Origin of the sequence: Pseudomonas sp. SDI (assembly GCF_003105155.1) — a bacterium.
GTDB lineage: Bacteria > Pseudomonadota > Gammaproteobacteria > Pseudomonadales > Pseudomonadaceae > Aquipseudomonas.
Window position 1 is genome coordinate 1 of sequence record NZ_QETK01000022.1, and the last position, 101,755, is coordinate 101,755.

Below are 101,755 nucleotides of genomic sequence, written 5' to 3' on the forward strand. Positions count from 1 at the left end.
CACCTGTGGGAGCGGGCTCGGCCCGCGATGCTTTTTTCAGGACCTGGCCAGTCGCTCGATCTGCACCGCCAGGTCTTTCTCGGCAATGCACACTTCCACCAGCACCGGCTTGTGCTGCTCAGCAAGCATTGCCGGCAGCAGGTTCTGCAACTGCCCCACGGTTTCCACCCGGTAGCCGACGGCACCGAAACCTTCGGCCAATGCCCGGTAATCCAGGGTCGGCAAGGTGTCGAAGGCGGCGAACTGGCCGTCCGGTTCGAAGGCCTTGAGATCGACGAACGCCTGTTCGATGGCATACACCTTGTTGCTCATCACGAACACCACGGCATTGACCCGGTTGCGCACCAGCGCCGCCAGCGACTGGCAGGCCATCATGAAGCCGCCATCGCCGGCCACCACGATCGGCCGGCGCCCGCTGCCCAGGGCAACGCCCAGTGCACAGCCAGTTTCATGCCCCAGCGAGCCCCAGATTGCGTCGGAGACAAAGCTGTCGCGCGGCATGTCGACCAGGTTGCTGGCCACGTACAGCGACGAACTCTCGCCGAGGATCAACGTGCTGGTCTCCCAAAGCCGTTGTTCTTTCGCCACCTCCACCAGGGTGTCGAAGAACAGCGCATAGCTCAGCGGCAGGTCCGGACGCACCGCGCCGAGCAACTTCGCCGGCGGCAACTGGGCGAAACCGCCGAGCGGGAAGCGTGGGTCCTGCTCCAGGGCCCGGGTCAGGCCATGCACGTAGTCGGTCAGGCGCAGGTTGGGGTAGTACTCGGCGCCGGTGCGGGCCAGGTCGCTGTTGACCTGGATGATCTGCTCGAAGCGGGTCTCCAGCAGGTCCAAGTAGTCGTCGGTGAAAATCACCCCGATGGCCAGGATACAGTCGGCCTCATTGACCCGCGCCGAGGTTTCCAGCAGTGATGCCGGCCCGGCGAAGGTGCCGATGAACTGCGGGTGGCGCTCGTCGAGCACGGTCTTGGCGTCCAGCGTGGTGCTGAACGACAGGCCGCAATCGTTCACCAGCTTGAGCACGTCGTCCTGCAGGCCGTAACGGCTGATTTCCACCCCCAGCAACAGCAGCGGCTTCTTCGCCGCGGCCAGACGCTCCAGGCTCTGCGCCACCGCCGCCTTCAACGCCAGTGGCGCCGAAGGTCGCGGCGCCGCGCACAGTTCACCTTGCGGACGCGAGCAAGCGGCCCCCCAGATGTCCTTGAAGGCCTCCAGGTATACCGGCTGGCGGTGGGTCAGCGCTTCGATCAGCGCGCTGTCGATCTGCCATGGCGCCTGATGTGCGTCGGCGATGATCTCGCAGGCCACGGTGACCTGTTCGAGCACATTGCGGTCGGCTTCGAAGTTGCCGGTGGAGTGGTGGAACAGCACGTTCTGCGAGCGCGCCTTGCGTCGGCTGTCGGTCGACGGGCTGGCGGAAATCACCACCAGCGGGTTGCGCTCGACATAGGCGCCGGCAATCGCGTTCACCGCACTGAAGGTGCCGACGCCATATTGCAGCGACACCGCGCCAAATCCGGCGTAACGCGCATAGCCGTCGGCGGCATAGGCCGCGCCCATCTCGTAGACGTCGCCGACCGCGTCGATGCCGTCGAAGGCGTCCAGGGCTTCCATGAACCCGGAGACATAATCCCCGGGCACCTGGAACACCTTGTGCACGCCCAGTTGCACCAGTCGAGTCAGCAGGTAGTCGGCGACGCTGAAGGTCGCTGCGTCGCTCATGCTTCGTCCTCCGCCTCGGCCGGGCCCGGCACGGGCAACAGTTGGTACTGCTGCGGCAGCCACTCGGGGCGGTCCAGCTTGAAGAACTCCTGCAGGGTCGACTCGGCCACGGTCAGCGCGCCTTCAACCCAGCCCTGGCCATAGGAATAGGCTTCGCCGACGATGTACACGGCCTGATCGGCCACCGGGTGGCGCATGCGCTGGATGATCAGGTCGAGACGGTAGTTGGCTTTCCATTCGTGCCAGCCGCCGCCATACGGGTCGGCATCCCAGGCGTGATAGACCGCCGAGTAGGGGGCCGGCAGCTCGACCTGGTCGTGCACCTGGGTCACCTGGCGCTGGGCGATGGCGACCATTTCCTCGCTGACCTGGAACTGCGACGGCGGAACGATTTCGCTGGCGCTCACGCGGCCGGCGAGGCTGGCCGGCTGATAGCCCTGGAACGGCTTGCCGTCTTCCAGACCCTTCCAGAACGGCACGGTGCCGATGTCGTTGTAGGAGGCCATCAGCAGCGAGTTGCGGGTTGGTGCGCCGCCATCCTGTTCGCCTTCGGTGCCCATATAGTAGACCTGGCGTACCGGCAGGTCGGTGACCGAGCGTCCGGCCACCAGCCCGAGCGCGCGCCACCAGGGCTGCTCGTAGGCCAGGAACAGCTTGAACGCCGACTGCATCAGCACCGAGCCGAGGTTGGCTTTGAGCCATTTGTCGTCGAACAGCGGCGACTCGATCAGCTCCAGCGAGCGGCGCGGCATGGCCAGGATCACCTGGCGGGCCTGGACCACGCTGTGGCTGCCGTCAACATCGCGGGTAGTGCCATCAACCGTGCGGGTTTGCTGGAAGTGCAGGCAGTACGGATATTCCTGGTCGTTGCTGTATTCCAGGGCGACCAGCCGCTGGTTCATCTGCACACGCTGTTCGGCGCGCAGGATCCCGGGCAGTTGCTGGAAGGTTTCCGCGAGGGCCAGCGGCAGGCGCTGGAAACCGTCCTTCAGGGTGCGGAATTCGGTGTCATCGCTGTATTCGGTGGCGGGCAGTTGGGTCACGGCGCTGGCGTTGGCAACGTTGGCCTCGTAACCGCCGGCGTCCTTCATGAACTGGTAGCCCTCGTTGCTGAGCACCCGGTAGAGCAGGTCCCAGAAACCGTAGCGCCAGATTTCCTTGCCGAACACCTTGACCTGCATCTGCTCGGCCAGGCTCAGGTCGCCGAAGCCTGGGTAGATCAGGTTCATCACCTTGACCTGCAGGTCTTCCGGGTTATAGCCGCGTTCGGACCAGGCGAGGTTGTAGGGGATCTTGTCCGGCGCCTCGACGAAGTCGCGGAAGCGGAAGCGTTCGCCACGCAGGTAGAACAGGTTGTCCTTGGCCCCGATCGGGTCGCCTTTGGGCAGTTCATTGCCCATCGGGAAGTCCTTGCTCGGCAGGTCCAGGTGCTGGATCAGCTTGTCGACCAGCACATGGCCGCTGGTGTCCTTATCGGCGCTGGGCATGTAGCGCATGCCGCCGACTTCGGCGACCACGTGCTCAAGGCCAGGCAGCCTGATGCTGAACAAGCGGCCGCCGATACGGTCGCCGTATTCGAACAGGGCAATGCGTTGGCTGTTGCCCAGCGCCTGTTGCAGGCGCCAGGCGCTGTAGGTTCCCGAAGCGCCGCCGCCGACGACGGCGACGTCCAGTTGTAGTGCTTGGCTCATGGTGAAATCCCTTTGCGGGGTTGTGGTTAAGGTCCGTGGCCGTCGCAGTATTGTTCAGGTTTTTCGGAATGTCACTTTGCCATTAATTTTTTGTCGGTCTTTTGCTGGCGATCGGTCTTACAGCTTTTGAAATACTTTCTCACTGTCGGAAAAACCAGCTGAACTTGTAGCATCACCGTCCCGAAATAATCCCAAGGTAAGCATGACTTCGTTCTCGGAGCCCCCCAGTACCTGGCCAACCTGGCCTTCCCCGCGTCCTGGCGACGTTCTTCACCTGAGTGCCCACCCATGGAATGGCTAGCCGATCCCACGGCCTGGCTGGGCCTCGCCACGCTGATTGTCCTGGAACTGGTTCTGGGCATCGACAACCTCGTCTTTATCGCCATCCTGGCCGACAAGCTGCCGCCGCATCAGCGCGACCGTGCGCGGGTGATCGGCCTGTCGCTGGCGCTGGTCATGCGCCTGGGCCTGCTCGCCAGCATTTCCTGGATGGTCACGCTCACCGCGCCACTGATCGACGTGTTCGGCAAGAGCTTCTCCGGGCGTGACCTGATCATGCTGTTCGGTGGTGTGTTTCTGCTGTTCAAGGCCACCATGGAGCTGCACGAACGCCTCGAAGGGCATGTTACCCAGGCCAGCGGCACGCTCCGCCATGCCGCCTTCTGGCCCATCGTGGCGCAGATCGTGGTGCTCGACGCAGTGTTCTCGCTCGACGCGGTGATTACCGCCGTGGGCATGGTCGAGGAGCTGTCGATCATGATGATCGCGGTGATCTTCTCGATCGGCATCATGATCGTCGCCAGCAAACCGCTGACCCGCTTCGTCAACGCCCACCCGACGGTGATCATGCTGTGCCTGGGCTTCCTGATGATGATCGGCTTCAGCCTCACCGCCGAAGGCCTGGGCTTCCACATTCCGAAAGGCTACCTGTACGCCGCCATCGGCTTCTCGATTCTGATCGAGCTGTTCAATCAGTTGGCCCGGGCCCGGCGCAAGCGCAGCCTGCAACAGCACCGACCATTGCGTGAACGCACTGCCCACGCCGTTCTGCGCTTGCTGGGCGGGCGGCGGATGGAAGCCGATGAAGTGGGCGAGGAAATCGCCGACCTGATCGGCGACGGCGACGAGCAGGTGCTCTTCGACCGCCGCGAGCGGGTGATGATCAGTGGCGTGCTGAACCTCGCCGAACGGCCGATCCGAACGGTGATGACGGTGCGTGCCAAGGTCGACGCCATCGACCTGGGGCAATCGCCGCAAGCGATCCGTACCGCGCTGATACATTCCTCCTACTCGCGCCTGCCGCTGATTCGCGACGGCCGCATCGAGGAGCCGCTGGGCTACGTGCACAAGAAGGAAATGCTCAAGGACTTACTGGCCGGCCACGAACCGGACCTCGAAGGGCTGGTCCGGGCACCGTTGAACCTGCTGGAAAGCTTCAGCATCCTCAACGCGCTGGAGCAGATGCGCAGTGAGTCGACGCACATCGCCTTCGTGGTCAACGAGTTCGGTGACTTCACCGGCGTGCTGACCATGACCGACATCCTTGAGTCGATTGCCGGTCAGTTGCCGGATGCCAGCGAAGTCACTGGCCCGGACGTCGTCGTCGAGGCCGGCAGCTACCTGGTCAGCGGTGCGCTGAACCTGCGTCAGCTACAGGCGCAGATCGGCTTCGCCGCACGGCCCACCGAGGATTATCAGACCCTCGCCGGGCTGGTGATGAGCCTGCTTGACCGGCTGCCGATGGTCGGCGATGAGCTGACCTGGGACAACTGGACCATGACCGTGGTCGCGGTGGAGGAGCGCCGGGTCCGCCAGGTGCGCCTTACACAGCGCGTCGACGCTGCCGTAGCAGGTGCTTGAAGCCCTCCAGCACCAGCACCAGCACCGCCAACCAGATCGGCACGTAGGTCAGCCACTGGTCGGCGGCGATGCTCTCGCCCAGGGCCAGGGCGACGAACACCAGCAGCACCGGCTCGACATAGCTGAGCAGGCCGAACAGGCTGAACGCCAGCAGCCGGCTGGCCATCACGTAGCTGATCAGCGCCAGGGCGCTGATCACCCCTAGCAATGGGATCAGCAGGTAGAGCTGCGGGTGGGCGAGCAGGTCGGCACTGCTCAGCGAGCCCTTGATCACGAAATACAGGGCCGCCGGCAGCATCAGCGTCATGTCGGCCCACAGCCCGCCCAGGTGGTCGGTGCCCAGTTTACGGCGCAACACGAAGTACACCGGGTAGCCGCTGGCGACCAGCAGGGTTTCCCAGGCGAAGCTGCCATGCTGGATCAACTCGTGGGCCACCCCGACCGCCGCACACAGCACGGCGACTTTCTGTAGCCGCGACAGCCGTTCGCCGTACACCAGGCGCCCGGTCAGCACCATGCTCAACGGCAGCAGGAAATACCCCAGCGACACCTCCAGGCTGCGCCCGTGCAGGGGTGCCCAGAGAAATAGCCAGAGTTGCACCGCCATCAACGACGAGGTCCCGAGCAGGCCCAGCAGCAGTGCTGGCGAGCGGCGGATGCGCGCCAGCAAACCGGTCACCAGTGGCCAGTCGCGGGTAATCAGCATGAACAGGGTGACGCAGGGCAGGGTCAGTAGCATGCGCCAGCCGAACACCTCCTCGCCGTCGAGCGGGGTGAGCAGGGATGTGTAGTAATACATCACGGCGAACAAGCAGGACGCCATGACGGATGCAACGATACCTCTGGACAAGGGGGCCTCGGAAACAGGGAAGGGAGAGCGGGGTGACTGACAATGATCTCAGGGCCATGGGCGGCGCGGCAACCGCCCGTTTGCCTCAGGGGGAGGTAGCCGACAGGAAGTCGCTGATCGGCATGGGCCGGGCGAACAGGTAGCCCTGCTGGAAGTTCACTTGGCGCGCCGCCAGGTAGTCGCGTTGCTCGACGGTTTCCACGCCCTCGGCAACGATGCCCAGGCCGAGCTTGCCGGACAGCGTGATGATGCTGTCGAGGATATGCAGCGACAGGGCATCGACGCCGATCATGGCGACGAAGCTCTGGTCGATTTTCAGGTAGTCGACCTTGAACTGGCGCAGGTAGCTCAGGCTTGACTGGCCGGTGCCAAAGTCGTCGATGGCGATCATCACGCCTAACTGGTGAAGCTTGTCGAACAGCAGGTCGGTGGCCTGGCTGGCTTCGATCAGTTTGCGCTCGGTCAGCTCCAGGGTGAGGATCACCCGGCCTGGCGGGAACTGCGCGAGGAAGGTCCGGCAGTCGTCGTACAGTTGCGGGTCCTGGCAGTGATCGGCGGTGATGTTGACGCCGATATGGAAGCCGTCGACGAAACGCTCGGCGTGTGGTGCCAGGTCGGCGGCCACGCGCTGCATCAGGCGCCGGGTCATCGCTACGATCTGCCCGCTGTGCTCGGCATAGGGGATGAACAGGTCGGGGCGGACCATGCCTTCACGCGGGTGCTGCCAGCGCATCAGCACTTCGGCGCCGGCCCAGCGAAAATCGCCGTCGCGCACCACCGGCTGGTAATAGGGAATGAACTCGTCGGCCTCGATGGCCCGTTGCAGTTCGGCCCGCGAGGAGCTGGCGCGGCGCAGTTGCCAGCGGCAGGCCGTGCCGGCAATCACGCCGATGAACACCAGTAGGCCGAGCATGGCCGGGTATTCGCTCTGCATCAGGTGCCAGGCAGAGCCCGCGGCGAACCCGCTGTTGATCGAGTAGGGATAGTTGGTCGATGACAACTGCATCGAGGCCTCGGCGAAGGCCGGCAGGGCATCGTTGTGCACCTGGCCGTCTTCGCCCATCCAGCGCGGGCCGACTTGCAGCACCAGCCGGGTGTTCGAGCCGATCAGGCGCAGGGCGGTGACCAGGTGGTCGCCGTCGGCCGTGGTGAGCGCGCCGTGTTTACCATTCCTTTCCAGGTACACCAGCAGGGCATGCCCTGGGGTGACCGAGTTACCGTCCATCAGGCGCAGGGTGCCGTCGACGTACTCGTCGGTTTTCACCGGCTCACTGTAGGGGCCGAACAGTGAGCTGCAATACAGGTTGTCGTTGCTGAACAGATTGGTCGAACGCACGAACGAGGTCCGCGTGACCACTTCGCGCAGCGGCAGTTGGGCGTTGTCGCAGGGCTCGCCGGCCAGTGGCAGCAGGCTGTGGGCAGCGCCGGCCAGGTTGCTGACGATCCAGTCGATATGCTCGACCGCCTGCGCTGCTGTGCTCTGCGCGCGGGCCGCCAGTTCGCGATGGGCCTGCCAGTTGAGAATCAGCAGACCGAGCAGCATCGGCAGTATGCCCACCAACCAGGGCAGCAGGGCACGGAGGGTCCAGCGACCGGGACGTTTAACCGAGAGGGGCATCAGGCACAACCTGTAAGGACAGAAAAGAGAGCATAGCCGTTCATCGGCCGGCGCACAGCTACTGGGCATCGTGCTGTGCAACTGGCCGCAGCGGCTACGACCAAAGGCGTGCAGTTAAATGCGGACAAATGATTTTACGCACTGTAGAATCATTTTACGCATACAATAATAAGGTTCTCCGCCACTGGAGAATCAGCCCGCGGAGACTGGGTCCCATATGAAGTGTCATGGGTTCAAACTGATTTATGGTGACTACCTCGCACGCAGTGTGAGGGGCATCTCTTGCGCGCCACCACGTTCGCTCGACATCGACCGCTACTAACACACCGTTATTACCCGTTTAGATGATGAGGACACGAACATGGCAGATCTCTTCGACAACCCGATGGGCCTGATGGGCTTTGAATTCATCGAGCTGGCCGCGCCAACCCCAGGCACCCTGGAGCCGATCTTCCAGATCATGGGCTTCACCAAGGTGGCTACCCACCGCTCCAAGGACGTACACCTGTACCGTCAGGGCGGCATCAACCTGATCCTCAATAACGAGCCGAAAAGCGTCGCTTCGTACTTTGCTGCCGAGCATGGTCCGTCGGTGTGCGGCATGGCCTTCCGTGTGCGTAATGCCCATGAAGCCTATGCCCGTGCCCTGGAACTGGGCGCGCAGCCGGTAGAAATCGAAACCGGCCCGATGGAACTGCGCCTGCCGGCGATCAAGGGTATCGGCGGCGCGCCGCTGTACCTGATTGACCGTTTCGAGGAAGGCAGCTCGATCTACGACATCGACTTCAACTGGATCGAAGGCGTCGATCGCAACCCGGTCGGTGCTGGCCTGAAGATCATCGACCACCTGACCCACAACGTTTATCGCGGGCGCATGGCCTACTGGGCGGGCTTCTACGAGAAGCTGTTCAACTTCCGCGAGATCCGCTACTTCGACATCAAGGGCGAGTACACCGGCCTGACCTCCAAGGCCATGACCGCGCCGGACGGCATGATCCGTATCCCGTTGAACGAGGAATCGTCCAAAGGTGCCGGTCAGATCGAAGAGTTCCTGATGCAGTTCAACGGCGAGGGCATCCAGCACGTGGCGTTCCTCACCGACGACCTGGTGAAGACCTGGGACGCGCTGAAGAAGATGGGCATGCGTTTCATGACCGCGCCGCCGGCAACCTATTACGAGATGCTCGAAGGGCGTCTGCCGGATCACGGCGAGCCGGTGGGCGAGTTGCAGGCCCGCGGCATCCTGCTGGACGGCTCGTCGCAGCCGGACGACAAGCGTCTGCTGCTGCAGATCTTCTCGGAAACCCTGATGGGCCCGGTGTTCTTCGAGTTCATCCAGCGCAAGGGGGACGACGGGTTTGGTGAAGGTAACTTCAAGGCCCTGTTCGAGTCGATCGAGCGCGATCAGGTACGCCGTGGGGTATTGGCTACCGAGTAAACCCGGTAGTTGAGTAGAAAAGCCGCCGGGGAAGCCTGGCGGTTTTTTACTTTGAGGCCTCATCACGGGACGAGTCGGGTCGCCGCATCGTCGCTCCCACACGTACTGCATGCACAGGTCTCTTGTGCGGGCTTGTCCCACGAGCGGGCGCGCAGCGGCCGTAATCTGTATCATCCGCCCATGACCCAACGCACTCCCCTCGCGCTCTACCAGCAGGCCATTGCCCAGAACGGTTTCTTCGCTGATCCTGCGCAGTTGCACGCGGCCACTGCCCTGCAAGCCTGTTTCGACACCCTGCACCACGGCGTCTACCTCTGGGGCCCGGTCGGGCGGGGCAAAACCTGGCTCATGGACCTGTTTCACCAATGCTTGCAAGTGCCCGCCAGACGGCAGCACTTCCACCATTTCATGCGCTGGGTGCACCAGCGGCTGTTCCAGCTCAACGGCACCGCCGAACCCCTGCAAGCCCTGGCGCAAGCGCTAGCCGCGGAAATCCGCGTGCTGTGCTTCGACGAACTGTTCGTCAACGATATCGGCGACGCGATCATTCTCGGCGGGCTGTTCCAGGCGCTGTTCGATCATGGTGTGATCATCGTCGCCACCTCCAACCAGCCACCGGCGCAGCTCTACGCCGACGGCTTCAACCGCGAACGTTTCCTGCCGGCGATCAGCGCCATCGAGCAGCATATGGCCGTGGTCGCCGTCGACGGCGAGCAGGACCACCGCCTGCACCCTGGTGCCGAGCAGCAACGCTACTGGCTGCGCCAGGACGACGGCCCAAGCGCGCTGCTCGGGGTGTTCTGCGCGTTGAGCGGCACCCAGCCCAGCACCGACCAGACGCTGACCGTCGGCTACCGGCAGATCGCCGTGGTACGCCGCAGCGACCAGGTGCTCTGGTGCCGCTATCACGACCTGTGCGAACAACCGCTGGCGGCCATGGACTTCATGGCCCTGTGCGACCAGTTCCAGGCCATCCTGGTCAGCGACGTACCGGCCCTCGGCGCCCAGCAGCGCCCGGCGAAGATCGCCCGTGGCACCGAAGACGGCGCCGCTCGCGTCGCAGCCGGCGACCGTGAACTGCCGCAGTTGTCGATCCACGATGACAGCGTGCGACGCTTCATCGCCCTGATCGACGAATGCTATGACCGGCGTATCGCCCTGTATCTGGAAGCCGAAGTGGCGCTGGATGCGCTCTACACTCAAGGGTATCTGGCATTCCCGTTCCGACGGACCCTGAGCCGCCTGCGGGAGATGCAACTGCAACGCTTCTGCTGAGGATCACCCTCATGGCCGAGCCACTTTCGCATTACCTGCTGACCATGGCCTACCAGAACGGCTGGGCCAACCACCGCCTGTACAAGGCTTGCCTGCAACTGAGCCAGGACGAGTTCGTGGCGCCGCGTTGCAGCTTTTTCCCGTCGATCAAGGCCACCCTCAACCATATCCTCACGGTTGACTGGTTTTACCTGCATGCGCTGGAGTGCGAACAGCGCGGCGAGTCGCCCGACCCGGATGCCGAGCGCTTCTTCGAGCCCGCCGAGCCCTTCGCCAGTTGCGCCGAGCTGCGCGACGAACAGGCCCAGGCCGATCATCGGCTGATTGCCTATTGCCGCCAGTTGCATGACGACCAGTTGCAGCGCTATGTGAGCATCGTCCGCCCTGACTGGTTGCAGCGCGAGCAGCGCCTGCGGCTGCTCTCGCACCTGTTCGAGCACCAGATCCATCATCGTGGCCAGGTGCACGCCATGCTCAGCGACACGGCCGTACGCCCGCCGCAGCTCGACGAATTCTTCTGTGAAGAGGAGGCACACCTGCGCGCGCAGGACTTTGCCGAGCTGGGCTGGAGCGAGGGGCTGATTTGGGGCCGTTAGTGTAGCGTTTCACAAGTACCACTGAAAATTCGAGCTAGGCTAGCGTTCATCGATCTCGCTGGCCAGTCGTGACGTCTGGTTTTTGGAGATGCCGGTCATGCCCATGGTTTTCAGCAGTTCGTCTACGGAGCATGTCGAAACGCCTGCGCGGCGCTTCAGTTGGTGCGAGTGCTCATTTGACTACCGTTTCCTGGCCACGCAGGACCGAGTCGCCCTGCCACTGGCGACGCTGGTCGATGGGCAGCGGGGTACTGACCAACTGTTTGTCAAGTTGACCACTCTGGGCGAAGAAGTCCACCGGATTGTGGAACAGCACTTGTTCTACTTGAGTTTCGCTGAAGCCAGCGGCGAGCATCGCCTGCCCGGTCTTGGGCACCTTGAGTGGATCGCTGATACCCCAGTCGGCGGCGCTATTGACCACCATCTTTTCGGTGCCGTACTCCTGCAACAAGGCCACCATGCGCTGCTCGGACATTCGGGTATTGGGGTAGATGGAGTGCCCGCGCCAGCAGTCGCTGTCTAGCACCAGTTGCAGGTTTAGCTCGTTAAGGTGATCGATGATCACCAGATGTTCGGCGATTCCCACCTCGCGGATCACCGCCAGGGTACGCTTGGTGCCGCCGATCTTGTCCCTGTGAGGGGTGTGCACCAATACCGGCAGGTTGAATTGCTTGGCCAGTTCGAGCTGGGCCGCGAGAAAGCGATCCTCTTCCGGAGTGATGTCTTTGTAGCCGATCGCGCCGACGGCCACTACGCCGTCCTTGACCAAATAGCGCGGCAGCGCCTCCAGCACCTCGTTGGCTACCGACAGGTCGTTGGCCTCCGTGGGATTCAGACCGATGGTGCAGAAATGGTGGATGCCGAACACGCTGGCACGCGAGCGTTCCCAGCCCAGCAGTGTGTCGAAGTAATCAATGAAGCTGCCGACGCTACTATATGCCTGGCCTTGCCGGGCGGCCGGCTCGATGACCCCGGTGATACCAGCAGCAGCCATGTTCTGGTAGTCGTCAGTGGTGCGGCTGATCATATGAATATGCGGGTCGAAATACTTGAGCATGGTGAGTCGTTTCCTTGACGTGGGGTGGAGGAAAATCGACTTCCTTGTCGACCCAGATGGACTGGGCGTGTGCTGAAAGCAATCAGCGCCACGGGAAAATACTTTAATGCGTGGGTTGGAATGTCAATGACTGAAAATGTTTCGCGATATTTCGCTTTGTTGGCTCAGGTGCCAGCGTGACAGCACATCCTGAGCGGGTACCCACGCGTTGGGCAATGTCGTTGCCTGACTCGCCGGCCGTGTAGGCATGCCCCCTGAGCGTCTTGCTCAAATTTTCAGTGGTACTCGTGAAACACCACCCTAGCGCCTAGCGGTGAATCCAGCCCAGAGTGAGCAAGGCCAGCACCAGGTAGCGCCCGCCCTTGGCCACGCTGACCAGTGCCAGAAAGCGCCAGAACGGCTCGCGCATGACCCCGGCAATCAGCGTCAGCGGGTCGCCGATCACCGGCATCCAGCTCAGCAGCAGCGACCAGTGGCCGTACCGTCGATAGCGTTGCTGGGCCTTTTCCAACTGCGCCGGCTTGACCGGAAACCAGTGCTTGTCGCGCAGCCGGTCGATGCCACGGCCCAGCAGCCAGTTGACGATCGAGCCCAGCACATTGCCCAGGGTCGCCACCAGCAACAGGTCGAGCACCGCCTCGGGATTGCCCAGCAGCAGCCCGACCAGCACGGCTTCGGACTGCAACGGCAGCAGGGTGGCGGCACCGAAGGCGGCGAGGAACAGGCCCCAGTAGCTAAGCATCGATCAGTATTCGGCAACCACTTCGTCGGTGCCGGCGGCGGTCAGGCCGATGACCTGGTAGGCGTCCTTGTGATCGCCCATTTCCATGCCCGGCGAGCCCATCGGCATGCCCGGCACGGCCAGCCCGCGCAGGTCCGGACGCTTGGCCAGCAGCTGAATCTGTTCGGCCGGCACATGGCCTTCGACGAACTTGCCGTCGATCACCCCGGTGTGGCACGAGGCCAGGCGCGGGGCCACGCCCAGGCGCTGCTTGACCGCGCTCATGTTCGGTTCGACGTGATCGTTGACAGTGAAACCGTTGTCGCGCAGGTGGCTGATCCATTCCTTGCAGCAACCGCAGTTGGGGTCACGGTATACGTCGATGGTTTGCGCGGCCTGGGCCAGGCCGCTCAGGGCCAGCAGGCCGAGGGCAGCAAGCTTGTATTTGAGCATGATGTGTCTCCGGGGCTAGAAGCGCAGGCGGATGCCGGCAACCACACGGGTCTGGCCGGTATCGTCGTCGGCGTCGCGGGCCAGCTCGGCGGTGCGGCCGTGCAGGCGGTTGAATGAGACCCCCAGGTAGGGGGCGAAACCACGGCTGATCTCGTAGCGCAGGCGCAGGCCTAACTCGCTGTCGGCAAGGCCGGCGCCTTGCTCGCGCTGCGGCTCGGTACGGCCGTAGACATTGCTTTCCAGTGTCGGCTCAAGGATCCAGCGATTGCTCAGCAGGATAGCGTAACTGGCCTCCAGGCGCAGCGCGGTTTGTTGTCGCTCGCCGGCATAGGCCGTGGCTTCCAGCTCCAGGCCGTAGAGTGGTGTGCCCTGGATGCCAACGGCGGCCCAGGCCTGGCCGCTGGCCGGTTTGAAGTCCTGGCGCAGGCCACCGACCAGTTCCCACCAGGGGCTGATCGCGTGGCCCCACAGCGCTTGCAGTTCGGCTTTGTGCGTGCGGCCCTGTTCGCGCTCGCCTTCACTGCGCAGCCACAGGCGGTCGATGTCGCCACCGATCCAGGCGTTGGCGTTCCAGTTCAGCGCGCTGCTGCTGTCGAACTGCTGCACTTCCAGCTGTTCGACGATCACCGCCCAGTTCACTTGGCGATCATGCACTTGATGCCCGTTCAGGGCGCGCGCCTCGGCGGCGCGGGCCTCTTCGCTGCCGAGCAGGGCGAGCAGGGCCAGGCTGCCGAGTAACGGCCGGTTGAGTCGTTCAGTCATCGACGCGCACCTCGCGGAACATGCCGGTCTCCATGTGATAGAGCAGATGGCAGTGGTAGGCCCAGCGGCCCAGGGCATCGGCGCTGACCCGGTAGCTGCGGCGGCTGCCGGGCGGCATGTCGATGGTGTGCTTGCGCACCTGGAAGCGCCCCTGGTCGTCTTCCAGGTCGCTCCACAGGCCATGTAGGTGAATCGGGTGGGCCATCATCGTGTCGTTGACCAGGGTGATGCGCAGGCGCTCGCCGTATTTCAGCCGCAGTGGCTCGGCGTCGGCGAACTTGATGCCGTTGAACGACCAGGCAAAGCGTTCCATGTGCCCGGTCAGGTGCAGTTCGATCTCGCGCCCTGGTGCGCGGCCGTCGGGGTCGGCGAAGGTGCTTTTCAGGTCGGCATAGGTCAGCACCCGACGGCCATTATTGCGCAGGCCCAGCCCGGGGTCGGCAAGGTTGGCGCGTGGCATCATGGTTTGCATGTCGACCAGCGGGTTGCCGATTTCCGAAGACGGGTGTGGCTGCATGCGCATGCCCGGCATGCCGGGCATGTTGCTGTGGTCCATGCCGGCCATCTGGCTATGATCCATGCCGGCCCCATGGTCCATGCCCATGTCGCTCATCTGCAGCACCGGGCGTGGATCAGGTTCGGGCACCGGTGCACTGAGCCCGACGGCCCGCGCCAGGGTGCCGCGGGCGAAGCCGCTGCGGTCCATGCTCTGGGCAAACAGGGTGTAGGCGGGCAGGTCGCCGACCTTGACCAGCACGTCATAGGTTTCCGCCACCGCCAGGCGCAGTTCGTCGACTACCACCGGCAAGACCGGCTGGCCGTCGGCGGCGATCACCACCAGTTTCAGGCCAGGGATGCGGAAATCGAAATAGCTCATCGCCGAGCCGTTGATCAGACGCAGGCGCAAGGTTTCGCCGGGCTCGAACAGGCAAGTGAAGTTGGCGTCGGGCGGCTGGCCGTTGAGCAGGTAGGTGTAGGTGGCGGCGCTGATGTCGGCGAGGTCGGTGGGGCTCATGCGCATCTGCGCCCATTCCTTACGGTTGCCGAGCGCGGCCGACCAACCGTCGCGGGCGACGTCGTCGATGAAGTCGCCGACGGTACGTTTGTGGTAGTTGAAAGCGTCGGACTGTTTCTTCAGCGTGGCCAGCAGTGCGGCCGGCTGCTCGTCGCTCCAGTCGCTGAACAGCAGCACCTGGTCGCGCTGGTAGCGATAGGGCTCGGGCTGTTTCGGTGCGATGACGATGGCACCGTAGACCCCGGCCTGTTCCTGCAGGCCGGAATGGCTGTGATACCAGTAGGTGCCGGATTGCTGCAGGGTGAACTGGTAGAGGTAGTCGCCGCCGGGCTCGATGCCGGCGAAGCTCAGGCCGGGGACGCCGTCCATGCTGCTGGGCAGGAGGATGCCGTGCCAGTGCAGCGAGGTGGCCTCATGCAGCCGGTTGCGCACGCGCAGGGTGACGGTGTCACCTTCGCGCCAGCGCAGGGTGGGGCCGGGCAGGCTGTTGTTGATGGTCAGCGCCGTGCGTGGGCGGCCGGTGAGATTGACCGCCGTCTGGCCGATGAACAGCTCGAAGTGCTGGCCGCTGAGGCTGTTGCCGGCGGCCCAGGCCGCAGGCCGCCACAGGCCCAGGCCGGCCAACGCGGTGCCGGCGGCCAGGCCTTTGACGAAGGTGCGGCGGGTGGGGTGGTGGGGCATGCGCAGTGCCTGTTGGGTCTGGGAGATGGACAGACGGTAACCACGGTGGGCTGTCGGGAAGCTGAGGGGCGGATTACAGCTTTGTCAGCTGGGCGGCTGGCAGGGCCTGGGCTAACCTGTGGGCGCTGGCAAGGCCGGCGCCCACAGGTTAGCCTTGGCACCGTCAGCCAGTGGGGGCAAGGAGTATCCATGGATAACGTGATCATCATTAGCGGTGCCAGCCGCGGTATCGGCGCCGCTACCGCGCTGTTGGCCGCGCAGGCCGGCTACCGCATCTGCATCAACTACCACGCCGACGACGAGGCCGCCCAGCGCGTGCTGGCCCAGGTCCGTGAACGGGGCGCCGAGGCCATCACCGTGCGCGCCGACGTGAGCGTCGAAGACGAAGTCATCCAGTTGTTCCACCGTGTCGACCAGGAGCTGGGCCGGGTCACCGCGTTGGTGAACAATGCCGGCACCATCGGCCAGAAGAGCCGGGTGGAAGACATGTCTGAATTCCGCCTGCTCAAATTGATGAAGACCAACGTGGTCGGGCCGATTCTCTGCGCCAAGCACGCACTGCAACGCATGTCGACCCGGCATGGCGGCGCCGGTGGCAGCATCGTCAATGTATCGTCGGTGGCGGCGCGGTTGGGCGCGCCGAACGAATATGTGGATTACGCCGCATCGAAGGGCGCGCTGGACACCTTCACCCTCGGCCTGGCCAGGGAAGTGGCGGCCGAGGGGGTGCGGGTCAATGCGGTGCGGCCGGGGTACATCTTCACCGATTTCCATGCCCTGAGCGGCGACCCGGAGCGGGTCAGCAAGCTTGCGCCGAGCATCCCCATGGGGCGCGGCGGGCAGGCCCATGAGGTGGCCGAGGCGATCATGTGGTTGCTGTCGGACAAGGCGTCGTATTCGACGGGGAGTTTCATCGATTTGGGCGGCGGACGCTAACAGCATCGCGGCACGAGCCCGCGCCCACAAGGCCTATGCAATCCCCTGTGGGCGCGGCGATGCGCGCCCCGACTCGTCCCGCGATGCGGCCCTTAGAACGAGCGCACAATCCGCCCCAGCGTCTCCATCGCTTTCTCCGACTGCTCGGTCCACGGGCTGCCGTAATTGAGCCGGATGCAATTCCTGAAGCGCTGGGTCGGCGAGAAGATCGGCCCCGGCGCAATGCTGATGCCCTGGGCCAGGGCCATCTGGAACAGCTTCAGCGAGTCCATCTGCTCCGGCAACTCCAGCCAGAGGAAGTAGCCCCCCGATGGATGACTGACCCGCGTCTGCGGCGGGAAATGCCGGGCAATCGCTGCCAGCATCGCGCTCTGCTGCTCCTCCAGCGCATAGCGCAAGCGCCGCAAGTGGCGGTCGTAGCCACCATGCTGCAGGTAGTCGGCAATCGCCGCCTGCGCCGGCATCGACGCGCACAGCGAGGTCATCAGTTTCAACCGCTCGATCTTCTGTGCATAGCGTCCGGCGGCCACCCAGCCGATCCGGTAACCCGGTGCCAGGCTCTTGGAGAACGAGCCGCAATGCATCACCAGGCCCTCGGTATCGAAGGCCTTGGCCGGCTTGGGCGCCTGCTGCGCGTAATACAGCTCGGCGTAGACATCGTCCTCGATCAGCGGCACCTGATGTTGGCGCAGCAGCTCGACCAGGTTCTTTTTCTTTTCCTCCGGCATGCTGGCGCCCACCGGGTTCTGGAAATTGGTCATGCACCACACGGCCTTGACTGGGTGCTTCTCCAGGGTCTGTGCCAGCACCCCCAGGTCGATGCCTTCACGCGGGTGTACCGGGATCTCCACCGCCTTGAGCTTGAGCCGCTCAAGAATCTGCAGGCAGGCATAGAAGGCCGGCGCTTCGATTGCCACCAGGTCACCCGGCTCGGTCACCGCTTGCAGACACAGGTTCAGCGCCTCTAGCGCACCGTTGGTGATCAGCAGTTCCTCCATCGGCAACATCAGCCCGCCGACCATGTAGCGCAGGGCAATCTGCCGGCGCAGCTGCGGGTTGCCCGGCGACAGGTCGGTGACCACCATGCGCGGGTCCATCTCGCGGCTGGCACTGGCCAGCGAGCGGGCCAGACGCGGCAGCGGAAACAGGTTGGGGCTGGGGAAAGCCGAGCCGAAGGCCACGGTTTGCGGGTCCTTGATCGAGTCGAGAATCGAGAACACCAGTTCGCTGACATCGACTTCCGTCGACTCGCTGGCCTGCTCGATGATCTGCGGCTCGCTGAACTGGCGCGGCGCGTGGGTGTTGACGAAGTAGCCCGAACGCGGACGCGCGCGGATCAACCCGCGACGCTCCAGTAGGTAGTAGGCCTGGAACACCGTGGACGGGCTGACCCCGTGGGTCTGGCTCGCGTAGCGCACCGACGGTACCCGCTGGCCGGGGCCGAGCACCCCGGAGCGGATCAGTTCGGCAATGTCGTCGGCAAATTTCTCGTAGCGTTTCATCATGGCTCTGGGACGGTCTGCGTGCGGCGGAGTTTAGAGGATCAGCGGTTCAATGGCGCGACAAACCTGCTGCGGGCGATGGTGCGTACCCCAGGCTCGTCGGTATCGACCAGCTCGAAGCTCAGGTCCTGCGAGCTGCTGTGCGGGCGGTCGGCAAGCATGGCCACCGACACCGGCAACTCGCTCATCTCCCCGGCAGCCAGGCTGAAGTCGGTCTTGCCGTGCAGCTCGAAGCCGTTGGCATCGACCAGGCCGAGTGTGTAGTGCTGGCGCTGCTGGGTCTTGTTGATGACCTTGAGGGTGTAGATGTTCTCGATCTGCCCCTGAGCGTTCTCGCGGAACAGGCCCCGGTCCTTGATCACGTCCATCGACACCATCGGCCGTTGCTGCAGGGCGATCACCAGGGCGCCGATCATCACCACCAGGACGGTGACGTAACCGAGCAGTCGCGGCCGCATCCAGTGGGTGGTGCCGCCTTGCAGGGTGTGTTCGGACTTGTAGCCGATCAGCCCGCTGGCGTAGCCCATCTTGTCCATGATCGAATCGCAGGCGTCGATGCACGCGGCGCAGCCGATGCACTCCATCTGCAGGCCGTCGCGAATGTCGATGCCGGTCGGGCAGACCTGCACGCACATGTGGCAGTCGATGCAATCGCCCAGGCCGCTGGCTTTCGGGTCGGCGCCTTTCTTGCGTGGTCCGCGCGATTCGCCGCGGCGTGGGTCGTAGGCGACGGTGAGGGTGTCCTTGTCGAACATCACGCTCTGGAACCGGGCGTACGGGCACATGTGCATGCACACTGCTTCGCGCAGCCAGCCGGCGTTGATGTAGGTAGCGCCAGTGAAGAACAGAATCCAGAACAGGCTGACCCCACCCAGTTGCAGGGTGAACAGTTCCTGCGCCAGTGGCCGGATCGGGGTGAAGTAGCCGACGAAGGTCAGCCCGGTCAGCACGCTGATACCCAACCACAGGGTGTGTTTGGCCGAACGGCGGGCCAGTTTGTTCAGGTTCCACGGCGCGGCGTCGAGCTTGATCCGCTGGTTGCGGTCACCCTCGGTGACCTTTTCGCACCACATGAAGATCCAGGTCCAGGAGCTTTGCGGGCAGGTATAGCCGCACCAGATACGTCCGGCGAACACGGTGATCGCGAACAGGCCGAAAGCGCAGATGATCAGTAGCGCCGACAGCAGGATGAAGTCCTGCGGCCAGTAGGTGGCGCCGAAGATGTGGAACTTGCTGTCGGCCAGGTCCCAGAGCACGGCCTGGCGGCCGCCCCAGTTCAACCAGACAGTGCCGAAGAACAGGAGAAAAAGAAAACCTGCGCCGGCCAGGCGCAGGTTGCGGAACACGCCGGTGAAACTGCGGGTGTGGATCTGTCTGTCGCTGCTGGCGGCCTTCTTCTTGGCGGGGGAAGGCTCGGCAATTTCAACGATCTGGACGGGGATACGTTCGCTCATGGTTCGTCGCTCATCAGGCCTCGATCAGGCCCGAGCACTATGGCGGCGCATCTGTATGCATAACAGGCTCAGATATTTCTATAAAAACCGTATCAGATTTTCCGGGAAATGCCTGGGGGCCTTAGATTATCGAGCCTGGCTCGCTTGCCTTCAGGTGCCTGCGACCATCCACCGCACCGGCCACAGTGAGGGCATCGGCTTCTGCCTCGGTGATGGGGAGGCGCTGCCCGTCGAGTTCGGCGATGGACATGCGCAAGGCTTCGTCGGTGACCACGCGCAGGTTCTTCGCATCGCCCGCGATGCGCAGTCGTCTTGGATCAGCGTGCATTCGCGGAGACGCTTGAAGGCGATAGCGAGGTGGAGCAGGGTGGGGCGCACAAGCGCGAGGGAAATACGCAGGACAGGAAGCACTGAGGGGAGCCTAAGCTCCCCTCGAAGTGATGTTGCGTGCTCTTTTTATTATTGGAGGGCGGCAAATTGTTGTTTTTGTCAGCCGTGCCTCTGTGTCGCGGGCGATCCCCATCCGGGATCAAGAGCAAACGTATTTTTTTGAGCGCTGATCGACTTCCATCATTACTGATCCAACCGTGACGGGCGCTACCTGAAGGTAGTTTTATTGTTCTCTGTCCGGTCGCGTGGGGCACGCCCCACCGAAAAGCCATCCTCTCCAAAAAAATCTGTTAGCTTCGCCTCTGCCGTGTTGTTCTTGTTATGTCAGAGCCGTTACGTCTTATTTTTATTGGGTGTGCCGCATTTTTTATTGTTGTTGTACCAAAGATATAGCAGACGCCGTGCCAACTTTTTAAAACTCAATAAAATCAATGGTTTGGCGGGAATCGAGAAATTGTCTTACAAGAAAATTCGCTGATTTGTTTCCGTGTTACCCGCAAATTTCCTGAAAACTGTGGGGGCGGTAACACTCGTTTACAGCTTGAACGGTTACCGCCGCCCTTTCACTGGGCGTTGCGTGCCTGGGCTACCCGCGAGCCGCTGGTGCGGCCAAGCACGGCGCTGATCCGCTGGCCGGCGGCAATCAGCTGCTCCAGGTCGATGCCGGTGTCGATGCCCAGCCCTTGCAGCATGTACAGCACATCTTCACTGGCGACGTTACCGCTGGCGCCCTTGGCATACGGGCAGCCGCCCAGGCCGGCCACCGAGCTGTCGAACACGCTGATCCCTTCGAGCAGGCTGGCATACACGTTGGCCAGGGCCTGGCCGTAGGTGTCGTGGAAATGCCCGGCCAGGTGCGCCCGTGGTACCTGCGCGGCCACCACCTCGAACAGCCGGCGGGTGGCACCGGGGGTACCGGTGCCAATGGTGTCGCCCAATGAGACTTCGTAGCAGCCCATGTCGTACAGCTCGCGGGCAACCGGCGCAACCTGTTCGGCGCTGACGGCACCTTCGTACGGGCAGCCGAGCACGCATGAGACGTAACCGCGCACGCGTACGCCATGACGACGGGCGGCCTCCATGATCGGCACGAACCGTTGCAGGCTGTCGCTGATCGAGCAATTGATGTTGCGTTGGGAGAACGCTTCGGAGGCGGCGGCGAATACCGCGACTTCCTTCACTCCGGCGGCCAAGGCGTCTTCGAAGCCGCGCAGGTTGGGGGCGAGGGCGGCATAGGTGATGCCGGGCTGCTGGCGGATGTTGGCGAACACGTCGGCCGAGCCGGCCATCTGCGGCACCCACTTGGGCGAGACGAAGCTGCCGACTTCTATATAGGACAGACCGGCGGCGCTGAGGTCGTCGACCAGGCGTACCTTGTCGGCAACGCTGATCGGTTGGGCTTCGTTCTGCAGGCCGTCGCGGGGGCCGACTTCGACCAGGCGAACGTGAGTGGGCAATGACATGGCTGGATTCCTGTGGCGGCTCAGTTGTTCTGATTGTTCTGATTGTTCAGCGTGGTCAGGGCCTGGAGGCAGCGCTCTTCGGCGGTGTCCAGTTCCAGTTTCATCTGTTCGATGTCGAGCAACTGCTGTTCCAGCTGGGCGCGGCGCTCGGCGATCTTGGCGAGCATGCTGGTGAGCTGTTTGTTGTTACCGCTGGTAGGGTCGTAGAGCTCGATCAGCTCGCGGCATTCGGCCAGGGAGAAGCCGATGCGTTTGCCACGCAGGATGAGCTTCAGGCTGACCTTGTCGCGGGCCGAATAGATGCGTTCAAGGCCACGGCGCTCGGGAGCCAGCAGGCCCTGTTCCTCATAGAAACGGATAGCGCGGGTGGTGATGTCCAGCTCGCGGGACAGGTCGGAGATGCTGTAGGTCTGGCTGCTCATTGCGCGAGGCTCGGGATTGACGGTGAGGGTAACGTAATGGCAGGTTGACGTTTACGTCAAGCGGTTGCTTGGGAACTCACCCAAGCGCCTCACGCTGGTCCTGCGCCACCACCGCCTGGCTCAACTCGATCATCTGCTCACGCATCCAGCGGTTCGCCGGATCCTGATCGGTACTCTCATGCCAGTACAGATGCGTCTCCAGCGCCGGCACCTCCACCGGCAAACTCACATAGTTAAGCTGATGCCGCCGGGCAAACCGCTCCGGCACCGTCATCACCATGTCGGTTTGCTGCAGCACCTGCGAGGCCATCAGATAATGTTGCGAGCGCAGGGCAATCTTGCGCTGCACGCCCATCTTGCCCAACGCCAGGTCCACATAGCCCAGGCCATTGCGGCGGCTGGAAATATGGATATGGGTCATCCCCAGGTAATCATCCAGGCTGATCCGCGCCTTGGCCATCGGGTGCCCCTGACGCAGTGCACACACGTACTGATCCTGCATCAGCTTCACGTGCCGCACCTGCGGGTCGGTATTCAGTGGTGCATCCACGGCAAAGTCCAGCCGCCCGGCCGCCAGCTCCTTGGTGGTTTCGCGCCGTTTGCAGAGGAAGCTCTCGATCACCACCGCCGGCGCCAGGCGCCGTAAACGCTGGAACAGCGGCGGCAGAATCACCGCTTCGGTCAGGTCGGTCATGCTGATACGAAAGGTCTTGTTGGCCTGCAACGGATTGAAAATCCGGCTTTCCTGCACCGACACCCGCAGCAACGACAGCGCATTGCGCACCGGGCCGATGATGTTCTGTGCCATGGGCGTGGGCACCATGCCCTGCGCAGTGCGCACGAACAGCGGATCGTTGAAGGTCTCGCGCAAGCGTGCCAGGGCATTGGACACCGCCGGCTGGGTAATCCCGACAATCTGTCCGGCACGGGTCAGGTTGGCTTCGGTGTAGATGGCATCGAAGACGATGAACAGATTCAGGTCGACCTTGCTCAGGTTCATGGGCGCCGCTCTTGTTGGTGTTATTCGCCGATCATATATCGGTTATGAATGTTAATACACGCCGAGAATAGGTTAGGTGGATTTTGCCCGGTGATCTAGCATCAGTTTCAGATCCCTTTCCCGTAGAAGGTACTGCCCATGGATTTTGCCTATTCACCCAAGGTCCAGGCGTTGCGCGAACGTGTTACCGCGTTCATGGACGCCTATGTCTATCCCGCCGAAGCGGTGTTCGATCGCCAGGTCGCCGAAGGCGATCGCTGGCAGCCGACCGCCATCATGGAAGAGCTGAAAAACCAGGCCAAGGCCGAAGGGCTGTGGAACCTGTTCCTCCCCGAATCCGAACTCGGCGCCGGGCTGACCAACCTGGAATATGCGCCACTGGCAGAAATCATGGGCCGCTCGCTGCTCGGCCCGGAGCCGTTCAACTGCTCCGCACCGGACACCGGTAATATGGAAGTGCTGGTGCGCTACGGCAGCGAAGCCCAGAAACGCCAATGGCTCGAACCGCTGCTGCGTGGCGAGATTCGCTCGGCCTTCGCCATGACCGAGCCGGACGTCGCCTCGTCCGACGCCACCAACATGGCCGCACGGGCAATGCGCGACGGCGACGAGTGGGTGATCAACGGCCGTAAATGGTGGACCTCCGGGGCCTGCGACCCGCGCTGCAAGGTGATGATCTTCATGGGCCTGAGCAACCCCGACGGCCCGCGTCACCAGCAGCACTCGATGATCCTCGTACCCACCGACGCCCCTGGCGTGAAGATCGTCCGGCCGCTGCCGGTGTTCGGCTACGACGACGCCCCGCACGGGCATGCCGAAGTGCTCTTCGAAAACGTCCGCGTGCCGTACGAGAACGTGCTGCTCGGCGAAGGCCGCGGCTTCGAGATTGCCCAGGGGCGCCTGGGCCCTGGGCGGATTCACCACTGCATGCGCTCGATCGGCATGGCCGAACGGGCCCTGGAACTGATGTGCAAACGCTCGGTAGAGCGCACTGCGTTCGGCAAGCCGCTGGCACGCCTGGGCGGCAATATCGACAAGATCGCCGACTCGCGGATGGAAATCGACATGGCTCGCCTGCTGACCCTGAAAGCCGCGTACATGATGGACACCGTTGGCAACAAGGTGGCGCGCAGCGAGATCGCGCAGATCAAGGTGGTGGCGCCTAACGTTGCGCTGCGGGTGATCGACCGGGCCATCCAGATTCACGGCGGCGCCGGCGTGTCGGGCGATTTCCCGTTGGCTTATATGTACGCCATGCAGCGTACGTTGCGTCTGGCCGACGGCCCGGACGAAGTGCACCGGGCCGCCATCGGCAAGTACGAAGTCGGCAAGTACGTGCCCAAGGAGCTGCTGCGCAGCAGCCATTGACTCAGGCGGCTACAGGGCCCGCTTCGGCGGGCCTTTTTCTGCCTCGGTTTGGTCGCCGGCAGGTGCGCTGGGGCGGTCGCGGGTCTTGAGCAGCGACAGCAGCACACCGCCGGCCAGCAGGCCGAAGGTTACGCTCAGCGACAGCAGTGGCGGGATCTTGCCGATGATGCCGTGCAGGAAAATCTTGCCGCCAATGAAGATCAGCACAAGCGCCAGTGCGTACTTGAGGTAGACGAAACGGTGCATCAGCGCCGCCAGGGCGAAGTACAGCGCACGCAGGCCGAGAATCGCGAAGATGTTCGAGGTGTAGACGATGAACGGGTCCTGGGTGATGGCGAAGATTGCCGGTACGCTGTCGACGGCAAATACCAGGTCGGCCAGCTCGATCAGCACCAGCGCCAGGAACAGCGGTGTGGCGTAGCGGATCGCCTTGTTCTGCCCTGGCGGGGTGAGGTGGACGAAGAACCGCGCGCCGTGCAGTTCGTTGGTGACGCGCAGGTGCCGGCGGACAAATTTCAGTACCGGGTTCTGTGCCAGGTCCGGGTGCGCCTCCTGGCGGCTGAAGAGCATCTTGATCCCGGTGAACAGCAGGAACGCGCCGAACACGTAGAGCATCCACGCGAACTCATGCACCAACGCGCTGCCCACGCCGATCATGATCGCCCGCAGCAGCACCACCCCGAGGATGCCCCAGAACAGCACCCGGTGCTGGTAGCGGCGGGGGATGGCGAAGAAACCGAAAATCATCGCCATGACGAACACGTTGTCCATCGACAGCGACTGCTCCACTAGCAGGCCGGTGTAGAACTCCAGTGCACTCTGCGCGCCGAGTTCGTACCAGACCCAGCCGCCGAACATCAGCCCGACGCTGAAATAGCCCGCGTACAGCAGCAGGCTTTCGCGCATTTCGATTTCGCGATGCTCGCGGTGCAGCACACCGAGGTCGAAGACCAGCAGGGCGATGACGATGGTGATGAAAACCAGCCAGAGCCAGGAGGGGGTGCCGAGGAAGTCGTTGCTGAAAAATACCGATAGAGCTGCCATGAGCCCCTCCTTCGTTGTCGTAGTTGTTTGCACAACTGTGACTCCGACATGGCGGCTTGGCAGCCGTCAGAGGGGCCCGGCGTCACGTTCTAAAGGCTAGCGCGGAACCGGTCAGGCAGCCCTGGCATGCTGTTACAAACTTTTGCAAAGGCTTGATCAGTAGACCCAGACTTCCACCCGGCGGTTGCGGATGCGGCCCTGTTCGTCGTTGTTGGCGGCCACCGGCAGTTGCTCGCCGAGGCCGATCACTTCGCGCAGGGCGACGCCATTTTTCGCCAGCTCGCGGCGTACCGCCATGGCACGCAGGCGTGACAGCAGGTCGGCGCGTTCGGCGTCGTCCTTGGCGTCGCCAAAGCCCACCAGCACTACCTTGCGCTGCAGCTTGTCGTGCTGGCGCAGGTACTCGACCACCCGCTGCACATCGCGCAGGGCCTTGTTGTCGAGGCTGGCGTTGCCGGCCTGGAAACGGAAGTTCACCGACAGCCGTTGCGCCGCTGCAGCCAGCCGGCGGTATCGCGCTGGCTGGTGTTCCTGCGCCGGCACGCTGAGCGGGGTCACCTGCTGGCCGATGAAGCCGCTGCGGGCGACGATAGCCTGGCCTTTGGCTTGCTGGGTGAACTCGAGCAGGGCGCGGGCCAGCGGGTTGTGCTGGCCGGCGGGTAGATAGAAGTACAGGCGGCGGGCCAGCGGGTAGTCCTCGCTGGCGATCAGCCCTGGGGTTGGCAGCATGGCCTGCGAGTGACCGTCGGCGATGGCCAGCACTTTGCTCGCGTGGCTGGTGGCCAGGCTGCTGAAACCGATGGCCTGGCGGTCGCGGCTGACGGCGTCGGCCAGGGCATCGGCCGCTTCGAAGCGCTGGGCGGTGCCGGCCAGTTGCTGCCGATGCGGGTCGAGCACCAGCGTCTTGAAGGTTTCGAAAGTGCCGGAGCGGTCATCGCGGGCGTACAGGTGAATCGGGCCGCTGCCGACGCCGAGCTCGTCCCAGTTGCGGATTTCGCCGGCGAAAATCTGTGCCAGTTGGACGGTGTCCAGTTGTGGCAGTGGGTTGTCGGGATGGACGATCACCGCCACGCCATCGAGGGCGATGACGTGTTCGGCGTCGGCCCGGGTCAGGTCGCCGAAGGCGCGCAGGGCCTGGGCTTCGCTGTCCTTGATCGGGCGCGAGGCGGCGGCCATTTCCGCCTCGCCGCTTTTCAGGGCGCTGAAACCGGTGCTGGTGCCATGGGCGGCGATGGCCACGCGGCTGTAATGGCCCTGGGCATCGCGCCCCTGAACCAGCACTTCGTTGGCAATGGCGGTCGGCAGGGTTTCGATGGCCTGCAGGCCCTGGCTGGCGAACAGGCCTTCGACCAGTGCCGGGGCCAGCGCCGCGCCGATGGTGTTGGAGCCTTGCAGGCGCAGGGCCAGGTCGTCGGCGTCGACGGGTAGGGCGAACAGGGCAAGGAGCAGGGCGGTGACGGGGCGCAACATGCCGGTGGGCACTCGTTGGGTAGAGATCGTGCCCGGAGATTAAGTCGGTTTGGTGACGGGGTTATGACAAAGGACTTGTGGCGACCCGACTCGTCCCGCGATGGGGCTGCAAAGCAGCCCCAAGTGGCCTTAGCTCAGTTCCAGCCAGATCGGCGCGTGATCCGACGGCTTTTCCATCCCGCGCAGCTCATAGTCGACCCCGGCGGCCTTGACCCGCGGCAACAGCGCATGCGAGGTCAGGATCAGGTCGATCCGCAGCCCGCGCTTGGGCTGGTCCTCGAAGCCACGGCTGCGGTAGTCGAACCAGCTGAACTGATCGACCACTTCCGGGTGCAGGTAACGGAAACTGTCGGTCAGGCCCCAGTTCTTCAGGCGGGCCATCCACTCGCGCTCTTCGGGCAGGAAGCTGCACTTGCCGGTTTTCAGCCAGCGCTTGGCGTTGTCCGGGCCAATGCCGATGTCGCAATCCTCCGGGGAAATGTTCACGTCGCCCATCACCACCAGCGGCTGGTCGTTCTTGAACTCGCTTTCCAGCAGCGTTTGCAGGTCTTCGTAGAAGCGCTGCTTGGCCGGGAACTTGGTCGGGTGATCGCGGCTTTCACCCTGTGGGAAGTAGCCGTTCATGATGGTGATCGGCGTACCGTTTTCATCGGCAAAGGTGCCCCAGATGAAGCGCCGCTGGGCGTCTTCCTCGTCGCTGCTGAAGCCCTTGACCAGGCTCAGCGGCGGCTGACGCGACAGCAGTGCGACACCGTAGTGGCCCTTCTGCCCGTGGTAATGCACGTGGTAACCCAGGGCTTGCACCTCAGCCAGCGGGAACTGCTCGTCGGACACCTTGGTTTCCTGCAGGCCGATCACATCTGGCTGGTGTTTTTCGATCAACGCCGCCAGTTGATGAGGCCGGGCGCGCAGGCCGTTGATGTTGAACGAGACGATCTTCATGGAAGCGCTATCCTGGTAAAACCCAGGATGCTAGCCGACATCGCCAGCGCAGGCCAGCATGGCGACCGGGCAGATCGACTGCTAACGTGCTCTACGAGGTGAACGTTGCCGTCGCGCGCACCTCAAAGGCAATGACTGCCCTTCAGGAGAACCGCGACCATGCCCGAATCGCCTGTTGCCCCGGCCGAAGTCCGGCTGCTCGACAGCGGCTATAGCCGCGAAGCTCGCTCCTTGCTGTACCACGCCTACCGCCACGAACCGACGTTTGGCTACCTGTTCGAGGCCGAACGCGCCGGTTACGAGCAGCGGGTGCGTGCCATGGTGCGCGAGTGGGTGCACCAGCATTTCTATCAGCAACTGCCGGCGCTCGGCCTGCTGGTCGACGACCGCCTGATCGGCATCGCCCTGATCGCGCCACCGCTGCGCCGGCTGGGCGTTAGCGAAAGCTGGGCCTGGCGCATGCGCATGCTGTTGAGCACCGGTTTGCGCTGCACCCGGCGTTACCTCGACTACCAGGCGGCGCTGATGGCCTGCCTGCCGGGCGAGCAGGTGCATGTGCTGTCGTTGCTCGGCATTCACCCGCAGTTTCAGGGGCAGCACTATGGCGAGCAGTTGCTCGAAGCACTGCATGACTGGTGCGCCGACGACCCGAATTCGGAAGGCGTGGTGCTCGATACCGGTAACGACCATTACCTGGCGTTCTACTCGCGCCAGGGCTACCGCGAGATTGGCGAGATCGCGGTCGGGCCGATTCGCGAGCGCGTGTTTTTCCACCCCAACCCGCAGCGCTTGCACCAGGTGCAGGCCTGAATGCGCGACCGCCAGCGGCGCGCCAGGCTCCAAGCGGCCGCCAAGCTCTGGTAGCATTCGCGCCTATGACGTATTCAGGACGATTCACCTGCGGTTTGATTGTGCTAGTGGCCAGTTGCGCAGTACACGCGCAAAGCGAGCTGGTGGTACGGGTCAAACCCGCCAACAACGCACTCAAGGCCAACATCGAAGGCTACATCGGGAGCCTCGGCAACCGCGACGAAGAGGCGCTGTTGCGCTTCAGTCGCAGCGCCGAGGAGCAGGCCCGCAAAGCCGCCCAGGCCTTGGGCTACTACCAGGCACAGATCGACAGCGAAGTACTGCCACCGGCCAAGGCCGAGCAGGGCCCACGCCTGCGCCTGCTGGTTGACCCCGGCGAGCCGGTGCACCTGCGCGATGTAACCGTGCGTATCGAAGGCCCGGCCAGCGAGCTCAAGCCGTTCCGCATTCCCGACAGCGCCGCCCTGCGCAGCGGTGCGGTGCTCAACCATGGCAGCTACGAGGATGCCAAGCGGCTGATCCAGAACCAGGCCTCGCGCTACGGCTTTTTCAACGGTCGCTTCCTGCGCCAGCGCCTGGCGGTCGACCCGGCGGCCGGGGTGGCCGATATCGAGCTGGTCTATGACAGCGGCCCACGCTTCTACCTGGGCAAGGTGAGTTTCGACGGCGATACGCCGTTCGATGAAAGCCTGCTGCAGCGCATGGTGCCGTTCAAGGAAGGCAGCCCCTACGACTCCGAACTGATCGCCGAACTGAACAATGCGCTGCAATCAAGCGGCTACTTCGACGGCGTGCGGGTCGACGCCGCACCCACCGCGGCGGTGGCGCAGAAGATTCCCGTCGCGGTTCAACTGAAAACCCGCAAGCCGCGGACCATGGGCCTGGGGATCGGCTTTTCGACCGACGTCGGCCCGCGCGGCAAGGCCAACTGGACCCGCCACTGGGTCAACCCCGAAGGCCACAGCTACGGTATCGAGACCGAGCTGTCGGTGCCACGGCAGAACGTCGGCCTGTGGTATGACGTGCCACTGGATCCGCCACTCACCGACAAACTGCGTTTTGCCGGCGGCTACCAGAACGAGGAAATTTCCGGCACCGACACCGTGAGTAAACTGCTCACCCTCGGCCCGGAATGGCACAGCAAGTTGCCCAGCGGCTGGCAGCGGGTGATCTCGCTGAAATGGCAGCACGAGGAATACAAGCTGGGCGACGACTCCGGCCTGAGTACCTTGCTGATGCCCGGTATCAGCTATTCCTACCTGCGCAGCGACAACCGCATCGATCCACACAATGGCTATCGCCTGCAATTCGACGCTCAGGTGGCCAAGGAAGGGTTGCTCTCGGACACCAACCTGCTACATGGCAACGTGCTGCTCAAGGGCCTGACCACCCTTGGCCAGAACCATCGGTTCCTCGGCCGCGTGCAGTTCGGTGGCAGTGCCACCAACGGCTACACATCGGTGCCGCCGTCGCTGCGCTTCTTCGCCGGTGGCGACCAGAGCGTGCGCGGTTACGACTATCAGAGCCTGTCGCCGAAAAACAGCGACGGCGACCGCATCGGCGGCCGCTACCTGGTGGCCGGCAGCGCCGAGTACCAGTATTCGATTGCCGAAAAATGGCGCCTGGCGACCTTCGTCGACCAGGGCAATGCGTTCAATACCTTCGAGTTGCCCAGCCTGAAAACCGGTGTCGGTGTGGGGGTGCGCTGGGTATCGCCGGTGGGCCCGATCCGACTCGACCTGGCCAAGGCGCTGGACGATGACGGCGGTATTCGTTTGCACTTCTCCATGGGGCCAGAGCTGTGAGTCGCGTGTTCAAAAGGATTGGTCTCGGCCTGCTGGCGTTTGTGCTGTTACTGGTCGCAGGCCTGGCCCTGCTGCTCGGCAGCGAAGCCGGCAGCCGCTGGGCGCTCGGCCAGGTGCCGGGCTTGCAGTTGGACAACTTTCAGGGTCGCCTCGCGGGGCAGTGGCAGGCCGAGCGGCTGCTCTGGGAGCAGGGCGGCGACCGGGTCGAAGTACTCAGCCCGGTGTTCGCCTGGTCGCCGGCGTGCCTGCTGCGCATGACCTTGTGCATCGACCGGCTCAAGGCCGCCGACATCAACCTGAACTTCCCCCCCGGCGAGCCGGAGGCCGACAGCGGGCCGCTGACACTGCCGGAGCTGAAACTGCCGCTGGCCATCGAACTGGGTGACGTGCAGATCGGGGCGTTGACGCTCGATGGCAGCGAACAGCTGAGCCGCCTGACCCTGGCCGCACACTGGACAGTCGCCGGTCTGCAGATCGACCGCCTCGACCTGCAGCGTGACGACCTCAGCCTGACCCTGCAGGGCCTGTTGCAGCCCGTCGGCGATTGGCCGTTGCAGGCCAACGGTCAACTCAAGCTGCCGGCGGTGGACGGCCAGGACTGGCAACTGGCGTTGGACGTGAGCGGCGCGTTGCAGCAGTCGCTGATACTCAAGGCCGACAGCCGCGGCTACCTGAACGGGCAGCTCAGCGGCACCCTGCAGGCCTTGGCCGAACACCTGCCGGCCCAGCTGAAAATCACCGCCGACGGTTTCAAACCGGTCGCCAGCCTGCCGGACACCCTACAGCTCAACCAACTGACCCTGACCGCCATCGGCGACCTCAAGGGCGGTTATCGCCTGCTCGGTGCGGCCAGCCTGCCGGCGGAGCAAGGCCCGATCGGCCTGACCCTGAATGGTCGGGTCGACGCCAAGGGCGCCGAGCTGGCGGCGCTGGACCTGAGTGCGGGCGCCGAGCAACGCTTGAAGCTGAGCGCCAAGGCCGACTGGCAGACAGGCCTCAGTGCCGACGCGAACATCGACTGGCTGGACTTCCCCTGGCAGCGCCTCTACCCGCTGGAACAGGCGCCACAAGTGAGCCTGCGGCGCTTCATCGCCCAGGTGAAGTACCGCGACGGCAACTATGAAGGCGATTTCAACGGCGACCTCGACGGCCCGGCAGGTGCGTTCAAGCTCGGCAGCCCATTCCAGGGCGACCTCGGTCAGGTCAGCTTGCCGCAGTTGGTGCTGGACGCCGGGCAAGGCAAGGCGGCTGGCAGCGTGGCAGTGAAGTTTGCCGACGGCCTGGCCTGGGATGCCGCACTGGAGCTGTCGGCGCTGAACCCGGCGTACTGGCTCGCCGAGCTGCCCGGCACCCTCGCCGGCCCGCTACGCAGCAAAGGCGAGCTGAAAAACGAACAACTGCGCCTGGACGCCGACCTCGACCTCAAAGGGCGCCTGCGCGGTCAGCCGGCGCTGTTGCAGGTCAAGGCTCAGGGGGCAGGGGAGCACTGGACCCTCGGCACCTTGCAGGTACGTCTGGGCGACAACCAGATCGGCGGCAGCGGCAGCCTGCAACAGCGGCTGGCCGGGCAGATCGACCTCAATCTGCCGCGTCTCGGCCAGCTCTGGCCGCAATTGCAGGGGCAGGTCAAAGGTCGCCTGGAGGTCGCCGGCACGCTCAAGGCGCCGCAAGGCAACCTGAACCTGCAAGGGCAGAACCTGGCCCAGGCCGACAATCGCCTGCAACGGCTGAACCTGGATGCCAAGCTCGACAGCGCCCAACGCGCGCTGATCAGCGTGCAGGCGGGCAGCATTCGTCTCGGTGAAAGCACTCTTGGCACGCTCGATGTCAAAGGCCAGGGCGACATCCGCAAGCAACAGCTGGAATTGGCCCTGGCCGGGCCGCAGCTCAAGCTTGACCTGGGTCTCGACGGTCAGCTCGACAAGGGCAACTGGCGCGGTCGCCTGGCCTCCGGCGAGATTCAGGCCGGCGGCCAGGACTGGCGCCTGCAGGCGCCCGCCAAGCTGCAACGCCTGGCCAGCGGGCAGATCGACTTCGGCGCGCATTGCTGGCGCTCTGGCCAGGCCAGCCTGTGCGGTGAAGACCAGCGCCTGGCGCCGGAACCACGCCTGCGCTACCACCTCAAGCAGTTCCCGCTGCAGAGCTTGGCGCAATGGTTGCCGAAAGACTTCGCCTGGCAGGGCTTGCTCAATGCCGACATCAACCTCGACCTGCCGGCCAGCGGGCCGAAAGGCAGCGTTGCGGTGGATGCCAGCGGCGGCACCCTGCGCGTACGCGACAAGGGCCAGTGGCTGGACTTCCCTTACCAGGCCCTGCGCCTGGACAGCACTCTCGGTCCGCGCCGCGTCGATACCCGCCTGGAGTTTCGTGGTGGCAAGCTCGGCGAGCTGTTGCTTTCGAGCCGTATCGACCCACTGGCGAAGAACAAGCCGCTCACTGGCGATTTCAACCTCAACGGCCTCGACCTGAGCGTGGCCCGGCCGTTCGCCCCGATGGTCGAGCGGCTGGCCGGTCAACTGAATGGCAGCGGGCGGATTTCCGGTACGCTGCTGGCACCACAGGTGAATGGCAACCTGCTGCTTGCGCATGGCGAAGTGGCAGGTTCGGAGCTGCCGGTCAACCTCAAGGACCTGACCGTGCGCGCGCAAATTGCCGGCGAACAGCTGCAGCTCGACGGCGACTGGAACAGCGGCGAGGCCGGCACCGGCAAACTCGCCGGGCAGATCGGCTGGGGCCCGGCGCTGGCGGTGGACCTGCACCTGCAAGGCCAGCAGTTGCCGATCCATGTCGAACCGTACGCCGACCTGGAAATGGCCCCAGACCTGAAGATCAGCCTGCAAGGCGAACGCCTGGCGGTGACCGGCAAGGTGCTGGTGCCCAAGGGCAAGATCACTGTGCGCGAACTGCCGCCGTCGACCGTGAAGGTGTCCGACGACACGGTGATCGTTGGTCATCAGACCGAAGCGGGCAAGGCGCCGATGGCGGTAGCCATGGACATTGACGTCGAAGTCGGGCAGGACAAGCTGGCCTTCCGTGGCTTCGGCCTCACCGCCAACCTGCTCGGCCACGTGCACATTGGCGATAACCTCGATACCCGTGGTGAGCTGAGCCTGTCCGACGGTCGCTACCGCGCCTATGGCCAGCGCCTGACCATCCGCCGGGCGCGCCTGTTGTTCGCCGGGCCGATCGACCAGCCATACCTGGACATCGAAGCGATCCGCAAGACCGACGACGTGATTGCCGGGATCCGCCTGAGCGGCAGCGCCGAGCAGCCGACCACCCAGGTCTTCTCGGAACCGGCCATGAGCCAGGAGCAGGCGCTGTCCTACCTGGTTCTGGGGCGGCCGCTGGGAACGACCGGCGAAGACAACAACATGCTCGCCGAAGCCGCCCTCGGCCTGGGCCTGATGGGCACTGCCGGCGTCACCGGCAGCCTTGCTTCGAGCCTGGGCATCGAAGACTTCCAGCTCGATACCCAGGGCAGCGGCAACACCACCAGCGTGGTTGCCAGCGGCAACCTCACCGAACGGCTGAGCCTGCGTTACGGGGTTGGCGTGTTCGAACCGGCGAGCACCATTGCGCTGCGCTACATGCTCAGCAAAAAACTCTATGTGGAGGCGGCCAGTGGTATCGCCAGCTCGCTGGACCTGTTCTACAAACGGGACTTCTGAAGCCTGATCACGCGGTCAGTCCCGGCGCACGGTGGCCGCGTCGATGAACTCGTTGCTCGACGCTGATGGCGGCGTCGGCGCAGCTGTCGGCCGGACCTCGGGAAGGCGGTACGGGCTCATCAGGTTGGTGTATTCCTCAATCAGCCGGTTCATCGCTTCGGGTGGTTCGCAGGCCTGGAATTGCAGGCGGATCTGCACTTCGTCGGGGTCGCGCTGCTCGCCCTGGCGACGGTTGGCGCCGACCTTGACGAAGAAGCGCTCGTGACGCAGCTCGTCGCTGGCCAGGGCCTGGCGGAATGCGGCCTGTTCGGTGCCCTGGATTTTTACCGAGAGGTCCACCTGCATGCGCTCCAGGGCCAGGCCGCGGGGGGCGACCAAGGCAATCAGCGGGACCTTCATCGAGTGTCGTTCGTCCATCGCCACTTCAACCATTTTTGCCTTCATCGGCGCGCCGAGGTCGTGGTTGTCGCAGTCGAAAAACTGGTCGAACAGTTTGATGTACTGTTGTGCGATCAGGCTGGTGGTGGCCGCCGCCGCTTCCTGCAAGCCGCGGGTGATGTCGCACAGGTCGCTGGAAGTGATCGGCTCTTTGCTCGGGGGAAGCGGGTCCACTACGGGGCACTCCTGAGGGGTGGGGTGAACATGACCCTGTCCGGGTGGGCAGGGCCATCGCTGACGTCAGCGCGGCATGCCTCAGACCTCGGGTTGTAGTTCGGCGTCCGGCATCGGTAGCGTATTGTCGGTAGGCAGGCCTTCGAGGTTCTGCGCTTGGGCATCAACCATGACCACCGGTTTGGTGGCGGCCTCGGTGAGGAAGTCGATCACCCGCATCAACGCTTCCGGTGGGTCCTGGCGGCGCACTTTGGTATTGAAGGCATAGCGCGCGCGGGTGTCGGTCTTGCGGGTTTGTGCCGATTTACTGGCGACCTGGCCACGTACTTCGACCTTGAACGGCCCCCAACCCAGCGTGGCACCGAATTCCGTCGACTTCTCGCTGGAGCTGCTGCTTTCGGCCTGTTGACTGACGGTCAGTTCAAACTCGATGTTGCCTTCTTCGATGGCAATGTTCGGGTGGGTGATTGCCGCCAGCAGCGGTATCTGCATCTTTTTCGAGACGGTGCCCTTGTATACGCCCTGTTCGTCGGTAAGGGTCTCGTCATAGTCGAACTGAATGGCGACGGCCTTGCCGTTCTGGATGCACACCCCCATGAGGAAGTCGGCGTAGGATTTGCTGGCGCTGACCTGGGCCTGGATCATGGCCTGCAACGGCCCGGAGATCATGCGGTCCAGTGGCAGGGCGTTCATCACCGAGCCGATCAGCTCCTTGTCTATTTCTGACATATGCGGGTTCCTTCTCTAGGTAGATTGCGCTTCATGCGCAGATGGCAGACGGGGCCCGGCCGGGCCCCGTGGAGCAGGTTCAGCGCGTCAGCGCTTCCTGGCGGCGGATGTTGCCGATCTGGCGCAGGCTCAGGCCGTATTTGTCGGCGAGCACGCTGCGTGACTGACCGTTGGAGCTTTCCTGCTGGATCTGCTGGTTACGCAACTGGCGGGTAAAGTGGTCGGACTTGGGGATTTCCAGGGCCATGCCGGCGTAGCGCTTGATCAGGGCATCCAGGGCTTGGGGCGGGAGGATCTCGGCAAGGCTGGTACGCTCGCGGTGTTTCGGAATGTACTTGGGGCGGCCGCCGTAGATGCTGGTGAGGCGATAGGCGTGTTCCAGGCCGATACAGTCGATGAGCATTTGCAGCGACTGGGGGAGTTGCTCGATGTCGATTCGGTTCAGGTCGCAGAGTTCCATGATGACGTCCTTGTAACAAGTAAGAGCAAAGAGGATCACTGGTTCGAGCCGTGCGCGGCGCAGGCATTGCTGCCAGACGATGGGTCGAAACCGTCGCCCGACGGCCTGACCGGTGCGTGGCCTGACATCGATTCTCGGCGACCGGCCGGCATGATTTCTAGGGTGCAAGCGGGTCTGAGTCAGTAGTCATTGCACTCAGTTTCGGTAGGATTCTGTGAGGCAGCATGTACGGCCTTTCCCTGCTGAGTAGGTCAACCCCTTGTGCGGCGTGATGGCTTGCCCGGCGAACCTGTCATGGGTAGGCAAACCTGCGTGTCAGCAGGGCTGCGCCCGCAGCAGGCTGACCTGACGCAGGTGCGGGCGGGTATCGATCGGGAGCGGCGTCGGTACGGTTCGCCAGTCGACCCACAGGCACAGGGCGCTGAGGCGGGTCTGGCCGTGCAGGCCGATCTCGGTTGGGTGGAAGTCGCGGCGATAGCGCGCCAGGCTCACGCCTTCGGCGCTAACCTGTTGGGCGCTGGCGAGGGTGGCTTTGGCCAGGGCCGGCAGTTGTGCCTGGGCGAGGGTAAAGTGCAGTTCGCTGCGCGGGTCGAGATAGCCGGCGGCGCGGCTGCGTTGCCAGAGCTGTTGCCACTGGCTGCTGCCGGCCGTTTGCGCCAGGGTCTGGCCGAGGCTGTGCAGGGTCTCTGGGGGGAGTTGCGCGGTGCTCAAGGCGTGGCTGTCTAGGCTGATCAGCAGCACCAGGCAGCCCGGAAGGGCATGTTTCATGGGGCATCTCGCAGTTGGCTGGGCAACGGCCCGGGGCCTCATGGTTGCAAGGGCCACAGACGGAAAAAACCGGGAAAACATCCTCCCGCAGCCTGTATCATGGCCGCCGGCCGATCGGTGGCCGTTCAATTGTCAATGCCGCAAGGATTTTTCCATGACTCAAGGCCAACGCCTGAAATACTCGATCCTGATTTCCCTGGTCGTACTGGGGGCCATGCTGGGCCTGTCGTACCTGCAGAAGCAGGGCATCATCAGCGAGCAGGTGTTTCAGTACGTCGCCATCGGGATTGCCGTGGTGGTGGTGATCGTCAACGGGATCATGCGCCGCAAGGTCAAGTTCTAAGCAGTAGGCGCTGCGGCCGGCCAGCGCCGGCCGCAGGTTCAGCGGGCGCTGCCGTCGAGCACGGCCCGGGCCTCGGGGTTGAGGCTGTAGCATTTGTCGCTGCCCAGGCTGATTACGCCTTCGGCACACAGGCGCTTGAGCACCTCGCGCACACTGAGGAACGACAGCGGAATATCCAGCTGTTCGAGCTGGCTGTGGACCCCGCGCACGCCGATGCTGCGACCATGCCGGTCGGCCATGTGCAGCGCATCGATGACTTTGAGACGAATCAGGCTGGTGCGCAGACCGAACGCCTTGAGTAGCTCGCGGATGTGTTCGTTACCGGCGCGTTCCTCGCTGTCCGGTACCTCGGCCTGACCCTGCAACGGGGCGTTGGCCTTGCGTCTGAAGCGTGCCGGGGTAACCGGCTGTTGCTGGTTGTACATGCGAAAACTCCCTTTTCAGAGCCTGTCCAATTTGCGATTGCCGCTCACACCTAATAAGACGTATGAGCAGGGCAAATCTGCAGCCTCTGAAGAAAAATATTGCCCCTCTCTTTCTCAAGACGAACAACTCGGGCAAATCACGTAAATTTTCCACCTGAAATTCGTTTCACTCAGACTGAATTCCCATCCTGACCCTGCCGGAGTCCGTGTGATCACCCACCGCCCGCTTTCCACCCTGTGTCTGGTCGCCGCCCTGGTCGGCCTCAGCCTTTCTGCCCAGGCCCGCGTGGGGCCCGGGGAGGTCAGCGCCGAGATCCGTCGCAGCAGCTTCGGCGTGCCGCATATCCTGGCCAAGGACGAACGTGGCCTGGGCTACGGCATCGGCTATGCCTATGCGCAGGACAACCTGTGCCTGCTCGGCAACGAAGTGCTGACGGTGAGCGGCGAGCGTTCGCGGTTCTTCGGCCCGCTGGGGAAAACCCTGGAGCAACGCGAAAACCTCACCAGCGATCTGTTTTTCAACTGGCTGAATACGCCGACCGCGGTGTTCGGTTTCTGGCAGGCGCAGCCGCAGCCGATTCGCTCGCTGCTCGAAGGTTATGCCCTGGGCTACAACCGGGCGCTGCTCGAGCGCCGTGCGCAGGGCTTGCCCGCCGGGTGCCTGCAAGGCGAATGGCTACGGCCGATCACGGCGCTTGATCTGGTCAAATTGACCCGCCGGCTGCTGGTGGAGGGCGGGATCGGGCAATTTGCCGAGGCGTTGGTCGCGGCCGCGCCACCCAAGGCCTCGGCGGCGCTGGAGCGCAGTGACTTCGCCGGGGCTCAGGCGCGCCGCGAGCGATTCGCCCTCGAACGCGGCAGCAATGCCGTGGCAATTGGTCACGAGCGTTCGTTCAACGGCCGCGGCATGCTCCTGGCCAACCCGCATTTCCCGTGGGCCGGCGGTATGCGCTTCTACCAGATGCAACTGAGCGTGCCGGGCAAGCTCGATGTGATGGGCGCGGCGCTGCCAGGCTTGCCGTTGATCAATATCGGCTTCAACCGGCACTTGGCCTGGACGCACACGGTGGACACCTCCAAGCACTTCACGGTGTTCCGTTTGCAGCTCGACCCCAAGGACCCGACCCATTATCTGCTCGATGGCAAGTCGTTGCCGTTGCGCCGGCAGACACTGACGGTCACGGTCAAAGGTGACGACGGCCAGTTGCGCCCGGTGAGCCGCGATGTGTTCAGCTCCGGTTTCGGCCCGGTGGTGGTCTGGCCAGGCATGCTCGACTGGACCCCGCAGGTCGCCTTCAGCCTACGCGATGCCAACCTGGAGAACACCCGGGTGCTGCAGCAGTGGTACCGCATGAATCAGGCCGACAGCCTCAAAGCGTTGCAGCAGTCGGTGCAGGACCTGCAGGGCATCCCGTGGGTCAATACGCTGGCGGTGGATGCCAAGGGCAATACGCTGTACCTGAACCAGTCGGTGGTGCCTTACGTCGATCAGGCCTTGCTTGCACAGTGCAGTGATCCCGCGGCGGGGCAGGAGCTGATCGTGCTCGATGGTTCGCGCAGCGCCTGCAATTGGAAGGTCGATCCGCGCGCGGCGCAGCCGGGGATCTTCCCGGCGCAGCTGCAACCGTCACTGGCGCGTACCGACTTTATCCAGCACGCCAACGATTCGGCCTGGCTGGTCAACCCGGCGCAGCCGTTGCGCGGCTTTTCGCCGCTGATCAGCCGCGACGGCCAGCCGCTGGGGCCACGTAGCCGGTTTGCCCTGGAACGTCTGGCGCAGTTGCAGAACGCCGGCAAGATTACCCCGGCCGATCTGCAGAACATGGTGATGGACGACCAGGTGTACCTGGCCGAGCTGCTGCTGCCGGACCTGCTGCACTGGTGTGACAGCGTGGCCGGGGATGCCCGGCTGGCAGCGCTGTGTGTCAGTCTCAAGGCCTGGGATGGCAAGACGAATCTGCAGAGCGGCATCGGCCTGGTGCATTTCCAGAACATTGTCCAGGGGTTGAACAAGCACGGCGGCTTCTGGCGGCTGGCGTTCGATCCGGCCGACCCGCAGCATACCCCGCGCGGGCTGGCAGTCGAGCGCGCCGAGGTGGCCGCGCACCTGCATGAGGCGGCGCTGGCGTCGCTCAAGCAGGTGCAGGCAGCCGGGCTGAACGCGCACAGCCGCTGGGGGCAGATCCAGCAGGCTGTGGATGGCACGCCGATTCATGGCGGGCCGGCCAACCTGGGGGTGTACAACGCGATCCAGAGTATCGAGGTGGCGCCTGGCAAACGTGTGGTGGTGAGCGGTACCAGCTATCTGCAGGTAGTCACGTTCGACGACCAGGGGCCACAGGCCCTGGGGCTGCTGGCGTTCTCGCAATCGAGCGAGAAGGGCGCAGTGCATGCCAGCGACCAGACCCGGGCATTTTCGGCCAAGCAGTGGCAGCGGATTCCGTTTACCGAAGCGCAGATCAAGGCGGATCCGCAGTATCGGTCGCTGCTGATTCGTGAGGCGGAGCCGGTGGTGGTTGAGGGCAAGCCTTGAGCTGATGACCCTATCGCGGCACGAGTCGGATCGCCGCACCGCCGCCCACAGTGGTCCGGTGTATGCCGTTCCGTGTGGGAGTGGGCTAGTGCGATGCGGCCGGCAAGAGCCGCTACGGGTTCAGGTCTCGCAACAACAAGCCAAAGCTCAGCTCTACCTGCTCCGGAATCGGCAGATACACGGTGTGCCCATCCCCCGGTGCCACTTCGATCGGGTTGCCCTGGCGATCGCGCAACTGGTTCAGGTCGAAGTGGTAGTTGCCGCGTGGCGTCATCAATTCCAGGTGATCGCCCAGCGCAAAGCGATTCTTCACCTGCACTTCGGCCAGCCCGCCAACCCGCTCCCCGGTCAGCTCGCCAACGAACTGCTGACGATCGGACACCGAGTTGCCGCGTTGGTAGTTCTGGTACTCGTCGTGCACATGCCGACGCAAAAAGCCTTCGGTATAACCCCGCTGCGCCAGTGACTCCAGGTTGAGCATCAGCGACCGGTCGAACTCGCGCCCTTCGACCGCGTCATCGATTGCCTGACGATACGCCTGGGTGGTGCGCGCGCAGTAGAAGTGCGATTTGGTCCGCCCCTCGATCTTCAGCGAATGCACACCCATCCGTGTCAGCCGCTCGACATGCTGCACCGCGCGCAGGTCCTTGGCGTTCATGATGTAGGTGCCATGCTCGTCTTCGAACGCCGGCATGTCCTCGCCCGGCCGATTGCTTTCCTGCAACACGAACACCTGCTCGGTCGGTGCGCCGATGCCCAGGGTCGGGTCGACCTGGCGGACGATATCGCCGGTTTCGTTCTCGGTGGCCGGGGTGGCGCTGTATTTCCAGCGGCAGGCGTTGGTGCAACTGCCCTGATTGGCGTCGCGCCGGTTCAGGTAGCCGGACAACAGGCAGCGCCCGGAATAGGCCATGCACAGCGCACCATGGACAAACACTTCGAGCTCCATTGCCGGGACCTGCTGGCGAATCTCCTCGATCTCCTCCAACGACAGCTCGCGTGACAGGATCACCCGTGTCAGGCCCATCTGCTGCCAGAACCGCACACTGGCCCAGTTGACCGTGTTGGCCTGTACCGAGAGGTGAATCGGCATCTGCGGGAAGTGCTCACGAACCAGCATGATCAATCCAGGATCGGACATGATCAGCGCATCTGGCGCCATCTCGATCACGGGTGCGAGGTCTTTGAGGAAGGTCTTCAGCTTGGCGTTGTGTGGGGCAATGTTCACCACCACGTAGAAGCGCTTGCCCTGAGCCTGCGCCTCGCGGATGCCGAGGGCCAGGTTGGCGTGGTCGAATTCGTTGTTGCGCACCCGCAGGCTATAGCGCGGCTGGCCGGCGTAAACCGCATCGGCGCCGTAGGCGAAGGCGTAGCGCATGTTCTTCAGGGTGCCGGCAGGGGCCAGCAATTCGGGTCGGGCGAGAAGGGTCATGATCGGGCTGCGGCAAAAGGCGAGGATGCTAGCGCCAGTGCCGAAGGCTTTTATTGATCTACGGCAAGGGCACTTTCCGTTGTGCGCCGCGCACTAACGTTCAGAGCGCAAAAGAGCGGACATGAACGAAACAGTTTTGCAGCACAAGGCCCTGCTGGTGTTACTGGCCCTGGTCAGCATTGCCTTCATCTGGATTCTGCTGCCGTACTACGGTGCGGTGTTCTGGGCGGTGCTGATGGGTTTTCTGTCGCTACTGCCGGCAGTGGGGGCGGGGATCGTTTGGGGGCCGGTGGAGGCGTATTTCCTGCTCAACGGGATGATCTGGCAAGGGGTGGTGCTGACGGCCTTCGGCGTACTGGTGATCGGCATGGTCGACAACGTGTTGCGGCCGATCCTGGTCGGCAAGGACACGCGCATGCCCGATTACCTGATCCTCATCTCGACCCTCGGCGGCCTGGCTGTGTTTGGCCTCAACGGCTTTGTGATCGGGCCGTTGATTGCCGCCTTGTTCATGTCCAGCTGGAGCATCTTCGTTGCCACCAAGCCGCAGGTGCAGTTGCCGTGATGGCTACTTCCAGCGGTAGGCAACGCCGACATAGGCGCCAAAGCCTTCGCCCGGCGTCGAGCGGGCAGTATCCACGCCCTTGTCGTTATAGCCCGGGGTGACCGTGGCCGCGTAGCGCTCGTTGGTCAGGTTGCGCAGGTCGAGCCAGGTTTGCCAGTCGTCTTTGGGCGAGGTGTAGCCGACGCTCGCGCCGAGCAGCGCATAGGGATCGGTTGGGTAGGAATTGGCGTAGTCGACCTGCACCTTGGAGGCCATCTGCGTGTTCAGCCCGGCATAGAAACCGCTCGGGTGATCGAAGCGCAACTCGGCCTGGTAGTAGTGCATCGGGATGCCGGGCAAGCGGTTGTCGCCGAACTGCGGGTCATCGCGGTAGTGGAAGTCGCTGAAGGTGTAGGCCTGGCGCAGCGATAGCCGGCCGACCCCGGCGCGCTGCCAGAGCGGGCTGTCGAGGGCGGCTTCGATGCCCTGGTGGACGGTGGGGCTGGCGTTCGCTTCGCCGACGATCGAGGCGGTCGTCAGGCTCGCTGCCTGGGTTTCCACGGTCAGCAATTCATGACGCACGGCCGAGTAGTACCAGGCCAGGTCCCAGTGGCCCCAGGCAGCATCACCACGGGCGCCGAGCTCCAGGGTGGTGGCGGTCTGGTTCTGCAGCTCGATGGGCTGAATCTGCCGCCCGCCGATGGCTGGCGAACTCCAGATCAACGCCCACGGGTGCGGCGGTTCGACCGAGCGGCTGAGGTTGCCATACACCTGCAACTGCGGGCTGATGTCGTAGCGCAGGCCCAAGCGTGGCGCGTAGTCCCAGTCGTGCTGGCTGACCTTGCCGCCATCGAGCGGGTAGCTCACGGCACTTTCGCGGCGGGTGTAGATCATCGCCAGCCCGCTGCTCAGCCACAGGTTTGGGATCAGTTCCAGTTCGTTGCCGATGTGCAGCACGCTGTCGGAGCCCTGGTAGCTGAAGTCGCGGGTGCGGGTGCCGACCGGGGCGCTGGTGGTGTTTTGCACCCGGACGAATTCCGAAGCGCCAGCGTTGGGCAGGTGCTTGGTCGAGCGCCAGCCGACAGTGGTCTTGCTCTCGTGGCCGAACAGGGTATCGCGGCGGACGTAGTTCAGGCTGCCGCTGACATCGCTGTAGGCAACTTTCAGCCGGTTCGGGCCCTCGCGCAGGTCCATCGGGTAGTCGTGATAGACCAGCCCGGCCTCCAGGCGTGAGTCGTCGTCGAGGTAGAAGGTGGTCTTGTTACCCAGCCAGGTGCTGCCCGGCTGCGGGCGACTGGCGTCGCGGGCCAGATAAACCGGGTTGGCGGCGCGCGGGTCGTGCTTGATCTGCGCCTGGGTCAGGCGCCCGGCCAGGTCGTTTTCGGTTTCCCGGTAACGCAGGTAGAAGCGGGTCTCCAGGTTCGGGTTGAAGCGGTAGCCGACGTTGGCCGCGATGCCCTTGGCGCTGCCGCTGCTGTGTTGCTGGTAGCCGTCGTATTCGGCGTCGGTGAGGGCCACGTAGTAGTCGAGGTCGCCGAGCACTTGCCCGGAACTGACATGTCGTTTCATGTACCCACGGCTGCCGGCCTCAAGGCGCAGCTCCAGCGGCGCAGCGTCATAGCCGGTGTGACTCACGTAGTTGATCGCGCCGCCCAGGGCGAGGGCGCCCTGGGCGAAGCCGTTGGCGCCGCGTAGCACTTCGGCGCGGCTCAGCCACAGCGGTTCGAACAGTTCGTAGGGCGTGCCGCCGGGACCGCTCAGCGGCAGCCCGTCGAACAGGGTGTAAACCCCGGAGCCATGGCTGCCGGGCGCACGGTTGATGCCCGAGCCACGAATCGACAGCTTGATGCCGTCGTTGCCCGCCGACTGCGCAAACACGCCCGGTTGGTAAGCCAGCACGTCCTGGTTGCTGGCGACGCGACCCTGGCCAACCCGCTGCATGTCGATCAGGTTGGTGCCGCCGTGCACCTGCTGCAGGCGTTCGCGCGCTTCGTTCAGTTCTGCGCTTTGTTGCTGAGCATCGATCAGTACCTGGCCGAGTTCCAGCGGTGCAGCGGCCTGCGCCGAGGCGCTGGCGATAAACAGGCCGAGCAGGCCAAGAGAGGAAGGGCAGGGCAAAGAGGGGCGCATCGTACAACTCCAACGGCTGCGACTGGCGAAGATGACAGCTCAGACGCACGAAACGGCTGCCGAAGCACGCCAGTTGACGCCGATGCAGCGCAAAACATCGGCGGTCAAACCTGTAGCCCGATTCTGTAGTTGCGCCAGGTACAACTGACGTCGCTGGTCGGCTACCGGGGGCAATTCGTATCGTTTGCGCATTCCACTTCGAGTGACAGCGCTATGAACGATGCTCAAACCAAACCCCAGCCCTTGACCCGAAACCGCCCCAGCGTCGTCGATGGGCAGGGCCAGCCGGTTCGTCTTACACCACGCGAACAGGAGGTCCTGTACTACTGCGCGCACGCCAAGACCTCATGGGAGATCGGCCGAATCCTCGGCTGCGAGGCGTCAACCGTTAACTATCACGTCGGCAACATCCTGCGAAAGTTTTCGGTGTGCACGCGGGTTGCGGCGGTCATCAAAGCCTTGCGCTATGGCCTGCTGACCATTCAGTAAGGACACAACGTGGCATCAACCGAGAAGGAAGCACCTATGCAAAGCCCCCCGTGCAGGCGCTGGCTGGCCAGCCACGACCCGTTCTGGCCCCGCATCGACCTGACTACCCTGCGCCATGCCCTGGACCTGTGTCCAAGCGTCAGTGATGTCCGACTTGAGCTGGCGACCCGCGTGGCCGTGGACCACGTTGCGCAAGACCTCGCGCATTGGCGCAAGGTGCTGCGTGAACAAGGTTATCGCTACCTGGAAGACCTGCCAGTCGCCACCGACAAGCAGCCGGGGCTGGCCTGCACCTATCTGCGTGCGGTTCAGGTGCAGACGCGTCAGTTGCTGCAGCGCGGGTTTGATTCGGCGGCGGAGGTGAGCCATGAGTGAGCCAACCAGTGCAGCGGCCTCCAGCGTGCTTGTTGGGCTCAGCCTGGCCTCGGTGCTGCCTCAGGTCAACGGCGAGGCTGTGTTCGGTGCGTTGCTCGGCGCCTGGCTGGTGGCGGCCACCCGGCGCCGGCTGAAAACCTGGCAACGCCTGGGCTCGCTGTTGCTCTCGGCGGGCGTCGGCTACCTGTTTTCACCACAAGTGATGGCACTGGCGCCGTTCTTCGACCCTGGGGTCGCCGCCTTCGTCGCCGCAGTGCTGGTGATTCCGATCAGCATCAAGGTGATGCTCTGGGTCGGTAAGGCGCAACTGCAGGACATCCTCCAACGCATACGCGGCGGAGGTGCCTGACTCAGCGGTTGCGCTGTAGGTGTTGGTTCATGTCTTCGACCTGCTGTTCCAGTGCGCGCAGGCGCTGCTTGTCTTGCACGGCCAGGGCAATGGCGTGGCGATCCGCCGGATCGAGCTGACGTAGTTGCGCCAGCAGCTGCGCTTCCCACTCGCCGGCGTCGGCGCTGGGGGGCGACTGGCGCAGTGGCTGGCCTTCACCGAGCAGCAGCCAGTCGAGCGACAGGCCATGCTTGGCTGCCAGGTCTACGCAAATCGAGTAAGGGACGCTGTCGCGCATCTTCCAGCTACTGAGGGTTTGCGGGCTGACACCAAGCGCATTGGAGAGTGCGGAGTCGGTGCTGGAGGCAGTTACTTGCTTCATCCGTATAAGCACGCCGGCAAGGCCATTTACACTCATTTTGAGTATCCCTGTGGGAACTGTGTGACGCGTCTTGTAAAAATATACTCAAATTGAGTAAATAAGCTCTGTAACATTGAATGCTACCCGGAAGGAAAAAGTCCCGATGATGAGAAATTCTAAACGAAAAAGGAAACAATCCTTCGGCTGTTCTGCCAAAAGCTTACAGCGGATTACCGAATCAACAACTTGTTCTGCCGGCATCGCTGTGTTGGGCGGGCGGTGTGGGGGACGGGCGTGAGTACTTACAAACTGGTTTGCCCGCATTGCAAAAGCCGTATGCGTATTCGCACCAGCGAAGGCCGCCACATCTTCCTGCGCGTAGCCTACCTGCAATGCACCACTGAAGCCTGCGGTTGGGCGGTGCGCGCCGAATTCGAGATGACCCATGAGCTGTCGCCAAGCGGGATGCCCGACCCGCATGTGTTTTTGCCGCGCGCCAACAACGATCTGCGCCGGGCGGCGCTGAAGCCCGAGGCGGGTAAGAAGTCCCCAGCGCTTGAGGGCGGGGTACTGCAGGCGACGTGAGGCCAGCTTTTTCGGGCCCCAAAAAAAACACCCCGCCGAAGCGGGGTGTCTGGTTTTACGCCGGCGATCAACCGATCAGTCGCACGCCTGCATGCTGCACCAGGTCGAGCAGCGGCTGCGGGTAGACACCCAGCACGAAGGCCAGGATAGCGATGGCCAGCAGCATGACGCCGCCGGTGCGCTGTTCCCAGTTCAGCGGGGCATCGTGACGACGCAGGTTCGGCTCGATCAGGAACAGGGTGACCATCACGCGCAGGTAGTAGAAGACGCCGATGGCGCTACCCAGTACCAGGGCACCGACCAGCCACCACAGCTGCGACTCGACGCCGGTGGCGATGATGTAGAACTTGCCGATGAAACCGGCGGTGAGCGGAATACCGGCCAGCGACAGCATCATCACGGTCAGTACCGCTGTCAGGTATGGACGGCGCCAGAACAGGCCACGGTATTCGTACAGGGCGTCAGCGTCGCGGCCGTTGTACGGCGACGACATCAGGGTGATCACGCCGAAGGCGCCGAGGCTGGTGATCACGTAGGTGACCAGGTACACGCCGATGGCTTCGACGGCCAGCCCCTTGCTCGCCACCAGGGCGATCAGCAGGTAGCCGAAGTGGGCGATCGAAGAGTAACCGAGCAGACGCTTGAGGTTGCTCTGGGTCAGCGCCAGCAGGTTACCGACCAGGATCGAGGCAACCGCGATGATCGACAACACGGTGGTCAGCACGCCACTGCTGGCAGCAGGGGAGAGCATGAACAGGCGTACCACCACGGCGAACACTGCCACCTTGCTGGCGGTGGCCAGGAAGGCGGCGACTGGCGCCGGAGCACCTTCGTAGACGTCCGGGGTCCACAGGTGGAACGGCACCAGCGACAGTTTGAACGCCAACCCGACCAGCATCATGCCCAGGCCCAGCTGGGCAATCAGGCTTGGCAGGCTGGTGGCGGCCAGGGCCTTGCCGATACCGTCGAAGCTCAGGCTGCCGGCGTCGGCATACAGCAGCGCCATACCGAACAGCAGGAACGCCGAACCGGCAGCCGAGAGCACCATGTACTTGATGCCGGCTTCCAGCGAACGCTTGTTGAAGAAGGCATAGGCCACCAGGCCGTACACCGGCACCGAGAGCAGCTCCAGGCCGATGAACAGGCCCGCCAGGTGTTGCGCGCAGACCAGCACCAGACCACCGAGGGCGGCCATCAGGATCAGCAGGTAAAGCTCCTCGCGGTTACCCGGGTAGCCTTTGCCGCCGTCGCCCAGGTAGGCGTGGGCGAGGGTCACGCAGGCCAGGGTGGCAACCAGGATCAGCGCCATGTACAGGCAGGCGAAGTTGTCGACCATGAGCAGTGGGGTGACCGCCAATGGGGCCACCTTGAGGGTCGGGATGATCGACAGCAGGGCCAGGTTCAGGCCCACGGTCGATAGCAGGAAGGTTTGCGAATGATTGCGGCGCCAGGCGATTGCCAGCATCACCACGACAATGGTGAGGCTGGTAATCAGCAGCGGCGCAAGCGCGATAAAGTGTTGAATCGTCAGGTCCATAGCGCTCTTACCGGGCCGAAGCGAGTTGAGTGAAGGCGGAGCCGAGCCACTGCTGCACACCGCTCATGGTGGCAGCGGAAGTGTCGAGGAACGGCTGCGGGTAGACGCCCAGCAGGATCAGCAGGCCAGCCAGGCCCAGTACCATGATCATTTCGCGGGTATCCATGCCAGCCAGGACTTCGTCCGACTTCGCCGGGCCGAAGTAGGCACGGTGAATCATGATCAGCGAGTACACCGAACCGAACACCAGGCCGCTGGTGGCGATCACGGTGACCCATGGCGAGCTGACGAAGCTGCCGATCAGGATCAGGAACTCGCCGACAAAGTTGCCGGTGCCTGGCAAGCCGAGCGATGCGGCCGCGAAGAACAGGCTGATGGCTGGCAGGTAAGCGATGCGGTGCCACAGGCCACCCATCTGACGCATGTCACGGGTGTGCAGGCGCTCGTACAGCTGGCCGCTGAGGATAAACAGTGCGGCTGCCGACAGACCGTGCGCCAGCATCTGGATCACCGCGCCTTGCAGGGCCTGCTGGCTGCCGGAATAGATACCGATCAGCACGAAGCCCATGTGCGACACGCTGGAGAAGGCGATCAGGCGCTTGATGTCGGTCTGGGCGAATGCCAGGAACGCACCGTAGAAGATCCCGATCAGACCCAGGGTCATGGCGATCGGCGCAAACTCGGCCGAGGCGTTCGGGAACAGCGGCAGGGCGAAACGCAGCAGGCCGTAGGCAGCGGTTTTCAGCAGGATACCGGCGAGGTCGACGGAACCGGCGGTCGGTGCCTGGGCATGCGCGTCCGGCAGCCAGGAGTGGAACGGTACGACCGGCAGCTTGACCGCGAAGGCGATGAAGAAACCGAGCATCAGCAGGTATTCGGTACCGGACGGCAGGTCAGCCTTGAGCAACTGGGTGTAATCGAAGGTGATTACCCCGGTGTTGTTGTAGTTGACCAGCACCAGACCAAGGATCGCCACCAGCATGATCAGGCCGCTGGCCTGGGTGAAGATGAAGAACTTGGTGGCGGCGTAGATCCGGGTCTTCTTGCCGTCGGAGGAGCTGTGACCCCAGAGCGCGATGAGGAAATACATCGGCACCAGCATCATTTCCCAGAAGAAGAAGAACAGGAACAGGTCCAGGGCCAGGAACACACCGACCACGCCGCCCAGGATCCACATCAGGTTGAGGTGGAAGAAGCCGACGTGACGCTGGATCTCTTTCCAGGAGCACAGTACCGAGAGCACACCGAGCAGGCCGGTGAGCAGGATCATCAGCAGCGACAGGCCGTCGAGGGCCAGGTGCAGGCTGATGCCGAAGCGCTCGATCCACAGCACCTTGAATTCCATCGCCCACTCAGGCGCGGCACCCGGTGCAGGGGCTAGGGTGTAGTCGCCGTTGGCCCACAGCCAGAGGCCGATACCAAGCAGCAGGGACATGGTCAGCAGCGCAATCCAGCGTGGCAGGGTGGCGCCGAAGCGCTCACCCAGCCAGCACAGCAGGCCGCCGATGAAGGGGATCAGGATCAGCCAAGGCAAAATCATGACGGGCTCAATTCCTTTCGCAAAGTCGCAAGGTTCATATCAGACCGCAGCCATCAGGACGGCACCGAGCACAAGCACGGCACCAACGGCGATCGAGGCGGTGTACCAGCGCAGCTGACCGGTTTCGGTTTTGCTCATGGCGGCATGACCGCCCTTCGCCATACGCGGAATCAGGCCAATGCTGCGGTCAACCGGATCCTTGCGCAGGATGTGGCTGATCAGCAGGTAAGGTTTGACGAACAGCTTGTCGTAGATCCAGTCGAAGCCCCAGGCGGCGAACCACCAGGCCGACAGGACGCGGCCGATGCCGCTGTTGGCGATGGCTGTGACCAGGCGACGTTTGCCCAGGAACAGTACCGCAGCCAGCAGGATACCGGCGATGGCGATGGCGCCCGAGGCGATTTCCAGGCTGTGCTTGGCTTCGCCGCCGGCATGCCCGACGCTCTGTGGCAGAACACCGGCCAGTGGCGGGTGGATCAGTGCGCCGATAAAGGTCGACAGCACGATCAGCACGCCCAGTGGCAGCCAGTGGGAAATCCCGTGGCCCGCATGGGCTTCGGTCTTGGCTTCGCCGTGGAAGGCGATGAAGATCAGGCGGAAGGTGTACAGCGAGGTCATGAACGCACCGACCAGGCCGGCGTACAGCAGACCGTTGTTGCCGCTGGCGAACGCTTCCCAGAGGATCTCGTCCTTGGAGTAGAAACCGGCGGTCAGCAGCGGCAGGGCTGCCAGGGCGGCACCACCGACGATGAAGCTGGCATAGGCCAGCGGCAGTTTCTTCCACAGGCCGCCCATCTTGAAGATGTTCTGCTCGTGGTGGCAGGCAACGATCACCGCACCGGAGGCAAGGAACAGCAAGGCCTTGAAGAAGGCGTGGGTCATCAGGTGGAAGATCGCGCCTTCCCAGGCGCCGACGCCCAGGGCGAGGAACATGTAGCCGATCTGGCTCATGGTCGAGTAGGCGAGGATCCGCTTGATGTCGGTTTGCACCAGCGCGGCGAAGCCGGCCAGCACCAGGGTGACACCGCCGACCACGCCGACCAGGTGCAGCACGTCGGGAGCCAGGGCGAACAGACCGTGGGTACGGGCAATCAGGTAGACACCGGCGGTCACCATGGTCGCGGCGTGGATCAGTGCCGAAACCGGAGTCGGGCCGGCCATTGCGTCGGCCAGCCAGGTCTGCAGCGGCAACTGCGCCGATTTACCGACCGCGCCACCCAGCAGCATCAGGGTTGCCAGGACCATCCAGGTGTCGCCCGCCTGGAACTTCTGTGGTGCCAGGACCAGCAGTTCCTGAACGTTCAGGGTGCCCAGTTGCTGGAACAGGATGAACAGGCCGATGGCCATGAACACGTCGCCGATACGGGTGACGATGAAGGCTTTGAGTGCAGCGTTACCGTTGTTGCGGTTGCTGTAGTAGAAACCGATCAACAGGTACGAGCACAGGCCCACGCCTTCCCAACCGAAGTAGATGAACAGCAGGTTGTCGCCCAGGATCAGGAACAGCATGCTGGCAATGAACAGGTTGGTGTAGGCGAAGAACCGCGAGTAACCGGCTTCACCGCGCATGTACCAGGACGCGAACAGGTGGATCAGGAAGCCGACGCCGACGACCACGCCGAGCATGGTCACCGACAGGCCATCCAGGTACAGGGTGAAGTTCGGCGCGAAGCCATCCACCGACATCCACTGCCAGAGCAGTTGGCTGTACGCGCCGCCTTCTGGCGGAGCGACGTTGAACTGCCAGATCACGTAGGTGGTAACGATGGCCGAGAGGCCGATCGAACCCACGCCGATCAGCGCGGAGAGGTTCTCCGAGAACCGTCCACGGGAGAACGACAGCAGCAGGAAGCCGATCAGGGGGAATACGAAAGTCAGAAAGAGAAGGTTCATCCGCGCATCTCACTGGCTGCATCGATGTCGAGGGTGTGGAAGCGGCGGTACAGCTGCAGCAGGATCGCCAGGCCGATACTGGCTTCGGCGGCTGCCAGGCTGATGACCAGGATGAACATGATCTGCCCATCCGGTTGCGCCCAGCGGGCGCCCGCGACGATGAACGCCAGAGCCGCGGCGTTCATCATGATTTCCAGACTCATCAACACGAAAAGAATGTTGCGACGCACCATCAGGCCGACCAGGCCGAGGCAGAACAGAATGCCGGCGACAGCCAGGCCATGTTCCAGAGGAATAGCAGGCATGTGATTACTCCTTCGCCTCGTTGCGGCCGATGTGGAAGGCGGTTACCGCGGCGGCGAGCAGCAGCATCGAAGCCAGCTCCACCACCAGCAGGTAAGGGCCGTACAGGCTGATACCGACAGCCTTGGCGTCGACCGTGGTGTGGCCGATGCCGGCGCCGCTTGGTTCAGCGAAGAGCACGTAGAGCAGCTCGAGCAGCAGCAGGGCGGCGAGAACCACCGGGCCGAGCCAGATGCCCGGCTTGAGCCAGCCGCGCTCCTGGGCGACCGAAGCCGGGCCCAGGTTGAGCATCATCACCACGAAGACGAACAGCACCATGATGGCGCCAGCGTAGGCGATCACTTCGAGTGCGCCGGCAAACGGTGCACCGAGGGCGAAGAAGGTCATCGCCACCGAGATCAGCGAAATGATCAGGTAGAGCAGGGCGTGCACGGGGTTGGTGTTGGTGATCACCCGAAGGGTGGACACCACAGCGACACCGGATGCGAAATAGAAAGCGAATTCCATCTTTCTTCCTTAAGGGAGCAAGCTCTTCACGTTGATCGGCTCGGCTTCGTTCTGCGCGGCGCCTTTCGGCTTGCCGGCAACCGCCATACCTGCAACACGGTAGAAGTTGTAATCAGGGTTCTTGCCGGGGCCGGAGATCAGCAGATCTTCTTTCTCGTACACCAGGTCCTGACGTTTGAACTCGGCCATTTCGAAATCCGGGGTGAGCTGGATCGCGGTGGTCGGGCAGGCTTCCTCGCAGAGGCCGCAGAAAATGCAGCGCGAGAAGTTGATGCGGAAGAACTCGGGGTACCAGCGGCCGTCTTCGGTCTCGGCCTTCTGCAGCGAGATGCAACCGACCGGGCAGGCCACGGCACACAGGTTGCAGGCTACGCAGCGCTCTTCGCCATCCGGGTCGCGGGTCAGCACGATGCGGCCGCGGTAGCGTGGCGGCAGGTACACCGGCTCTTCCGGGTACTGCAGGGTGTCACGTTTACGGAAACCGTGAGAGAACACCATTGCCAGGCTGCGCAGCTGAGTGCCGGTGCCTTTAACGATGTCGCCAATATATTTGAACATGGGTCAAATCCTCACTGGGCCGCAACAGCTGGCGTGTTCAACAACACGATCGCAGCGGTCACCAGCAAATTGATCAGGGTCAGCGGCAGGCAGAATTTCCAGCTGAAGTCCATCACCTGGTCATAACGCGGGCGCGGGATCGAGGCGCGCAGCAGGATGAACAGCATGATGAAGAACGCGGTCTTCAGGGCGAACCAGAGGAACGACAGTTGCGGCAGGATGCCGAACGGGCCGTGCCAGCCACCGAAGAACAGGGTTACCAGCAGCGCCGAGATCAGGATGATGCCGATGTACTCACCAACGAAGAACATGCCCCATTTCATACCGGCATATTCAATGTGGTAACCGTCGGCCAGTTCCTGTTCTGCTTCCGGCTGGTCGAAGGGGTGACGGTGAGTCACGGCCACGCCAGCGATGAAGAAGGTGCAGAAGCCGAAGAACTGCGGAATGATGAACCACAGGTTCTGGGCCTGGTATTCAACGATGTCGCGCATGTTGAACGAACCCACCTGAGCCACCACGCCCATCAGTGCCAAGCCCATGAACACTTCGTACGACACGGTTTGTGCCGATGCCCGCAGGCTGCCGAGCAGGGCGTACTTGTTGTTCGACGACCAGCCGGCGAAGAGCACGGCGTAGACCGACAGACCGGCCATGGCGAAGAAGAACAGCAGGCCGATGTTCAGGTCGGCGACGCCCCAGGTCGGGGTGATCGGGATGATCGAGAAGGCGATCAGCAAGGCGCTCATCGCCACTACCGGCGCCAGGGTGAAGATCACCTTGTCGACGAAGGGTGGGTTCCAGTCTTCCTTGAAGAACATCTTCAGCATGTCGGCAGCAATCTGGAACATGCCGAACGGACCGACGCGGTTCGGACCGTAGCGGTCCTGCCACCAGCCCAGCAGGCGCCGCTCGACGAAGCTGAGCAGCGCGCCGCAGACCACCACCGCGAGCAGCACGACGATGGCCTTGACGACAGTGATGATCACATCGATCACTTCAGGGGTGAACCAGGTCATTGTGCTGCCTCCTGCAGGCCTTCGACGGATGCACCGAAGATGGCAGGCGGAATGCCAGCCAGGCCTTTGGGCAGGGCAACCAGGCCGGCGCCCAGTTCTTCATTGATGCGCAGCGGCAGACGCAGGGTCTGGCCAGCGACGGTCAGGCTCAGCAGCGCGCCGTCGTTGACGCCCAGGCGGTCCGCTTCGGACTTGGCCAGGCCAACGTAGGCCTGGGGGATGCGCTCTTGTACCGGTGCGGCGCGCGAGGAGTTCTCTTCGCTGCCGAACAGGTGGTAGAACGGCACGGCCTGCCAGGTGCCACGGGCCGGGGCGAAGGCGCCCGGAATGCTGGCGAACCAGTTCAGCTTGTCGCCTTGCGATTCGATCAGGCGGGTGCCCGGATCGCCTGCACGCAGGTGACCACCGACCTCGTCCTGGAACTTGTTCCACGCCTGTGGCGAGTTCCAGCCCGGAGACCAGGCGAACGGCACTTGCTGACGCGGTTCGGCCGAACCCGAGTAGCCTTCCATGGAGAAGGCAAACGCGGTGTCCTTGTCCTGCGGGGTACGTGGCTCGTGCACGCTGATGTTGGCGCGCATGGCGGTCCGACCCGAGTAACGCAGCGGCTCACGGGCGAGCTTCATGCCCTTGATGCGGAAGGCGGCGGACGGTGCGGCGTTGACGATACCGGCCAGTTGCGGCGCGGCACTGGCGCAAGCGCTGGTGACGTGGTCGAGCTGGGTCCAGTCGACCGGCTTGTTCAGCAGGGTGGCACGCAGGGCGTGCATCCAGCGCCAGCCCTCGTGAATCAGAATCGAGGCATCCAGGTAGGTGGGGTCGAACACCTGGAAGAAGCGTTGGGCACGGCCTTCCTGGCTGACCAGGGTGCCGTCGCCTTCGGCGAACGAGGCAGCCGGCAGTACCAAGTGGGCACGCTCGGTGGTTGCGGTCTTCTGGTGGTCGGCAACGATCACCACCTTGGCGGCAGCCAGGGCCGCGTCGACCTTGGCGGCAGCAACGCGGCTGTACAGGTCGTTTTCCAGCACGACGATGGCGTCGGCCTTGCCGGCGATCACGGCGTCCAGGGCAGCATCGATGGACTCGCCACCGAGCATGGCCAGGCCGAGGCTGTTGGCTTCCGGCACGACCAGGCTCAACGAGCCGTTTTTCTCACGCAACTTCAGTGCCTTGGCGATGTTCGCCGCGGCCTCGATGAGGGCGTTGGAACCCAGCGAAGTACCGGCTACCACCAGTGGGCGGTTGGCTGCTACCAGGGCATCGGCGATGCGCTTGGCCAGTGCCAGGGCGTCGGCGTCGAGGCCTTCGACCGCCGGGGCGCTCGGGTCGATGGCGTGGGCGACGGCGAAACCGATACGCGCCAAGTCATCCGGGGCAGCGTGCACGCATTCTTCGGCCACGTCGTCGAGCTTGGTCTCGGCCAGGCTGGCGATGAACAGCGGGTACATGGCGTGTTGGCCGATGTTCTTCACCGCAGCGTCCAGCCACGGCTGTACACGCATGGCGTCGGCCATGGCTTCGGCCTTGCCCTTGACCGACTGGCGCAGGGCCAGGGCAATACGCGCAGCGGTCTGGGTCAGGTCTTCGCCGAGGACGAAGACTGCATCGTGGTCTTCCATCTCGCGCAGGGTCGGGACCGGCAGCGGGCTGTCGTTGAGCACCTGCAGGGCCAGGCGTACGCGGCTCAGCTCGCCGGCTTCCATGCCCGAGTAGAAGTACTCGGCACCGACCAGCTCGCGCAGGCCGTAGTTGCTTTCCAGGCTGGCACGTGGCGAGCCGATGCCGACGATGGTGCGGCCGCGGAGCATGTCGGCGGCTTTATCCAGCGCGGCGTCGAGGCCGAGCTTCTGGCCGTCGGCGAGCAGTGGCTGGCGTGGGCGGTCGGTACGGTTGACGTAGCCATAGCCGAAACGGCCACGGTCGCAGAGGAAGTACTGGTTGACCGAACCGTTGAAGCGGTTCTCGATCCGACGCAGTTCGCCGTAACGCTCACCCGGGCTGATGTTGCAACCGCTGGAGCAGCCATGGCAGATGCTCGGGGCGAACTGCATGTCCCATTTACGGTTGTAGCGCTCGGAGTGGGTCTTGTCGGTAAACACACCGGTCGGGCAGACCTCGGTGAGGTTGCCGGAGAACTCGCTCTCCAGGGCGCCGTCTTCGACACGGCCGAAGTAGACGTTGTCGTGTGCGCCGAACACGCCCAGGTCAGTACCGCCGGCGTAGTCCTTGTAGTAACGCACGCAGCGGTAGCAGGCGATGCAGCGGTTCATCTCATGAGCGATGAACGGGCCGAGTTCCTGGTTCTGGTGGGTACGCTTGGTGAAACGGTAGCGGCGCTCGTTGTGGCCGGTCATTACCGTCATGTCTTGCAGGTGGCAGTGACCGCCTTCCTCGCACACCGGGCAGTCGTGCGGGTGGTTGGTCATCAGCCATTCGACGACGCTGGCACGGAATACCTTGGCTTCTTCGTCTTCGATGGAGATCCAGCTACCGTCGGTGGCCGGGGTCATGCAGGACATGACGATACGACCACGGGTGTCGTTCTCGTCGTTGTACTGCTTGACCGCGCACTGGCGGCAGGCGCCAACGCTACCGAGCGCCGGGTGCCAGCAGAAATAGGGGATGTCGAGGCCGAGCGACAGACAGGCCTGTAACAGGTTGTCTGCGCCGTTGACTTCGAGCTCTTTGCCGTCTACGTGGATAGTGGCCATGGTTCAAAGTTCTTCGTTGGCCCGCGTGTGCGGGCGTGGCTAATGGAAAACTGTGTGCCTGCAGCCCGCTACAGGTATCCCCGGGCGAGCTGAGCAAGCAGCGGGTGGCACGGACCACCCGCGTTTTATTCGTTATGCGCCGACTACAATCGGCTTGGCCAGGTCCGGGCGCAGGGCTGCAGGAGCAGAAGCAGCGATGCCGGCCTCGAATTCCGGGCGGAAGTACTTGATCGCGCTACCCAGCGGCTCGACGGCACCCGGGGCGTGCGCACAGAAGGTCTTGCCTGGGCCAAGGAAGCCGACCAGACCCAGCAGGGTCTCGATGTCACCCTGCTGGCCCTGGCCTTTTTCGAGGGCGCGCAGGAGCTTGACGCTCCATGGCAGGCCGTCGCGGCACGGGGTGCAGAAGCCACAGGATTCACGGGCGAAGAACTCTTCCATGTTGCGCAGCAGCGAGACCATGTTGACGCTGTCGTCGACCGCCATGGCCAGGCCGGTACCCATCCGGGTGCCTACCTTGGCGATGCCGCCGGCATACATTTGCGCGTCGAGGTGCTCGGGCAGCAGGAAACCGGTACCAGCACCACCCGGCTGCCAGCACTTGAGCTTGAAACCATCGCGCATGCCGCCGGCGTAGTCTTCGAACAGCTCGCGGGCCTGGACGCCGAACGGCAGTTCCCACAGGCCAGGGTTCTTCACCTTGCCGGAGAAGCCCATCAGCTTGGTGCCGTGGTCTTCGCTGCCTTCGCGGGCCAGCGATTTGTACCAGTCGATGCCGTTGCCGACGATGGCCGGCACGTTGCACAGGGTTTCGACGTTGTTCACGCAGGTCGGTTTGCCCCACACGCCAACGGCTGCCGGGAACGGCGGCTTGGAGCGCGGGTTGGCCCGGCGCCCTTCGAGGGAGTTGATCAGGGCGGTTTCTTCACCGCAGATGTAGCGACCGGCGCCGGTGTGGACGAACAGCTCGAAGTCGAAGCCGCTGCCGAGGATGTTCTTGCCCAGCAGGCCGGCGGCCTTGGCTTCTTCGACCGCACGGTTGAGGTTGCGGGCAGCGGTGGTGTACTCGCCACGCAGGAAGATGTAGCCGCGGTAGGCTTTCAGCGCGCGGGCGCTGATCAGCATGCCTTCGATCAGCAGATGGGGCTGTTGCTCCATCAGCATGCGGTCTTTCCAGGTGTTGGGCTCCATTTCATCCGCGTTGCACAGCAGGTAGCGGATGTTCATGGATTCGTCTTTGGGCATCAGGCCCCATTTGACGCCGGTCGGGAAGCCCGCACCGCCACGGCCCTTGAGGCCGGAATCTTTCACGGTCTGGACGATGTCGTCCTGGGACATTTGTGCCAGGGCCTTGCGGGCGGCAGCGTAGCCGTCCTTGGCCTGGTACTCGTCGAGCCATACCGGTTCGCCGTCGTCACGCAGACGCCAGGTCAGCGGGTGCGTCTCGGCGCTGCGGGCAATGCGGTTGGCCGGGCCGAAGGAAGTGATGGTCATACGTAACCCTCCAGCAGTTTGGTCACGCCAGCAGGCTGGACGTCGCCAAAGGTGTCGTCGTCGATCATCAGGGCCGGGGCCTTGTCGCAGTTACCCAGGCAGCACACTGGCAGCAGGGTGAAGCGGCCATCGGCGGTGGTCTGGCCGAGGCCGATGCCCAGCTCGCTCTGGATCTGGCTGACCACCGACTCGTGGCCGCCGATGTAGCAGACCATGCTGTCGCAGACGCGGATGATGTGCCGGCCAACCGGCTGGCGGAAGATCTGACTATAGAAGGTGGCCACGCCTTCGACGTCGCTGGCGGGAATGCCGAGCAGTTCGCCGATGGCATAGATGGCGCCATCCGGCACCCAGCCGCGGGCCTTCTGAACGATCTTCAGGGCCTCGATGGACGCCGCACGCGGGTCCTCGTAGTGGTGCATCTCGTGCTCGATGGCCGAGCGCTCGGTTTCGCTCAGGACGAAACGATCGGTTTGGATAAGCGTGCTGTTCATGCTTAGCGGTCCACGTCAGCCATAACGAAGTCGATACTGCCCAGGTACGCAATGAGGTCCGCGACCATGCTGCCACGGATCACCGAAGGGATCTGCTGCAGGTGCGGGTAGCTCGGGGTGCGAATCCGGGTGCGGTAGCTCATGGTGCCGCCGTCGCTCGTCAGGTAGTAACTGTTGATGCCCTTGGTCGCCTCGATCATCTGGAAAGATTCGTTGGCCGGCATGACCGGGCCCCACGAAACCTGCAGGAAGTGGGTGATCAGGGTTTCGATGTGCTGCAGGGTGCGCTCTTTCGGCGGCGGCGTGGTCAGCGGGTGATCCGCCTTGTACGGGCCTTCCGGCATGTTGCGCAGGCACTGGTCGATGATGCGGATACTCTGGCGCATCTCTTCGACGCGGACCATGCAGCGGTCATAGGCATCGCCGTTATGGGCCAGCGGTACTTCGAACTCGAAGTTCTCGTAGCCGGAGTACGGACGCGCTTTACGCAGGTCGAAGTCCAGGCCGGTGGAACGCAGGCCAGCACCGGTAACACCCCAGGCCAGGGCCTCTTTGGTGTTGTACTGGGCAACGCCGATGGTCCGCCCCTTGAGGATGCTGTTCTGCAGCGCCGCCTTGGTGTATTCGTCGAGACGCTTGGGCAGCCATTCGACGAAGTCCTTGACCAGCTTGTCCCAGCCGCGTGGCAGGTCGTGGGCGACGCCACCGATACGGTACCAGGCCGGGTGCAGGCGGAAGCCGGTGATCGCTTCGATCACAGTGTAGGCGCGCTGACGGTCGGTGAAGGTGAAGAACACCGGAGTCATGGCGCCAACGTCCTGGATATAGGTACCCAGGAACAGCAGGTGGCTGGTGATGCGGAAGAATTCGGCGAGCATCACGCGGATCACGTCGACTTTCTGCGGCACCTGAATGCCCGCGAGTTTCTCCACGGCCATGACGTACGGCAGGTTGTTCATCACCCCGCCGAGGTAGTCGATTCGGTCGGTGTACGGAATGAAGCTGTGCCAGGACTGGCGCTCGGCCATTTTCTCGGCACCACGGTGGTGGTAGCCGATGTCCGGTACGCAGTCGACGATCTCTTCACCGTCCAACTGCAGGACGATACGGAAGGCACCGTGAGCGGAAGGGTGGTTAGGGCCCAGGTTGAGGAACATGTAGTCCTCGTTGGCGCCCTGACGCTTCATGCCCCAGGCTTCCGGGTTGAAGCGCGCGGCTTCTTCCTCGAGCTGTTGCTTGGCCAGGTTCAGGCTGAACGGGTCGAACTCGGTGGCGCGGGCCGGGAAGTCCTTGCGCAGCGGGTGACCTTCCCAGGTCGGCGGCATCATGATCCGGGTGAGGTGCGGGTGGCCGGCAAAGTCGATGCCGAACATGTCCCAGACTTCACGTTCGTACCAGTTGGCGTTCGGCCAGATACCGGTCACGGTCGGAACGTTCAGGTCGCCTTCGCTGAGGGCCACCTTGATCATCACGTCGCTGTTACGTTCTACCGACATCAGGTGGTAGAACACGGTGAAGTCCGCGCCCGGCAGGCCGCGACGCTGGGTGCGCAGGCGCTCGTCGACGCCGTGCAGGTCGTACAGCATGCTGTACGGCTTCTGCACGTTGCGCAGGAAGTTCATCACTTCGATCAGTTTGGCGCGGGCAACCCACAGTACCGGCATGCCGGTACGGGTTTCCTGGGCGGTGAACGCCTCTGGGCCAAAACGATTGTTCAGTTCGACGACCACATCCTGGTCGTCAGCCTTGTAAGGCGGAATGTAAATAGCGGTGTCCGCTGTCATGGTCTCGGTCGCTTTCGGTCAACGTAGAGAATGAAGCCAGGCCGCCTGTTCGACAGGAACAGGCAGCAGGTCGCTGGATCAGACTTCGTCGGGGCTGCGCAGGTTGGTGACCTGGATGCGCTGTTCACGACGCTGCTCTTTCTGCGAAGGCATCTCGGCGCGGTACACGCCTTGATCGCCGACGACCCAGGAAAGAGGGCGACGCTCCTGGCCAATCGATTCCTGCAGCAGCATCAGGCCTTGCAGGAAAGCTTCAGGGCGAGGCGGGCAGCCAGGCACGTAGACATCCACGGGGAGGAACTTGTCGACCCCCTGAACGACCGAGTAAATGTCGTACATGCCACCGGAGTTGGCGCACGAACCCATGGAGATGACCCACTTGGGTTCGAGCATCTGCTCGTACAGGCGCTGGATGATCGGCGCCATCTTGATGAAGCAGGTGCCGGCGATAACCATGAAGTCGGCCTGACGCGGCGATGCCCGGATGACTTCGGCGCCGAAGCGTGCGATGTCGTGGGGCGCCGTGAAGGCCGTGGTCATCTCCACGTAGCAGCAGGAGAGGCCGAAGTTGTACGGCCACAGGGAGTTCTTGCGACCCCAGTTGACCGCGCCACTGAGCACATCTTCAAGTTTGCCCATGAAGATGTTCTTGTGGACCTGGTCCTCTAGCAGCGAGTCGGAGACGGTTTCCCGTTCGCCGATTGGATATTGCTCGTTAGGCGCATCCGGGTCGATTCTGGTGAGATTGTATTGCATTGCCAAAGCCTCATTGTTTCAGCTTCGCTTGCCGCTTACGACGAGCTTCCGGAGCCCAATCAAGCGCCCCCACCCGATAAAGGTAGACAAGACCTGCCAACAGAATTGCTATGAAAACGAGCGCTTCGACGAATCCGGTCCAGCCGCTTTCGCGGACGGACACAGACCATGCAAAGAGAAAGAGGGCTTCGATATCGAAGATCACGAACAGCATCGCGACCAGATAGAATTTGGCGGATAGGCGCAGACGGGCGCCGCCAGTGGGCAGCATGCCGGATTCGAACGGTTCGTTCTTGCTGCGGCCCCAGGCCTTGCTGCCGAGCAGGGCGGACAGACCGAGCATGAAGGCGCACAGGCCGACGACACCCAAAAGGAAAATGGCAAAGCCCCAGTTGTGGGCGATGAGTCCTGTCGAATCGGGCATGCTGAAAATCCTTAACAGAGAGCGATGGTCTCTGAGCTTGAAAAGAAGTAGAGCAGTGACGATATGTCGCAGCGAAATCTATCGTGCTGATTTTATGGGTAAACCTGGTGCAAGTAAAATTTCTGCAGCAAATTTATTCGTAGCATTAAGAACAAAAATCTTTCGTAATGGTCTGCAGGCCCCGTAGAACGGGCATTGCCCCGGCTTTTGTTAATTATGTTTCTTGTGCCGCGTAATGAACCGCCAACTTTGTAATGATAATTACTATCATTTGACGTCGATTGTTCTGCCTGCGCCAAGCAGTTGCCTGTCAAGTTGTTTGGCATGGCCTTCCCCTGCAAGTTTCCGCACCCATCTTTCTAGCAGCTTTTGGCTGCCGAGTTAGCGCCCTAGGTCAATGCTTTGCGCGGCGTGCGCTGGTACACGGAGGCGGCGATACCCCACTGGCCAAGCCAGTAGCCAAGGATGATCAAGTACGGCGCGGCGGCGAACGGGCTGACGAAGCGGTCGATACCGATCAGGCTGTCGGAGCATACGAAGGCAATGGCGCCGAGCGCGGCCAGGCCGCCACAGGCCAGGGCCCGCCAGAGCATTGCCGTGATTGCGGCGGCATACGCCGCCACTGGCACCTGCAGCTCGCCAAGCCCGGCGCGCATCAGCAGGTTCAGCAGCAGGCCACCGCACAGCAGCGATAGCAGCAGCGCCCAGGGCGCCAGGCTACGGCTTTCGCCGAGGTAGCCGCGCAGGTAGGCCAGGTGGGCGCAAAGGAACGCGCCAAGACCGAACACAAACAGATCGCCTGGCCAGGCCAGCAGGATGTCACCCAGTACCGAGAAGGCCAGGCCGATGGCGATCCAGCGGCGGTACGGGGTATTGTCGGCGTCGCGTAGCCATGCCAGCAGGGCGAGCACCGGGAAGGGTTTGACCAGCAGGGCGAGCAGCGGTTGCTGGCTGGCCAATGCATATATATAGAGGGTGGCGGCACAGAGGGCGATGCAGAGCAGCGTGATAGGGCGGGTCATGACCGATCCTTGGTGTTTTTATGCAGCTAAGGATAGCCAGGTTTGTGCGGGCCGGGTGGGGGTATTCGTCGGCAGGGCCGGCGCTCGCGGGCAGCCGAAAAAAGCAAAACCCGGAGCCCCATCACAGGCCCCGGGTTTTGCGTGTTACCCGAATGTCAGCAACCGATCAGCGATCAGTGGAACTGCTCTTCTTCGGTGGAGCCGGTCAGTGCGGTTACCGAGGACTTGCCACCTTGAATTACGGTGGTCATGTCGTCGAAGTAGCCGGTGCCCACTTCCTGCTGGTGCGCAACGAAGGTGTAGCCTTTCGAAGCGTCAGCGAATTCCTGCTCCTGCAGTTTGACGTACGCAGTCATGTCGTTGCGAGCGTAGTCGTGCGCCAGGTTGAACATGCCGTGCCACATGTTGTGGATGCCTGCCAGGGTGATGAACTGGTGCTTGTAGCCCATGGCCGAGAGTTCGCGCTGGAACTTGGCGATGGTTGCGTCGTCCAGGTTTTTCTTCCAGTTGAACGAAGGCGAGCAGTTGTACGAGAGGATCTGGTCCGGGTATTCCTTCTTGATCGCTTCGGCGAAGCGACGGGCCTCGTCCAGGTCTGGCTTGGCGGTCTCGCACCAGATCAGGTCGGCGTATGGGGCGTAAGCCAGGCCGCGGGCGATGGCTTGATCCAGGCCGGCACGTACCTTGTAGAAGCCTTCCGGGGTGCGCTCGCCGATCACGAACGGCTGGTCGTACGGGTCGCAGTCGCTGGTCAGCAGGTCGGCGGCGTTGGCGTCGGTACGGGCCAGGATGATGGTCGGTACACCGGCAACGTCAGCCGCCAGGCGGGCAGCGCTCAGCTTTTGTACGGCTTCCTGGGTGGGTACCAGAACTTTGCCGCCCATGTGGCCGCATTTCTTGACCGATGCCAGCTGGTCTTCGAAGTGAACGCCGGCGGCGCCTGCTTCGATCATGTTCTTCATCAGCTCGTAGGCGTTCAGTACGCCGCCGAAACCGGCTTCGGCGTCAGCCACGATGGGGGCGAAGTAGTCGATGTAGCCGTCGTCGCCTGGGTTCTTGCCAGCTTTCCACTGGATCTGGTCGGCGCGACGGAACGAGTTGTTGATGCGCTTGACCACGGTTGGAACCGAGTCCACCGGGTACAGCGACTGGTCAGGGTACATCGACTCGGCCGAGTTGTTGTCGGCAGCCACTTGCCAGCCGGACAGGTAGATAGCCTGGATGCCGGCTTTAACCTGCTGGACTGCCTGGCCGCCGGTCAGGGCGCCCATGCAGTTGACGAAATCTTTCTCTGGGCGGAAGGAAGGGTGGGCACCTTTGGTCACCAGGTTCCACAGCTTCTCGGCACCCATGCGGGCCAGGGTGTGCTCTGGCTGCACCGAGCCACGAAGACGAACGACATCAGCGGCAGTGTAGGTACGGGTCACGCCTTTCCAGCGCGGGTTCTCGGCCCAGTCTTTTTCAAGGGCTGCAATTTGCTGTTCGCGTGTCAGTGCCATGGAATCAAACCTCGTCGCATAGGTCGGTAAAATATGTTCGCTCTGTCGGCTGCGCTGTGCATACAGGGGCAGCACCGATTGCTCGCTGATCAGAAGCTGGCGATCAGTCGTGTCTGGCGAAATGTGCGACGGTCGAACGATGGGGCTCGAGGCGGGGGAAGTCGGCGGGTCCTTGGCGTGACGTCTCGGGCAGGGTGGCTCGTGGTTGCCGAACTGCTTCGATCTGGCATTGCCGTGTACCGTTTGATGCGCTTCCGTCCCTCGGGACAACTTCGTTCCAGTCGCAATCTCGTCAAACCGCCTTGTGGGCTGTACAGACACGAGTCGGCTCAGGTGGGTGAGTTAGAGCGCGACTCGAAGGCCCTTGCCAGGGCCTCTGATTAGCGGGAGCGGGGCCATCATGCCTCTGCGATTTGAGGCCGTCAAATGTTTTGTAGTGCTTTTTTCACACCACTACATCTTTGGTCTAATACGACTCTTGGGTCAGTTTCGAGGCCTTTGGTCGAAGCCTTGATTTCCGTGGCTTTAGTCCAGGGCGTCGACTTTTACCCGCAATGTCATGTTTTCACCACGCTGGGTGCTGTAACTCAGTGCTGAAGCGCTTCTTTGTGACTGACTCTGCTGGTTGATACCGGCCAGGGTGATCCATTCGCCCAGGCGGCCAGTGACTTTTGTGTCGGTGCTTTGCACCTTCACTACATCGGGACGTTCCTGGCTCATGCGGTCATTGTTGGTGCTGATGCTTAAGTGAACGGTCTCGCCGGATACGCTGGCGGTCACATAGAAGCCCTGGGTGACGTTGCGGTATTCAGTCTGGCTTTGCAGGCGGCCGTAGCCGTCGCTTTGCGTGCTGCTGATGGGGATGCTCTGGCCAACCTGGATCAGCGCGGGAGTGCCTTCGCTGGCCTGGATCTGTTGCAGGCCGCCTTCGCGATTGGCGGTGCCGTAGCGGATCACGTGGGCGTTGCCGCGGCTGTCCTGGTAATTGCTGTCGTCGTTGTCGACACTGATCAGCAGGCGCCTGGGTGCTGTGTCGAGTTGTTGCAGCAGGGTGCGCAGCGCGTCGATGCGATTCGGTTCGGCGTTGACGATCAGCTTGTTTTCGAAGGCGCTGACGCTGCCATCCTTGCCGATAAACGATTGTGCAGTGGGGAGCAGCTCGGCGCTGGTGCGATGATTCAGTGGCAGGACTTCGGTGGCGGCCAGTGCGCCGAGGCTGAACGACAGAAGCAGGGAGGCGAGCAGGGGGCGTAGCGGCATGTCCATGATCTCCGCGGGTGGAGAAGACATGATGGCAAATTTGCTGGAGGTTGTCCGGCTCGTGTGGCACCTGACCCGAGCGTGTGGGGCTTGCCGGCGATGAGGTCGCTGTGGACTGTATCGCCGGCAACGGGGCTGCCGAGGCTGGGTCAGGCTGGTTGCTTGGAGTCGCGAACCATGTCGACGTGAGCAATGCCCGCTTCGAGGAACTCCTCGCTGACCACTTTGAAGCCCAGGCGCTCGTAGAACGCCGTGGCATGCACCTGTGCCGTCAGCATCTGCTGCTTCAGGTCGCGGTGCTGTGCTTCGTCGATGGCTGCTTGCATCAGTGCGTCACCCACTTTCAGCCCGCGCCAGTCCTTGAGTACCGATACCCGGCCAATCTGGCCATCCTGCAACAGGCGCGCAGTACCTACGGCAAAGTCGCCTTCGAAGGCCAGGAAGTGGATCGCATCGTTGTCGTCCGCATCCCACTCCAGCTCCGGTGGTACCGACTGTTCCAGGATGAACACTGCTTCGCGGATGCGGCGAATGTCCGCGTTGTCCTTCTGCCAGTCGGCGACGCGTACGTGGATCTTATTCATTGGCGAACCCCAGGCTTCCCTGCTTGATCAGCTCGCAGATCAGGGTCAGGCTCTGCTCGTCGTCCAGCCACTTGGCCAGGTTCTCGATGTGCAGGGCGTCGGCGGCGCAGATCAGCTTCAGCAGTTCGCGCAGATTGCCCGGCAGCAGGCGGCTCTGGCCGCTGGCGAACAACAGCAGGTTATCGTCGACTTCCGACCAGGCCAGGCGGGCGCTCGGGTTGCGGATCAATAGGGCGCCTTGTTCCAGCGCGTCGATCAGCTCTTCCTCGCTCAGTGCTTCGCCGCTCACCATTTCCGGGTAGCGCGGCTCGGTCATGAATTGGCCGAACCAGGTCAGCAGCAGGCGCTCGTCGCCCATGTGCTCGGCGAGCAGGCCCTTGAGGCGGCCGAGGGCGTCGTGCTGGATCTGGTGCGGGTCGCTCACCGGCTGCGCATCGGCATCGCTGTAGCGTTCTTCGTCAGGCAGGAACTGGCTGAGGAAGTCGGTGAAGTGGGTCAATACTTCGGCGGCACTGGGTGCCCGGAAGCCGACCGAGTAGGTCAGGCAGTCGTCTTCGGCAATGCCGTAATGGGCGATGCGTGGCGGCAGGTAGAGCATGTCGCCAGGCTCCAGGGTCCACTCCTCGGTCTGCTCGAAGTCGGCGAGGATGCGCAGGTCGGCATGATCGATCAGTGGGCTGTCGCTATCGCACAGTTGGCCGACTTTCCAGTTGCGCTTGCCCTGGCCTTGCAGCAGAAACACGTCGTAGTTGTCGAAGTGCGGGCCGACGCTGCCACCCGGGGCGGCGTAGCTGATCATTACGTCGTCGATGCGCCAGCTTGGCAGGAAGCGGAAGTGTTCCAGCAGTTCGGCAACTTCCGGTACGAACTGGTCGACAGCCTGCACCAGCAGGGTCCAGTCGCGCTCGGGCAGTTTGCTGAAGGCGTCCTCTTCGAACGGGCCGCGGCGCAGTTCCCATGGGCGCTCGCCATGTTCGAGCACCAGGCGCGATTCGACTTCTTCTTCCAGGGCCAGGCCGGCCAGTTCGTCGGCGTCGATCGGGCTTTCGAAATCGGTAAAGGCCTGGCGCACCAGCAGGGGTTTCTTCTGCCAGTAGTCGCGCAGGAATTCGCGTGCTGTCAGGCCGCCGAGGAGCTGCAGTGGAGTATCAGGATTCATGTGTAACCTATTGAAAAAAAGTAATTTTCTTTCAGCAATAAAAACGCCCGGCTCGGCCGGGCGTTAACACGCGGGGCGCAGCTCAGATGCGCTTGGCTTGTGCCGCCGCGTTGCCGATGTAGTTCGCCGGGGTGAGTTTTTTCAACTCGGCGCGTGCCTCGGCAGGCATGTCCAGACCATCGATGAAGGTCAACAGTGCTTCAGGGCTGATGCCTTTGCCGCGGGTCAGCTCCTTGAGCTTCTCGTACGGGTTTTCGATGTCGTAGCGACGCATGACGGTCTGGATTGGCTCGGCCAGGACTTCCCAGCAGGCATCCAGGTCTTCGGCGATGCGCGCGGTATTGATTTCCAGCTTGCCGATGCCCTTGAGGCTGGCTTCGTAGGCAATCACGCTGTGAGCGAAACCGACGCCCAGGTTGCGCAGCACGGTGGAGTCGGTCAGGTCGCGCTGCCAGCGCGAGATCGGCAGCTTGCTGGCCAGGTGCTGGAACAGCGCGTTGGCGATACCCAGGTTGCCTTCGGAGTTCTCGAAGTCGATCGGGTTGACCTTGTGCGGCATGGTCGAGGAGCCGATTTCGCCGGCAATCGTGCGCTGCTTGAAGTAGCCCAGGGAGATGTAGCCCCAGATATCGCGATCGAAGTCGATCAGGATGGTGTTGAAGCGGGCGATCGCGTCGAACAGCTCGGCGATGTAGTCGTGCGGTTCGATCTGGGTGGTGTACGGGTTGAACTCCAGGCCCAGCTCGTCTTCGATAAAGGCGCGGGCATTGGCTTCCCAATCGATCTGCGGGTAGGCCGACAGGTGGGCGTTGTAGTTGCCCACGGCACCGTTGATCTTGCCCAGCAGCGGCACGGCGGCTACCTGGGCGATCTGGCGCTCCAGACGGTAGACGACGTTGGCCAGCTCTTTGCCCAGGGTGGTCGGCGAAGCCGGCTGGCCGTGGGTGCGCGACAGCATCGGTACGTCGGCGAAGCGGTGGGCCAGTTCACGGATCGAGCCGGCGATCTGACGCATCAGCGGCAGCAGCACGCTGTCGCGGCCTTCACGCAGCATCAGCGCGTGGGACAGGTTGTTGATGTCCTCGCTGGTGCAGGCGAAGTGGATGAACTCGCTGACCTTGGCCAGTTCCGGCAGCTTGGCGGCCTGCTCCTTGAGCAGGTACTCGATGGCCTTGACGTCGTGGTTGGTGGTGCGCTCGATCTCTTTGACGCGCTCGGCGTGTTCGAGGGCGAAGTCGTCGGCCAGGCTGTTGAGCACGGCGTTGGCTTCGGCGGAGAACGCCGGGACTTCAGCGATCTGTGGGTGGGCGGCCAGGCGCTGGAGCCAGCGGACCTCGACCAGGGCGCGGAAACGGATCAGGCCGTATTCGCTGAAAATAGGGCGCAGGGCCTGGGTTTTGCCGGCGTAGCGGCCGTCAACAGGGGAAACCGCAGTGAGCGAGGAGAGCTGCATGGGGTGTTCTCGGACAGTCGGGCAACGAAAAGGGCGCATATCATACATGAAAAACGCGCCCGGGTCGGGGGTATTCGGTCGGCTGCAGCAGGGTCAGCCGCGCAACATTGGGTAAAGCTCTTTGAGCAGCTTGCGCCGGCTGATCACCAGTTGCCAGCGGTGCCCGCCGAGCTGTCGCCACAGGCGCGCGGCGCGGATGCCGGCCAGCAGCAGGGCGCGGATCTTCGAGGCATTGCTCGGCTGCTGCAGGTGGCGCATGTCGCCATGCACCTGGATGCGTTGGCGCAGGGTGCTCAGGGTGTCCTGGTAGAGGGAGCCACTGGACGCAATGACGTTCTCGTGCACCAGGCCGAAATGCTCGGCCTGGGACTGGATTTGAGGCAGGCGATTGCCAATGATCTCGAGCATGTCGCCACGCTTGGCCAGCTGGCGCTCAAGGCCGAGCATTGCCAGGGCATAGCGCAGCGGCTCGCGCTGCAGGCTGCCAGGGTCGCGTTCGAGTGCGCTGGCCAGCGCGCGGTAGCCGTCGCGCAGGTTGATATCGTCGCCACCGAACACCTCCAGGGTGTCCTTCGGGTCGCGCACCAGCAGGCTGCCCAGCATGCAGCCGAGGTTGGCTTCGCTGGCCTGGCCGGTGCGGGCAATGCGGTCAACCAGTACGGCGGCCTGGAAAACCCCGCCGAGGGCGATCAGTTGCTCCTGCATTGCATTCATCAACGGCTGCTCCAGGGTTCGGCGACTTCGATCACGCCACCACCCAGGCAGATTTCCCCGTCATAGAACACTACCGACTGACCCGGGGTCACGGCGCGTTGTGGCTCGTCGAACACTGCGCGGTAACCGCTTTCGGTATGCTCCAGCGTGCAGTGCTGGTCGCTCTGGCGATAGCGGACCTTGGCTGTCAGGCGGCGCGGGCTGCTCAGGTCGATCGGGTTGACCCAGAAAATTTCCGAGGCCAGCAGGGCGCGGGAGAACAGCCATGGGTGTTCGTTGCCCTGGCCGACTACCAGCACGTTGCGTCCGAGGTCTTTTTCCAGTACGTACCACGGCTCGTCGCTGGCGTCTTTCAGGCCGCCGATGCCCAGGCCCTGGCGCTGGCCGATGGTGTGGTACATCAGGCCGTGATGGCGGCCAATGACCTCGCCGTCGGTGGTCTGGATCTCGCCCGGCTGGGCCGGCAGATACTGCTTGAGGAAGTCGCTGAAGCGGCGCTCGCCAATGAAGCAGATGCCGGTGGAGTCTTTCTTCTTCGCCGTGGCCAGGCCATGTTTCTCGGCGATGGCGCGTACTTCGGGTTTCTCCAGTTCACCCACCGGGAACAGCGTGCGGGCGATCTGCTCGCCGCCCACGGCGTGCAGGAAGTAGCTTTGGTCCTTGTTCGGGTCCAGGCCCTTGAGCAGTTCGGTGCGTCCGTCGGTGTCGCGGCGGCGCACATAGTGGCCGGTGGCGATCAGGTCGGCGCCGAGCATCAGTGCGTAATCGAGGAACGCCTTGAACTTGATCTCGCGGTTGCAGAGGATGTCCGGGTTCGGCGTGCGGCCGGCCTTGTATTCTTCAAGGAAGTGTTCGAAGACGTTATCCCAGTATTCGGCGGCGAAGTTTGCGGTGTGCAGCTTGATACCGATGCGGTCGCATACGGCCTGGGCGTCGGCCAGGTCTTCGCGGGCGGTGCAGTATTCGGTGCCGTCGTCCTCTTCCCAGTTCTTCATGAACAGGCCTTCCACCTGGTAGCCCTGCTCCATCAGCAGGAGGGCGGAAACGGAAGAGTCCACGCCGCCGGACATGCCGACGATGACGCGCGTCTTTTCGGATTCGTAGAGAGCAGGTTCGGACATAGGTATGGGATGCGTATCTGGGAAAAAGACAACGATTCTATCAGGCTGCGCCGTTCAAGGCTAAAGCCGGCTCAATCGCGGATCAGCTCAAGGCTGTGCAAGGGCCCGGCGAGGTAGTCGTCAAGGCAGCGCGGCACCAGTTCGCTGCGCCAGTGGCTTGGGTCGGCGAGCAGTTCTTCGCGGCTCAGCCACACGGCGCGGACGATGTCGCTGTCGAGGGTGCGGAGGGGGTGGTGGCGCAGCGGGCGGGCGGCGAAGCAGATGCGCTGGTAGGTCACGCCGTTGCTGGGTGCGGTGTACAGGTAGATGCCGACGACACCGGTCAATTCTACCTCCCAGGCGGTTTCTTCGAGGGTTTCGCGCAGGGCGGCATCGCGCAGGCTTTCGTTGGCTTCGAGGTGCCCGGCGGGTTGGTTGAAGACGTGCTGGCCGGCTTTGAATTCCTCGACGAAGAGGAAGCGGCCCTGGTCTTCGACGATGGTGGCGACGGTGATATGAGGGTGCCAGATCATACGTTTGCCCTTGTGTCGGTGGGGTGTCTCATCGCGGGCTCGTCCCACGAGGTAGTCGTCGCAAAATCCAAAAAGCAAAAACCCCGGTGCGTGGCCGGGGCTCTTGTTGTTACTTCAAGCGAACCTTACAGGGCGGAAATCGCGCTGTTGAAGGTTTCGCTTGGGCGCATCACCTTGCGGGTCAGCTCGGCATCCGGGTAGTAGTAACCACCGATTTCTGCCGGCTTGCCCTGAACGGCGTTGAGTTCGGCAACGATGGTTGCCTCGTTCTCGGCCAGGACTTTCGCCAGGGGGGCGAAGCGCGCTTGCAGGGCGGCGTCGGCGGTTTGTGCCGCCAGTGCCTCGGCCCAGTACAGGGTCAGGTAGAAGTGGCTGCCACGGTTGTCGATGCTGCCGACCTTGCGGGCTGGCGACTTGTTGCTGTCGAGGAACTGGCCGGTGGCCTGGTCCAGGGTGCTGGCCAGAACCTTGGCTTTCGGGTTGGCGTAGGCGTTGCCCAAGTGTTCCAGGGAAGCGGCCAGGGCCAGGAATTCACCCAGCGAGTCCCAGCGCAGGAAGTTCTCTTCAACCAGTTGCTGGACGTGCTTCGGTGCCGAGCCGCCGGCGCCGGTTTCGAACAGACCGCCGTTGTTCATCAGCGGTACGATCGAGAGCATTTTGGCGCTGGTGCCCAGTTCCATGATCGGGAACAGGTCGGTCAGGTAGTCGCGCAGGACGTTGCCGGTCACCGAAATGGTGTCCTGGCCGGCGCGGATGCGCTGCAGCGAAACGGCCATGGCCTCGACCGGTGCCAGAACACGGATGTCCAGGCCGGCGGTGTCGTGGTCTTTCAGGTACTTCTGGACCTTCTCGATCAGCACGCCGTCGTGGGCGCGCTGTGGGTCGAGCCAGAAGATCGCTGGGGTGGCGCTGGCACGGGCACGGTTGACCGCCAGTTTGACCCAGTCCTGAATCGGTGCGTCCTTGGTCTGGCACATGCGGAAGATATCGCCCGCTTCCACGTCCTGTTGCAGCAGCAGGTTGCCTTTGCTGTCGAGGATGCGGATAACGCCGTCGGCCTTGGCCTGGAAGGTCTTGTCGTGCGAGCCGTACTCTTCGGCTTTCTGCGCCATCAGGCCAACGTTAGGCACGCTGCCCATGGTGGTTGGGTCGAAGGCGCCGTGTTTCTTGCAGTCTTCGATTACCGCCTGGTAGATGGTTGCGTAGCAGCGATCCGGGATCACTGCCTTGGTGTCTTGCAACTGGCCTTCGGCGTTCCACATCTTGCCCGAGTCGCGGATCATCGCCGGCATCGAGGCGTCGACGATGACGTCGCTTGGCACGTGCAGGTTGGTGATGCCCTTGTCCGAGTTGACCATTGCCAGCGCTGGGCGCACGGCGTAGACAGCCTGGATGTCGGCTTCGATTTCAGCTTGCTGTTCGGCTGGCAGCGCCTTGATGCGTGCGTACAGGTCGCCGATACCGTTGTTCAGGTTGAAACCGACCTGTTCCAGTACGGCGGCGTGCTTGGTCAGCGCGTCCTTGTAGTACTCGGCAACGATCTGGCCGAACATGATCGGGTCGGAGACCTTCATCATGGTGGCTTTCAGGTGAACCGACAGCAGTACGCCCTGGGCCTTGGCTTCTTCGATCTCGGCAGCGATGAAGCTGCGCAGCGCCTTGGTGCTCATCACGGCGCAGTCGATGATCTCGCCGGCCTTGACTGCGGTTTTCTCTTTCAGTACCGACGTGCTGCCGTCTTTGCCCAGCAGTTCGATACGCAGGGTGTCGTCGGCTTCGATCAGGGCGGCTTTTTCGCTGCCGTAGAAGTCGCCGTTGTTCATGTGGGCAATGTGCGACTTGGAGTCGGCAGCCCAGGCGCCCATCTTGTGTGGGTGCTTGCGCGCGTAATTCTTGACCGACAGCGGTGCGCGGCGGTCGGAGTTGCCTTCGCGCAGCACCGGGTTTACGGCGCTGCCCTTGATACGGTCGTAACGGGCTTTGGCTTCTTTGTCGGCGTCGCTGGCCGGCGCTTCCGGGTAGTCCGGGATGTTGAAGCCCTTGGCTTGCAGTTCCTTGATCGCGGCTTTCAGCTGCGGTACCGAGGCGCTGATGTTCGGCAGCTTGATGATGTTGGCTTCAGGCGTGGTCGCCAGTTGGCCCAGTTCTGCCAGATGGTCGGCCACTTGCTTGTCGGCGCCGAGCTGTTCGGGGAAGGCAGAGAGGATGCGGCCGGCGAGAGAGATGTCCCGGGTTTCAACGGCGATGTCGGCGGTTGCGGTGAAGGCTTCGACAACGGGCAGCAATGAATAGGTGGCGAGGGCAGGGGCTTCGTCGGTGAAGGTGTAGATGATCTTGGATCGGGTGGGCATATTCGGGTTAACTCTCTGTTTTGCTGAGCGTGCGCAGAATCTCGAGGTGCGCAGGGTAGGCGCTTCGCTCAGGCATATCTATGAGCAGAAGGTCGAGGGTTCTGTGCGGTGATGGTGGGTGCATCAGTCGAGTGTCAAACGGCTGAACTGCGGTAACAGCCCAGTCTTGTCGGGGTCCGAGGTCTCATTCCAGACGGGTCGCCCCTGGTGACCCTTTGGTCACCGGCCCGGAGTATATCAAACCCTTGCTCGGAGTCATCAAGGCGAAGAGGCCGGATGGCCACTTATAGACGAAAGAAGTAGAGGTTTTTCGCCAATTGTTACGGTTCACCGGGTGAGGTTTCCGTTATCCGCCAACTGGGTTAGGCTCTGCTGATTGCATGATGACCAATCAAACCAAAAAAGCGGAGTGCAGCATGGGATACCAGAAAATCAAGGTTCCGGCAGTCGGCGACAAAATCACCGTCAATGCAGACCATTCTCTCAATGTTCCAGACAATCCGATTATCCCGTTCATCGAAGGCGACGGCATTGGCGTCGATGTCAGCCCGGTGATGATCCGGGTGGTCGATGCTGCGGTCGAGAAGGCCTATGGTGGCAAGCGCAAGATCGCCTGGATGGAAGTCTACGCCGGCGAGAAAGCCACCCAGGTCTATGACCAGGACACCTGGCTGCCCCAGGAGACCCTCGATGCAGTGAGGGAGTACGTGGTTTCGATCAAGGGCCCGCTGACCACCCCGGTCGGTGGCGGTATCCGTTCGCTGAACGTGGCCCTGCGTCAGCAGCTCGACCTTTACGTATGCCTGCGCCCGGTGGTGTGGTTCCAGGGGGTGCCAAGCCCGGTGAAGAAGCCAGGCGACGTCGACATGGTGATCTTCCGCGAGAACTCCGAAGACATCTATGCCGGTATCGAGTGGAAGGCTGGCTCGCCCGAGGCCATCAAGGTCATCAAGTTCCTCAAGGAAGAAATGGGCGTTACCAAGATCCGTTTTGACCAGGACTGCGGTATCGGCATCAAGCCGGTGTCGAAGGAAGGCACCCAGCGCTTGGTGCGCAAAGCCCTGCAGTACGTTGTGGATAACGACCGCGAGTCGCTGACCATCGTGCACAAAGGCAACATCATGAAATTCACCGAAGGTGCCTTCAAGGACTGGGGCTACGAAGTCGCCAAGAACGAATTCGGCGCCGAGCTGCTCGATGGCGGCCCATGGATGAAGTTCAAGAACCCGAAAACCGGCCGCGAGGTGATCGTCAAGGACGCCATTGCCGACGCCATGCTGCAGCAGATCCTGCTGCGTCCGGCCGAGTACGATGTGATCGCTACCCTCAACCTCAATGGCGACTACCTGTCCGACGCGCTGGCGGCGGAGGTGGGTGGCATCGGTATCGCGCCGGGTGCCAACCTGTCCGATACCGTGGCCATGTTCGAAGCCACCCATGGCACCGCGCCGAAATACGCCGGCAAGGACCAGGTCAACCCAGGTTCGGTGATTCTCTCGGCAGAGATGATGCTGCGTCATCTGGGCTGGACCGAGGCGGCCGACCTGATCATCAAGGGCACCAACGGTGCCATTGCAGCGAAAACCGTGACCTACGACTTCGAACGTCTGATGGAAGGCGCCACTCTGGTGTCGTCGTCCGGCTTCGGCGAGGCGCTGATCAAGCACATGTAAGGCAGCACAAAAACCGGCCAGTCCTCACGAGCTGGCCGGTTTTTTTATGCTGATTCGATCAGGCGTTGATGGGTTCTGTAGACGGAGCGGTGTCGGCAGTTCTGCTTGCGGCTGCTTCTGGCGACCCCATAATGTCGACAGCATGCAGTCCTTTCGGGCCCTGGGTGATGTTGAAGGTAACGGTCTGGCCCGCTTTAAGCGTTTTATAGCCATCCATTTTTATCGCCGAATAGTGCGCGAACAGATCTTCTGTCTTGCCTTCTTCATTGATGAAGCCATAGCCCTTGGCGTTGTTGAACCACTTGACTTTACCGCTTGCCATCCTCATATCCCTCTGCAAAGGACTCCATCACTGGAGTATCATCCACTCCATCCGCATTGAACCTGCGAAAATTCTGGTTGACTGCGCGGATCTTTATCGACCACGGTGGGTTCTTATTGGTTGTAACACCGTTTTGCCGATAGTCAAGGTCAGGCGACGGCACGCTTCGTGCGCCGGCCAAGCGGTCAACCCACAACCTTAACTTGCCGAAATGATGAAATTCTTTCCATGCATGCACATAGCCAGATTCGACTAACATTCAATCAGGATCGCCCGCAATCGCATGAGGACGATGATTCCGGCCTGGCGGTACAGGAAGCCAAGCCGACGCTGCAGGCGCCACCGATGTACAAGGTGGTTTTGTTCAACGATGACTACACACCGATGGATTTCGTCGTCGAAGTGCTCGAGGTGTTTTTTAACCTTAATCGCGAGCTGGCGACCAAGGTCATGCTGGCCGTCCACACAGAAGGACGGGCAGTGTGCGGATTGTTTACCCGCGACATCGCCGAGACCAAGGCCATGCAGGTCAACCAATACGCAAGGGAAAGCCAGCATCCGCTACTCTGTGAAATCGAGAAGGACGGTTAATCGCCGACCACTTGGGTATGAGGTGAAGCTATGTTAAACCGCGAGCTCGAAGTCACCCTCAATCTGGCCTTCAAGGAGGCCCGTTCGAAGCGTCATGAGTTCATGACCGTCGAACACCTTCTGCTGGCGCTATTGGATAATGAGGCCGCCGCCACCGTTTTGCGTGCCTGCGGCGCAAACCTCGACAAGCTCAAACACGACCTGCAGGAGTTTATCGACTCCACCACGCCGTTGATCCCCGTACATGACGAGGATCGCGAGACCCAGCCAACCCTGGGCTTTCAGCGGGTACTGCAGCGGGCCGTCTTCCATGTCCAGAGCTCGGGCAAACGTGAAGTCACCGGCGCCAATGTGCTGGTCGCGATTTTCAGCGAACAGGAAAGTCAGGCAGTGTTTCTGCTCAAACAGCAGAGCGTTGCCCGGATCGACGTGGTCAACTACATCGCCCATGGCATCTCCAAGGTGCCGGGTCATGGTGAGCACAACAGCGATGGTGAGCAGGACATGCAGGACGAAGAGGGTGGTGAAACGTCCTCCTCGGGCAATCCGCTGGACGCCTATGCAGCCAATCTGAATGAACTGGCGCGCCAAGGCCGTATCGACCCCCTGGTTGGCCGGGAGAGCGAAGTCGAGCGTGTGGCACAGATTCTGGCGCGGCGCCGCAAGAACAACCCGCTGCTGGTCGGTGAGGCCGGCGTCGGTAAAACCGCTATTGCCGAGGGCCTGGCCAAGCGCATCGTTGACGGCCAGGTGCCCGATCTGCTTGCGCAAAGCGTGGTGTATTCGCTCGACCTGGGCGCGTTGCTTGCCGGTACCAAGTACCGCGGCGATTTCGAGAAGCGCTTCAAGGCGCTACTCAACGAGCTGCGTAAACGGCCGCAGGCGATTCTGTTCATCGACGAGATCCACACCATCATTGGTGCCGGCGCGGCGTCGGGTGGGGTAATGGATGCTTCCAACCTGCTCAAGCCGCTGCTGTCTTCGGGGGATATTCGTTGCATCGGTTCGACCACCTTCCAGGAATTCCGCGGCATCTTCGAGAAAGACCGTGCCCTGGCGCGGCGCTTCCAGAAGGTCGATGTCAGCGAGCCATCGGTGGAAGACACCGTCGGTATCCTGCGCGGGCTCAAGGGTCGCTTCGAGTCGCACCACAGCATCGAGTACAGCGACGAGGCGCTGCGCGCTGCTGCCGAGCTGGCGGCACGCTACATCAATGATCGGCACATGCCGGACAAGGCTATCGATGTGATCGACGAGGCGGGTGCCTACCAGCGCCTGCAGCCGGTCGAGATGCGCGTCAAGCGCATCGACGTACCGCAAGTCGAGGACATCGTCGCCAAGATTGCGCGGATTCCACCGAAACACGTCACCAGTTCCGACAAGGAGCTGTTGCGTAACCTGGAGCGCGACCTGAAGCTGACCGTATTCGGTCAGGATGCGGCCATCGATTCGCTGGCGACCGCCATCAAGCTGTCGCGGGCCGGCCTCAAGGCGCCGGACAAGCCGGTGGGCTCGTTCCTGTTCTCCGGTCCGACCGGGGTCGGTAAAACCGAGGCCGCGCGGCAGCTGGCCAAGGCGCTGGGGGTGGAGCTGGTGCGCTTCGACATGTCCGAGTACATGGAGCGGCACACGGTTTCGCGGCTGATCGGTGCGCCTCCGGGGTATGTCGGGTTCGACCAGGGTGGTTTGCTGACCGAAGCCATTACCAAGCAGCCGCATTGTGTGCTGCTGCTCGACGAAATCGAGAAGGCCCACCCGGAAGTCTTCAACCTGCTGCTGCAGGTAATGGACCACGGTACGTTGACCGACAACAATGGGCGCAAGGCGGACTTCCGCAACGTCATCGTGATCATGACCACCAACGCCGGCGCCGAGACGGCTGCGCGGGCCTCGATTGGCTTCACGCACCAGGATCACTCGTCCGACGCGATGGAAGTGATCAAGAAGAGCTTCACGCCGGAGTTCCGCAACCGTCTGGACACCATCATCCAGTTTGGTCGCCTCAGTCACGAGACGATCAAGAGCGTGGTGGACAAGTTCCTCACCGAGCTGCAGGCGCAACTGGAAGACAAGCGCGTTCTGCTAGAGGTGTCGGATGCGGCGCGTAGCTGGCTGGCTGCCGGTGGCTACGATGCCCAGATGGGCGCGCGGCCAATGGCGCGGCTGATCCAGGACAAGATCAAGCGGCCTTTGGCTGAAGAGATCCTGTTTGGCGAGCTGGCCGAGCATGGCGGTGTGGTGCACATCGACATTCGCGATGACGAGCTGGTCTTCGATTTCGAGACCACGGCAGAAATGGCCTGACGCCGAGTGCCTGTGGGGACCGGTCTTGCCGGCGATGCGGCCAAATGGGCGCTATCGTCGGCAAGGCCGGCTCACACTAGGCGGCGTTATCAGGCGCACACAAAAACGCCCGGCATATAGCCGGGCGTTTTTGTGTGTATCGATCAACGAGCGCGGTAGGTGATGCGCCCTTTGCTCAGGTCATATGGCGTCAGTTCGACGCGGACCTTGTCACCGGTCAGAATACGGATGTAATTCTTGCGCATCTTGCCGGAGATATGCGCGGTAACGACGTGCCCGTTTTCCAACTCCACGCGGAACATGGTGTTGGGCAGGGTGTCGACGACAGTGCCTTCCATTTCGAAGCTGTCTTCTTTCGACATGCAGTAAAGCCCTCGGTATCCAGTTATTGGCCCGGTGCAACTGCGCCAGGCTAAAAAGTGGCGTGCATTGTGCCTGAAAAATGGGGGGCAAGCCAAGATTTTCAGTTCAGGGTCACCCAGCGCTGATTGATCAGCAGCTCGATGGGTCGGTACTGGGTCTTGTAGTTCATCTTTTTGCAGTTCTTGATCCAGTACCCGAGATAGACTGCGTCGAGGCCCAGGCGCAGGGTTTCGCCGATCTGCCAGAGGATTGCATAGCGCCCGAGGCTGCGCCGTTCCTCCCCTGGTTCGTAGAAGGTATACACCGCCGAAATGCCGTTGGGCAGCAGGTCGGTCACGGCCACCGCGAGCAGCTTGCCGTCCAGGCGGAACTCGTAGAAGCGCGAGAACGGCAGGTCGCGAACCAGGAAAGTGGAAAACTGGTCGCGGCTGGGCGGGAACATGTCGCCGTCGGAATGGCGCTGCTCGATGTAGCGCCGGTACAGCTCGAAATATTCTTCGCTGAAGCTGGGGCGGGCGGATGTCACGCTGAGGTCGGCATTGCGCTTGACGATGCGCTTCTGCTGGCGATTGGGGGTGAAGCGTACGGCGGGGATGCGTGCTGGTACGCAGGCATTGCAGTTCTGGCAATGCGGCCGGTAAAGGTGGTCGCCGCTGCGGCGAAAGCCCATTTCCGAGAGGTCTGCGTAGACGTCGACGTCCATCGGCTGGCTCGGATCGAGAAACAGCGTGGTCGCTTGCTCGCCAGGCAGGTAGCTGCAGGTATGGGGTTGAGTGGCATAAAACTTCAACCGCGCCAGCTCTGTCATGATCAACCCCTCGGACGTACTTTTTTACAAGTGTAAGCCAGCTGTGAAAACTCGCCTAGCAAACGCCTTGCTGGCACATCCAGGTGGCGCTGTTGGGCTGGTCGAGGTAGCGCTGCAGGTAATCGGCGAAGCTGGCCCGGGCAATTGCTCGGGCGCCCAGACTGTGCAGATGGTCGGTGGGCATCTGACAGTCGATCAGCACGAAACCGGCGGCCTTGAGGTGCTCCACCAGGTGCACGAAGCCGACCTTGGAGGCATTGTCGGCCCGGCTGAACATCGACTCGCCAAAGAACAGCCGGCCCATGGCCAGGCCGTACAGGCCGCCGACCAGCTCGCCGTTGTCGCGCACCTCGACGCTGTGAGCGAAGCCCTGCTGGAACAGCTTGAGGTAGGCCGCCTGCATGCTGTCGGTGATCCAGGTGCCGTCGGCGTAGGCGCGCGGGGCGGCACAGTTGGCGATGACGGCGGTGAAGTCCTGGTCGAAGCTGACTTGGAAGCGCCCCTGGCGCAGGGTTTTGCGCAGCGAGCGCGATACGTGCAGCTCGTCGGGGAACAGCACCGTGCGCGGGTCGGGCGACCACCAGAGAATCGGCTGGCCATCCTGGAACCACGGGAAGCAGCCATGCCGGTAGGCCTGTACCAGGCGTTCGGCACTTAGGTCGCCACCGGCGGCGAGCAGGCCGTTGGGGTCGTGCAGGGCCTTGTCCAGAGGCGGGAAGTCCAGCGAGGTGCGGCTTAGCCAGGTCAGCATTGTCGTCAGGTACTGAAAACGGAAGAGGGGAGGGCGCCCAGCATCGCGCGCCAGGGCGCGGCGGTCAATCGCGCGAAACATCCGGGAACAGCCGGTGCCTACATGAGAGACCGTGTCGCAGCGGAGCTGGGCAACTTGCCAGCGGCTTTGTTGTCACAGCTGCACAAAAACACCGCATAAGCCTTTGTCACAAAAGAAAATGCGTGCTCAAATTGCCGTATAGGAAATTGGCCCCCGTTTACGCCCCGTTCCGGCGTGCCGCCATGGCGGTAGGCGGGCAGTAATGTTAAAAGTAGTGGTTTGTTGACCGTTCACCCTGGTCAACCACTGTTGGACGCGCTGAAAGCGCAGGAATCGACCTGTTTTGAAGAAATCCACCGCAACTCCCAATCCCGAGCCTCTCTGGCGCCAGCAGCTGCATTACCGGCTCAAGGAAGGTGCGCTGATCGCCATGGGCGCGTTGTGCCTGTACCTGTGGATGGCCCTGCTCACGTACGATCAGGCCGACCCGGGGTTCAGTCACACCAGCAACGTCGAGCAGGTGCAGAACGCCGCCGGCCGCGCCGGAGCCTTCTTCGCCGACATCATGTTCATGGTGCTGGGCTATTTCGCCTACATCTTCCCGTTGCTGCTGGCGATCAAGACCTGGCAGATCTTCCGTGAGCGCCATCAGCCGTGGCAGTGGAGCGGCTGGCTGTTCTCCTGGCGACTGATCGGCCTGGTGTTCCTGGTGCTTTCCGGTGCCGCGCTGGCACACATCCACTTCCATTCCGCGCCCAGCCTGCCAGCTTCCGCCGGTGGCGCGCTGGGCGAAAGCCTGGGCGATCTGGCCAAGAACGCGCTGAACGTGCAGGGCAGCACCCTGATGTTCATTGCGCTGTTCCTTTTCGGCCTCACTGTGTTTACCGACCTGTCGTGGTTCAAGGTGATGGACATCACCGGCAAGATCACCCTCGATCTGTTCGAGCTGTTCCAGGGGGCCGCCAATCGCTGGTGGGTCGCGCGCAACGAGCGCAAGCGCCTGGTGGCACAGCTGCGCGAGGTCGACGATCAGGTGCATGAGGTGGTCGCCCCGGTGGTGGCCGACAAGCGCGAGCAGATCAAGGCCAAGGAACGCATCATCGAACGCGACCAAGCCCTGAGCAAGCACGTTGCCGAGCGCGAGCAGCAAGCGCCGCCGGTCATCATGCCGGCGCCGGTCAAAGCGCCGGAACCGAGCAAGCGTGTGCAGAAAGAGAAGCAGGCGCCGCTGTTCGTCGACAGCGCGGTCGAAGGCACGCTGCCGCCGATCTCGATCCTCGATCCGGCGGAAAAGAAACAGGTCAACTATTCGCCGGAGTCCCTGGCGGGTGTCGGCCACCTGCTGGAGATCAAGCTCAAGGAGTTCGGCGTCGAGGTTTCGGTCGACTCGATTCATCCCGGTCCGGTGATTACCCGTTACGAGATCCAGCCCGCCGCGGGCGTCAAGGTCAGCCGTATCGCCAACCTGGCCAAGGACCTGGCGCGCTCGCTGGCTGTGACCAGCGTGCGGGTGGTGGAAGTGATCCCCGGCAAAACCACCGTGGGTATCGAGATCCCCAATGAAGACCGGCAGATCGTGCGCTTTTCCGAAGTGCTGTCCTCACCGCAATACGATGAGGCCAAGTCGCCGGTCACCATGGCCCTGGGTCATGATATTGGCGGTAAGCCGGTGATCACCGACCTGGCGAAGATGCCGCACCTGCTGGTAGCCGGTACCACCGGTTCCGGTAAGTCGGTGGGGGTCAACGCAATGATCCTGTCGATCCTGTTCAAGTCGGGCCCGGAAGACGCCAAGCTGATCATGATCGACCCGAAAATGCTCGAATTGTCGATCTACGAAGGCATTCCGCACCTGCTGTGCCCGGTGGTCACCGACATGAAGGATGCCGCCAACGCCCTGCGCTGGAGCGTTGCCGAAATGGAGCGGCGCTACAAGCTGATGGCGGCCATGGGCGTGCGTAACCTGGCTGGCTTCAACCGCAAGGTGAAGGACGCCGAAGAAGCCGGCGAGCCGATCTACGACCCAATGTTCCGCCGCGAAAGCATGGACGACGTGCCGCCGCTGCTGAAAACCCTGCCGACCATCGTGGTGGTGGTCGACGAATTCGCCGACATGATGATGATCGTCGGCAAGAAGGTCGAAGAACTGATCGCCCGTATCGCCCAGAAAGCGCGGGCGGCCGGTATCCACCTGATCCTTGCGACCCAGCGCCCATCGGTGGATGTGATCACCGGTCTGATCAAGGCCAACATTCCGACCCGCATGGCGTTCCAGGTGTCGAGCAAGATCGACTCGCGGACCATCATCGACCAGGGCGGTGCCGAGCAGTTGCTCGGTCACGGCGACATGCTCTACATGCCGCCTGGCACCAGCTTGCCGATTCGGGTGCACGGCGCGTTTGTCTCCGACGACGAAGTGCACCGTGTGGTCGAGGCCTGGAAGCAGCGCGGCGCACCGGATTACAACGACGACATCCTCAGCGGTGTCGAAGAGGCCGGTAGCGGCTTCGACGGTGGTAGCGGCGGCGGTGACGGCGACGATGCCGAAACCGACGCACTCTACGACGAAGCCGTGCAGTTCGTGCTGGAAAGCCGTCGCGCATCCATCTCTGCGGTACAGCGCAAGCTGAAGATCGGTTACAACCGCGCCGCGCGGATGATCGAGGCGATGGAAATGGCCGGTGTGGTCACCGCCATGAACACCAACGGTTCGCGTGAAGTGCTTGCCCCAGGGCCGTCCCGCGACTGATATTCGAGACTGCCGGCGGCCCTTGCAGGCACCGGCACCATTCACTATGCAACGAGGATTTCCATGCGCCTGATCCGCATGATGTTGGTTTCCGCTATGGCCCTGTCCTCTGCGTCGGCATTCGCCGGCGACGCCGACGTGGCGCGTCTGACCCAGTTGCTGGAGAAGTCGAAGACGATTTCCGCGACCTTTTCCCAGTTGACCCTGGATGGCAGCGGCACCCAGTTGCAGGAAACTGCCGGGCAGATGGCGGTGCAGCGTCCAGGCCTGTTCTACTGGCATACCGACGCACCGCAGGAGCAGGTGGTGGTGTCCGACGGCGCCAAGGTCACCCTGTGGGACCCGGACCTGGAACAGGCGACCATCAAGAAGCTTGACCAGCGTCTGACCCAGACCCCGGCCTTGCTGCTGTCCGGCGACGTGTCGAAAATCAGCCAGAGCTTCGACATCAGTTCCAAGGAGCAGGGCGATGTGATGGATTTCGTGCTCAAGCCGAAAACCAAGGACACCCTGTTCGACTCGCTGCGCCTGTCGTTCCGCAAGGGCCTGATCAATGACATGCAACTGATCGACAGCGTCGGCCAGCGCACCAACATCCTCTTCACTGGGGTGAAGGCCAACGAAGTGATCCCGGCCAGCAAGTTCAAGTTCGACGTGCCCAAGGGCGCGGACGTGATTCAAGAGTAAGAGGTCGTACCGCCGTCCATGGACCTGTTTCGCAGTGACCCCGTTGCCCAGCCCCTGGCCGCGCGCTTGCGCCCGGCCAACCTGGACGAATACGTCGGCCAGGAGCACCTGCTGGCGCGTGGCAAGCCGCTGCGCGAGGCGCTGGAGCAGGGTGCCCTGCACTCGATGATCTTCTGGGGCCCACCCGGGGTGGGCAAGACCACCCTGGCGCGGCTGCTGGCGCAGTTCTGCGAAGCGCATTTCGAAACCGTGTCGGCGGTGCTGGCCGGGGTCAAGGAGATCCGCCAGGCGGTAGAAATCGCCCGGCAACAAGCGGCGCAGTTCGGCCGGCGGACTATCCTGTTTGTCGACGAAGTGCATCGCTTCAACAAGTCCCAGCAGGATGCCTTCCTGCCGTATGTGGAAGACGGCACGCTGATCTTCATCGGCGCGACCACCGAAAACCCCTCGTTTGAACTGAACAATGCATTGCTGTCGCGGGCTCGGGTATACGTGCTCAAGAGTCTCGACGAAGCGGCCCTGCATCGCCTGGTGCAGCGCGCGCTCAGCGAAGAGCGTGGCCTTGGCAAGCGCCGGCTGACGCTCCACGACGAAGCCTTCAAGATGCTCCTGGCCGCTGCCGATGGCGATGGCCGCCGCCTGCTCAACTTGCTGGAGAACGCCTCGGACCTGGCCGAAGACGGCAGCGAGATCGGCGTCGACCTGCTGCAAAGCCTGCTCGGCGACACCCGGCGGCGTTTCGACAAGGGCGGTGAAGCCTTCTATGACCAGATTTCCGCCTTGCACAAGTCAGTGCGCGGCTCCAATCCCGACGGCGCGCTGTACTGGTTCGCGCGCATGCTCGACGGTGGCTGCGACCCGCTGTACATCGCCCGCCGGGTGGTGCGCATGGCCAGCGAAGACATCGGCAACGCCGACCCCCGCGCCCTGAGCCTGTGCCTGGCGGCCTGGGATGTGCAGGAGCGCCTTGGCAGCCCCGAAGGCGAGCTGGCGGTGGCGCAGGCCATCACCTACCTGGCTTGCGCGCCCAAAAGCAACGCCGTGTACATGGGCTTCAAAACCGCCCTGCGCGAAGCCGCTGAGCATGGCTCGCTGGAAGTTCCGCTGCACCTGCGCAATGCACCGACCAAGCTGATGAAGCAGTTGGGTTATGGCGATGAATACCGCTACGCCCACGATGAGCCGGATGCCTACGCCGCAGGCGAGGACTATTTCCCGGACAATCTCGAGCCGCGCCACTACTACCAGCCGGTCCCGCGTGGGCTGGAGCTGAAGATCGGCGAGAAGCTCAAGCACCTTGCCGAACTTGATCGCAAGAGCCCGCGACAAAGGAGAAAACCGTGATTGCACTGGTGGTGGCCGTGTCCGCTGGTGGGATTGCCGGGACCCTGTTGCGTTTTGCCACGACCCATTGGGTCAGTGTGCACTGGCCACGGCACTTCTATCTGGGTACGCTGGCGGTCAACTTGATCGGCTGTCTGTTGATCGGTCTGCTGTACGGGCTATTCCTGCATCGCCCCTGGGTGCCGGTTGAGTTGCGTGCCGGGCTGATCGTCGGCTTTCTCGGCGGTCTGACCACATTTTCATCCTTTTCCCTGGATACCCTGCGTCTGCTCGAAGGCGGGCAGGCGCCGCTGGCTTTCGGCTATGCCGCAATCAGCGTATTCGGCGGGCTGCTCGCGACCTGGGCTGGCCTGTCTTTGACCAAATTCTGAACCAACGAGAGAACGATATGCTCGATTCCAAACTGTTACGCGGCCAACTTCAGGAAGTGGCGGACCGCCTGGCCTCCCGTGGCTTCAGCCTGGATGTCGCGCGCATCGAAGCACTGGAAGAACGCCGCAAGGCAGTGCAGACCCGCACCGAACAATTGCAGGCCGAGCGTAATGCCCGTTCCAAGTCCATCGGCCAGGCCAAAGCCAAAGGCGAGGACATTGCCCCGCTGATGGCCGATGTCGAACGCATGGCGGGTGAACTGGCCAGCGGCAAGGTCGAGCTGGACGGCATTCAGGCCGAGCTGGATTCGATCCTGCTGGGCATTCCGAACCTGCCGGACGAAAGCGTCCCGGTCGGTGCCGATGAAGACAGCAACGTCGAAGTGCGTCGTTGGGGCAACCCGCGCAGCTTCGACTTCGAGATCCAGGACCACGTGGCCCTGGGCGAGAAGAGCGGCGGCCTGGACTTCGAAACCGCCGCCAAGTTGTCGGGCGCTCGCTTTGCCCTGCTGCGCGGCCCGATCGCCCGTCTGCACCGCGCCCTGGCGCAGTTCATGATCAACCTGCACACCAGCGAGCATGGCTACGAAGAAGCCTACACCCCGTACCTGGTTCAGGCTCCGGCGCTGCAAGGTACCGGCCAGTTGCCGAAGTTCGAGGAAGATCTGTTCAAGATCAGCCGCGAAGGCGAAGCCGACTTCTACCTGATCCCGACTGCCGAAGTGTCGCTGACCAACATCGTGGCCGGCGAAATCCTCGACGCCAAGCAACTGCCGATCAAGTTCGTGGCCCACACGCCGTGCTTCCGTAGCGAAGCCGGCGCCTCGGGGCGTGATACCCGCGGGATGATCCGTCAGCACCAGTTCGACAAGGTCGAAATGGTCCAGATCGTCGAGCCAGGCAAATCGATGGAAGCGCTCGAAGGCCTGACCGCCAACGCCGAGCGCGTCCTGCAAGCCCTGGAGCTGCCGTACCGCGTACTGGCCTTGTGCACTGGCGACATGGGCTTTAGCGCCGTGAAAACCTACGACCTGGAAGTGTGGGTGCCGAGCCAGGACAAGTACCGCGAGATCTCCTCGTGCTCCAACTGTGGCGACTTCCAGGCGCGCCGCATGCAAGCCCGCTGGCGCAACCCGGAAACCGGCAAGCCGGAGCTGGTACATACCTTGAACGGTTCGGGCCTGGCGGTCGGTCGGACCCTGGTGGCCGTGTTGGAGAACTACCAGCAGGCCGACGGTTCGATCCGCGTGCCGGAAGTGCTCAAGCCGTACATGGGTGGCCTGGAGGTCATCGGCTAAATGGAGTTTCTGCCGCTGTTCCATAACCTGCGTGGCCGCTCGGTGCTGGTCGTGGGGGGAGGTGAGATTGCCTTGCGCAAGTCTCGCCTGCTGGCCGATGCCGGCGCCGTGCTGCGGGTTGTCGCGCCGCAGATCGAGGCGCAACTGACCGAGCTGGTGCGGGAGAGCGGCGGCGAGCTTCTGGCCCGTGGCTATCAAGCAAGCGACCTCGACGGTTGCCAACTGGTCATCGCGGCCACCGACGACGCGGCGCTCAATGCCCAGGTCTCGGCCGATGCGCACAAGCGCTGCGTGCCGGTCAATGTGGTCGATGCGCCGGCCCTGTGCTCGGTGATCTTCCCGGCGATCGTCGATCGGTCGCCGCTGGTGGTGGCCGTGTCCAGCGGCGGCGATGCGCCGGTGCTGGCACGCTTGATCCGGGCCAAGATGGAAACCTGGATTCCGGCTGCCTATGGCGAGTTGGCCGGGCTGGCCGCGCGCTTCCGTGACCGGGTCAAGACGCTGTACCCCGACGTCAACCAGCGCCGTGGTTTCTGGGAGGATGTGTTCCAGGGGCCGATTGCCGAGCGCCAACTGGCCGGGCAGGGCGCCGAGGCCGAGCGCCTGTTGCAGGCCAAGGTCGAGGGTGCGCCGCAGCAGAAGGGCGGCGAGGTGTATCTGGTAGGGGCTGGGCCGGGCGATCCGGACTTGCTCACCTTTCGCGCCTTGCGCCTGATGCAGCAAGCCGACGTGGTGCTGTATGACCGTTTGGTGGCGCCGTCGATCATTGAGATGTGTCGGCGTGATGCCGAGCGCATCTATGTCGGCAAGCGCCGGGCGGATCACGCGGTGCCACAGGACCAGATCAACCAGCTGCTGGTCGACCTGGCCCGTCAGGGCAAGCGCGTACTGCGCCTGAAGGGGGGCGATCCGTTCATCTTCGGCCGGGGCGGCGAAGAGATCGAAGAGCTGGCCGAGCAGGGCATTCCGTTCCAGGTAGTGCCGGGAATTACCGCAGCAAGCGGCTGTTCCGCGTATGCGGGCATTCCGCTGACCCACCGGGATTACGCGCAGTCGGTGCGCTTCGTCACCGGGCACCTGAAGGACGGTACCAGCAATCTGCCATGGAACGACCTGGTCGCGCCGGCGCAGACGCTGGTGTTCTACATGGGCCTGGTTGGCTTGCCGGCCATCTGTGCCGAACTGATTCGCCATGGTCGAGCGGCGGACACGCCGGCGGCGCTGGTGCAGCAGGGTACTACCAGAAACCAGCGGGTGTTTACCGGCACGCTGGCCAATTTGCCGCAACTGGTGGCGGAGCATGAAGTGCATGCGCCGACGCTGGTAATTGTGGGTGAGGTGGTGCAGTTGCGGGATAAGCTGGCCTGGTTCGAAGGTTCGCAGCACTGACAGTATCGCGGGGCGAGCCCGCTCCCACAAAACCCTGTGGGAGCGGGCTCGTCCCGCGATGATGTGCTAAAGCCCTGCCTTGGTCCAAATTCCCCGCCCAGCCAGCCTGTCCCGATCATGTGCCGCCATGAAGTCCTGCAACGGCCCTTTCGGCACAATTCCGTTCGGGTTGATGGCCTTGTGGCTCCTGTAGTAGTGATGCTGGATGTGCTGCATGTCCACGGTCTCGGCCACCCCTGGCCACTGATACAGCTCGCGTAACCAGCTCGACAGGTTCGGGTAGTCGCTGATACGCCGCAGGTTGCACTTGAAGTGCCCGTGGTACACCGCATCGAAGCGCACGAGGGTGGTGAACAGGCGCCAGTCTGCCTCGGTCAGGTATTCCCCGGCGAGGTAACGCTGCACGCCGAGCATCGCCTCCAACCGCTCCAGTTCGGCAAACAGCTCATCGAACGCTTGCTCATACGCCCCTTGCGAGGTGGCAAAGCCGGCACGATATACGCCGTTGTTCACCGCTGGATAGATCCGCTCGTTCAGTGCATCGATCTGCGCCCGCAGTGGCTCCGGGTACAGGTCCAGGCGGTTGCCGGTCAGGCCATCGAACGCGCTGTTGAGGACGCGGATGATCTCTGCCGACTCATTGTTGACGATGCGTTGTTCCTGCGTGTCCCACAGTGCGGGTACGGTCACCCGTCCGGTGTAATGCGGATCGTCGCGGGTATAGCGCTGATGCAGGTAGGCCAGGCCGTCGAGTTTGTCGCCTGTCGAGCCGAGTGCCGTGTCGAAGGTCCAGCCGTGCTCGCCCATCAGCCAGCTCACCACCGACACATCGATCAGGCTTTCCAGGCCCTTGAGCTTGCGCAAGATCAGCGTGCGATGCGCCCACGGGCAAGCGAGCGAGACATACAGGTGATAGCGCCCGGCCTCAGCCGCCGGCAGTGCATTGCGACGTTGTGCGTTCTCGCGCTGGAAAGCGCCGTCCTTGCTGCTTTGGTACCACTGGTCTTGCCAGCGGCCATCGATCAACAGGCCCATGCTGAGCTCCTCGGCTATTCGTTGCTGTTAGCGCCCAGTCTACGGACTGAGGTTCGAACGAATAGCGCAAAGAGTGCGCCGGTTTGATCGATGGCTTCGATCGGTCAGCCGTTCAGGCGTGTATCCCAGTAGCCACGGGCCAGGCTGAAGGCTTCGTCGCGGCTGTGCCCGAGGCCGCGCAGGGCCAGGGCCATGGTCGATACCAGGGCCATTTCGCCGTAACTGTCACGGGCTTCACCGTGCCATACGGCGAGCAGGTGCTGCGGTTCGAGGCTGGCGGGTTTGACGTGGCGTTGCGACGACAGTTGTGGCCACTCTTCATCCCATTCCAGGCCGCCGACCGTGCCATACAGGTGGCTAGTGGCGTCGGGGTTGACCTCGATTTCGCCGCCATCACCCTTGACCACGATCGCCGTGTCGCCGAGCAGGCGACTGGCCTCGCGGTGTACGGCCTGATAGCCGGGATGGAAAATGCTTTGCAACCCGCAGCGCGCGCCGAGTGGATTGAGTACGCGAGCCAGGGAATGAATTGGCGAGCGCAGACCCAGGGTATTGCGCAGGTCGATCATCCGTTGCAGGCGCGGTGCCCAGTCCTGCAGCGGAATAAACGCCAGGCATTGATCGTCCAAGGCCGTTTCGACCGCGTGCCAGTCGCGGCACAGCGGGATCTGCAGCAAGGTCAGCACCTGCTCGGTGTACAACCGCCCGGCAGTATGCGCACCGCCACCATGCAGCAGGATGCGTACGCCATTGTTGGCCAGGCAGCGCGCGGCCAGCAGGAACCACGGCAGGTGGCGCTTCTTGCCGGCGTAGCTCGGCCAGTCCAGGTCGACGGCAATCGAGGGTGCCTGAACCCGCTCGCGTAGTGCTTCGGTGAAGCCGGCGAGCTCCTCCGGGCTTTCTTCCTTGTGCCGCAGCAGCATCAGGAAAGCGCCCAGTTGGGTATCCTCGACCTTGCCGTCGAGCAGCATGCCCATGGCCTCGCGGGCTTCTTCGCGGGTCAGGCCGCGGGCGCCGCGCTTACCCTTGCCAAGAATGCGCACGAACTGTGCGAACGGATGCTCGGCCGGGGTTTCGGTGATCAGCGGGAGAGGTTCGGTCATATGCAATTGGTCGGCTTGGGCAGGCCTGCCAGCTTGGCGGCGAGTTTGGCGGGCGTGCCGTTGAACAGGCGGTTCAGGTGCAGGCTGTTGCCTTTCTCCGGGCCGAGCTTCAGGGCGGTGTACTTGATCAGCGGACGGGTGGCCGGCGACAGCTGGAACTCGGCGTAGAACGCGCGCAGCAGGTTCAGCACTTCCCAGTGTTCGGGCGTCAGGGCAATCGCTTCGCGGCTGGCCAGGGCTTCGGCGACAGCCTCGGACCAGTCGTTCAGTTCTTGCAGGTAGCCGTCCTTGTCCAGCGGGATGTCGCGGGCGTCGACAGTCAGGGTGCTCATAGCCAGCTGTTGACCTTGTCGTAGCTCAGCGACAGTGCCACAAAGCCCGGGTAGTCGACGGCGCTGGCCGCAGGGTTGCTGATGGCGCGCGCTTGCAGGTCCTCGTCGAGGGCGTACAGGCGCTGCTCTAGGTTTCGTGCTTGCAGTGCCTTGAACGGCGCACTGCCAGCTTGCAGCGCATAGACGGCGTCGCCGCACAGCAGCAGGCCATCGTTGGCGCCGAGCAGGCGCAGGCAACTGCTCAGGCGGTCGTCGCCGAACGGCGAATGGGAAAGGACGTGCAAGGTGCTCATCAGAGGGTTACCACCTGGTCAAAACGGTCGATCAGTGCCGCGAGTGCGGCGTCGTCCAGCACCTCGACTGGCAGGCTTAGGCTGTCGGCAGGCAGGCCGCGCTCGGCCAGGCTACTACCAGCAACGAACAGCGCTTCGACGCCGAACATCGGCAGCGCCTGCAGGTTGGCGCCGAGGTTCTTCTGTTGCAGTTGGGCAGGTTGCTGGCCGCAAGCCAGTTGGAATACGCCGTCATCGAGGAACAGCATGCCCAGCGGCAGGTCGAACGCGCCGCCGGCGAGGGCAATATCCAGCGCTTCGCGGGCTGACGGGCCGGACCATGGCGCCTGGCGGCTGATAATCAGCAGGGACTTGGCCATTCAATCGCCTCCGAAGCAGACCAGGCGGTCTGCGAGCTGGGCCGCTTCATGCAGTTGGCCGAGCCCGGAAAGCGCCCACGGCGCCGGCAGGTTGACGGCGTTGCGCTGGTAGCGCGCGGCTTCCTCGGCGTTGAGCACGCCGCGGCGCAGGGCGGCAGCGATGCAGACCACGCCATCGAGGTGGTGCGCACTGACAAAGTCGCGCCATTGTGTGGCTACGTCGAGTTCATCCTGAGGTGTCACCACGTTAGCCGAAGCGCTGTGGACGCCGTCCTGATAGAAGAACAGCCGAACAATCTCGTGGCCGCCGGCGAGGGCGGCCTGGGCGAACAACAGTGCACGGCGCGAGGAGGGCGCATGGCTGGGGGAAAAAACCGCGATGGCGAACTTCATGGCAGGCTCGGTAAACAATTCTGCGCGAATAATAAAGCAAAAAGCCCGCCCCCACAGCGCCCATCACCTGCCGGTGGCGGATCGCAGTGGGAGCGGGCCTTGTCCGCGCTGGGCCGCCAGGCGGCTCAAGGTTCGATCAACCCTCGCGTTTCACCTCTGGCAGGAACCAGTTCAGCAGCAGCGCACAGATCCCGCCAGTCGCCACGCCCGACTCCAGCACGTTGCGCAGCGCCGACGGCATGTGTGCGAGGAATTCCGGCACCTGCGCCACACCCAGGCCCAGTGCCAGCGACACTGCAATGATCAGCAGTGCGCGGCGGTCCAGGCTGATGCTCGCGAGGATGTTGATTCCGGAGGCCGCCACCGCGCCGAACATCACCATCGCCGCACCGCCCAGCACTGGCTCCGGTACGGCCTGAATCACCCCGGCCACGCTCGGGAACAGGCCCAGGATCACCAGCATGGCTGCGATCCAGATGCCAATATGGCGGCTGGCGATGCCGGTGAGCTGAATCACCCCGTTATTCTGGGCGAAGATCGAGCTCGGAAAGGTGTTGAACACCCCGGCCAGCAGCGAGTTGGCGCCGTTGACCAGCACGCCGCCTTTAATGCGCTGCATCCAGATCGGCCCTTCGACCGGCTGGCGCGAGACCTTGCTGGTGGCGGTCACGTCGCCGATGGCTTCCAGCGAGGTTACCAGGTAGATCACCAGCATTGGGATGAACAGTGCCCAGGAGAAGCCCAGGCCGAAATGCAGTGGTACTGGCACCTGGAACAGTGCGGCTTCGTGCATGCCGGTGAAGTCCAGGCGGCCGAGGTAGCCGGCCAGGGCGTAGCCCACGGCCAGGGCGATGACGATGGCGCAACTGCGCATCCACACCACCGGGATCCGGTTGAGCAGCACGATAATTGCCAGCACCACGCCGGACAGCAGCAGGTTTTCGCCGTTGGCGAAGGTGCCATTGCTCATTGCGGCGAAGCCACCGCCCATGCTGATCAGGCCGACCTTGATCAGAGTGAGGCCGATCATCAGCACCACGATGCCGGTGACCAGTGGGGTGATCAGGCGTTTGACGAAGGGCAGGATCCGCGAAATGCCCATTTCAACGAACGAGCCGGCGATGACCACGCCAAAGATCGCCGCCATCACGCCTTCCACAGGCGTGCCTTGCTTGACCATCAGCGCGCCGCCGGCGATCAGGGGGCCGACGAAGTTGAAACTGGTGCCTTGCACGATCAGCAGCCCGGCGCCGAAGGGCCCGAAGCGGCGGCACTGGACGAAGGTAGCGATCCCGGAGATCACCAGCGACATCGACACAATCAGGTTGGTGTCGCGGGCCGATACGCCGAGCGCCTGGCAGATCAGCAGGCCTGGGGTGACGATGGGCACGATGATCGCCAGCAGGTGCTGTAGGGCTGCCAGCAGGCCGATCAATGGGCGTGGCCGATCTTCCAGGCCGAGAACCAGTTCATTGGCCTGCGCTGTTGCGCCGGGCCCTTGTTCGATTGAGCTCATGCAGGTGCTGCCCCGGGAGAAAAAAGGAGCGCATTCTACGGGGCGATGGCCATTTGCGGTAGCTTTTGTCGGCTTTTGCGCGTAGTTGACCGCGCGCCCATGAAAAAGCCCGCCGAAGCGGGCTTTTTGTCGCGTTGAGCAGTGTTAGTCGTCGCGACCCATCAGGCCGAACAGTTGCAGCAGGCTGACGAACAGGTTGTAGATCGATACATACAGGCTGATGGTGGCCATGATGTAGTTGCGTTCGCCGCCGTGGATGATTGCGCTGGTCTGGAACAGGATGCAGACCGACGAGAACAGCACGAAGCCGGCGCTGATCGCCAGTTGCAGGCCGCTGATCTGGAAGAACAGGCTGGCCAGCACGGCGCCCATCAGGACGAAGAAACCGGCGGTGATGAAGCCGCCGAGGAAGCTCATGTCCTTGCGGGTGATCAGCACGTAGGCGGACAGACCGCCGAACACCAGCGCGGTCATGGCGAAGGCCGAGCTGACGACTTCGGCGCCGCCGGCCATGCCGAGGTAGCGGTTGAGGATAGGGCCGAGCAGGAAGCCCATGAAACCGGTGAGGGCGAAGGTGGAAACCAGGCCCCAGACCGAATCACGCAGTTTGTTGGTGAGGAAGAACAGGCCATAGAAGCCGATCAGCACCACGAAGATGTTTGGGTAGCCGACGCGCATTTGCTGGGCCACGTAGGCCATGATGCCGCTGAAGGCGAGGGTGATGGCCAACAGGCCGTAAGTGTTGCGCAGGACGCGGCTGACTTCTTGCTGCTCGACCTGCTGGCCGTGGTTGACGGCGTAATCCTGTTCGCGCATGGCGACACTCCTGTGGTTTTGAAACGTTTAGATGCAAGATCATACACAGCCCCAGGGAAAGCCGCGATACAGAGAGTTTGACAGCTTGTTTCATTTCGGTATTATGGCGGCCGCTGTTCTGTGGAAGCGTGGCCGAGTGGTTTAAGGCAACGGTCTTGAAAACCGTCGATGGGCAACTATCCTAGAGTTCTTATCTAAGGTAGATCCTAGATGCACACTTCAGGTCACTCCAGCAGTATGCATCGGGAAATTGGCAGAGTGGTTGAATGCACCGGTCTTGAAAACCGGCGTACGTTAATAGCGTACCCAGGGTTCGAATCCCTGGTTTCCCGCCAAACTCAGTAAAATCAGGGCGTAGAGCGATCTACGCCCTTTTTTGTTTCTGGTCATTCGCGATGCCCCGGCCAGCCGTCAGTCCCCCTCAAAGCCCAGAATCATCAACGTGCACCCAGCTATATGCACGTTACTGCATTCTGCTGCACACCTAAAAGGTAACTCGCCTTCAGCTGCATGCTTGGAAAGCCCATTCCCGTTGATGTTCAGGGGCCATGCCCGTTAGCCCCACCTCGCTCTTTCAGTCAATCGCCAAACAGGCACGGGATTACCGCCTGGCCCTTGGCTCTCTCTGCTCGCAGATTAAGGCCTCTCGATGTTCCACAACCCTGATGTACCGCATGCCCAGAACAGCCTTCTGAACGTAGGCTCCCCTGAAGACGGCCAGCCCCTCGCTACCTGGCAGCCCGGCCAACCGATCCCCCGACCTGAGGTCGTGGTGTGCGATCAGTATGAAAATTATCTGGAGACGCCGCCGGAAGGCATGGAGGTAGAAGACACAGAGGTGATTTGGTGGACAGTGGCCTCTAGCTTCAGCCGCGAGGAGCTACGGAGCAAGCTCCTGCCAGTCATCGAAAAGCGGCAAGACTGGGCCTGCTTCCTCTTTTCCCCAATTGCTGACCTGGAAGGCAATGGCCGCTACCCATCCGGCGTCATTCAGCTTCTTCGAGACATTCTGCCGGAGGGCGCACTCATTGCTGTTGAGCCTCCAGAAGCAGGGGAGGAGGTGTCCGAGCTTGCTGGTACCTTGGCCATCCAAAACCAGATTTGGCATGAACTGGGCCGCTTTTCGGCTTGCTCTGAATCAGAAACTCCCTGACTATCTTCGGGACATGTACTTTGCTGGTGATTTGGGGATCTAGAGGGGCACGCCCTCTTCCTGACTAACCGCCACGTAACGAAATATTTCCTCATCTCAGTGTACTAGTAGGTGGTGGCCACTGGCCCAGCGCAAGGCTACTATGGCGCGTCGTTGCCATTGCTTCACGCTGACAACTTTCACTCGGAAAGCTTTCACGCTGAAGACGTCCAGGGAGGTTGTCATGTGGGTAGATAACGAGACGGAAACAGACTTCCTCAATTTTTCCGGCGTTGCTGACACAGTCGCCGAGATCGTCTACCAGGCTGAGGGCCGCCCGATTTCCATCGGTGTGTCTGGTGCGTGGGGCGCGGGCAAGTCGTCCATGATCAAATTGATCCAGGCGTCCCTCAAAGATCCGCCCCAAGGCGAGGAGAAGCCTGCGAAGGACTTTGTATTCGTCGAGTTCAACGCTTGGCTGTACCAAGGCTACGATGATGCCCGCGCCGCCTTGATGGACGTGATCGCCACGCGTCTGGAAGCTGAGGCCAAGAAGCGCGCGAAAGGCCTGGATAAGGCGTCTGAGCTGCTTTCACGGGTGAATTGGCTCCGGGCTGCGAAGCTCGCCGGCAGCACAGCCTTGTCCTTTGCTACGGGAGTACCCGCGCCGGGCCTGTTGGGCGAGATCATCGGCCTAGTTGACCGAGTTCGATCTGGGCAGGTTGATCAGGATGCCATCGAGGCATTGCACAACACCGCCGAAAAAGCCAAGGATGAGGCTGGTAAGCTATGGAATAGCGCGCCTGCCAAAAAGTCTCCGCCGAAGGAAATTCAGGCACTCAGGGATAACTTCGAGGCCATCCTGGAAGAGCTGGGGGTCACCCTGGTCGTGTTGATCGACGACCTGGATCGCTGCCTGCCGGAGACCACGATCTCAACCCTGGAAGCCATTCGTCTCTTCCTGTTCCTGCGCAACACGGCGTTCGTGATCGCTGCAGACAACGAGATGATCAAGCACGCGGTGCGCAAGCACTTTAGCGGCGTGCCCGATGATGTCTTGGTGACCAGCTATTTCGACAAACTGATTCAGGTGCCGATTCGTGTTCCTCCCTTGGGTACCCAGGAAGTCCGGGCGTACATGATGATGCTGTTCCTAGAGAACAGTAAGCTGCCCAAAAAAGTCGTCGAAGAAATTCGAGTCAAGGTGCGCGGACAGCTTCGGACAACCTGGCAGGGCAACCGGGTGGATCGCGCATTCATGCAGACCTTGTACGACGACTACCCCACAGATCTGATCGGCAAGTTTGATACCGCTGAGCGCCTGGCTGCAGTCATGACGTCAGCTTCTGGTATCCAGGGAAACCCGCGACTCATCAAGCGATTCTTGAACGCGCTGTCTATCCGCATGAGCATCTCTCGTGCCCAAGGGGTGGGTGTCGACGAAGCCGTACTCGTTAAGCTGATGCTGTTCGAGCGTAGCGGCAACCCCAAAGCGTACGAAGAGCTGATGAAGGCTGTGGCCTCCCACAAGGACGGCAAGCCCGTGCTGCTTAGCGAGTGGGAAGCGGATGTGAAGTTGGGTAAGGCCCTGACACTCCAGCAGCCCTGGGATCTTCCTTTTGTAAAAGACTGGCTCGCCCTGCCTCCGGCGTTGGCAGACAAAGATCTGCGGGGTGCTATCTACGTCAGTCGTGAGCATGCTCCGATCATCACAGACGAAGACCGACTGTCTTCAGTGGCTGCCGAGTTGCTCACGGCACTGCTTGCTACCCCTGACATGGCTGAGCAGCTCAAGGATCGGCTGGCTCTCATAGCGCCCGTCGATATCAACGTCGTGATGGATCGTTTGCTTGATAAAGCGGGTGCTGAGCAGGAGTGGGGCGTACCGGACATCCTGGAGGCGTTGCTCGTGGTCGGGCGCCTAGATGCGCAGCAGGGGCTCCGACTGGCGGCGTTCCTGAAGGCACGTCCGCCTGCGCAAATCCAAGCGGGCATCGTGCCGAAACTGACCGACGAGTCTTGGGTGAAGTCAGTCTACGAATTCTGGATGACGGCTGAAGTCAGTGGGCCGGTGAAGGCTGCGATAAGGAAGTTCGATGGGAACCTCACAAAATAACGATCCGCCTGGCAAGGGCCTACCGTACGTACCACCTTGGACTCCGCCGCTGCCGCCGCTGCCGCCGCCCGTGCCGCCAAAGCCGCCCGAGCTACCGGAGGATCCACGACATGACGGGCCACCTGAGCCGGACAAGGACGAGACCGAGGATGGTAATGACCAACCCGAAAACCCCAGGCAGGTACGCCAGGCACCACCACCCTTAGCCCCTCCTGCACGATTCAAGGGAGCACGGCGAGGGCTGGGTGACTTCGCAAATAGCGGTAATCGCAATAGCTTGCGCAAGAGCCTGCGGGAGTATGTGCGCCATGGGTATGGTGGATCAAAAACCACCACGGCACGTTTTGGAGGCACCGCGTCAATCGCCGGGGTCTTCGGCAGCGCGCTTGAGTCGGTCGCTGATGGCAGTCAACAAGCTGGCCCCGGTGTACTTGACCGTGCCCTTCTGCAAGGTCGCTCTGCATCCGAAGTGATGGATGCCCTGGTTGAAGCCGTCCGCCCGGTAGACGGTACTCAGGATGCAGAAGCCGCGCGGGCTTCGATTCGTGGGTCGCTGTCCGATGTTTTGGTGCGCTATCCAGATGCTGACCTGCTCAACCTGTCAGCTGAGCAGCGGGCTTTTGCGATTGAGCGTTTCACAGCGATGGACGTGTTCCATCGGTACGAGCTCGATATGTGCAAGACCATCCAGGAAAAGGCGCCTTCAGCATCGGTCGCAATGCGTCGCTTGAAGGAGATCAAGGACTACATCAAAGAGTGCGTGAGCGCTTCGTTCCGCAAGATCGCAACCGCTAGAACGCCCTTGACTACCGCAAGGATTTCTCAGGTGGTCACCCAGGCGTTACAGGACACCTTTGAAGTGTTTGAGGGGTACGTAGAATGAGGTTTGTGTGCGGCCCAGCTGGATTTACGGTGCCGGGTATGGACGGCGCCACTCAAGTGGTGATCTACGGCAAAGCTGAAGATGGACAGGTCAGCGTCGGTGGCTATGCCCGTGAACTGCTGGACAAAGCCCATTTGGAAATCAGCCCCCAAGCCTGGGACTTTCTGAGTATCGCGCTTTCGGTGGTGGCTGCTGACTTCACTGATTTGAGAGCAAAGAGTGCCGACGCCTGGACTCGGCAGATCAGCCTTGAGATTGCTGTGCAAGATCCGGTGTTCTGGAACACCCAGGCGCGTGCATTGGAGGCGGCGCTGCGGTTTCTTACAACGGATCAGTGGACGCTGGCTTTCCATCCCGGTGGTTTTGGGCCGCCAGCACAGATGCAGGCGCTGCATCCTGTGGAAGATTCGGTGGTGCTGCTTTCTGGAGGTCTAGACAGCTTGATTGGCGCGATTGACCTGGTGGAGCAGGGGTTAAAGCCCTATGCGGTGAGCCAGATTGTCAGAGGTGACGGTGAGAAGCAGGATCTGTTTGCTCAGAGCCTGGGTTTGAGCCGCATCGGGCTCAATCATGTGGCCAGATCGCCTGGGCAGCAGGAGCCGTCCCAACGTGCTCGCTCGATCGTATTTTTGGCATTTGGCTTGGCCGTAGCGACCTCGCTCGATCGCTACCATCGTGGCGAGACCGTGCCGCTGTACATCTGCGAGAACGGGTTCATCGCCATCAATCCGCCGCTGACCATGTCCCGCGTCGGTAGCCTGAGCACTCGCACTGCGCATCCTGAGTACCTGGGACGGCTTCAGCAGGTCTTTGATGCTGCCGGCATCAACGTTCAGATTCGTAACCCCTATGCCTTGGTCACGAAAGGGGAAATGATGGTGGGCTGCAGAAATCAGGATTTGCTCAAGCAGCATGCCGTGGCATCAACCAGTTGTGGGCGCTTCCAGCGGTTCGGTTACAAGCACTGTGGTCGCTGCGTGCCATGCCAAGTTAGGCGCGCTTCGTTTAAACGGTGGTCGTCGCTCCGTGATCAAACCGAATACGTCCACGATAACCTGAGCAAAGATGACCTGCAGCATGGGCGATTCGAAGACGTGCGCTCGGTGGGCATGGCGTTGGCAAACGTTGCCCAAAATGGCTTCGAAGAGTGGCTAGGCCACAGCCTTTTTTCTCCCTTCATCCATGATCGCCAAGGGTACAGTCAGATGCTCGCGCGAGGCCTGGCAGAGCTTGGCGTTTTGCACCGTGACTATCGGCTGATCTAGCTGAGTGACGCTAGCGTCGAATGGCTATGTGGAGTGACTTGATGCATAGCCATAAATCGACGTGTGACTGTACGTATGAGCCGATTGCGGTTCTTTACACACATAGGCAAGATCAGCCGAGGAATGGATGGAGGTGAGAACGGTCTGAATGAGGGAGCCATTGCTCGGTCAAAGGGTGACTAGCGGTCGAGCGGGAGAAGGAATCTGCTCCCGCCTACTCACCGTCTGGTGAGCCAAACGGCCTTCATGGATTAGACAGCGTCTCCTCGTGTAGAAGAGAGGGCTGACCTTTCCAAGCACAAGGGCTCATAACTTTAAACCATCTCACCGCCCGACCTCAGAGCTGATCTGGCGCGGAACGCTTTATTTCCTAACAGCAGCGGAAACCGAATCCAGCCAGACGGGCACCTTGCGTGCAACGCGAGTTAGAGGGTTTTTCGTGGTTTCCCATTCCTCTTTGAGCAGGTGTCGTGCTTGCAGGATTGTCAAATCTGCGAGCTCCCGCCAAACGTTGTATTTTCCCCTCCCTCTTGCCTCTTGGGGGGCTACGTATAGCTTGCTGGGATCGAGTAGGTTCTGTAGTGATGCCAGGAGCTTGTTCGCTTCCTCGTCGGTCGGCTTGAAGCGCATCTGGATCTTTCTGTACGCACGGAAAGCCTCGTACTTCAGTGAGTTGAGTTTTTTATGGGCCTCTGCCTTCAGCTCTTGGTCATCACTCGGGTTGGTGTCGATGTACAGGTCTATCCATTCGTGTGCCTTGGCTACGAAGTCTGAAATTTCCTCGCGAAGCCCGTTAATCCAAGCTTGCCGGAATTCGGAAATCTTGAGTTCGCGAGCCATGTAAGCTGCGCAAAGGCCGGCGAAAATTGTGATTAAAGCTGCGGTCATGTCCATTTCCATCAAACAGTCCAAAGAAAGCCGTCAGTGCTGCCCGGCGCAGTCATTTCACCATCATGGCTTGACGCCATCAATCGCTGCTTGATAGTTAGTGGATGAGATCAGTGATGGGGGATCGCTTAGCCAGGCGGTGCATACCCATGGTCGCTTCGCGTAGAACCGCGAGGCACCTTCACAGCGAGCGAGTCACTTGAGTACTGACAAATCAGCGAGTCCCAAAAAGCTCAGTAAGCGTGATGACTTCACGGAGGCAGTCAAGAAAGCCCTTCGTGAACGGGTGGGAGGGCTGTGCTCCAATCCCTCATGCGAAGCACCCACATTCGGCCCAAAGGGCGCTGATAAGTCATTCCATACCGGCCACGCTGCGCACATCTGTGCTGCTGCTCCGGGCGGCCCACGTTACGACGAAAACATGAGCCGCGAAGAGCGTCGGGGGTTCGACAATGGTCTCTGGCTATGTGGCGGGTGCAGCCCAAAGATTGATGGCGACTTCGGCTCCTATCCCAAGGAGACGTTGAAGGGATGGAAGGCTGATGCTGAAGCCAAAGCGAGAAAAGCCCAAGGGCACCGGCCTGTCGCAAATGGGCTTCAAGAGCTGCTACAGCAGGCCCTGGCTGCGCAGACTCAAAAGTCGCTCTCGATGTCAGTATCCGAGGCACTTTACTCGGAAAGCCGATCACTAGAGGCGCTTGATCCGCGATTCAAAGTCACCCCTCATTGGCAACAAGGTGTGACGAGCTTCGAGCTGGTGCCTACTGCACCGGTTAAGGCTTCGTGGCAGCTGAACACAAAGGCCAAGGAGCATTACAAGTCAGGTTTGCGCTCCTTGATCGAGCATGGGCAGTCGTTCGAGTTCGATGTCGCAGATGCGAACGTCCAAGGCTCCCCATTGCTTGAAAAGATTTTTTCGGGAGACGGGGGACGGGTCGTCCTGACACCTCGAAGCATTCCTGCAAGCGCCCAGATCGTGGTACGGCATAAAGACTTGGACATCACGGACGTCCTGGTGGATATGGACGGTACCCTCATTCACGGATCAAAGAGCGCCACTTTCAAAGGTGTAGCGCTGGGCGGATGCCTCCAGCTTTCTGTCCCGATTAACCTAGCTGGGGGCTCACGATCATGTTCCATCGCGCTTGAAGCTTCGTTGGATAGCTGGGAAGGAATGAGGCTTGCTGATTTACCGTATCTAGGACGACTGCTCAAGCTTTACCAGAAGCTTGTGTCTGCGCAAGAGTTGCATTTGACCATTGAGGTCAACGGCAAGGCGTGCTGGGAGGCTAGTTTTGGCTCCCAGGCGAACACCCAGTATGTACGTCATACCTACAATGTTCTCAGGCTCGCTGCTGCTGCTCGACAGATTTCCATGGCCTTTAATCCCCTGATTCACTGGAGCTTCCAGAAGCTTGACCAGATGAGTCCTGCCTCAGACATTTTCGAAGTCCAAGCGATCCTCAATGGAGTGACATTGGACTCAACTATGCCACCTGATCATCTGGAGTTCAGCACGCCGGATCTCAAAAGCGTTCGCTCAATGCGCAGGATCAGCGCAGAGAAAACGGTTGATTTCATGTTCCTGGAGTCGCAGGGTAAGGTGCTTTTGCTGTTGGGTGTGCCGTGTCAGCTGCCGAGGCTGCAGGTCGAGTTCGACTCCGCTTTTGTCCGGCTAAAGAGCGCCCGCAGGGTAGGGCCTAGTGACTACGAGGGCGAGATCCAGATTCGTGCTGGTAAAGACTTTTCCATGCGCAGGCAGTTTGTCTAACGCGGCCTAGCTGCCAGACCGATGGTCTACAAACCGCGAAGCGAAGATTCTGACCAAGTGTTCTGACGTGCGTTTCAGCGCGGTGGCGTTTTGCCTGCGCTCTCAGTAGATTCCCTAAGCGGGCTCGTCTTTGCCTCAGATTGAGGGTGCTACGCAAACGCGGCCCGAGCAGGCCGAGGCAGCCAACTGCGAAGCAGAAAAGCTGAATGGTCAATAGAAGGGGTAGGGCATGGATGAGGTGATGAGCAAAGGTGAGTTTGGGCCTGTCCCGTGACAACGGACGCCAAGAAGCGATACTTAAGTCGCTCTCTTGGAGGTTGCCATGTACCCAAGTACTCGCCGTAACTACACCGATGA

92 protein-coding genes and 1 tRNA gene are annotated in these 101,755 nt (G+C 62.5%); 31 read left to right on the forward strand and 62 right to left on the reverse strand.

Annotation, left to right across the window (positions count from 1 at the left end):
* Positions 1 to 36: 36 nt before the first annotated feature.
* Together DCO48_RS15355 and DCO48_RS15360 are read right to left on the reverse strand one after the other, a co-directional pair.
* Positions 37 to 1,722 carry a thiamine pyrophosphate-binding protein gene (locus DCO48_RS15355; protein WP_116551465.1) on the reverse strand — a complete coding sequence of 562 codons (1,686 nt, stop codon included), beginning with the start codon at positions 1,720 to 1,722 and terminating at the stop codon, positions 37 to 39.
* Positions 1,719 to 3,413 (reverse strand): FAD-dependent oxidoreductase, encoded by a 1,695-nt coding sequence (locus DCO48_RS15360; RefSeq protein ID WP_116551466.1) that lies wholly within the window; start codon positions 3,411 to 3,413, stop codon positions 1,719 to 1,721. The genes DCO48_RS15355 and DCO48_RS15360 overlap by 4 nt, the downstream gene beginning before the upstream one ends.
* Positions 3,414 to 3,701: 288 nt before the next feature.
* Here DCO48_RS15360 and DCO48_RS15365 point away from each other — a divergent pair, with 288 nt between their 5' ends.
* Positions 3,702 to 5,273, forward strand: a complete 1,572-nt coding sequence (locus DCO48_RS15365; protein ID WP_116551467.1) for a TerC family protein — start codon at positions 3,702 to 3,704, stop codon at positions 5,271 to 5,273.
* Here the strand turns inward: DCO48_RS15365 and rarD are convergent.
* Positions 5,236 to 6,123 (reverse strand): EamA family transporter RarD, encoded by an 888-nt coding sequence (rarD, locus tag DCO48_RS15370; protein ID WP_116551468.1) that lies wholly within the window; start codon positions 6,121 to 6,123, stop codon positions 5,236 to 5,238. The genes DCO48_RS15365 and rarD overlap by 38 nt on opposite strands.
* An 85-nt stretch (positions 6,124 to 6,208) precedes the next feature.
* Positions 6,209 to 7,741 (reverse strand): EAL domain-containing protein, encoded by a 1,533-nt coding sequence (locus tag DCO48_RS15375; RefSeq protein WP_116551469.1) that lies wholly within the window; start codon positions 7,739 to 7,741, stop codon positions 6,209 to 6,211.
* Positions 7,742 to 8,102: 361 nt separating this feature from the next.
* On the opposite strand from DCO48_RS15375, the gene hppD reads away from it, so the two are divergent.
* From hppD to DCO48_RS15390, 3 genes are all read left to right on the forward strand, one after another.
* Positions 8,103 to 9,179: a 4-hydroxyphenylpyruvate dioxygenase gene (gene hppD, locus DCO48_RS15380; protein ID WP_116551470.1), complete on the forward strand. Its 1,077-nt coding sequence runs from the start codon at positions 8,103 to 8,105 to the stop codon at positions 9,177 to 9,179.
* Positions 9,180 to 9,359: 180 nt separating this feature from the next.
* Positions 9,360 to 10,454, forward strand: coding sequence for a cell division protein ZapE (gene zapE, locus DCO48_RS15385; RefSeq protein WP_116551471.1), 1,095 nt, complete (start codon positions 9,360 to 9,362; stop codon positions 10,452 to 10,454).
* An 11-nt stretch (positions 10,455 to 10,465) separates the two neighbouring features.
* Positions 10,466 to 11,050, forward strand: a complete 585-nt coding sequence (locus tag DCO48_RS15390; protein ID WP_116551472.1) for a DinB family protein — start codon at positions 10,466 to 10,468, stop codon at positions 11,048 to 11,050.
* 172 nt (positions 11,051 to 11,222) lie between these two features.
* Here DCO48_RS15390 and DCO48_RS15395 read toward each other — a convergent pair whose 3' ends face one another.
* The 5 genes from DCO48_RS15395 to DCO48_RS15415 all read right to left on the reverse strand — a co-directional run bounded on the left by DCO48_RS15395 (position 11,223) and on the right by DCO48_RS15415 (position 15,739).
* Positions 11,223 to 12,107, reverse strand: coding sequence for a TatD family hydrolase (locus DCO48_RS15395; RefSeq protein WP_116551473.1), 885 nt, complete (start codon positions 12,105 to 12,107; stop codon positions 11,223 to 11,225).
* Between the two features lie 307 nt (positions 12,108 to 12,414).
* Positions 12,415 to 12,849 (reverse strand): YqaA family protein, encoded by a 435-nt coding sequence (locus DCO48_RS15400; RefSeq protein ID WP_116551474.1) that lies wholly within the window; start codon positions 12,847 to 12,849, stop codon positions 12,415 to 12,417.
* 3 nt (positions 12,850 to 12,852) lie between these two features.
* On the reverse strand, positions 12,853 to 13,281 hold the full coding sequence (locus tag DCO48_RS15405; RefSeq protein WP_116551475.1) for a DUF411 domain-containing protein: 429 nt from the start codon (positions 13,279 to 13,281) through the stop codon (positions 12,853 to 12,855).
* A 15-nt stretch (positions 13,282 to 13,296) separates the two neighbouring features.
* Positions 13,297 to 14,043 carry a copper resistance protein B gene (locus DCO48_RS15410; protein ID WP_116551476.1) on the reverse strand — a complete coding sequence of 249 codons (747 nt, stop codon included), beginning with the start codon at positions 14,041 to 14,043 and terminating at the stop codon, positions 13,297 to 13,299.
* Entirely contained in the window at positions 14,036 to 15,739 is a 1,704-nt protein-coding gene (locus tag DCO48_RS15415) for a copper resistance system multicopper oxidase (RefSeq protein WP_116551477.1), read from the reverse strand. The genes DCO48_RS15410 and DCO48_RS15415 overlap by 8 nt, the downstream gene beginning before the upstream one ends.
* Positions 15,740 to 15,928: 189 nt before the next feature.
* Between DCO48_RS15415 and DCO48_RS15420 the strand changes: the two genes are divergently transcribed.
* Entirely contained in the window at positions 15,929 to 16,675 is a 747-nt protein-coding gene (locus tag DCO48_RS15420; protein WP_116551478.1) for an SDR family oxidoreductase, read from the forward strand.
* A gap of 92 nt (positions 16,676 to 16,767) precedes the next feature.
* On the opposite strand, the gene mapR is transcribed toward DCO48_RS15420, so the two are convergent.
* From mapR to DCO48_RS15450, 6 genes are all read right to left on the reverse strand, one after another.
* Positions 16,768 to 18,177 (reverse strand): GntR family transcriptional regulator MpaR, encoded by a 1,410-nt coding sequence (gene mapR / locus DCO48_RS15425; RefSeq protein ID WP_116551479.1) that lies wholly within the window; start codon positions 18,175 to 18,177, stop codon positions 16,768 to 16,770.
* Positions 18,178 to 18,218: 41 nt separating this feature from the next.
* Positions 18,219 to 19,631: a cytochrome c oxidase accessory protein CcoG gene (ccoG, locus tag DCO48_RS15430; RefSeq protein WP_116551480.1), complete on the reverse strand. Its 1,413-nt coding sequence runs from the start codon at positions 19,629 to 19,631 to the stop codon at positions 18,219 to 18,221.
* Between the two features lie 121 nt (positions 19,632 to 19,752).
* Positions 19,753 to 19,959: a DUF3203 family protein gene (locus tag DCO48_RS15435; protein WP_116551481.1), complete on the reverse strand. Its 207-nt coding sequence runs from the start codon at positions 19,957 to 19,959 to the stop codon at positions 19,753 to 19,755.
* A gap of 625 nt (positions 19,960 to 20,584) precedes the next feature.
* Positions 20,585 to 21,484 (reverse strand): hydroxymethylglutaryl-CoA lyase, encoded by a 900-nt coding sequence (locus tag DCO48_RS15440; protein ID WP_116551482.1) that lies wholly within the window; start codon positions 21,482 to 21,484, stop codon positions 20,585 to 20,587.
* A 20-nt stretch (positions 21,485 to 21,504) separates the two neighbouring features.
* Positions 21,505 to 21,906, reverse strand: coding sequence for a MerR family DNA-binding transcriptional regulator (locus DCO48_RS15445; protein WP_116551483.1), 402 nt, complete (start codon positions 21,904 to 21,906; stop codon positions 21,505 to 21,507).
* 76 nt (positions 21,907 to 21,982) lie between these two features.
* Positions 21,983 to 22,906: a LysR family transcriptional regulator gene (locus DCO48_RS15450; protein WP_116551484.1), complete on the reverse strand. Its 924-nt coding sequence runs from the start codon at positions 22,904 to 22,906 to the stop codon at positions 21,983 to 21,985.
* A gap of 138 nt (positions 22,907 to 23,044) precedes the next feature.
* Between DCO48_RS15450 and DCO48_RS15455 the strand changes: the two genes are divergently transcribed.
* Positions 23,045 to 24,274 (forward strand): acyl-CoA dehydrogenase, encoded by a 1,230-nt coding sequence (locus tag DCO48_RS15455; RefSeq protein ID WP_116551485.1) that lies wholly within the window; start codon positions 23,045 to 23,047, stop codon positions 24,272 to 24,274.
* 9 nt (positions 24,275 to 24,283) lie between these two features.
* Here the strand turns inward: DCO48_RS15455 and DCO48_RS15460 are convergent, their stop codons facing one another.
* The 3 genes from DCO48_RS15460 to xthA form a co-directional block, all read right to left on the reverse strand.
* A complete protein-coding gene (locus DCO48_RS15460) occupies positions 24,284 to 25,318 on the reverse strand; it encodes a TerC family protein (RefSeq protein ID WP_116551486.1) in 1,035 nt (344 codons plus the stop codon).
* A gap of 156 nt (positions 25,319 to 25,474) precedes the next feature.
* Positions 25,475 to 26,788 carry a substrate-binding domain-containing protein gene (locus DCO48_RS15465; protein ID WP_116551487.1) on the reverse strand — a complete coding sequence of 438 codons (1,314 nt, stop codon included), beginning with the start codon at positions 26,786 to 26,788 and terminating at the stop codon, positions 25,475 to 25,477.
* A gap of 129 nt (positions 26,789 to 26,917) precedes the next feature.
* Positions 26,918 to 27,730 carry an exodeoxyribonuclease III gene (xthA, locus tag DCO48_RS15470; protein WP_116551488.1) on the reverse strand — a complete coding sequence of 271 codons (813 nt, stop codon included), beginning with the start codon at positions 27,728 to 27,730 and terminating at the stop codon, positions 26,918 to 26,920.
* A gap of 159 nt (positions 27,731 to 27,889) precedes the next feature.
* Between xthA and DCO48_RS15475 the strand changes: the two genes are divergently transcribed.
* The 3 genes from DCO48_RS15475 to DCO48_RS15485 all read left to right on the forward strand — a co-directional run bounded on the left by DCO48_RS15475 (position 27,890) and on the right by DCO48_RS15485 (position 34,016).
* Positions 27,890 to 28,540 carry an N-acetyltransferase gene (locus DCO48_RS15475; RefSeq protein WP_116551489.1) on the forward strand — a complete coding sequence of 217 codons (651 nt, stop codon included), beginning with the start codon at positions 27,890 to 27,892 and terminating at the stop codon, positions 28,538 to 28,540.
* A 65-nt stretch (positions 28,541 to 28,605) separates the two neighbouring features.
* A complete protein-coding gene (locus DCO48_RS15480; RefSeq protein WP_116551490.1) occupies positions 28,606 to 30,345 on the forward strand; it encodes an autotransporter assembly complex family protein in 1,740 nt (579 codons plus the stop codon).
* A complete protein-coding gene (locus tag DCO48_RS15485) occupies positions 30,342 to 34,016 on the forward strand; it encodes a translocation/assembly module TamB domain-containing protein (RefSeq protein ID WP_116551491.1) in 3,675 nt (1,224 codons plus the stop codon). The genes DCO48_RS15480 and DCO48_RS15485 overlap by 4 nt, the downstream gene beginning before the upstream one ends.
* Positions 34,017 to 34,031: 15 nt before the next feature.
* On the opposite strand, the gene DCO48_RS15490 is transcribed toward DCO48_RS15485, so the two are convergent.
* The 4 genes from DCO48_RS15490 to DCO48_RS15505 form a co-directional block, all read right to left on the reverse strand.
* Entirely contained in the window at positions 34,032 to 34,598 is a 567-nt protein-coding gene (locus tag DCO48_RS15490; protein ID WP_116551547.1) for a DUF2589 domain-containing protein, read from the reverse strand.
* 111 nt (positions 34,599 to 34,709) lie between these two features.
* On the reverse strand, positions 34,710 to 35,357 hold the full coding sequence (locus DCO48_RS15495) for a DUF2589 domain-containing protein (RefSeq protein WP_116551492.1): 648 nt from the start codon (positions 35,355 to 35,357) through the stop codon (positions 34,710 to 34,712).
* 79 nt (positions 35,358 to 35,436) lie between these two features.
* Complete coding sequence (locus DCO48_RS15500) at positions 35,437 to 35,817, reverse strand: Mor transcription activator family protein (RefSeq protein ID WP_116551493.1); 381 nt, start codon at positions 35,815 to 35,817, stop codon at positions 35,437 to 35,439.
* A gap of 315 nt (positions 35,818 to 36,132) precedes the next feature.
* Complete coding sequence (locus DCO48_RS15505; RefSeq protein ID WP_116551494.1) at positions 36,133 to 36,585, reverse strand: hypothetical protein; 453 nt, start codon at positions 36,583 to 36,585, stop codon at positions 36,133 to 36,135.
* 154 nt (positions 36,586 to 36,739) lie between these two features.
* On the opposite strand from DCO48_RS15505, the gene DCO48_RS15510 reads away from it, so the two are divergent.
* Positions 36,740 to 36,928, forward strand: a complete 189-nt coding sequence (locus tag DCO48_RS15510; protein WP_116551495.1) for a hypothetical protein — start codon at positions 36,740 to 36,742, stop codon at positions 36,926 to 36,928.
* Positions 36,929 to 36,966: 38 nt separating this feature from the next.
* Here the strand turns inward: DCO48_RS15510 and DCO48_RS15515 are convergent, their stop codons facing one another.
* Positions 36,967 to 37,353, reverse strand: a complete 387-nt coding sequence (locus DCO48_RS15515; RefSeq protein WP_116551496.1) for a fe2+ zn2+ uptake regulation protein — start codon at positions 37,351 to 37,353, stop codon at positions 36,967 to 36,969.
* Positions 37,354 to 37,561: 208 nt separating this feature from the next.
* Between DCO48_RS15515 and DCO48_RS15520 the strand changes: the two genes are divergently transcribed.
* Positions 37,562 to 39,886 carry an acylase gene (locus DCO48_RS15520; protein WP_256584081.1) on the forward strand — a complete coding sequence of 775 codons (2,325 nt, stop codon included), beginning with the start codon at positions 37,562 to 37,564 and terminating at the stop codon, positions 39,884 to 39,886.
* A 112-nt stretch (positions 39,887 to 39,998) separates the two neighbouring features.
* Here DCO48_RS15520 and yegQ read toward each other — a convergent pair whose 3' ends face one another.
* Positions 39,999 to 41,318 (reverse strand): tRNA 5-hydroxyuridine modification protein YegQ, encoded by a 1,320-nt coding sequence (gene yegQ / locus DCO48_RS15525; RefSeq protein WP_116551497.1) that lies wholly within the window; start codon positions 41,316 to 41,318, stop codon positions 39,999 to 40,001.
* A 136-nt stretch (positions 41,319 to 41,454) separates the two neighbouring features.
* Between yegQ and DCO48_RS15530 the strand changes: the two genes are divergently transcribed.
* Entirely contained in the window at positions 41,455 to 41,883 is a 429-nt protein-coding gene (locus DCO48_RS15530) for an AI-2E family transporter (protein WP_371919515.1), read from the forward strand.
* A 3-nt stretch (positions 41,884 to 41,886) separates the two neighbouring features.
* On the opposite strand, the gene DCO48_RS15535 is transcribed toward DCO48_RS15530, so the two are convergent.
* On the reverse strand, positions 41,887 to 43,992 hold the full coding sequence (locus tag DCO48_RS15535; protein ID WP_116551498.1) for a TonB-dependent receptor domain-containing protein: 2,106 nt from the start codon (positions 43,990 to 43,992) through the stop codon (positions 41,887 to 41,889).
* 213 nt (positions 43,993 to 44,205) lie between these two features.
* On the opposite strand from DCO48_RS15535, the gene DCO48_RS15540 reads away from it, so the two are divergent.
* The 3 genes from DCO48_RS15540 to DCO48_RS15550 are packed head-to-tail and all read left to right on the forward strand — an operon-like array spanning position 44,206 to position 45,205.
* Positions 44,206 to 44,481, forward strand: coding sequence for a LuxR family transcriptional regulator (locus DCO48_RS15540; protein WP_116551499.1), 276 nt, complete (start codon positions 44,206 to 44,208; stop codon positions 44,479 to 44,481).
* Between the two features lie 36 nt (positions 44,482 to 44,517).
* Complete coding sequence (locus DCO48_RS15545) at positions 44,518 to 44,856, forward strand: head completion/stabilization protein (RefSeq protein ID WP_116551500.1); 339 nt, start codon at positions 44,518 to 44,520, stop codon at positions 44,854 to 44,856.
* Complete coding sequence (locus DCO48_RS15550) at positions 44,849 to 45,205, forward strand: putative holin (protein WP_116551501.1); 357 nt, start codon at positions 44,849 to 44,851, stop codon at positions 45,203 to 45,205. The genes DCO48_RS15545 and DCO48_RS15550 overlap by 8 nt, the downstream gene beginning before the upstream one ends.
* Position 45,206: 1 nt before the next feature.
* Here the strand turns inward: DCO48_RS15550 and DCO48_RS15555 are convergent, their stop codons facing one another.
* Positions 45,207 to 45,602 carry a helix-turn-helix domain-containing protein gene (locus tag DCO48_RS15555; protein ID WP_116551502.1) on the reverse strand — a complete coding sequence of 132 codons (396 nt, stop codon included), beginning with the start codon at positions 45,600 to 45,602 and terminating at the stop codon, positions 45,207 to 45,209.
* A 237-nt stretch (positions 45,603 to 45,839) separates the two neighbouring features.
* Here DCO48_RS15555 and DCO48_RS15560 point away from each other — a divergent pair, with 237 nt between their 5' ends.
* Positions 45,840 to 46,130 (forward strand): ogr/Delta-like zinc finger family protein, encoded by a 291-nt coding sequence (locus DCO48_RS15560; protein WP_116551503.1) that lies wholly within the window; start codon positions 45,840 to 45,842, stop codon positions 46,128 to 46,130.
* A gap of 67 nt (positions 46,131 to 46,197) precedes the next feature.
* Here DCO48_RS15560 and nuoN read toward each other — a convergent pair whose 3' ends face one another.
* The 23 genes from nuoN to DCO48_RS15675 all read right to left on the reverse strand — a co-directional run bounded on the left by nuoN (position 46,198) and on the right by DCO48_RS15675 (position 72,825).
* Entirely contained in the window at positions 46,198 to 47,667 is a 1,470-nt protein-coding gene (gene nuoN / locus DCO48_RS15565) for an NADH-quinone oxidoreductase subunit NuoN (RefSeq protein ID WP_116551504.1), read from the reverse strand.
* A 7-nt stretch (positions 47,668 to 47,674) separates the two neighbouring features.
* Positions 47,675 to 49,207, reverse strand: a complete 1,533-nt coding sequence (nuoM, locus tag DCO48_RS15570; RefSeq protein WP_116551505.1) for an NADH-quinone oxidoreductase subunit M — start codon at positions 49,205 to 49,207, stop codon at positions 47,675 to 47,677.
* Between the two features lie 39 nt (positions 49,208 to 49,246).
* Positions 49,247 to 51,100 carry an NADH-quinone oxidoreductase subunit L gene (gene nuoL, locus DCO48_RS15575; RefSeq protein WP_116551506.1) on the reverse strand — a complete coding sequence of 618 codons (1,854 nt, stop codon included), beginning with the start codon at positions 51,098 to 51,100 and terminating at the stop codon, positions 49,247 to 49,249.
* A complete protein-coding gene (gene nuoK, locus DCO48_RS15580) occupies positions 51,097 to 51,405 on the reverse strand; it encodes an NADH-quinone oxidoreductase subunit NuoK (protein WP_038612823.1) in 309 nt (102 codons plus the stop codon). Before nuoK ends, nuoL begins: the two co-directional genes overlap by 4 nt.
* Positions 51,406 to 51,409: 4 nt before the next feature.
* Positions 51,410 to 51,910 carry an NADH-quinone oxidoreductase subunit J gene (nuoJ, locus tag DCO48_RS15585; protein WP_116551507.1) on the reverse strand — a complete coding sequence of 167 codons (501 nt, stop codon included), beginning with the start codon at positions 51,908 to 51,910 and terminating at the stop codon, positions 51,410 to 51,412.
* Positions 51,911 to 51,919: 9 nt separating this feature from the next.
* Positions 51,920 to 52,468, reverse strand: coding sequence for an NADH-quinone oxidoreductase subunit NuoI (nuoI, locus tag DCO48_RS15590; RefSeq protein ID WP_116551508.1), 549 nt, complete (start codon positions 52,466 to 52,468; stop codon positions 51,920 to 51,922).
* 11 nt (positions 52,469 to 52,479) lie between these two features.
* Positions 52,480 to 53,487 (reverse strand): NADH-quinone oxidoreductase subunit NuoH, encoded by a 1,008-nt coding sequence (nuoH, locus tag DCO48_RS15595; protein ID WP_116551509.1) that lies wholly within the window; start codon positions 53,485 to 53,487, stop codon positions 52,480 to 52,482.
* Complete coding sequence (gene nuoG / locus DCO48_RS15600) at positions 53,484 to 56,198, reverse strand: NADH-quinone oxidoreductase subunit NuoG (protein WP_116551510.1); 2,715 nt, start codon at positions 56,196 to 56,198, stop codon at positions 53,484 to 53,486. The genes nuoH and nuoG overlap by 4 nt, the downstream gene beginning before the upstream one ends.
* Positions 56,199 to 56,330: 132 nt before the next feature.
* Complete coding sequence (gene nuoF / locus DCO48_RS15605; RefSeq protein WP_116551511.1) at positions 56,331 to 57,692, reverse strand: NADH-quinone oxidoreductase subunit NuoF; 1,362 nt, start codon at positions 57,690 to 57,692, stop codon at positions 56,331 to 56,333.
* Positions 57,689 to 58,186 carry an NADH-quinone oxidoreductase subunit NuoE gene (nuoE, locus tag DCO48_RS15610; protein ID WP_116551512.1) on the reverse strand — a complete coding sequence of 166 codons (498 nt, stop codon included), beginning with the start codon at positions 58,184 to 58,186 and terminating at the stop codon, positions 57,689 to 57,691. Before nuoE ends, nuoF begins: the two co-directional genes overlap by 4 nt.
* Positions 58,187 to 58,188: 2 nt before the next feature.
* Positions 58,189 to 59,970 (reverse strand): NADH-quinone oxidoreductase subunit C/D, encoded by a 1,782-nt coding sequence (gene nuoC / locus DCO48_RS15615; protein WP_116551513.1) that lies wholly within the window; start codon positions 59,968 to 59,970, stop codon positions 58,189 to 58,191.
* Between the two features lie 78 nt (positions 59,971 to 60,048).
* Positions 60,049 to 60,726 carry an NADH-quinone oxidoreductase subunit B gene (locus tag DCO48_RS15620; protein WP_116551514.1) on the reverse strand — a complete coding sequence of 226 codons (678 nt, stop codon included), beginning with the start codon at positions 60,724 to 60,726 and terminating at the stop codon, positions 60,049 to 60,051.
* Between the two features lie 10 nt (positions 60,727 to 60,736).
* The gene (locus DCO48_RS15625; RefSeq protein WP_116551515.1) at positions 60,737 to 61,150 is read right to left on the reverse strand and encodes an NADH-quinone oxidoreductase subunit A; all 414 of its coding nucleotides are present in this window, start codon (positions 61,148 to 61,150) and stop codon (positions 60,737 to 60,739) included.
* A 389-nt stretch (positions 61,151 to 61,539) separates the two neighbouring features.
* A complete protein-coding gene (locus tag DCO48_RS15630) occupies positions 61,540 to 62,172 on the reverse strand; it encodes a lysoplasmalogenase (RefSeq protein ID WP_116551516.1) in 633 nt (210 codons plus the stop codon).
* A 173-nt stretch (positions 62,173 to 62,345) separates the two neighbouring features.
* Positions 62,346 to 63,671, reverse strand: a complete 1,326-nt coding sequence (aceA, locus tag DCO48_RS15635; RefSeq protein WP_116551517.1) for an isocitrate lyase — start codon at positions 63,669 to 63,671, stop codon at positions 62,346 to 62,348.
* 525 nt (positions 63,672 to 64,196) lie between these two features.
* Positions 64,197 to 64,961: a secretin N-terminal domain-containing protein gene (locus DCO48_RS15640; protein ID WP_256584082.1), complete on the reverse strand. Its 765-nt coding sequence runs from the start codon at positions 64,959 to 64,961 to the stop codon at positions 64,197 to 64,199.
* Between the two features lie 119 nt (positions 64,962 to 65,080).
* Positions 65,081 to 65,515, reverse strand: a complete 435-nt coding sequence (locus DCO48_RS15645; RefSeq protein WP_116551519.1) for a GNAT family N-acetyltransferase — start codon at positions 65,513 to 65,515, stop codon at positions 65,081 to 65,083.
* Positions 65,508 to 66,674 (reverse strand): cupin domain-containing protein, encoded by a 1,167-nt coding sequence (locus DCO48_RS15650; RefSeq protein WP_116551520.1) that lies wholly within the window; start codon positions 66,672 to 66,674, stop codon positions 65,508 to 65,510. The genes DCO48_RS15645 and DCO48_RS15650 overlap by 8 nt, the downstream gene beginning before the upstream one ends.
* Positions 66,675 to 66,756: 82 nt before the next feature.
* Positions 66,757 to 68,127, reverse strand: coding sequence for an adenylosuccinate lyase (purB, locus tag DCO48_RS15655; protein WP_116551521.1), 1,371 nt, complete (start codon positions 68,125 to 68,127; stop codon positions 66,757 to 66,759).
* Between the two features lie 93 nt (positions 68,128 to 68,220).
* Positions 68,221 to 68,841 (reverse strand): high frequency lysogenization protein HflD, encoded by a 621-nt coding sequence (hflD, locus tag DCO48_RS15660; RefSeq protein ID WP_116551522.1) that lies wholly within the window; start codon positions 68,839 to 68,841, stop codon positions 68,221 to 68,223.
* The gene (gene mnmA, locus DCO48_RS15665) at positions 68,841 to 69,962 is read right to left on the reverse strand and encodes a tRNA 2-thiouridine(34) synthase MnmA (RefSeq protein ID WP_116551523.1); all 1,122 of its coding nucleotides are present in this window, start codon (positions 69,960 to 69,962) and stop codon (positions 68,841 to 68,843) included. The genes hflD and mnmA overlap by 1 nt, the downstream gene beginning before the upstream one ends.
* A gap of 71 nt (positions 69,963 to 70,033) precedes the next feature.
* Positions 70,034 to 70,474, reverse strand: a complete 441-nt coding sequence (locus DCO48_RS15670; protein ID WP_116551524.1) for an NUDIX hydrolase — start codon at positions 70,472 to 70,474, stop codon at positions 70,034 to 70,036.
* 125 nt (positions 70,475 to 70,599) lie between these two features.
* Positions 70,600 to 72,825 (reverse strand): NADP-dependent isocitrate dehydrogenase, encoded by a 2,226-nt coding sequence (locus DCO48_RS15675; protein WP_116551525.1) that lies wholly within the window; start codon positions 72,823 to 72,825, stop codon positions 70,600 to 70,602.
* 416 nt (positions 72,826 to 73,241) lie between these two features.
* Between DCO48_RS15675 and icd the strand changes: the two genes are divergently transcribed.
* Positions 73,242 to 74,498, forward strand: coding sequence for an NADP-dependent isocitrate dehydrogenase (gene icd, locus DCO48_RS15680; protein WP_116551549.1), 1,257 nt, complete (start codon positions 73,242 to 73,244; stop codon positions 74,496 to 74,498).
* A 58-nt stretch (positions 74,499 to 74,556) separates the two neighbouring features.
* On the opposite strand, the gene cspD is transcribed toward icd, so the two are convergent.
* Complete coding sequence (gene cspD, locus DCO48_RS15685; RefSeq protein WP_116551550.1) at positions 74,557 to 74,820, reverse strand: cold shock domain-containing protein CspD; 264 nt, start codon at positions 74,818 to 74,820, stop codon at positions 74,557 to 74,559.
* 228 nt (positions 74,821 to 75,048) lie between these two features.
* Here cspD and clpS point away from each other — a divergent pair, with 228 nt between their 5' ends.
* Both clpS and clpA read left to right on the forward strand, forming a co-directional pair.
* The gene (gene clpS, locus DCO48_RS15690; RefSeq protein WP_116551526.1) at positions 75,049 to 75,411 is read left to right on the forward strand and encodes an ATP-dependent Clp protease adapter ClpS; all 363 of its coding nucleotides are present in this window, start codon (positions 75,049 to 75,051) and stop codon (positions 75,409 to 75,411) included.
* Positions 75,412 to 75,441: 30 nt separating this feature from the next.
* On the forward strand, positions 75,442 to 77,715 hold the full coding sequence (gene clpA / locus DCO48_RS15695) for an ATP-dependent Clp protease ATP-binding subunit ClpA (protein WP_116551527.1): 2,274 nt from the start codon (positions 75,442 to 75,444) through the stop codon (positions 77,713 to 77,715).
* Between the two features lie 143 nt (positions 77,716 to 77,858).
* Here the strand turns inward: clpA and infA are convergent, their stop codons facing one another.
* The 3 genes from infA to aat form a co-directional block, all read right to left on the reverse strand.
* A complete protein-coding gene (infA, locus tag DCO48_RS15700) occupies positions 77,859 to 78,077 on the reverse strand; it encodes a translation initiation factor IF-1 (RefSeq protein WP_002553999.1) in 219 nt (72 codons plus the stop codon).
* 101 nt (positions 78,078 to 78,178) lie between these two features.
* Positions 78,179 to 78,886: an arginyltransferase gene (locus DCO48_RS15705; protein ID WP_116551528.1), complete on the reverse strand. Its 708-nt coding sequence runs from the start codon at positions 78,884 to 78,886 to the stop codon at positions 78,179 to 78,181.
* A 55-nt stretch (positions 78,887 to 78,941) separates the two neighbouring features.
* Complete coding sequence (gene aat / locus DCO48_RS15710; protein ID WP_116551551.1) at positions 78,942 to 79,637, reverse strand: leucyl/phenylalanyl-tRNA--protein transferase; 696 nt, start codon at positions 79,635 to 79,637, stop codon at positions 78,942 to 78,944.
* A 364-nt stretch (positions 79,638 to 80,001) separates the two neighbouring features.
* Between aat and ftsK the strand changes: the two genes are divergently transcribed.
* The 6 genes from ftsK to cysG all read left to right on the forward strand — a co-directional run bounded on the left by ftsK (position 80,002) and on the right by cysG (position 87,496).
* On the forward strand, positions 80,002 to 82,407 hold the full coding sequence (ftsK, locus tag DCO48_RS15715) for a DNA translocase FtsK (RefSeq protein ID WP_116551529.1): 2,406 nt from the start codon (positions 80,002 to 80,004) through the stop codon (positions 82,405 to 82,407).
* Positions 82,408 to 82,470: 63 nt separating this feature from the next.
* Complete coding sequence (lolA, locus tag DCO48_RS15720; protein ID WP_116551530.1) at positions 82,471 to 83,094, forward strand: outer membrane lipoprotein chaperone LolA; 624 nt, start codon at positions 82,471 to 82,473, stop codon at positions 83,092 to 83,094.
* An 18-nt stretch (positions 83,095 to 83,112) separates the two neighbouring features.
* The gene (locus tag DCO48_RS15725) at positions 83,113 to 84,438 is read left to right on the forward strand and encodes a replication-associated recombination protein A (protein ID WP_116551531.1); all 1,326 of its coding nucleotides are present in this window, start codon (positions 83,113 to 83,115) and stop codon (positions 84,436 to 84,438) included.
* Positions 84,435 to 84,809 (forward strand): fluoride efflux transporter CrcB, encoded by a 375-nt coding sequence (crcB, locus tag DCO48_RS15730; RefSeq protein WP_116551532.1) that lies wholly within the window; start codon positions 84,435 to 84,437, stop codon positions 84,807 to 84,809. The genes DCO48_RS15725 and crcB overlap by 4 nt, the downstream gene beginning before the upstream one ends.
* Positions 84,810 to 84,826: 17 nt before the next feature.
* A complete protein-coding gene (gene serS / locus DCO48_RS15735) occupies positions 84,827 to 86,107 on the forward strand; it encodes a serine--tRNA ligase (RefSeq protein WP_116551533.1) in 1,281 nt (426 codons plus the stop codon).
* A complete protein-coding gene (cysG, locus tag DCO48_RS15740) occupies positions 86,108 to 87,496 on the forward strand; it encodes a siroheme synthase CysG (RefSeq protein ID WP_116551534.1) in 1,389 nt (462 codons plus the stop codon).
* A gap of 66 nt (positions 87,497 to 87,562) precedes the next feature.
* Here the strand turns inward: cysG and DCO48_RS15745 are convergent, their stop codons facing one another.
* From DCO48_RS15745 to DCO48_RS15780, 8 genes are all read right to left on the reverse strand, one after another.
* Entirely contained in the window at positions 87,563 to 88,531 is a 969-nt protein-coding gene (locus DCO48_RS15745; protein ID WP_116551535.1) for a glutathione S-transferase family protein, read from the reverse strand.
* Between the two features lie 104 nt (positions 88,532 to 88,635).
* A complete protein-coding gene (locus DCO48_RS15750; protein ID WP_116551536.1) occupies positions 88,636 to 89,634 on the reverse strand; it encodes a glycosyl transferase family protein in 999 nt (332 codons plus the stop codon).
* Entirely contained in the window at positions 89,631 to 89,966 is a 336-nt protein-coding gene (locus DCO48_RS15755; RefSeq protein ID WP_116551537.1) for a TusE/DsrC/DsvC family sulfur relay protein, read from the reverse strand. The genes DCO48_RS15750 and DCO48_RS15755 overlap by 4 nt, the downstream gene beginning before the upstream one ends.
* Positions 89,963 to 90,259: a sulfurtransferase complex subunit TusB gene (tusB, locus tag DCO48_RS15760; protein ID WP_116551538.1), complete on the reverse strand. Its 297-nt coding sequence runs from the start codon at positions 90,257 to 90,259 to the stop codon at positions 89,963 to 89,965. Before tusB ends, DCO48_RS15755 begins: the two co-directional genes overlap by 4 nt.
* The gene (gene tusC, locus DCO48_RS15765) at positions 90,259 to 90,618 is read right to left on the reverse strand and encodes a sulfurtransferase complex subunit TusC (RefSeq protein ID WP_116551539.1); all 360 of its coding nucleotides are present in this window, start codon (positions 90,616 to 90,618) and stop codon (positions 90,259 to 90,261) included. The genes tusB and tusC overlap by 1 nt, the downstream gene beginning before the upstream one ends.
* On the reverse strand, positions 90,619 to 91,011 hold the full coding sequence (tusD, locus tag DCO48_RS15770) for a sulfurtransferase complex subunit TusD (protein ID WP_116551540.1): 393 nt from the start codon (positions 91,009 to 91,011) through the stop codon (positions 90,619 to 90,621).
* Between the two features lie 136 nt (positions 91,012 to 91,147).
* On the reverse strand, positions 91,148 to 92,527 hold the full coding sequence (locus tag DCO48_RS15775; protein ID WP_116551541.1) for a nucleobase:cation symporter-2 family protein: 1,380 nt from the start codon (positions 92,525 to 92,527) through the stop codon (positions 91,148 to 91,150).
* A 144-nt stretch (positions 92,528 to 92,671) separates the two neighbouring features.
* On the reverse strand, positions 92,672 to 93,343 hold the full coding sequence (locus DCO48_RS15780) for a Bax inhibitor-1/YccA family protein (RefSeq protein ID WP_036994557.1): 672 nt from the start codon (positions 93,341 to 93,343) through the stop codon (positions 92,672 to 92,674).
* 244 nt (positions 93,344 to 93,587) lie between these two features.
* Here DCO48_RS15780 and DCO48_RS15785 point away from each other — a divergent pair.
* The 5 genes from DCO48_RS15785 to qatC all read left to right on the forward strand — a co-directional run bounded on the left by DCO48_RS15785 (position 93,588) and on the right by qatC (position 98,739).
* Positions 93,588 to 93,678, forward strand: a tRNA-Ser gene (locus DCO48_RS15785).
* A 314-nt stretch (positions 93,679 to 93,992) separates the two neighbouring features.
* Complete coding sequence (locus tag DCO48_RS15790; protein WP_116551542.1) at positions 93,993 to 94,496, forward strand: hypothetical protein; 504 nt, start codon at positions 93,993 to 93,995, stop codon at positions 94,494 to 94,496.
* Positions 94,497 to 94,719: 223 nt separating this feature from the next.
* Positions 94,720 to 96,591 (forward strand): P-loop NTPase fold protein, encoded by a 1,872-nt coding sequence (locus DCO48_RS15795; RefSeq protein WP_116551543.1) that lies wholly within the window; start codon positions 94,720 to 94,722, stop codon positions 96,589 to 96,591.
* Positions 96,572 to 97,474 carry a Qat anti-phage system associated protein QatB gene (qatB, locus tag DCO48_RS15800; RefSeq protein WP_116551544.1) on the forward strand — a complete coding sequence of 301 codons (903 nt, stop codon included), beginning with the start codon at positions 96,572 to 96,574 and terminating at the stop codon, positions 97,472 to 97,474. Before DCO48_RS15795 ends, qatB begins: the two co-directional genes overlap by 20 nt.
* A complete protein-coding gene (gene qatC, locus DCO48_RS15805) occupies positions 97,471 to 98,739 on the forward strand; it encodes a Qat anti-phage system QueC-like protein QatC (protein ID WP_116551545.1) in 1,269 nt (422 codons plus the stop codon). The genes qatB and qatC overlap by 4 nt, the downstream gene beginning before the upstream one ends.
* Before the next feature lie 363 nt (positions 98,740 to 99,102).
* Here the strand turns inward: qatC and DCO48_RS15810 are convergent, their stop codons facing one another.
* Positions 99,103 to 99,627, reverse strand: coding sequence for a hypothetical protein (locus DCO48_RS15810; RefSeq protein WP_116551552.1), 525 nt, complete (start codon positions 99,625 to 99,627; stop codon positions 99,103 to 99,105).
* Positions 99,628 to 99,826: 199 nt separating this feature from the next.
* Here DCO48_RS15810 and DCO48_RS15815 point away from each other — a divergent pair, with 199 nt between their 5' ends.
* On the forward strand, positions 99,827 to 101,398 hold the full coding sequence (locus DCO48_RS15815) for a hypothetical protein (RefSeq protein WP_133247613.1): 1,572 nt from the start codon (positions 99,827 to 99,829) through the stop codon (positions 101,396 to 101,398).
* The last annotated feature ends 357 nt before the right edge of the window (positions 101,399 to 101,755 follow it).

What these genes read in the sequence shown, in the direction of transcription:
- nuoJ (WP_116551507.1), bottom strand. Translation starts at nt 51,910, where the DNA reads ATGGAATTCGCTTTCTATTTCGCATCCGGTGTCGCTGTGGTGTCCACC.
- hppD (WP_116551470.1), top strand. Translation starts at nt 8,103, where the DNA reads ATGGCAGATCTCTTCGACAACCCGATGGGCCTGATGGGCTTTGAATTC.
- DCO48_RS15395 (WP_116551473.1), bottom strand. Translation starts at nt 12,107, where the DNA reads ATGCTCAAGTATTTCGACCCGCATATTCATATGATCAGCCGCACCACT.
- DCO48_RS15375 (WP_116551469.1), bottom strand. Translation starts at nt 7,741, where the DNA reads ATGCCCCTCTCGGTTAAACGTCCCGGTCGCTGGACCCTCCGTGCCCTG.
- qatB (WP_116551544.1), top strand. Translation starts at nt 96,572, where the DNA reads ATGGGAACCTCACAAAATAACGATCCGCCTGGCAAGGGCCTACCGTAC.
- mapR (WP_116551479.1), bottom strand. Translation starts at nt 18,177, where the DNA reads ATGAAACGCTACGAGAAATTTGCCGACGACATTGCCGAACTGATCCGC.
- DCO48_RS15410 (WP_116551476.1), bottom strand. Translation starts at nt 14,043, where the DNA reads ATGACTGAACGACTCAACCGGCCGTTACTCGGCAGCCTGGCCCTGCTC.
- DCO48_RS15445 (WP_116551483.1), bottom strand. Translation starts at nt 21,906, where the DNA reads ATGAGCAGCCAGACCTACAGCATCTCCGACCTGTCCCGCGAGCTGGAC.
- cysG (WP_116551534.1), top strand. Translation starts at nt 86,108, where the DNA reads ATGGAGTTTCTGCCGCTGTTCCATAACCTGCGTGGCCGCTCGGTGCTG.
- DCO48_RS15405 (WP_116551475.1), bottom strand. Translation starts at nt 13,281, where the DNA reads ATGCTCAAATACAAGCTTGCTGCCCTCGGCCTGCTGGCCCTGAGCGGC.
- DCO48_RS15650 (WP_116551520.1), bottom strand. Translation starts at nt 66,674, where the DNA reads ATGAATCCTGATACTCCACTGCAGCTCCTCGGCGGCCTGACAGCACGC.
- DCO48_RS15495 (WP_116551492.1), bottom strand. Translation starts at nt 35,357, where the DNA reads ATGTCAGAAATAGACAAGGAGCTGATCGGCTCGGTGATGAACGCCCTG.
- DCO48_RS15355 (WP_116551465.1), bottom strand. Translation starts at nt 1,722, where the DNA reads ATGAGCGACGCAGCGACCTTCAGCGTCGCCGACTACCTGCTGACTCGA.
- icd (WP_116551549.1), top strand. Translation starts at nt 73,242, where the DNA reads ATGGGATACCAGAAAATCAAGGTTCCGGCAGTCGGCGACAAAATCACC.
- qatC (WP_116551545.1), top strand. Translation starts at nt 97,471, where the DNA reads ATGAGGTTTGTGTGCGGCCCAGCTGGATTTACGGTGCCGGGTATGGAC.
- nuoG (WP_116551510.1), bottom strand. Translation starts at nt 56,198, where the DNA reads ATGGCCACTATCCACGTAGACGGCAAAGAGCTCGAAGTCAACGGCGCA.
- hflD (WP_116551522.1), bottom strand. Translation starts at nt 68,841, where the DNA reads ATGAATGCAATGCAGGAGCAACTGATCGCCCTCGGCGGGGTTTTCCAG.
- DCO48_RS15480 (WP_116551490.1), top strand. Translation starts at nt 28,606, where the DNA reads ATGACGTATTCAGGACGATTCACCTGCGGTTTGATTGTGCTAGTGGCC.
- DCO48_RS15360 (WP_116551466.1), bottom strand. Translation starts at nt 3,413, where the DNA reads ATGAGCCAAGCACTACAACTGGACGTCGCCGTCGTCGGCGGCGGCGCT.
- clpS (WP_116551526.1), top strand. Translation starts at nt 75,049, where the DNA reads ATGCATGCACATAGCCAGATTCGACTAACATTCAATCAGGATCGCCCG.
- lolA (WP_116551530.1), top strand. Translation starts at nt 82,471, where the DNA reads ATGCGCCTGATCCGCATGATGTTGGTTTCCGCTATGGCCCTGTCCTCT.
- DCO48_RS15810 (WP_116551552.1), bottom strand. Translation starts at nt 99,627, where the DNA reads ATGACCGCAGCTTTAATCACAATTTTCGCCGGCCTTTGCGCAGCTTAC.
- nuoC (WP_116551513.1), bottom strand. Translation starts at nt 59,970, where the DNA reads ATGACAGCGGACACCGCTATTTACATTCCGCCTTACAAGGCTGACGAC.
- DCO48_RS15475 (WP_116551489.1), top strand. Translation starts at nt 27,890, where the DNA reads ATGCCCGAATCGCCTGTTGCCCCGGCCGAAGTCCGGCTGCTCGACAGC.
- nuoM (WP_116551505.1), bottom strand. Translation starts at nt 49,207, where the DNA reads ATGATTTTGCCTTGGCTGATCCTGATCCCCTTCATCGGCGGCCTGCTG.
- DCO48_RS15795 (WP_116551543.1), top strand. Translation starts at nt 94,720, where the DNA reads ATGTGGGTAGATAACGAGACGGAAACAGACTTCCTCAATTTTTCCGGC.
- DCO48_RS15515 (WP_116551496.1), bottom strand. Translation starts at nt 37,353, where the DNA reads ATGTACAACCAGCAACAGCCGGTTACCCCGGCACGCTTCAGACGCAAG.
- serS (WP_116551533.1), top strand. Translation starts at nt 84,827, where the DNA reads ATGCTCGATTCCAAACTGTTACGCGGCCAACTTCAGGAAGTGGCGGAC.
- zapE (WP_116551471.1), top strand. Translation starts at nt 9,360, where the DNA reads ATGACCCAACGCACTCCCCTCGCGCTCTACCAGCAGGCCATTGCCCAG.
- nuoF (WP_116551511.1), bottom strand. Translation starts at nt 57,692, where the DNA reads ATGACCATCACTTCCTTCGGCCCGGCCAACCGCATTGCCCGCAGCGCC.
- DCO48_RS15775 (WP_116551541.1), bottom strand. Translation starts at nt 92,527, where the DNA reads ATGAGCTCAATCGAACAAGGGCCCGGCGCAACAGCGCAGGCCAATGAA.
- DCO48_RS15725 (WP_116551531.1), top strand. Translation starts at nt 83,113, where the DNA reads ATGGACCTGTTTCGCAGTGACCCCGTTGCCCAGCCCCTGGCCGCGCGC.
- DCO48_RS15675 (WP_116551525.1), bottom strand. Translation starts at nt 72,825, where the DNA reads ATGCCCACCCGATCCAAGATCATCTACACCTTCACCGACGAAGCCCCT.
- xthA (WP_116551488.1), bottom strand. Translation starts at nt 27,730, where the DNA reads ATGAAGATCGTCTCGTTCAACATCAACGGCCTGCGCGCCCGGCCTCAT.
- DCO48_RS15435 (WP_116551481.1), bottom strand. Translation starts at nt 19,959, where the DNA reads ATGCACGCTGATCCAAGACGACTGCGCATCGCGGGCGATGCGAAGAAC.
- yegQ (WP_116551497.1), bottom strand. Translation starts at nt 41,318, where the DNA reads ATGACCCTTCTCGCCCGACCCGAATTGCTGGCCCCTGCCGGCACCCTG.
- DCO48_RS15400 (WP_116551474.1), bottom strand. Translation starts at nt 12,849, where the DNA reads ATGCTTAGCTACTGGGGCCTGTTCCTCGCCGCCTTCGGTGCCGCCACC.
- DCO48_RS15450 (WP_116551484.1), bottom strand. Translation starts at nt 22,906, where the DNA reads ATGAACCTGAGCAAGGTCGACCTGAATCTGTTCATCGTCTTCGATGCC.
- DCO48_RS15630 (WP_116551516.1), bottom strand. Translation starts at nt 62,172, where the DNA reads ATGACCCGCCCTATCACGCTGCTCTGCATCGCCCTCTGTGCCGCCACC.
- DCO48_RS15465 (WP_116551487.1), bottom strand. Translation starts at nt 26,788, where the DNA reads ATGTTGCGCCCCGTCACCGCCCTGCTCCTTGCCCTGTTCGCCCTACCC.
- tusB (WP_116551538.1), bottom strand. Translation starts at nt 90,259, where the DNA reads ATGAGCACCTTGCACGTCCTTTCCCATTCGCCGTTCGGCGACGACCGC.
- mnmA (WP_116551523.1), bottom strand. Translation starts at nt 69,962, where the DNA reads ATGTCCGAACCTGCTCTCTACGAATCCGAAAAGACGCGCGTCATCGTC.
- aat (WP_116551551.1), bottom strand. Translation starts at nt 79,637, where the DNA reads ATGCTGACCTGGCTAAGCCGCACCTCGCTGGACTTCCCGCCTCTGGAC.
- DCO48_RS15540 (WP_116551499.1), top strand. Translation starts at nt 44,206, where the DNA reads ATGAACGATGCTCAAACCAAACCCCAGCCCTTGACCCGAAACCGCCCC.
- DCO48_RS15390 (WP_116551472.1), top strand. Translation starts at nt 10,466, where the DNA reads ATGGCCGAGCCACTTTCGCATTACCTGCTGACCATGGCCTACCAGAAC.
- nuoI (WP_116551508.1), bottom strand. Translation starts at nt 52,468, where the DNA reads ATGTTCAAATATATTGGCGACATCGTTAAAGGCACCGGCACTCAGCTG.
- DCO48_RS15440 (WP_116551482.1), bottom strand. Translation starts at nt 21,484, where the DNA reads ATGTCATTGCCCACTCACGTTCGCCTGGTCGAAGTCGGCCCCCGCGAC.
- tusC (WP_116551539.1), bottom strand. Translation starts at nt 90,618, where the DNA reads ATGGCCAAGTCCCTGCTGATTATCAGCCGCCAGGCGCCATGGTCCGGC.
- DCO48_RS15625 (WP_116551515.1), bottom strand. Translation starts at nt 61,150, where the DNA reads ATGCCCGATTCGACAGGACTCATCGCCCACAACTGGGGCTTTGCCATT.
- DCO48_RS15745 (WP_116551535.1), bottom strand. Translation starts at nt 88,531, where the DNA reads ATGGGCCTGTTGATCGATGGCCGCTGGCAAGACCAGTGGTACCAAAGC.
- DCO48_RS15645 (WP_116551519.1), bottom strand. Translation starts at nt 65,515, where the DNA reads ATGAATAAGATCCACGTACGCGTCGCCGACTGGCAGAAGGACAACGCG.
- DCO48_RS15460 (WP_116551486.1), bottom strand. Translation starts at nt 25,318, where the DNA reads ATGGCAGCTCTATCGGTATTTTTCAGCAACGACTTCCTCGGCACCCCC.
- ccoG (WP_116551480.1), bottom strand. Translation starts at nt 19,631, where the DNA reads ATGAGCGAACGTATCCCCGTCCAGATCGTTGAAATTGCCGAGCCTTCC.
- DCO48_RS15790 (WP_116551542.1), top strand. Translation starts at nt 93,993, where the DNA reads ATGTTCCACAACCCTGATGTACCGCATGCCCAGAACAGCCTTCTGAAC.
- purB (WP_116551521.1), bottom strand. Translation starts at nt 68,127, where the DNA reads ATGCAGCTCTCCTCGCTCACTGCGGTTTCCCCTGTTGACGGCCGCTAC.
- DCO48_RS15620 (WP_116551514.1), bottom strand. Translation starts at nt 60,726, where the DNA reads ATGCAATACAATCTCACCAGAATCGACCCGGATGCGCCTAACGAGCAA.
- aceA (WP_116551517.1), bottom strand. Translation starts at nt 63,671, where the DNA reads ATGGCACTGACACGCGAACAGCAAATTGCAGCCCTTGAAAAAGACTGG.
- DCO48_RS15545 (WP_116551500.1), top strand. Translation starts at nt 44,518, where the DNA reads ATGCAAAGCCCCCCGTGCAGGCGCTGGCTGGCCAGCCACGACCCGTTC.
- clpA (WP_116551527.1), top strand. Translation starts at nt 75,442, where the DNA reads ATGTTAAACCGCGAGCTCGAAGTCACCCTCAATCTGGCCTTCAAGGAG.
- nuoK (WP_038612823.1), bottom strand. Translation starts at nt 51,405, where the DNA reads ATGCCTGCTATTCCTCTGGAACATGGCCTGGCTGTCGCCGGCATTCTG.
- DCO48_RS15365 (WP_116551467.1), top strand. Translation starts at nt 3,702, where the DNA reads ATGGAATGGCTAGCCGATCCCACGGCCTGGCTGGGCCTCGCCACGCTG.
- nuoH (WP_116551509.1), bottom strand. Translation starts at nt 53,487, where the DNA reads ATGACCTGGTTCACCCCTGAAGTGATCGATGTGATCATCACTGTCGTC.
- DCO48_RS15555 (WP_116551502.1), bottom strand. Translation starts at nt 45,602, where the DNA reads ATGAGTGTAAATGGCCTTGCCGGCGTGCTTATACGGATGAAGCAAGTA.
- cspD (WP_116551550.1), bottom strand. Translation starts at nt 74,820, where the DNA reads ATGGCAAGCGGTAAAGTCAAGTGGTTCAACAACGCCAAGGGCTATGGC.
- DCO48_RS15455 (WP_116551485.1), top strand. Translation starts at nt 23,045, where the DNA reads ATGGATTTTGCCTATTCACCCAAGGTCCAGGCGTTGCGCGAACGTGTT.
- DCO48_RS15640 (WP_256584082.1), bottom strand. Translation starts at nt 64,961, where the DNA reads ATGTCTTCTCCACCCGCGGAGATCATGGACATGCCGCTACGCCCCCTG.
- DCO48_RS15535 (WP_116551498.1), bottom strand. Translation starts at nt 43,992, where the DNA reads ATGCGCCCCTCTTTGCCCTGCCCTTCCTCTCTTGGCCTGCTCGGCCTG.
- nuoL (WP_116551506.1), bottom strand. Translation starts at nt 51,100, where the DNA reads ATGAACCTTCTCTTTCTGACTTTCGTATTCCCCCTGATCGGCTTCCTG.
- infA (WP_002553999.1), bottom strand. Translation starts at nt 78,077, where the DNA reads ATGTCGAAAGAAGACAGCTTCGAAATGGAAGGCACTGTCGTCGACACC.
- DCO48_RS15500 (WP_116551493.1), bottom strand. Translation starts at nt 35,817, where the DNA reads ATGGAACTCTGCGACCTGAACCGAATCGACATCGAGCAACTCCCCCAG.
- DCO48_RS15505 (WP_116551494.1), bottom strand. Translation starts at nt 36,585, where the DNA reads ATGAAACATGCCCTTCCGGGCTGCCTGGTGCTGCTGATCAGCCTAGAC.
- DCO48_RS15420 (WP_116551478.1), top strand. Translation starts at nt 15,929, where the DNA reads ATGGATAACGTGATCATCATTAGCGGTGCCAGCCGCGGTATCGGCGCC.
- tusD (WP_116551540.1), bottom strand. Translation starts at nt 91,011, where the DNA reads ATGAAGTTCGCCATCGCGGTTTTTTCCCCCAGCCATGCGCCCTCCTCG.
- DCO48_RS15705 (WP_116551528.1), bottom strand. Translation starts at nt 78,886, where the DNA reads ATGACAGAGCTGGCGCGGTTGAAGTTTTATGCCACTCAACCCCATACC.
- DCO48_RS15750 (WP_116551536.1), bottom strand. Translation starts at nt 89,634, where the DNA reads ATGACCGAACCTCTCCCGCTGATCACCGAAACCCCGGCCGAGCATCCG.
- DCO48_RS15670 (WP_116551524.1), bottom strand. Translation starts at nt 70,474, where the DNA reads ATGATCTGGCACCCTCATATCACCGTCGCCACCATCGTCGAAGACCAG.
- DCO48_RS15755 (WP_116551537.1), bottom strand. Translation starts at nt 89,966, where the DNA reads ATGAGCACCCTGACTGTCGACGCCCGCGACATCCCGCTGGACAAGGAC.
- nuoE (WP_116551512.1), bottom strand. Translation starts at nt 58,186, where the DNA reads ATGAACAGCACGCTTATCCAAACCGATCGTTTCGTCCTGAGCGAAACC.
- DCO48_RS15550 (WP_116551501.1), top strand. Translation starts at nt 44,849, where the DNA reads ATGAGTGAGCCAACCAGTGCAGCGGCCTCCAGCGTGCTTGTTGGGCTC.
- DCO48_RS15415 (WP_116551477.1), bottom strand. Translation starts at nt 15,739, where the DNA reads ATGCCCCACCACCCCACCCGCCGCACCTTCGTCAAAGGCCTGGCCGCC.
- nuoN (WP_116551504.1), bottom strand. Translation starts at nt 47,667, where the DNA reads ATGGACCTGACGATTCAACACTTTATCGCGCTTGCGCCGCTGCTGATT.
- DCO48_RS15780 (WP_036994557.1), bottom strand. Translation starts at nt 93,343, where the DNA reads ATGCGCGAACAGGATTACGCCGTCAACCACGGCCAGCAGGTCGAGCAG.
- DCO48_RS15510 (WP_116551495.1), top strand. Translation starts at nt 36,740, where the DNA reads ATGACTCAAGGCCAACGCCTGAAATACTCGATCCTGATTTCCCTGGTC.